Below are 102,398 nucleotides of genomic sequence, written 5' to 3'. Positions count from 1 at the left end.
CTACGCTGTGGCTCTCGGCCACCGCAAGGTTGAATGTTGTGTCCACAACGCACAGACGATCATGCGGTGGCCGTCCTCGTTCCCGCAGGATCCGAGGTCACCTCACGAACGGCGGCTGCCGTACTAGCGCTGGACCAGAGGGCCGACGACGGGCACATTCCGGCTGAGATGTCCTAATAATGTGTTAACGCGCCCGTGGCCTTTGCCGAGCGGGACTCACCCGATGTCACCATGTCGGGTGAGCCCGGCGATTCTTCGCGGTCAGCGCCCGGCCCATGCCGGGCGTGCGGCAAGGTCGGCCGCCGTGCCGCTTTGCGGCCGTCTGGGGCAGGCAGCCGGCGGGGGTTGGTGCCGCATCCTTTACAACCTGCAGGCGGGAAATCTACTCACACATCGGCACCACTCGCGAGGCTTTGTTTCTGAAAGATCAGGACGTCCTCGTGGGCGATGAGGTGCATCGGTGTGCCGGCGGTGCGGGCCTTACGGACGGCCTGGAGCTGGAAAAAGCTGGGCCGTGCGATCAGCGCGTCGTCGCGGACCGCTGCGAGCAGGGCCACGCATCGATCCACCGGTGTCAGACCCGCCCGCACCCCGGCGCCGATCACCGCGGAGGGCAGGTCGACGAGCTGGCCGTTCTTCCGCCACGGGCGGGCAGTGACGGCCACGACGCCGCCGGGGCGTAGCAGCGTCTGGCAGCCGGCGAGGATGCGGGCGAATCCGTCGACGAGGCCGGTGAGGTCACGGTAGGCGAGGTTGCCCTTGTCAGTACCGTCGTTGTAGGTGTTGTCGGACTTCTGTACGCCGTCGTCGCCGGGCTGGACGAGGCCGTGCACGGTCGGCCCGTACGGCGGTGAGGTGACCACGAGCGCTACCTGCCCGGTCAGGACGGCGGGAACGAGGGACAGGATGGTGGTGGCGTCGCCACGGATCACGGCGGCTCGGCCGGTCGCCCCACCGGTCTGCGCGTGTTTGATGTTGGCGTCGGCGACGTCCGACCACCGGGATTCGTACTCCACGCCGAACGCGTCGCGGCCGGCGTGGATGGCCTCGACCAGGGTGGTGCCGATCCCGCACATCGGGTCCAGGACGAGATCGCCGGGCTTGGTGTAGGCGTGGATGGCGTGCGCGGCGATCGCCGGCAGCATCCGAGCCGGGTGCTTGCCCGACTCGACCACGTACCGGCCTTTACGTTGAACCGGCCCGGTGGACTGGGCCGTCGCCCACACCGACAGACCGTCCGGTCTCGCGGCGCGGTGCCGCCCGTCGTAACCGTGTTGCCGGCCGCGAGTCTCGGAATCGGACGTGGTGGGCGGGTCCTGCGGGAAGCGGTGATCAGCCACGGCGGCCTCCGCCCCGGTGCCCGCCTGGGCGGGGTCGCGGCGAGGGCTGGTTGATCTGGCTGAACACCAGCAGGTCGGCATGCACGCGCAGGTGTTCCGCCTGCCACTGCCCGGAGTCGTCGGCCATCGCGAGCAGTTCCTCGTCGGTGACGTGGTAAATGAAGGCGTCGCCGTCGGTGTCGGCGGAGACCGCGACGATGTGCTGCAGATAGCCCAGCCGGACACCGGCTGCGGCCGTGACCATCTCGGAGAAATCTTCCGGGACCGGCCGGGTGCCGGGTGCGATGGTGACAACCAGGATGAGGCAGCCGCCGGGGCGCAGCAGCTGCGCGCAGGCGGTCAGCAGCCAGGCCAGGCGGACCCGGTTGGCGGCGTCGTTACTGTCCAGGGGCCAGCGAGCGACCAGCAGACTGGTCATACCCCGCAGGTCTCCATCGGCCGATGCCGGCGCCGCCGGGCCGGCTGAGAATGGCAGGTTCGCATCGGTGAGGTCATCACCGAACCAGGCGTGCAGCTCCGGCAGCTCATCGCCTTCATCAGGGCGATCGTGAACGCTGTCGGCGGAGAAGTCCGTTGCGGTGGCCGGGCCGATGATCAGGCTGGCCGGGCCGCTGAACCAGGCCGGGTGGTGCTGACGCCCTCCCGTAGTGCACACGTAGGTGAGGGCGTGACCGTCGGTGAGATCAACGACGGCTTCGCCGGGACGGCTGTACGCGGCGACCAGCCGCGCGGCAAGGCGAGCACCGATCTGACCGGCGGTGTCGGACTCGGTCCTGGCACTGCGCCACACCGTGATCGGAACCGGCGGGCTGCCCGGGACGAGGTCCTGCTGACCCGCATCGATCACGTTCGGCTTCGCAGGATGCGGCTTGTTCAAGGAGTGCTGCGGCATGTCGCTCATGTGGTGTCGGCTCCGCGCCGCGCCGTAATGCGCTGACACCCTCAAACCGGGTTCTGTCGGCTCCAGCGAACACCTGTCGTTCTGACACCCGTCTGACACGGTTCCAACAGCGCAGGCAGCACCCCGCCTACGGGCTGCGCAGTCAATGCCGCCAGCCGGTCGGCCGTCAGCGCCCGAACGGAAGGAAATCGGTAGGCCACCAAACCGGCCGCTGCTGCGGTGTCAGAAGGCTGCGAGACTTCCCAACTGCGTCTGCCGTGCCTTGCACCCTGCACTGCCGCCCTGCCAGAGCCGGTCGGGGCCAGCCCCCTCATAACCGCGATCATCCCCCCTCGGCCCGAGGGCCTTGTCCCCGGCAGTTCCGCCCTGTCCGGTCTCAGCCGCGAAGCGGGCACTGATCTGCGGTGTCGGAGCCGTGTCAGCCAGTCATGGCGCAATCACCGGACACGCATCCGAATGCCGCCGGCGACCGGATGCCGACCGTCGATCCCGGGGAGCCATGACATGACCGCCACCACCGCCGACTGGCCCAACTCGCCGCTGAACGCCGTGGACACCGCCTTCCGCGCGCTGACCACCGGACCGCAGCCGCTGTCGCTCGACCTGGATCCGCTCCGCGACGGCACCGACCTGCCCGCCGTGACACTCCCCTTGCCGCAGCTGCGGACCTGGCTGCTCAAGCACCCAACCTCCTACGCCGCCAGGGACGCGGTGTGGGCGGAGCTGATTCGCCGGGCCCGCCTTGACGGGCCGGCCTGGGTCATTGCCGCGACCGCGATGGCGCTACCCGCCCTGCGCCGCTACGCCGGCCACCTGCACACCGGCTGGGCCGGCGACGCCTACGACCTCGACGCGGAAATCCTCACCGGCTTCCTAGCGGCGCTGCGCGACCACGTCGACCTCAGCCGGCCCGCGCCGTACGCCTCGCTGTGCCGAGCCGCCTGGCGCGCCGGCCACGAACTACAGCAGCGCGACGGCGCCGAAGCCATCCCGGTCGACAACCTCGAGCATGTCATCGGACCCCGCACCCCACGACACCCCTGGGGCCACCCTGACCTGCTCATCCGCCGCGCCGTGGAACTCGGCATCATCGACCCGGACGACGAACAGCCTTACATCGAACTGAGGCTCGGGCGACGCGCCATCGAACCCCTCGCAGCCCGCCTCAGCCTCGAGGTAGACGCTCTGCGCCGGCGCATCGAACGCATCGACACCCGGATCGCCGAGGCGGTCAGCCAGGGCGCTCTCACCGAGTTCGCTTCACCTCAGATGCGTGAGCAATGGCGACGTCAAGCGCAGCAGCGCCAGCGCATCCGCACAGCCCGCCGTGATATCTCGGCCACGCCGCCTGCTAACGCTGCAGTCTGAGCTGGCTTCGTTCGCGAGTTCGGCGCCAGATGCTCGGACTTTCGACACCACGTTGCTGGCGCCGCGTGCCGAGATGCTCGCGAGAATCGGCACCACTAGTGGATCTCTATCGGCGGTGGTGCCAGCGATAGCTCCGGAGCCCGCTCACCCTCCGTGCAGACGCTCATGGTGCGACCTGACTGTGAGTGCGCGGATCTGCCGAAAGGAGTGCACTCGATCTCGTCGGCAAATTAACCCTTGCGGGCAGCTTCTGCGGCAAGAATCCTTCTTGACTCGAGCTTAGTTCGGCATGCGCGTTGCCTAAACGTTCCTCCAATGCTATAAATGCGAAATGTTGTCACGTAGTGCTGTATCCGCAGTAGCCCGGTCTGTCGCACGAGCCGAGCAAAGGCTTCTTCGGCGGATTACAGACGACCGTGACTCGGAAGAGCCGGCGATGTCTTCGACTCTCTCGAATCAGCTCGAGTCCCTCGTTGAGGAAGCCACGGATGAGAGGGTCGATCTTAAGATTCGCGTACTCGACTCGGCAGGCGCCAACTCTTCGGAGTCGCTGCTGGGTGCAGATTTGTGCGCTGTCTTAGACATCGAGGTGGCCCCTCAGGTTCGTGTTCGCAAAGGGTTTCTCGTTCAAGCGAAGAGATCGGGATACTCCGGGCTCACATACACGCCGCCGAACCAAGCATCAAAAGAATATAGCCACTGGCTGTGGCGTCCGGATGCGTTGATGGACGAGAGCGGCGTCGTAGCTCTCACCACTCCTCCTAAGCTACTGGCGACCCAGTGTAGGGACATGTTGAATGCGACGCCGACATCATTCGTCTGGATCTATGGAAGTCACCCAGTCGCGGTAGTAGGGGCCAAGCCTATACTCGAGCTATATGCTCGACCTAGGAGGTCCCCGCCGATTGAACTAGGAACGAAGCGCCTCGATGACTTCATGGTAAACGCTTTGGATTGCTTCATTGGAGATCCGGCGATCATAGCGTGGGATACTGAGTCGCTCCTGCAGCAATGTTTCTTAAGGCGGGCGCGTTTCGGCGCACTATTCACCGTAGATCTTCCACGCCGACTTGGTGAAGATTAACCTAACGGCACCTCGACAAATCGCGGCGGGTACTCGAACTGGTAGGTGTTAGTACACGGTTCCAAAAGACGCAATTCTTCGTGACATTCTAGACCCCGTTCTGTGTGTTTACTTAACGAGCGTGCTCTCATGCCGCGGATAACGCTCGGTGCCGGCTGACGGCCGCCCGGCCGCATCAGGGGCTTGGACCGATCTTGCGATCGCTGTATAGCTCGTCGCGTCGCATTCACCTGTGACGACGTTGCCTACCGGTCCGCCGTGCTGGCTCGGATCGCAGTGATCACGCGATTGCCTGCTTCCGGGTTGACGACGCAGTGCAACCCGAGTTCTGTTATGCGACCGTCGCGTACATTCCACGGCCCGGCTTCGGCGTCGCGGCCGAGCACGGAAGCGAGGGAGTCGATCGTGGCCTTCCACAGGTTCGGCCAGACGCGGCGGGGCCCGACGACGAACGCGAGGTGCAGGCTGACACCGCCATCAGGCAGGGGGCGGCCCGCGCTGGTCTGGTCTCGGATCTGTTCCTTGAAGGCGGTGCTGTCGGCGGCGGCCGTCGTGCTCACGTCGAACGAGTACGTCCCGCCAGGGTCGCTAATCGCCTGGGTTCGGCATACTGCGACGGCGGAACTCGGCGCATGCCGCTTGGTTGCCCACACCGAGACAAATTGGCGCCCGGTACCTGCCGTGAGCCTCGGGACCAAGGGAAAGAGGTAGTTGTCCAGGTCGTGGTATGCGAGCAGAGGCATATCGTCCGGGAGGCCGATGTCGAGCCGTAACGCGAGAGGATCAGGTGTCGCGACCAACTGCTTGGCGACAACGGTGTGTACCTCGGCGATGAAGGCGACGGAACGAACCTGGCCGGGTGAGCCGGCCTTGTCCCAGCTGGCAAGTGCTGGATCGACGTTAAGCGTGTCGCCCACCACTTCCGGCCGCGGGTAGAAAACGGGTCTAGTCACAAGTCGAACCTACGGTCCTGCTGCGCTCTATACATATACCGCTGCGGTGCTATGCCGATTTTATGCCTCCGTGCGACTCACTGATTTGCGCTGACAGTGCGGCCGCCAGCAGCGGACGGCCACGCTTTGTGATGGCCAGGGGTCCGGATCAGGTGGGCACACCTGGGCTGATCAGAGCTCGACGGTTCCTCGCCCCGGGCATGCCGTCGGGTTGTATTGCCGGTGTTCGGCCACGTGTCGTCGCCAGAGGATGACATCAAGGGCCCGCAGGACGCTAACTCTGTCGTCCACGCCGGCGGTCGTGCGGGCCGCAGCGAGCACGGTTCGAAGAGCGCCGTCGTTCTCGGCAAGCCTGCCGTGAAGCTTCACCCAGACCTGTTGCGGGGCTCCGAATTGGCACCTGATGACCGTGTCGTACACCGGGAGAAGCTTCGGCCGCTTGCGAGCGAGGATCTTTCCTGCGATAACCCACCCGATGCCGGTCTTTTCGTTCCGGTTATTCAACAGACGCCATGCTTGACTTGCATGCCCGTCGTCGGTGACCAACTCGGCACCACCATGTTCGCCCAGCTCGACGTGCGTGGGAATCTCGCGCAGATGTGCGCCGACGTCGCGGCCAAGTTGTCCCTCGATCAGCTCTCTGCCGACAGGAAAAGGAGCCTGCACGCTCAGTGCTTCCACCGCGTACAGATCCTCCGCAGTTATTCGGTCACGGGTCTCGGCGCGATCGCCGCCGCCGGTGAAGGTCTCGAACCATTGCCCGGTGGATGCCCCCGGGGTGAAATACGCAATCAGGTGGCCTACGCCTTCGCGGCCAACGATGTCGATCAGCTTGTCTACCATCGCCGCATGCTAACGGCCGCGGGCCGCGAGTATCCCATCGCGCCGACGTACGGATCTGCCGCGATGAAAGCTCGGCTGACTCTGAGCGCGAGTAGCGACCCGTTTGGGCGGGAGTTCGGGACTCGGTATCTGCACGCGGATTTCATCGGGCGTCAGTTTGGGACCCACTCTGATCCAGCGTCGAATTGATGGGTGAGCCGTACCCTCACCGAGAGATCACCAACTACACGGGTTGGTATTCGTAGGCAACGGCGACGTCCGGATCTGGCCGATGTGAGTGCGAGGCGACGTGGCGTCGGGCATGCTGCGTGCGTGAGCGACGAGTGCGACCACGAAACCATCTTTACTGCGTTCAAAAGTCGGCGGAGCGCACGCCGCGCGGAGGCGATCCGGGACGCCTACATCGATCCTCATGCAGATCAGCTGCTCGCGCAGATGCTCGATGAGTCGGCCGACCTCGACTTCGACAAGGTGGTCATAGCCGGTCACTTGGGCGACCTCACGGGAGCCGTCGGGGACGACGCCCTTCGGCGGGCGACCCGCGTGTCCGGCCGCGGTAGTAGGGACTTACGCTGCGCATCCCTCCTCGCTTTGACGATGAGGCTGGGCACCCAGGCCACGCCGGATCTGCTCGCCGGTCTGGCCGGGTCTGACGCTGCGGTGAAGGACTACGCGGTGATCGGCCTCGCCGGCGCCGGTGCCGGCAACAACGACGCTTGGAAGCAGGTCTTCGACTATCTACGGTCGGTGCTGCGACGAAAGCGTCGGGCACACGGACAGTCCGAGGTCGCCTTCGCCCTCGCGTACTTGGCCCAGCATCTCGCTGACCCGTCCCGCAGGTCCGAGCTTGTCGCGTTCATCCGGGGGCACTGGGATGCCCTCGACGAAGCTGGCTGGTTTGCCCAGTTGTGGCCGGATGCCAGCCCGGACGGGCCGCACCTTGATTCGGTCGCGGACCCGGACCGCGAATTGATTCAGGCGTGGGCCCGCGAGCCTCTCTTCCGTCCGCTCGGTGTACCTAAGGGGTGACCGCTCATGCCGCCGATCGTGCGCGCTGGCTAGTAGCGAAACGTCACGCTCTGCGGCTCGGCGACTCACAGCCTGGTCTTCCGTCATCCGCTGGTGCCCGGCGCTGATGTCGGGTGTTATTCGCTAGACGAGGACGTTCGAAGCACTCACGGCGGGCTGTGATCTGGGAAAACATCTTCGGCGGCCGACTTGATGTTCGCGAGGTGTCAGGAGATCGTTCGTGCACCGGTACCGCGGGGTGCGCTCCTGCGGCAGCGTCGCTGGGCACCTCGTGCACGAGGTGCCCAGCGCGTGGCTTCCGCCACCACGGCATGTTGACTTCAGCGAGACGGGGACGTCGGTCACGGGACCATTGGGAGCTTGGACATGGCACCTGCCTTCTCGTAGCCGCGCGGCCTCGCGGGCCAACAGGTGCCGAGGGCACCTGACGCGCGCTCCCGGATTTCCGGCGCGATCGCCTCTTCCTCGTGGGCCAACGTTCATGTCAGCTCGAGATGCACTTCGCGCAGCACTTGCGCACCGGCATCTTCGAGGTGCACGGGGGAAGCCTTCTCGGATCGGGCCCGACTACCCGCGCACTGTCAGGCCGCGGAGCGAGCATGCTGGCCCGCCACGGCTTCCGTCGCAGTGCGTACTCGCCATCCTTCGGCCGCATGCACGCTCGTGCCAGCCGAGACTTGCGGCAGTGGTCCGCGCTGGCGGTGGGAGAAAGCGCAGATGAGTTTCGACTTGCCGGTCTGGGAAGGCGAACGGCCGGAGGCGATGGGTGGACATGACCCACGACGAGGAAGGCATTAGCCCGTGGTCCGACGGGTTTCTGATCGGCAATGCCAGCGGACAGACAATTTGCTTCGCCGCGCGGTACAGCATGGCTGAGGGCGTCTCAGCGGCCGCCGCTCGCATGGCGGCAGACCGTGGCCTGATCCGCTTCGACCCTCAATGGAACTGTCTACGACTCGCAGCCGACGAGCTCTGAAGGTACGGATCTGCCGTCGAGGGAGCGGCGTCGTGAGTGGCGGCGTCGTGAGGCGCCTGCGGCCTCCGGTGGTGTGCCGAGAAGCAGTTGAAGTTTGTTTAGCCGATGATGGTCGCATGTCGTTGCCGGATCTGGACCCTGATGAGTATCCACCGATCGATCCTGGCGAGCCCGCGCCGGATGACGCAGGCGAGTTATTGCCGGATACGCGGGATGAGTTGCCGGATGCCCCAGTCGAGCCGCTGCCTGATGACGGCGAGGAGGGTGGCGTACGGGAACCGGCCTAACGTCGACGAAGCACCCGGACCTGCCGCGATCCGCGTGCTGGTCGCTGGTCGACCGCCCCTCGGGTTAGTGACTCGCGTCAAGTCCGAAAGTCTCCGAACGTGCTCGGCGGGAGACCTCGCCATCGAGCCACTCGACGGTGAGGAGCAGGCCGCGGTAGGGAAACACGCCGCGATCCCAGTCCCCCAGCTCGTCCACCACGATGTCCGCGTCGTCCACGAAGTCGTCGAATCCGCCGTGGTTGAGGGCGAGGTAGCCGGTCACCTGCTCGTGTGGCTCTGACCAGCGACGCCACCAGAGGTGACCACCGAGTTGCCACCGGCATGTGCCGAAGCGCAGGTAGACAACGCCGAACGGCTCGCCCTGATTCGTGAGCGCGCCGGCACGCTCACGATAAGGGTCGAATCGGGAATCAGGGTCAGCGTGGCCGGGCGGCGGACGGAACGGCATACGCCCATGATCCGTGCACTGACGCACCGCGATCTAGCTCGCCGTCCATGTCGGCAAGCCTGATAACGCCCGTGCTCTGGGTACCGTCGTGCGGCTGTGTCAGACGCGTGTCAGAGCGATAGGTGTTCACCCGGACTGACAAAGCCCGGTTTGAGGGTGCGAAACCGCTGCGACGCCATCCGATAGCGCCGAAGTCGCGGTTTCGTCCCGTTGCTGGGCCCGAGAGCAGGGCCGGCGCGAGCCGGGGCCTTGGGTGCCGCGTCATGATGCGCTGACACCTCATCTGGCAAACCCGAACAGGGAGGACGAGCTCCTCCCGAGGCCCTCGTTCGGCTCGTGTCGTAACGCCTTGCCCTCCCGTTCGGCGGCGGTTTCCCTAACCGCTGTATTGAGCATCGCCGCGCACCGCCTTTCGGGGCGGTGCGCGGCGGGAGGTGAACCCCCGCCATGTTCCGTTTCGAGTGGGCACGTATGCGTGCCCTGACCGTCCCGTTCTCCCCACCGCCTCGCATGGCAGCCCGCCGGCTCGGCCGCTGCAGCGTGCCCGTTACCGCGGCCGTGCTGATTTTGCTGTTCCCGGACGCCGCCTTTGCCGGCCCGGGCGGCGCCGTTGTCCTGGCGGCGAATTCGCTGCCGCAGGTGATCACGAACCTTCAGGTCTGGCTGATGGGGATTCTCTGGTCGCTGGCCGGGCTGTTCGCGCTGCTCGGTGCCATGTACCGGACGACCGCCGGTGGGGATCCCGGTCGGGTCGAGAAGAGCAATGAGGCGTTCCGCAACGCCGCGTACGGCGCTGCCCTCGGCGTCCTCGCCCCGGTGATCTTGCAGGTGGTCCGTCAGATCGTCGGGGGGTGAGCGGTCATGAACCCGTTTCCGTCGCTCTGGCTTGACGCGGTCCTGGACTGGTTCGCCGGGTTGCTGGTGGACACTCTGGGCGCGCTGATCGGGGTCATCACCGATGTGCTTTTGGTCAGCCCGGATGTCACCGCTTTGCCGCAGGTGCAGGCGCTGACCGGGCGGGCGGTGTGGGTCGTCGACACCGTCTTCGTGCTGGTCTTTATGGCCGCCGGTGTGCTCACCATGGTTGCCGGCAGCAACGAGAACATCCGCTACGAGATCAAGGACCTGCTGCCGCGTTGCGTGGTCGGGTTCGTCGCCGCACATTTTTCCCAGTTGATCGCCTCAAATTTGATCGGCTTCGCGAACGCGGTGACCGCGGCCTTGACCGATCAGGACCTTGACCGGGCCCGGTCGGTGGAGGCCATCAAGGCGCATCTGTCGGCCGGCCGGGAGGTCAGCGGGGGGCTGCTGTTCGTGGTCTGCCTGTCGATCATCCTGGTCTTGTTGGCCGCGACGGCGTGTTCGGTGATCGTCCGGTTCACGCTGCTGCTGGTGCTGACCGCGGGTGCACCGTTGGCGCTGATGTTGCATGCGCTGCCACAGACCGACCCGGTCGCCCGGCTGTGGTGGCGCACCTATCTGGGTGTGCTCGCGGTGCCGGTCTGCCAGGGTGCGGTGTTGTTCGCCGCTCAGTGGATACTGCTCGACCCGGCCGCGATGGTGCCGCAGCTCGGCTTGCCCACCGCGGAACCGGGTGGGGTGCTGAACCTGTTCGTCGTGATGGTGATGCTGTGGCTCACCGTCAAGGTGCCCACGGTGATCCACCGGTACACCAGCACGGCCGGCCGGGGCGGCAATGTGCTCGGCGCGGCGGTGCGGGTGGTCGTCGTGCAGCAGCTCACCCGGGGGCTGCGGGTGCCCGGCCTGCGGGCGGCGACCCGATGAGCTCGCCTGGCGGTGAGGGTGAGCTGGTGCGGGCGCGGATGCCGGCCGACGTCGACGCCCCCGACAAGGTGTTGTACGGGTTGACGTTCCGGCAGCTGGCCATCCTCGCCGTCGCCGCCCTGGCCGGCTATGCCGGTTGGAACGGATTGCACACGCGGGTGCCCGGGCCGGTGCTGCTCGGCGCGGCGGTCATCGCCGGCGGTCTGGTCTTCGGGCTCGTCGTCGGCCGCCGCGACGGCCTGGCCCTGGATGTGTGGCTGCTGTCCGCGGTGCGCCACGCCCGATCGCCGCGGGCGTTGTCGACCACCGACACCACCGCCGAGATCCCCGACTGGGTGCAGGCCCCGTCGTCGCGGGTTTCCCTGCCGGCCCCGTTGACGTTGCCGGCCGAGCGCATCAGCGACGCCGGGGAGATCACCCTGGCCGGGAGTACGGCGGCGATCGTCGCGGCGAGCAGTGTGAACCTGGCGTTGCGGACCGCCGATGAGCAGGCCGCTGCGATCGCCACGTTCGGCCGGTGGCTGAACTCGCTGTCCACGCCGACGCAGATCGTGGTGTCCGCGCAGCCGGTCGACCTGCGCTCACACGCGAGCACCCTGGCTGCAGCTGCCGCCGGAATGCCGCACCCCGCGCTGGCGGCCGCAGCCGGCGATCACGCCCGGTTCCTCGAAGAGCTGGCCGAGCGCCGCGATCCGCTGCGCCGGCAGGTCCTGATCGTCACCCGCACCAGCGGCGGCGAGCGCGGGGAGCACGCCGCCCGGCGCCGCGCGGACGGCACCGTCCGGGCGCTGTCCGGGCTGGGTGTCACCACCCGTGTTCTGGACGGGCACGCCGCCACCGCGGCCCTGGCGGCGGCAGCCGACCCCTACCGGGCGCCGCGGCGTGGCGGGCTGGCCGCCCCTGACACCGTCATCACCGGCCCCGCACCCATCACCTTCAGGAGCCCCACGTGAAAGCCCTCATCCGTAAGCGCCACCCGCCTACGACGTCACCGGGTCATTCGTTCACGGCGCTGGCCGCCACTACGGCGCCGGCGTCGGTGGAGGTCACCGCCCGCCATGTGCGGGTCGGGGACGGCTACGCCGCCACGCTGGTGGTCACCGGGTATCCGGCCGAGGTCGGCCCGGCCTGGCTCGAGCCGCTGCTGTCGTGGCCGGGCCGGCTGGATCTGGCCCTGCACATCGACCCGATCCCCGCCCCGGTCGCCGCTGACCGGCTGCGCAAGCAGCGGGCTCGGTTCGAGTCGTCGCGGCGCGCCGACGCGGGCCACGGCAAACTCGCCGACCCGTACGTGCAGGCCGCGGCCGAGGATGCCGCGGACCTGGCCGAACGGCTTGCCCGGGGTGCGGCGAAACTGTTCCGGGTCGGGTTGTATCTGACCGTGCACGCCCGCACCGAGGCCGAGCTGGCCGACGCCTGCCTGCAGGTGAGAACGGCTGCGGCGTCGACGCTGATCGAGGTGCAGCCGGCGACGTGGCGGCACCTGTCCGGGTGGACCACCACCTTGCCGTTGGCCACCGACGGTCTGCAGATGCGCCGGATCATGGACACCCAAGCGCTGGCGGCGAGTTTTCCGTTGGCCTCGGCGGATCTGCCGGCGCCGCTGCCCGGCGACCCGGCCCCGACCGGCGGCGTCCTTTATGGCATCAACCCGGACTCCCACGGGATCGTGTGGTGGGACCGGTGGGCTCAGGAGAACTACAACTCGATAGTCCTGGCCCGCTCGGGGGCGGGGAAAAGCTACTTCGTCAAACTCGACGTGCTCCGCAACCTGTACCAGGGGGTGCAGGTCGCCGTCGTCGACCCCGAAGACGAGTACCTGCGCCTGGCCGACGCCGTAGGTGGCACCGTCCTGCGGCTCGGCGCGGCCGGGGTGAAGATCAACCCGTTGGATCTGCCGGCCGGTGACACCCGGGCGGACGTGCTGACCCGGCGCGGGTTGTTCCTGCACACCTTGATCAGTGTGCTGCTGGCCGAGACGCCCCCGCCGGCGGAGCGGGCCGCCTTGGACCGGGCGATCCTGTTCGTCTACCGGCAGGCCGGGATCACCGCCGACCCGGGCACCCACCACCGTCCCGCCCCGCTACTCAAGGACCTGACCGCCGTCCTGAACGCCGATGAGGATGAGCATGGGGGTCGGCTTGCTGCCCGGCTGGCGCCGTGGGTGCACGGCTCGTTCTCCGGGCTGTTCGACGCGGCGACCACCACCCGCCCGGACGGGCACCTGGTGGTGTGGTCGCTGCGGCAGCTGCCTGAGGAGTTGCGCACCGTCGGGCAGCTGCTCGCCCTGGACGCGATCTGGCGCAGCGTCGACACCCCTGCCGCCGGGATGGGGGTGAAACGGCTGGTCGTAGTGGACGAGGCGTGGCTGCTGATGCGCGACGGCGAAGGCGCGAAGTTCCTGTTCAAGATGAGCAAGGCGGCCCGCAAACGCAACGCGGGCCTGTCGGTGATCACCCAGGACGTCACGGACGTGCTCGGCACCGACCTGGGGCGGGCTGTGGTCAGTAACGCCGCCACCCAGGTGCTGCTCAAGCAGGCCCCGCAGGCCATCGACCAGGTCGCGGACGCGTTCGGGCTCACCGGCGGGGAACGGCGGATGCTGCTCGGAGCCCGGGTCGGTCACGGGCTGCTGGTCTGCGGCAGCAACCGGACCGCGTTCGAAGCGATCGCCTCCCAGGCCGAGCACGCCCTGGCCACGACGACACCGGCCGAGTTGGCCGGCCTGGCCGAGGAGCCGGACCTGTGAGCCCGCCGCCGATTCTGTTCGGCCTGCCTGCCTCGGCGCCCGGTCCGCATGGACCGGGCGCCGATCTCGTTGCGGGTGTGCCGGGGCAGTGGGTGGTGACCGCCGCCGTGTGGGTGGGGCAGCGGCCGTGGCTGCTCGGCGTCGCCGCCGTCCTGGTGGTGGCCTACGTGGGCGGGCGCACTGTGCTGGCGGGGTGGCGGCATCGCCGGCACGCCGAGGGTGCCCGGCTGGTCACGGTCGCCCCGCCACCGGAGGTTGATGTGTCGTCGGCGGCCGCGTTGTGGGCGAACCTGCACGGCACGCTGACCCCGGCCCGGTGGCGGCGGCTGCTCTACGGCAGCCCGCACGTCGTCTGGCAGTACGCCTGGACCGGCCGGCAGCTGATCATCTCCGTGTGGGTGCCCGGCACCGTCCCGCACAATGCGGTTGAGGCCGCCGTCCGCGGTGCGTGGCCCGGCGCCGCCTGCACCACCGCGCCCGCGAAGCCTCCGATTCCTGTCGGGGTGCCGGCGGCGACCGGTGGGCAGCTGCTGCCGCAGGCCGCGGAATGGCTGCCGTGGCAGACCGAGCACGACAACGACCCGCTGCGGGCGCTGATGTCCGCCGGCGCGCAGCTGAAGAACGACGAGTACGCCTGCGTGCAGATCCTGGCCCGGCCCGCCCCACCACGGCGGGTAGCCCGGGCCCGGCGGGCCGCCACCCGGCTGCGCGACAACAAGACCGCCCTGCCGGCCATCAACCCGGTCGCGCCGCTGCTCGGGCTCCTGCAAATCTTCCTGCCCGGCGGTAGCACCGGGCGCACCACAACGCGCGGCCCGGCCGCCGGGCGGCGCGATCCCGGCGTCGAGCGGGACGTCCGGGCGATCCTCGACAAGACTGTCCACAGCCTGTGGACAATCGGGATCCGCTACGTCGTCGCCAAGGACAACCAGCGCGGCGGCCACCACACCACCGATCGGCTGCGCGGGGTGGCCGACACCATCGCCTCCTCCTACGCCGTCTACGCCGGCCGCAACCGGCTCGGGCACCGGGTGCGGATGCCGCACCCGGTGGCCGTGGCCGCGCACCGCCGGTTGGGGGCCGGGTTCCTGGCCGGCACCCCGGAACTCGCCGTCCTGGCCGCGCTCCCCCGCGACCTGGCCGTCGCCGGCCTGGACCGGGCGCGGGCCAAGTCGATGCCCGCACCGGTGGCCGTACCCACCGGTGGGCGCGGCACGAAAGTGCTCGGCGACGCCGAGGTCGGCGGGCACCCGGTCGCCCTCGCCGTGACCGACTCCCGCTATCAGCTGCACGTGGTCGGCTCCACCGGATCCGGCAAGACCACCCTGCTGGTCAACATGGCCGTCGACGACATCATCGCCGGGCGCGGCACCGTGGTGATCGACCCGCACGGCGACCTGGTCCTCGACGTCCTCGACCGGCTACCCGCCTCGGTCGCCGGGCGGGTGGTGCTGTTCGACCCCGACCAGGACAACCCGCCCACCATCAACCCGCTCGAGGGCCACGACCCGGACCTGGTCGTCGACAACATCGTGTCGATTTTCAGCAACATTTTCGCCAAGGCGTGGGGGCCGCGGATGGACGACGTCATGCGGGTTTCCTGCCTCACCCTGCTGCGGCACGGCAACGTCACCTTGCAGCACATCCCGCCGCTGCTCAACAGCGCCCAGTTCCGCTCGGCGATGACCGTCGGCCTGGACGACCCGGCCGGGCTGTCCGGGTTCTGGCAGTGGTACGACATGCAAACCCCGGCGCTGCGCTCGCAGGTCATCGGCCCCGTCCTGGCCCGGCTGCGGTCGTTCCTGCTGCGCGACTTCGTCAAACGCACCATGCGTTACCCGCGCTCCAGTTTCGACATGGGCCAGATCCTCGACGGAGGTGCCCTGCTGGTGCGCATCCCGAAAGGGCAACTGGGTGAGGACACCAGCAAACTGCTCGGCTCGCTGATCCTGGCCCAGGTGTGGCAGGCCGCCACCGCCCGGGCGACGGTGGCCCCGGACAAGCGCCGCGACGCCACGCTGATCATCGACGAGGCGCAGAACTTCCTGACCCTGGCCAGCAGCCTGGACAGCATGCTGGCCGAGGCCCGCAAATACCGGCTGTCCATGGTCCTGTCACACCAGGACCTCGCCCAGTTCCCGAAGGACCTGCTGGCCGCGGTGTCCGCGAACGCCCGCAACAAGATCTACTTCAGTTCAGCGCCGGAGGACGCCCGCGTCCTGGCCCGGCACACCCTGCCCGAACTCGACGAACACGACTTGACGCACCTGGACGCCTACACCGCGGTGGCCCGGCTGATCGTCGACGGCCGGCAGATACCGGCGTTCACCTTCAAGACCCGCCCGGCGAAACCCGTGGTCGGGCAGGCGGGCGTGATCCGGCACGCCGCCGCAGCCCGGGTACCGCGGCAGGAAACCAGCGCGATCGACGAACTCGTCGACCAGTTCTCCGGTCACCCGCGACGCGGCAAGACCGGCGGGACGGCGGGCACCTGAACTCCCTCGCCACCCACCGCGGCCGCGCAAGACCGCCGGAACTGTTGCTGACAGTTCGCCAGAAATCTGTCAGTGCTGGTCAGAGGCGGAGTGCTGTGCCTTCCGGGAGGGCTTCACCAGCCCTTCACCACCGAGCACTTGCGACCCGGTGACAGAACCGGCCGGGGTGCCGGTTTTCGCAGGACATCGCCGGTGCGGACCGCACCGGCGGTGCCGCGCGCACTGCGACACCCCTCCAACGGAGGGACGACCTCTTCCGCATCCGCCTGAAGGAGCCCACTCGTGCCCGCCGCCCGTCAACCCGATCGTGTCCCCGGCCCACCTACTTCCTCCCCCGCCCCGACTCGAGTCCGGTCGTCGGCTCGTTTGGACCGGTTGGACCGCCTGCGCCGGCTCACCGCCCGTGACCACGAGCTGCTGTCCTGGCTGGCCGAGCATTACGTGCTGGCCACCGCGCAGATCGCCGCCGCCCAGTTCCCGTCGCTACGCGCCGCCCGGCTCCGCCTTGCGGTCCTGTCCGCCCTGCAGGCGGTGACCCGCTTCGTCGACGTCACCTCCGGTGACCGCCAGTACCTGTACACCCTCGGCCCGCTCGGCGCCGTGCTCTACCCCACCCAGTACAACGACCCGCTCCGCGCCGACGGCCGCGAACCCCGCTCCAATGTCGAACGCACCGAACGCATCATCGGCAGCCGCAAACTCGGCCACCTGATCGGCACCAACCAGCTGTTCATCGACCTGCACGCCTACGCCCGGACCGACCCGAACGCCCGCGTGCACCGCTGGTGGTCCGAACAGCACGCCACCGCCGTCTACGCAGGCGTGCCCGCGGCCGCTGACGGGCCCAGCATCCGACCGGACGGGCACGGCATCTGGGAAGCCGGCGGCCGTCAGGTCGGGTTCTTCCTCGAGCACGACAACGGCACCGAAACCATCGGCACCGTCCTGCGCAAGCTGCAGGCCTACGACCGCCTGACAGCCCACGGCGGTCCCCACTACCCGGTGCTGCTGCGCGTACCCGGCCGCCGCCGCGAGCAACACCTGCTCGACGTCCTCGCCGGCACCCGCCTGGCGATACCAGTCGCCACCGGCATCCACCAGGAACACCCGGCCGGCCCGGCCTGGACGCTGACCCACGACCCCGGACTACGCCGATGGCTGCACGAACTGCCATCGGATCACGGCCCCGACCACCCGATCACCAACCCACACCGCTACTCCGATTCATCAGCCGGCACGCAATAGCCCACGGTTGGCCGCACGTATCGGGGCTGCCGCGCTCGTCGCTGGGCGGTGCCCCCGCGATCGAGGGCTTGTCAGACCCACAGACTGCTGACAGCGCTGCACTCCTGCCGACCGGCAGCACACCGGATGTCTGACAGTGCAGCTCAGAGCCGGTTTCCGGCAGACCTGACGGCGACGGGCCCTGACAGACCCGGCCGCTACCGTTTCCGGCAACACCTCACCTCATATATCGCTTCACCCGGTCCGGTCCCGCCTTCGGGAACCCTCCGCCGCACTACCCGGCAACCGCGTCCACCACCCTGCTCAAGGCTGGTCGACACCCGCGCCGCGCGGCGGCCCCACGGCCGCACCGAACCACCGCACCAGCACTCGCTGGGCTCCCGCACATCTCACGCCCTGACCCATGCACCCGGTGGGCCGGTCAGTCCTGCGTGCCCTCGCACGCCCGTATCGAAGGAGGACCCTTCTATGACCATCACCGCGTCCCGCAACGGACAGCGTGTCCCCACCCCGGCGCCCCAGCCGGCCGCACCGCCGAACAACAGCGGCCAGCCGGTCAGGCCGGCTGCGACCATCACCACGATGATCGTGTGCCTGCCCGACGGACTGTCGAGCGACGCACTCACCGCGCACCAGCTGCACCGGCACTTCAGTGTCGACGGCACACTGCAGGCCCGCTTGTGGACGATGCCGAAGCTGCGCCCGTGGCAACGCCGGCAGATGTTCGACCTGCGTAAGGGCACCCCCGCTTACTGCGCGGGCGGCCCCGCACGGCTGCTGAACCTCACCGGCCTGCGGTATGCCGCCGGCGTCGGCGCGGGCATCCGCCACCAGCAGTGGCGTCAGGCCGTGCAGGGCACCAAGCCGGCCCAGCCGTGGGTTCACTTCCACAGCCGGCACCTCAACGACCCGAGCAAATACAGCTGGGACACCGCCGCCGCTGACTTCTGGCGCCAGCCCCGCATCACCGCGATGCGCATGCACAACGCGGTCAACCCGCTCGTCCCGCTGCAGATCGGCGAGCTGGAGATGCTGCAGGCCGGAGCCTCGGCCTACCAGCACTACAGCGCCCTGACCGCGATCTGCGGCGACGCGCTGCTCACCGAGCAAGGCCACCACATCACGCCGGACACCGACGCCTTCAGTGACCGCGCGACCTACCTCGAGCACGCCAGCCACTACCTCGCCGGCCTCGCCGACGATCAGCGGCTACTCGCGGTCACCCTCTAGCCCCTCCCACTGGAACCGGTCCGGTCACTGTCGGCAACCCCTGAACCCAAGGGACCACGACAGCCCGGACCGGCTCCACCCCTCCCACCGCCCGCCTGCACAACCCAGGCGGCACCTGGGACATCACCGGTTCCGCAGATCGGCGCGACCGCATCACGGTCGACCTGACCGGAGCCCCTCCCTGCACCGCCGCAGTGGTGCGGCGTTCATCCACGCCCGCATCCACCACCTGCGGCTCATCCCCGCCCGCACACCGTTTGGAGACGCACATGCTCAATGGCAGTCAAGTTCAGGCCATCACCCGCTGCCTGACCGATCTCGACGACCTCGCCCCGCACCTGCAGAACGACCTCGGCCCGAACCTGCTCGCCGTCCTGCAGGAAACCGCCGTGCCTGGGCACCCCGACCCGACCGCCCGGCGCCTCGGCGTCAACCCACTGCCGGTCCCACCGCCGATCTGGCGGCATCCGGAGGGTCCCGTCGCCGCGCTACGCGCCGCCTACGACGACATCCGCGCCGCCGGCGTCCAGCACCAGCTGACCCGGGTCACCGACGTCCGGTTCCTGGCCTGGGTGTACCTGTACACCGAAACGATCGACGACGAGGACGGCCCCGTCACGGTCCGCCAGATCGACGCCGTCGACATCGACGGACGGGCCTACTCCCTCAGCCACGTAACAGGCGAACAGGGTCGCTGCGTGGCGGTGCTGCCCGAAACAGCCGCACCCGACTTCGACGGCACGCTCGCCCTGCTGAACACCCTCGCCAACACCATGCGCACCAGCGGCTGACACCAGACCGCCGCCACCGGGGTCACTCCCATTACGCGCCATCGACCTGGCCGGGCATCGCTTGACGATAGCCGTGCAATCAACGACGTCAACGGCCGCCAGCAGCATCGGACGCGCCCGACTCCCTCTGAGAAACGCCTGCCGCGGCCATTTCCAAGCTGCAGGTCAACACCGCGCTCTGCGGTGCTGTGGACGACAGCCCAGCAGCGTTTGGGAGCAGCCCAGGCCCCAAGGCCGGGGTCTCTGATCAAGCCGGGGCCGGCAAAACGGCCACCTTTCCCTCTTCACCGACCAGCAGAACTGCGGGAACAGACCCGCCCTGGTCGCCGGGCACCTGCCGGTGTCACACCGCCAGATCCGCCCTCGAGCACCGGCATTGCACCAACTACCCGTCACCACATCCCCTCCTGGGACCTTGCCTGGCCGTGTGCCTGCTCCCGGGTCTCCCGGGCAGACAGCGCGGCTCCGCCGGGCCACCCGAGAGGGCCTCGAGAAAGGACATGGGCCCATGTTCGAGCCCTCCACCCCGATCACGACCCTGCTGAGCACCCTCGCCGCAACCCCGGCAGCCTCCGAGGGCATGCGCGCGATGCTGCAACGCTCCAGCGAATTCGTGAACCCGCTGATCGCTCAACTGACCGGTATCGCCCTCGACCCGGCCGGGCGGGAGCTCGCCGACCACACCCTGGACCACTACTGGGCCGACGAGCAACGCCAGCAGGACACCCTTAATGCCAGCCTCTGCGACCGGGAAGTGATCATCGGCAGCGGCTACCACGCCGCCGTCTACGCGGCCACCCGCGTCCAGGCCGGCTACCCGAAACCTTTGGTCCTCGAACGCGGCCAGCGCGTCGGTGGCATCTTCGCGACGACCACCCGGCCGGTGTTCTACCTCAACTCCCCGAACCGGCCGGGCGGGCCGGGCCTGGCCGGTGATCTAGGGGCGAACCTGAACTACCTGCCCGGCGCCCCGATCCAAGCGGCGAACGTTTCCGCGCTGGAGTATCCGACGAACACGGACATGGCGTTCGTGATCCGGCTGGCCCTGGCCCAGTTCGCCGAAGTGGTACCGGACACCAATGTCATCGCCTACGACGACGGTGACGGCGGCGGTGCTGCCCTGGCTATCGACAGCCGCCCTACCCTGCCGGCCGGGCGGGTCATCGACGCCCGCGGCATGGGCGACCCTGACGGCGGGCACCTTGCCAACGGCACCACCATCCTCACCTTCACGCAGTTCATACAGCGCATGGCGGGTCTCTGGCCGCTGCGCGGCCTGCGCCGGGTCGCCGTCGTCGGCGGCGGTGACGCCGGCAAATGCGTCATCGAGTCGCTGCTGGGCATCGCACCGCAGCCGTTCATGGCCGCCGCCGCACTCGACCATGTCGACCGCATCGACTGGTACGACGACGCCCTGCCCACCACCTGCACCGTCTGGCAGGACGAGATCCGGGGCAGATACCAGGCGATCGGCCGGTACCTGCGCGACGACCGTTCCGGTGCCCGCCGGCTGACCGTCAAGCAACGCCGGGCCGGAGTCGTCGACGTGCCAGGTATGGCGCTGATCGAGGGACGCGGCTACGACCTGGTGGTCCTGTGCACCGGCAGCAAAGAACCATTCATCCAGGGACTGGGCGGGCTCGGCGAGTGTGACCTGTACTCGGTGTACGGGGCCGGACCGGTCGCGCAGCAGTACCAAGGCGAGCCCGTCTTCCGGGTCGGCCCGCACGCCCGGCTCCCGTTCAGCGCGCAGGAACGCAACGAAGGGGTCGCCGACGTGCCCGGCAACGCCGTCGCCATGTTCCGGCTCGGCAGCAAGACCGCCGCCCTCGCAGCGACCCTGCCGCCGGTCATCCGCGCCTGACCCCGGCAAGGCCGGGCTGCCAGGCCCCGGGAAGGACTGGGTCCCGTCGGTGCCGCCCCAGCCGCCCGGCTCGGGTGGCACCCCCGGACCGGCTCTGCGGCACCTCCGCACCGGATTCGCATTCCCTGGCTCCGGCAACCCCGCCCGGGCCATGGCACAGGTGCACAGCCGCGCCCTGGATCCCAGCGGCGCACAGCGCCTGCGCCCGGCCACCTTTCCAACGCCATCCATCACAAGGAGCAACTCGTGGCCATCCGTATCCAGCGCACCGTCATCGACGACATCGACCAGAGCACCGACAGCGTCGATACCTACCGCTTCGCACTCGAAGGCGTCGACTACGAGATCGACCTGGCCGACCACAACATCGATCGGCTTCGTGCAGCGCTGTACCCGTTCGTCGCCGCCGCCCGGCGCCTACCACGAAGGACCAGCGGTAAGCCGCCCGGCGGCGCGTCTCGGGCGAACAGCAACAGCATCAGGCAGTGGTGGCACGCCCATCAGAACGACCTGGATCTACCGGCTTACAACGCGCGCGGGCCCATCCCACACAAGGTAAGCACGGCGTTCCGCACCACCGCCGGCCAGCCCGAGCCACACGCCGGATGAGCCGCGTCGGAGCCCCGCCCCGCCTCCGGATACGCCGCCGGGCCGGGCGTCGTAGCGGTGAAGCCGGTGCCCCGCCGAGCTCGATTCACCGCGACGCCCAGACCGGGAGGTGATGGCCGATGACCAGGCGAGCTCTCACCGGCGTCGTGGTCGCGGTCGTCGTGATCTTGCTGGGCTGCTCCGGGCTGACCGGCATGGCTGGCGGCGGCCGCACGGTGACGGCGAACTGCCTGACCGTCCCCGGTTCCCGGCCGGACTCCGGACGGGTGCCTGCGGCGACCATGGCCGGCAGGCCACAGCAGGTCGAGGTATGGGGGGCCGAGCAGGTGGCCAACGCGGGTGTCATCGTCGCGGTCGGCCGGCTGATGCAGGTCCCGGCCCCGGCTGGGTGATCGCGGTGGCCACCGCGATGCAGGAGTCGTCGCTGGTCAACCAGCCCGGTGGGGACCACGACTCGGTCGGGTTGTTCGAACAACGCCCGTCGCAGGGCTGGGGCACACCGCAACAGCTGCAGGACCCGCAGTACGCCGCCCGCGAGTTCTACACCTGGCTACTGAAGATCACGGGCTGGCATAGCATGCCGTTGACCCGGGCCGCGCAGCAGGTACAGACCAGCGGATATCCGCAGGCCTACGCCCGGTGGGAGCCGGATGCCGTCCGCGTCGTCAACGCCTTCACCAGCGTGCCTTCTTCGTGCTCGCCGCTCGGCGTGGCCGAGCCTGCCCCGCGTCATCCGGACGGCTCGTGGCCGCAGGACGACTGCACCATCCGCCCGGATCCGACTACCGGGAACGGCTGCATCACCGGCCGACTGTTCCACCTCGTCCAGCAAGCCGGCACAGCCGGTTCCCCACAGCCAGGCTGCTACCGCGTCGATGATCACGGCGACCACCCGAAGGGCCGCGCCTGCGACTGGATGATGACCAGCGGCCGGGAAGCCACCGGCACCCGCAAGGAACACGGTGACGCCCTGGCCGCCTGGGCCGTCGCCAACGCCGATCGTCTCGGCATCCGATACGTCATCTGGTTCCGCATGATCTGGACCGACGAGGCCGGCTGGCATGCCTACACCAACCCCTTCGGTGGCGACGACCCGTCCGGCTGGCACACCAACCACGTCCACATCAGCGTCCACCAGCCGGGACCGCTCAAGCCCGCCGCAGCTCATCGCGTCGGCAAGTGACCCACCGGACGATGGCCGGCCAGCGGCGATGCCGTCCTGCCGGGCAACCCCCGCACGTCCCATCGAGAGCACTTGATCTCACGGCTGGATGAAGCGTGGATCAGTGCACTGCCCCCGTGCGCTTCACCTCTGGAAAGGACACCACAACCCATGACCAACCCTGCTGCTGAACCTGCACACAGCGCCTTCCGCGTCCTCGCCGCGCTCGCCGAGCTCGGCGAGGCCACCGCCGCCGGCATCGCCACCGCGAGCGGGCTCGGCTACTCCACCGTGACACCCAAGCTGCGTGCCTGGGAGGACACCGGGCAGGCCGAACGGTTCCGCAACGACGACAACCAGACCCTATGGCGGCTCACCGACACCGGCCGCGCCGCCACCACGAGCAACACCCGCACGGCCGCCGCCTCACCGCCGCCCGATGAAGGCCGCCCCGCCGACCCACCCGCCGGGCCCGGTACCGGCAGCGAACCCACCGACCCGAGTACGCACGCCCCACAGCGGGACCTCGACCCGGCGGCTGCACCGCCCGGCGACGACTCCGCCGGCGCGGTCCCGCCACCGGCCGCGGCCGAACCAACCGGGCAACCCTCCCCGGGCACAGGCCCGAAGGGCGCCGCCGCCAGCGCCGGTGACACGCCGCCGCACGCCGGTGCGGGTTCGCCGCGACGGGCATCCGGGCTGCTGCGCGACGCGATCCTCAATGTCCTCGACGCCCATCCCGGCCAGGGCCTCAAGGTGGCCGAGTTGTGCCGGCTGATCGACACGGCCAGCGAGGACACCAGCGCGAAAAAGGCCAGCGCCGGAGCGGTGTCCAACGCAGCGCACAAACTCGTCGCGACCGGCAGTGCCCTGCTGATCGCGGAGAAACCCGCCACCTTCAGCGCGATCCACGCCGACGCCACCTGAGCGGTCCTCACCCATTTCCGGTAGCCCGGAGGCAGGCGTCGAACGACCAAGCACCACGCCCGCCCCCGGTGCTCCTTACAACGGAAGGAGCTTTGTCAATGTCTCCCATCCTGGAAGCGATCGTCACCGCCTGCGGCGGGATCCTCGCCGGCCTGGCCGCCGCCGGCCCGCTGGTCTGGCACCAGCAGCGCATAGTGTCGCGCTGGCGCTATCTGGCCCATCACGACGACACCACCGGCCTGCCCAACCGGCGGGCCCTGCTGAACGCCCTGAGCCGCGCCTTGCGAGATCGCGACGGCGACAGGGTCGGCCTGATCGTGCTGGACCTCGACGGGTTCAAAGCCATCAACGACCAGTTCAGCCACCAGGGCGGCAACGACGTCCTGACCGTGGTCGGGCAACGCCTGGCCGCGCTCATCGAACCGGTCCACATGGCTGCCCGATTGTCCGGTGACGAGTTCGCGTTGCTCGTCGCCGGTGACAGCAACCACCTCGCCTGGGCGGCCAGCGCCGCGTGGCGGCAGATCAGCCGCGACCCGATCCCGGTCGCCGGCACCTTCCGGCGGATCAGCGCCAGCGTCGGCTACGCCAGCGCCGAACCCGGCACCACCGCAGCGCAGCTGCTGCATGCGGCCGACATCGCCATGTACGAGGCCAAGACCACCCGCAGCAGCATCCACGCCGCACCCGTCACCAAAACCTGCCCGTCCCGGCACGGCCGCCGCTACCGCGACCTGCCCCGTCCCTAGCTTTTCGCCAGGGGCCGTCGCAGAGCAGAGCAGGCTCGCCCACCATTCGGCGGCGCCCCCACCCTGCCCGGCGACCACCACCGTTGCGGTCTGAACCGAGCCGTCGGTGTGTGGCTGCGGGGTTGACCACGCCCACGCCAAGGGCCCACCAACCCGCAGCCGCCTCAGCCGGAAGAACACAGCCAACCTCGCGGCATCGTCGTCAACGATCGGAGAACCATGAGCGCCTATCAGCCGGGGCAACGCATCGCCCTGGTCCACACCAACGACCCCTACACCCGCCTGCAGCCCGGCGACACCGGCACCGTGCAACACCACGACCAACAGCAGCAGGACACCGTCTACGTGCGCTGGGACAACGGGTCCACCCTCGCGATGTGCTTGGACGCCGGCGATCGCATCCGGGCCCTTCCCGCTGCCCCCGCCGCCCCGGCGCGCGGCGACGCCCCGGCCTGGGACGCTCTGCTGGCCGAGGTGCGAAGCGCCGCAGCCGAAGCCGGTGGTAGCGCCGCCGAGTGGTGGGCGCAGGACACCATCGGCGGGCGAGCCCGCGGCGATACCCGCGCCGTGGCCCGCCGCGTCCTTGCCGGGATCCAGGACGGCGACCCGGCCGTGCTCGACACCTTGCCCCCGGCCGACCCGCCGCACCAGGCAGCCGACGTGCTGACCGGAGGCGGCTGGGACGGGCCGTCGCTCACCGATCAGCAGCGTGACACCGCGATCGACGCCTACCGCAGCGGTTTTGCCACCGTCGTCCTCGACCGGGTCACCGAGCTGTGCCAGCTGGCGGCCAGCCCTAACGGCCGCGACGTGTCTCAGCTGCACCCTGACCAGGTCCGCATCGGCAGCGCCGGGGTGTTCGCCGGCGACTGGTCCGTGACCGGCGGCCCCGATGGGGACCGTATTGCTGTGGGCTTCGCCGGCACGCTCATCGACCGGTGGAACGGCTGGGCCGTGTTCTCCTGCACCCGGCCGGTGGCCGAGGCGATCGTCACCGGCCACCAGGACCAGCGCGCCCTCGTTCGCGCCGGCTTGCAACAACAAGGGCTACCGGACGCGGAGCTGGACCATCGGGTGGACACCGAGCTGGCCGACCTGCGCTTCGACGGTGACGTCCTCATCGCCGACCAGCGGGTGATGGCCGATGACCCGCAAGCGATCCACCGATGCGGCCCGGACCTCGACGGCCACTACGTCGTGATGGGCTGGAACTGGTGCTGGCAGGCCGTCGACCCGTACCGGTGCGACCGCATCGTCGGGGACCTGCCCCTACCGGGCGACCAGCAGCAGTTCGAGATGCTGCGCCACACGCCCGGCCTGCGGGTACCGCACACCCGGCTCCAGCTGACCGGCGTCCATCCCCACCGCACGGGCGGGGACAGCCTTGGCGCGGCGTTCACCGCGACGCTGACGCTCGACGGCGACCCGGTCGCCGTGGTCACCGCCGACGGCACCGGCCCGATCACCGTCAACCCGCCGGACGCGGACACCACCCAGCCCGCTTTCGGATGCTACGTGGCGGCCTGCCGCCACCACGGCCAGCAGGTCACCACCGGCCGGCTGCTGCAGGCACTGGCTGACGAGGACCTGATCGACCACGCCATCACGCTCGCCGACACCCGCGGCGCCACCCTGCTGCGGTTGATCGACGAGGCCGGTCGTACCGACACGATGCAGCAGCTCACCCCCATCCCCCGCGACCTGCGCGAACTGCTCGCCCTGGGCGGCACCCTCACCAGGCAACCCGGGCGGCGATGGCAGACATGGACCGGGCGGGGCTGGTTCACCGTGCCCGTCACCGGCCCGGCAGGCCAGCAGGAGCGCCAGCCATGACCGACCACGGCACCACCAACGACCCCCGGCCCCAGGGCTTGACGACCGAACCGGCTGACACCGGACCGGCTGACATCAGCCCGGCCGAGCGGTTCCGCAGCGCTGATCAGCGCTACACCGTGCTGGTCGCCCGGTGGAACGGCCTGCCCACCGCCGAAGCGCGGGCCGCAGCGAACCTGGCTGACACCATGGACGCTGCCGACCTCGAGCGGCAGACCGCCGCAGCTGCCCTGCTGCACGAGGCCGCCGGGCGGCACCGGATCGAGCAGCAGCCCGGCGTGCCCCTCACCCTTGGCTCCGACGGTCGGTGGGAGATCGACCGTGCCTACGTCGACGACGTGCCGCTCTACGGCGACGACAACGGGCCCTTCAACGGTGCCTGCGAGCACGACACCCCCCGGCTGGACGCCGAGTGTCAGCTGGTCACGTCCGCCGCCGGCGGCGTGGAGCTACCGACCTTCAGCGAGCTGACCGCTCTCATGCTGGAGTACCTGTGCGAGGGTGACGAGCCCACGCCCATGCGGCTGCCCCTTACCGGGCTGTCCGACCAGGCAGTGGACACCCTCAGCGCCACCATGGACGCCGAGCGGCAACGGCGGACCGGCCCGCCAGCCGACCCCCCGAAGCCGACGCCCGCACAGACAGCCCCGTCGCACGATGTGCCACCGGACCTGCCGGGCGGCAGCCGATGACATCAACGCCTGACGACCGGCACGACGAACATCGCGCTGACCGGCCACGCAGCCGCGGCACGGCACCTGACCGCCCGCAGCAGGCCAGCTCGATCCCACCCCGCGGGGCACCTGTACCCCGCGCCGGCGATGACGCTGACGGCACCGAGCACTGCCCCGACATGTCTGAGCTGTCGGACGACGCCGACGGCAACCGGCTGTCGGTCGGTGATCCGCTTACCAGGCGGACCCGCCTGCTGGCCCGGATGTGTGACACCTGCATCTTCCGGCCCGGAAACCTAATGCAGCTCAGCGCCGGTCGCCTGGCCGAGTTGGTCCGCGAAACGCGGGCCGCTGAGAGCTACATCGTCTGTCACAGCACTCTGCCCGACACCGCCGCGCCCGGGGTGCGACCAGCGATCTGCCGAGGATTCGCCGACCGCTACGACACGCAGACCTTGCAGATCATCGGCCTGCTGTTCGGGTTCGACGAGATCGAGCCGCCGGCTGCCCCCCACGACTGACCCGCAAAGGCGAATACCCCATCGGTTCCTCACCTCGGCACCGAGGTGATCAATCGGTGCACCAGCGGCGTTCATCGTCGCAATCAGCAGAGCACCGCGGGCGGGCTCCACCCGATCCACGGCGCGCCGGATGCGTCACGACCCATTACTTGCGGGTGTGCAACCTCCGCTGCACCGGACCTCCTACGACCAGGCTCCGGCGCGATCGCGGGGTGAGCGGCAGCCCGTCTCCGCTATGCGCGGCTTCTCATCACCGCCCGCGCATCCGGAGACGGATGCGCGGGCCTGACCCTTGCGAAAGGACCAGTCCCATGACCACACCCACCACACCGCCGGCCACCAGCGGCCCGGACCACACCGCGGTTGCGGGCCGTCGCGGCTCCCTCTACCCCCGCGTCGCGCTGTATCTGGCCGGCCAGCCAAGCGCACTATTGAAGGTCGGCGAGATCACCCGGGCCCTGGGCGCCGCCTCCTCCGGGGCGGTGTTCGAAGTGCTCAAGAAGATGGCGGCGGCCGGGCACGCCACCCACCAGAGCAACCCGCACCGGTTCCAGATCACCCAGGCCGGCATCGACGCCGCCGGCACCCCGCCCACCAGCACCCGCAGCGCAGCCCGCAGCAGCGGACGGCAACCGCGGCCCGACCCGGTCACCCGACCCAACGGCACCCTGTACTACCCACGCCGGCTCGGTAAAGGCTGGGACGTAGACGTCCTGCACGGCCTGCGGGCACAGAACATCCCCGTCCTGCTGTACGGGCCGCCCGGCACCGGCAAAACCGCCATGCTCGAGGCCGCCTTCCCCGACCTGCTCACCGTCGCCGGCACCGGCGACACCGTCGTCGATGACTTCCTCGGCTCCTACAACCCGATCCCCGGCGGCGGCTACCAGTTCGTGCCCGGCCCGCTGGTCACTGCGATGCGGCAGGGCCGGCCGCTGCTGGTCGACGACGCCACCCTCATCCCACCCCGCGTGCTGGCCGTGCTGTACCCGGCCATGGACGGCCGCGGCGTCATCACCATCCCCGCCCACGGCAACGAGCACGTCCAAGCCGTCGACGGGTTCTACCTGTGCGCCGGGCACAACCCCGGCGTGCACGGCGCCGTGCTGACCGAAGCCCTCGCCTCCCGGTTCACCGTCCACCTGGCCGTCAGCACCGACTGGGACCTCGCCCGCCAGCTCGGCGTCCCGAAAGCCGTGGTCGCGGCCGCGCAGGACCTCAACAACGACCTCAGTGCCGGACGCGTCGCCTGGGCGCCGCAACTACGCGAACTGCTCGGCTTCGTCAAGGTCCGCCAGCAGCTCGGCCAGGCCACCGCCCTGGCCAACCTCGCCGGTATCGCCCCCGAAGACGCCCGTACCGACGTGGCCGCCGCCCTGGCCCGGCACACCGGCACCACGATCCCCGCCCTGGCCGTCGGCACCCGCTGACCCCCGACGAAAGGCGACACCCTGATGCCCGACCCCAGCACGCACCGCTCAACCGGGCAGCCGGCCCACACCGCCGACGACGCCTGGAAACGCTGGTCACAAGCCTGGACCAAACACATCCCCACCTTGACCGGCCGCGACGACCTGCACGTGCTGGTCGCACCCGGCGCCGGCGGCGGCGCCCCGGAATGCTTCTACCCCCACCTGCGCCGCATCGAGGTCGACGCCCACTACATCGCCGACAACCCTCAGGTCGCCGACCCCCGACGGGCCACGCACCGCACAATCGTGCCCACCGGCTACGGGCTGCTCGTGCACGGCGCCGCCCACGCCGCCCACAGCCACTGGACCGCACCGCCGGGCACACCACCGATCCTCGCGCATGTGGCCGACCTGCTCGAGGAATCCCGCGCCGAAGGCCGCCAACGGCAACGCCGCCGCGCCGACCGCCGATGGCTACGGCACACCGTCACCACCCTGCTCGACCCCAGCAACGCCGCGATCGACGACGCCTGGCACGCCGGCACCCTCGCTGCGCTGCTCCTCGCCCGGGTCGACGCCCGCATCATCACCAGCAAAGACACCCGCGCCGTCCGCGCCGCCGTCACCAGCGTCCTCGGCCGGCAACGGCTCACGGCATTGCGCGACATCTGGCAGCACGCCCACACCGTCGACGACACCGACGCCACCACCATGATCGAACTCGCCCACCGGTGGTGTCAGGTCCTGGGCATCGACCCCGACCAGCAAACCACCGTCCCCACCCTGGAACCAGGCGCGTTCCCCGGCCGGCTGGCCAAGGCGATCGAGGACTACCTGGCCACCGCACACGGGCTCACCCCCAGCCAGTACACCGCCCGGGTGCTGCAGCATCGGCACAGCCCACCGGCAGAATGGCCGGCCAGCGACCCCACCGACCAGCAGCACCGCGCCGCCCGCGAGCTGGCCGCCCGCATCACCCGAGCCCGGACCCGCAATCCGGAACCCGGAACCAAACCGGCGCTGATCCCGCCGGGACGGCTACGCACCCGACACGCGATCACCGCCGACGCGCAGATAGCCACCGGGCAGCTACCCACCGCGGCGCCATGGCAGCACCGCACCCCGCTACCCCCACCGAAACCCACCCTGCACCTGGCAATCCTGGTGGACCTGTCCGGCTCCATGGCGTCCTACGCCGACGAATTGTCCTCCGCGGCCTGGATCTTCGCTCACGCCGCCCGCCGTGCCGAAGCTGTCACCACGACGATCAGCTTCGGCAGCCACACCAGCGTGCTCACGGCACCCGGCACCCGCCCGCGGCAGGTGCTGCACATGACCGCCGATCAGAACACCGCCACCTTCCCCGAGGCAGTCAAGGTCGCCGACCGGCTCCTCAACCTGCGCCACGGACGCACGCTGCGCATGCTCGTCGTGGTCTCCGATGGCTGGCTCGACGACATCGCCGCCGGCCAAAAACTGATCACCACCTTGCACCGCAACGGCTGCGCCGTGCTGTGGCTGCAGCCCGCCGACCTACCCAGTTACACCTTCACCAACACGACGACCCTGACCGTCGCCGACCCTGCCGACGCCGTCGCCCACATCGCCGACGCGGCGATCACCGCGCTCGAACACTGCTGACCGATCTCCCCTCCGCACCTCAAGGGCAGCATCTGCGAAGTTCGCAGCTCGCCCGCGTTCCTCGGCCGCTGCAAGGCGTCGGTGTCCCACACCCACGCCAACCACGGCCCCGCTTCCGAGACCTCAAGAAGGCGGGGTCATGGCGTGCCCCCCGGCGCACGACATCGGTACGACATGGTCCGCACCAATCTCAGGTACCGGCCCCGGCCCAAACCACATGCAGGACACGAGGAGGAACCACCGATGACCATGATCGCTTCTCTGCTGGCGGTGCTCGTCCCGGCGAGCGCCACCCTCGACACGATCGACGCGCATCTAGCCGCGCCCCTGCACTTCCTACCCGTTGACCGCTACCGGCTCGGCGGCGAATTCACCGGCCTTTGGGACCCCGACTACGACCCGCGCCGCGACCCGGCCAACTGGCGCCGGTGCCCGCACTGCGCAGGCACCGGCCAGGCCTGTCCGGGGTGCGCCGACGCCGAACCCGCTGGTCGCGACCCCGGCACCGTCCTGGCCGCCAGCAGCCAGTGGGTCCCGCATTCTGGCGACCTGATCCCGCTGCCCCGGCTGCTCAACCCTCAGTTCCGGTTTCCGGCAGGCGACCAGCTCGCTACCGAGCGGGAGACAACCGCACCGGACCTGTACGCCGACCGTTTCTTCGGGTTTCGAGCACTGGACAAGGCAGCATCCGGTGCCGTCTCCACCGGACTGCGAACCGTTCTGCAGGCGATACTCTCCGGCCACATGGACAACGCCCTGGTCGCTGCCGCCGACTGGCAGATCGCGGTCGTCGCCGCCCACATCACCGACCGTCAAAAACGGGCGGCACTGCCCGGCCTGGGATCGCTGGTGCAGATCATCGACCCGCAACACCGGCACGGCGAAGCCCCCGACCAGCTCTACGTCGTCCGCGACGACTTCAACGCCCCCGACCACTACGACCTGGTGAGCCTCGGCGATCTCGGACCGAATGTCCCCGGCTACGCACTCACCGAAATCGATCCAGCTCGCGTCCGCTTACTCCCGGCACCGGACGGCGCGCTGCCGTACCCGCCGGGCATCACCGACGCTGACAGCTGATCCGACGACCGACCACCATCGCCAGACCCAAGTGCCTTTACGGCTTGGACCGACCGTCTGGGCGCTGCCCTTGGCCAGCTGCGCCCAACGCGGAGCCGGCCCGACCGCTATCACCGTGAACCTTCACGCCTGGACTCGAAACCGTCCACCCGGTGCCGGCGCCGCTGCGGCCCAAACTGGCATTAACACGCGACGCGAATACGGCTGTGCCTGCGGGATCGCCGTCTCCGGTCGCCACGCTAAAGCGTCAATTCAATTATCGAAGGAGAATCCCGTCATGCCGAGCATGGAGGAACTACTGCAACAACAGGTCGAAATCATCGACCGCGTGGGCTGGTCCGTCGTGCACGTCTTTCCCGCCCCCGACGACCCGCCCACCGATGTCGCGTTCACCTACACCGTCGGCCTCACCGCCCACGATCACCCGGAACTCATCCTCGCCGGCTTTCCACCGCAGATCGCGCAGAGCCTGCTGAACGACCTCGGCCGCCGAGTCTTCGACCAGACAGCCCGGTTTTCCCACGGCGAGCGACTCAGCGATGTCCTGGTCGGCTACGACACAATCATCATCGACGGCTCTTCGAACGACGCCCTGCATCCCGGCATCGCGTTCGCCCTCTACGGCCGCGACAAGGTACGCCTGCAGCAACTGGTCTGGCCCGACCAGCACGGCCAGTTCCCATGGGAGAACGGCTACGGGTATCCGCCGCACACCCAGCCCTTGATCGCGAGCCCAGAAACTCTGCTGCCCGCAGAGGAAAGCAGACAGTGAAGCCCCGGGCGTGCGCGATGCCAGGAGGTCCTCCAGCGCCAGTCTCATCCGGGCATCGTTCCCGCGAACGAAGCCAGATGAGAAGGGCGACCTGAGCGGCCTGAACTGCACTGCGCAGTTCAGGCCCGTCAACGTCGCACGACCCCCTAGATCCCGCATGGCGGCACACTTCTTCACTGCCCGCCGACCGCGCGCGGTCGGCGGCAGATGAGTAAATCACCTGCGAGAAAGGGAATTTCGGTGTCGACAGGGGCCGGAGTTCAGCTGTCGCGTCATCCGCCGAACACGCGCCAGCCGTGGCGGTACATGCGCCACGTCCAGATCGCGCCGACGGCGAAGCCGACGAAAAGGGCGAGCGGCACCGTTGAGATGGTGTCGGTGCGCGGGCCTATCAGGTAGGCGAGTCCGAAACCAGCGAGACCAACCAGGAGGCCGACGCCTGCAGCCAGCAGCAGATTGCCCGATCCAGCGGCGCGAACCCGAGACTCCGTCATGACGAGTACCGATACCCCGCGCACGGAGGGCGCAACCACACGCAGCAGCGATAACCACGGCCGCTGTTACGACAAGGTCCCCGGCTGGGGTATCACGGCGATCGGGCGGGTCAGTTGCTGACGCATTCTCATCGGCAGGGAACTGGCAAATCGTCTATCAACACGGAGGATAAGCACATTATCGATCATGGGGGGCCATTCGCGGTTGGCCGTCACGGTTCGGTCGGGGGTTGGGCCGCATTGCGCCGTGGTTTCTGGTGCAGGTCGGCGATGAGTTGGTCGGCGAGGCCGATGGTTTGGTCGTCGGGTTCGGCGTCGATCTCGGCGAGTGCTCGGGTCAGGTCTCGGCGTAGGGCTCGGATGGCGTCGAGGTGGCCGAGTTCGGCGTAGGCGTGCATGGCGTCCTGGTACAGCTGTTCGCTGTAGGGGCTGTGCGCGATGGCGGCTGCGAGCACTTGGGCCCGGGCGTTGGGGTTGCCGGTGAGGGCGTCGGCTAGGGCGAGGTGGGCGTCGAGGGCTTGCTGGCGGATGGCTTCGCGGTAGGGCTCAGCCCATTCGTAGTCGGTGTCTTCGGCCAGTGGGCCTCGGTAAAGCTTGACGACTCGGTGCAGCGCGTTGATGCGTTGCGGTGTGTCGGTGGCCTGCTGGGCTTCGCGGATCGCGGCGCGCATTTGCCACAGGTCGATGGTGATGGTGTCGGGGTTGAGGGTGTAGCGGCGCTGCGGGTGGGTGAGGTAGGTGCCGGGTCCACCGATGCGGCGCATGACGGCGCGTAGGTCGGAGACGTAGGTGTAGAGGCGTTCGGGGGCTTTGCTGGTCGGGGCGTCAGGCAGCAGATCTTCGAGGATGGCGTCGACGGTGGCGCTGCCGTCGTTCACGGCGAGGTAGACGAGCAGCTCGAGGGCTTTCTTGCGGGGTGTCCGGTCGGGGTTGACGGCCACGATGCCGGCCGTTCCGAGCACGGTGACCTCGACGTGTCCCGGTGGTGAGTCATCGGTGCCGGGCGGAGCAGGCGGATGGTCGCTGGTGAAGCTGGTGTCGGGGTCGGGCCACCGCAAGGCCGCGTCGACGTCGGCGTACCGGCCGGCCGCAGCGGCGTTATGGACGGCCGTGGGTGCGGTATCGGGCTCGGTGGTAGCGGGCTCGCTGGTGGCCGGTGGTGCCGCGGGTGTGGTGTCGGTGGGGGTGAGGGTTGCTCGGCCGGTGTCGGTGAGCCGCCACAGGGTGCGTCCGGTGTCGGTGCGCACGGTTTCGGTGTGGCCGTCGTGTTCGTGCTGGATCAGTTCGGCGGTGGCCGTCGGGTAGGACACGGTGAGGTGGGCCGCGACGGCTGCGGCAGTCGTTTCGCCGAGGTTGGCCAGGGCGTGCAGCACGCGGTCCGGCCGAACGTGAGTCTGGCCGTCGTCGCTGGTGGCCGCCGCCGGCACGACTGCGGTGGACGGTCGCTGCTGCTTCCCGGCCGGCGCCAGCGGCAGGCCGGTGTGCGACTCGATCACCGTGGTGATCACCGCGAGGGCGTCGGCCTGCGTGAGGACGGCGATGCGGCCGAGGTCGGCCAATGGACCGCTGTGGTGGCTGGCGGCTACTGGTGTGGTGGATCCGTCGGTGTTCACGACGAGGGTGTCGCCGGTGGTCCAGGCACCGAGCAGAATGCCGTGGATATCGAGGCGGTGGCCTTGGGCGAGCAGGGCGGTCATGCGCATGTGGTCCCGGCTGTCGGTCGCGTCGGCCAGCAGCAAAATCGGCGGGGCCGGTTCTTCATGTGGGTCGGTGATGCGCAGGTCGGCGATGCTGTCCACCTGGTGGTCGTCGATCAGCCGGGTGCGCTGCAGGACGTGATGTTCCAGCAGGTTGAGGGCGTCGGCGAGATCAGCGGTGATGGTCATGCGAGGTGTGGCGGGCAGGGTATCGGCAGCGGAGCCGAACAGGGTGGCCGCGGTGGTGGCGGGTAGTACGACCTGTGCCGGTGGTGCTTGGGGGTCGCGGTCGGCCAGAGCGGCGGCCAGGAAACCGCGGGCGGCGGGTTCGGCGCCAGGCCCTGTCAGGCCGAGCCCGGATGCCGGCCAGGCGACAGCCGCGGGATTGGTCAGCGTCGGTGTGACCGGCCGGGCCGGTGCGATGCCGGATTGCGGCCGAGGTGACCCGGTACCGCCGGCGGCCGCGTGCCCGGTGCCGGGATCACCGCCGTCAGGCTCGTCGGTTTCAGTGGTGTGGGCAGGGACCAGGTCGGTCGCGGTGGGTGTGGATGCGGTGGCGGGTTCGACCGTGATGCGTAGCCGGCGCCGGATGTCGGTGACTGCGCGCGGCAGCGCGGTCAGGTCGGGGTCGTCGAGTCGCAGTTCAGGAGTGAGCGGGTGGCGGCGGTAGCGGCGGCGACGGTGCGCCCAGACCAAGGCGGCAGCGGCCGCAACTGCGGTTGCCAGGCCCAGATCCAGCCAACTGCCGGTAGCCAGCTGCACGCCCGGCGGCGCAGCGCGGCGCGCCGCGTCCCCGGCCGGCGGCTCGGCACCCGACGACTGGGGACCCGAGGCGTTGCCTTCGGCGGGCGCGGCGGTCGGCTCCGGAAGGGTGTTGCCGTCGCTGGATGCGCCAGGGTGCGCAGGGGTTGCAGCTGCAGAAGGGCCGGCCGGGACCGCGGTCGGTGCCGGCTGCGCTGGCTGCGGATCGTTGGCGGACGGCCCGGGTGACGGTGTGTTGTTGCCGTCTCGGGTTGGCGGCCGGTGGCGTGGCGAGTCCGGGGCGGCTGCCTCGGTCGGCAACTGCAACGTCCAGCCGGGGTAGATGAGGTCCGGGTCGGTGAAGGTCCCGCCGATGTCGTCGAAGTACCGGCCTTCGTTGAGCGCGAAGATCGCCGGCCATTGGTTTTCGTCGCCGAGGCACCGCTCGGCGATGCTCGACAGGGTGTCGCCGTCCCGGACGACGACCTGGACCAGGCTAGAGCCCGCCGCCTGGGCTGCCGAGGTGGCGGATGGTGGCGGCTGGTGACCAGTGCGCGTGCCGGCGGAGAGGTCGTGGGTATCGCCCACGGTCGCCGGCACCGGTGCGGCGTGAGCGGCGGTCGCCGCCAGCGGCGCGGTCAGGGCGGTGGCGCCGACGATGGTCGCGGCCAGGCCCTGCATCGGCGCGGGAAGCCGCCCGACGAGCCGGTGCCAGCGAACCCGCGCGGCCCGGCGCCCGATCGCGGCCACGACCAGGCCGGCGACCGCGCCCCAGATGAGCCAGACCGCGATCCAGGCGGTGATGGCCGCGTTACCCGGCTCCAGCGGACCCTGCAGCCAGGCTTGGACCTTCGGCGCCGAGGGAGTCTGGTGCGGGACTCCGCCGGCGGCGGCGAACGCTGAAGGAACGCCCAGGAGCAGAAGCGCCGCTGCCATTGCCCACCGTAGGGCAGCTATCAACCGGAACATTTCCGATGTTCCTCCTGTCCTCGGGAAAGGCGCGGGTATGCGGACGTGCTCGGCCGTACGTCGTCGTTCGACAGCTGCCGGCCAGGCGTTGGCGGGCGAGTTGATCCCGGTGGGCTTGCGGCCGTGGCCTGGGCAGATTCGCGTTGGGCCACCGCACGGGCCTCGAGCGGTTACCTCATCGAACGGGGCGGATCACCGCGTGGTTCAACGTGAACTACCACGCAATTGCGTCGGGTTTTTATCGGCGATCTTCTGTTTCACTGTCGTCCGTGTATCCACAGTTGACGATCGACTATGGGGCTGTCGCCACCCGGGCGGTACTCATCTGGCCGGGCGGCTGGGCACCGCTGACCTTCGCCGGGCAGGTGGAACTGTCCAGCGCCGTTCATCTGGGCGACGGGCCCATCGTTGTCGGCGCCCCAGCGTGGCAGCACGCCGAACGCGATCCCGACGGGTTCGTGGTGTCGCCGCTGCACGCGGACCTCGGTGAAGTCGAGGTGCGCGGTGCGCCGGTCGACATCGCTGACCTGGTCGTGGCGACCCTGCGCCAGGTGCGGGCCGAGGCCGCCCAGGCCGCCGGCCGGCCGGTTGCTGACGTGCGGCTGGTCGTCCCGGCCGGATGGGGGCCACGCCGGCGTACCTGGCTACGGCACACCTGCTCCACCGCCGGGCTCCCGGTGACCCGGATGATCGACATTCCCGTCGCCGTCGCGGAAGCGGCCACGCCGGTGGGGTCACCACCGCCGATGGGAACCACCGCGTTGGTCGTCGACGTGGGATCAGGCTGCGAGGCCACCGTGGTGTCCTACGGGCCAGCCGGGTGGGAGGTCCTGTCCACTCTGGTCGACCCGGACGCCGGCGGAGACGCGATCGATGCCGCCCTTACCGCCGCACTGCTCGCCGATCAGCTCGAGCCGCTTACCACGGGACAACGGTGGAGTCTGCTGGCGGCCATCCGCGCGGCGAAGCAATCTCTGAGCGGGCAACCCGCCGTCACCGTTACGCTGCCGGGCCGGGCGGCGGCCGTGGTGACCACCGCCCTGCTCCGGCAGGCGTCTGAGCCGGCCTTCGAGCAAGCCGCGGCGCTGGCAGCAACCGCGGTCAGCAACGCTGATCTGAGCTTGGTGCAGGTCAGCGCGGTGCACGTCATCGGGGCGACCGCGGCGACGCCCGGCGCGGGAGACATGATCGCCGTGAAACTCGGCCGGCCGGTGCAGGTCGCCCAGTATCCCGGTATCGCCGCGGCAGTCGGCGCCGGTGAACCGTCAATGCCCGCCGGACTCGGTCCTGAGCCGGTCACGCTGCCGCCGCTACGCCGGCTACTCGGCCTAACCTTGCCCGGGGTGGCGGCGCTGCTGCTGTACGCGCATTTCCTGCTGTCCGCCGATGCCAACAACGGCACCCCGCAACGGCCACGCCCGGGCTACTACGTGCTCGCCGCCTGGGGTGAACTCACCACCACCTGCGTACTGATCTGCGTAACAGCGCTGCAAGCTGCTGGCCTGCTGGCCGCGCTGCTCGCCCACCGGGCTCCGGTTCTGGGCCGACCCGGCGTGCCACCATCGCAGATCGCCGGCGGGCTGCTCGCTGCGGCCGCGATCAGCACCGCAGCAGCAGGGCTGCTCGCTGTCACAGCGGCTGAACTCTTCGCTCAGCCGATGTCCACACTCATGCGATGGGCCCTGCTGCCGATACTGCCCCTCCTTGCCACCGCCATCACACTGGCGGCGCTCAGCCGGCGGCTGCCCCAACCACCAGCGGGAGGATGGGACCGGGTCCTCACCTTCCCCGCCAGCTCGGTGATCACCTCAGCAGTCGGCATCGCCGCCGTCGCCCTATGGTGGCAAGGCCCACTACCCGCCACCCTCAACGGATGGGGCGCCGCCCTCGGCACGGCCGGCGGACTGCTCACCGGTATCGCCATCGCCTGCGCCTTGCTACGACATCCGGCTGGACGCATCATGCTGGCCGTACCGGCCGGGTTCTTCACCCTGATCTTGTCGCGCTCCGGCCCGGACACTATCGCCGTCTTGTACGCGCTCGCCGTGGCGGCTTGCTACGGCATGCGCAGCTGGACGCTCTACCACCGTCCCGAGCCCCCAGGCGCCTACGCCGTCCAGACCTAAACCCACTATCAGCAACAGCACTAATGACCCGGTGAACGCGACACGGAAACGCCGCCCGCGTAGAGGTCGACATGAGTCGTGAAATAGCCATGGGCATGCAAGAACATTCATCTTGCCTTGACTACGGTATGACGGCGGCTGCCCACCGTATACACGCGACTAACCGCGGTATTAGGCGCGCCAGAGCTCTGGGAAATCGCAGCATAGCCTGCATCACTCTGCATAGGGCCTGTGTTGATTAGCAGACGCGTCACGCCTTATTTAGCTTGATGTTCACTTCCGATGACGGCTGAGACAACCCCCGATGGGAGCACCGCCGCTCATGTTGCCGTTCGACACGGTTCACGCGATCACCGAGCGGCTAATGGCGTGCGCCACGTCGGAGCTTACGAGAACCCTCGGCCAAGGATTCTCCTACTGATCACGCACGATGTGGTCGGGTACGGGGGTGGCGCACCCCGAATGCATGTCCGTCGGCTCACAGTCACCACGTCCCTGCCCGCACGGAGCCCACTCAAATATTCTGGCGCCGCGGCTCACTGGTTGTCAGCGGCAGCGCGATCCGACGTCTGGGATCGCCGGGTAGTGGCGGCGGCGGCGGGCTACGACGAACCTAGCGACGACGACAGTGTGGGCGGCTTGGTCCAATTGGCTTGACGCCCTGGATGTCGACGGCCGGGCCTACCGGTTGAGCTGGCTGACGCGACGTCAGACCCCGATGTGATCATCAAGGACCACCCAGGGCATCGACCCGACGGTGCCTGACCCATGCTGTCCCAGCTCATCACGCCTGCACGCCCGCCTGAGCACTTCGGCAATGGCTCGGCACGTCGCGGGATACCGGCGGCGGTGGCAGTACTGACCGCCGGATATTCGTGGCTGGCATTGTCACGGTGAAAGCCGTCGACGCGGAAGATGCGCCGGCTGACGTCCGACCTCGTGGACACGATGACGCCCACCGGCACAAACGTCGCCTGGTGAGCAGTGAAACCGGGGCACCCCGGGAAACGAGATGAGCCTTTACAGTGAGGCCATGCCGAGGGGTTGGCGCCGTTGGCGTAGCGGTTCCCGCGGGCGGGGCTGTTGAGGAACGTCAAGAGATCTTGTTGTGCGAAGCGGCCGTGTTCGGCGTGGTACCAGCGGCGGCCGAGTTTGGTGAAGTTGGTGCCGAGGTCATAGAAAGCGTCCTGATACGCGCCGGTGAAGCGGAACGGGTTGTGTTCGTCACGGACACCGGTGGAGGACAACACCGCACCGTAGGGGTCGTAACCTGCACCGTCCGCGCCACGGTCGCGCTGACCCGCCGATCCCAACCTTGTTGAGGCCGTGACCAACGGTAGCGCCAAGACGCGATGACCCTGCTAAATCAGCAGAACGTTTCCGAACCCGAATGGCGCTGCCCGAGCCAACAGCATCAGTTGAGAACTATAGAAGCATTTCACTTCAGAATTAACTCGATCGCAGCATGCGGCTTAAGAAAGCTGCCAGTAAACGTCCATGAATGTTCGGTCAAAGATCCAACAATGGAAGAATCTTCGTTTTCCCAAATTTCCACCTCCAGAGGGGCGCTGCGCAACCAATCCATTCGCGCCTCAACTGTGTGAACGCCCGAAGTCACCTCAATTTTGTCAGAATCGCCTCGCTTCAAGCGAGCTACAATTTCTCCGTCAAGGAGAAACTTCATTCGGCGAGCAGTGCCGCCGACATCAAACCCCCGAGCTAGCCTAATAATGGGCATTTTCCACGTCCCTTCATGATGAACTTCTGAGGCGACACACCACGTTTTACGTGATGCTCGGTCAGGGAGGCAGTCGCGGACACCGTGACTCCTTCCTCTACGTTCACTTCCAGTGGCGCGCTGCGCAGCCAGTCCATCCGAGTCTGAATGATATGGGAGCCGGCCGGCACCTCGATACTTTCAGACTTGCCCTCTTAAGTCGGGTAATCAACTTTCCATCGATAAGGAATCCCATTCGCGCAAACAGGCCGCCAGCATCTAATGCTCGGGCTATCCTGATCACGGGCATCTACTACGTCCTTCATGGTCGACTTACGAGGCAATCTACAACGCATTACGTGATGGGCATCGCACGTTCGCGATGCCCATCACGCCCTACTGATATTAGCTTCGTCGCGGCGTCGGCTCTCAGCTAATAAGGCTCACCACCATATCCGTCGTTCCGGCGCTCACTGCGTCGCCATAGTTAATCGGCTTGCCCTCGGCGCGGTCTTCGCACGGCTCTGATCGAGCGCAACATGAACACGCTGTTCGGGGTTCGCTTCTTGGCCTCCGAGTACTCCACCGGGGCCCGGCACGGTGGCCGCATGGACTCTCTCGGACTCGACAAGAACGGCTCGCCGGTCATATTTGAGTACAAGCGATCTCGTGACGAGAACGTCATCAGCCAGGGTCTTTTTTATTTCGATTGGCTGATGGACTACCACGGTGAGTTCACCTTGCTTGTCATGAAAAACTTGGCGCTGCGGGCCGCCGAGGAGATTGACTGGAGCGCTCCGCGGCTCGTCTGCGTCGCCAGTGACTTCACCCGCTACGACGAGTACGCCGTGCAACAGATCAACCGGAGCATCGAGCTGGTCCGGTACCGCAACTACGGCGACGACTTCCTTGCCCTGGAACTGCTGACCGCCATCACCGGCAACGCCGCCACCACGGACTCGGGCGCGAGCCCGGCAGACAAGAAGTACTCGGGCCAGCCTCCGAGCTTGAGCGCGCCGATGACGGTGACCGAGCACCTGCAGCAAGCGCCAGAATCACTCAGACCTATACGCCGACCTGAACGTCATGCTGGAAGCGTTCGGCGACGACGTGCAGAAGACGGCGCGCAAGTTCTACGTCGCCTACCGGCGCATGAAGAACTTCGCTTGCGTCGAGGTGCACCCCCACGATCACAGCCTGCGGGTGTTCGCCAAGGTAGATCCTGCGTCGGTGGAACTTGAGGCCGGCTTTACCCGCGACGTCCGGTCCATCGGCCATTACGGGACCGGGGACCTGGAAATCCGGATCCGGGACCGGGCGAGTCTCGACCGCGCGAGTGAGCTGCTTCTGCGCAGTCGGCGGGAGGCGACTCGCGCCGCCTCCCGCCCACGATCCCTTCGGTGCCGAGGGATTCGCTGAAGCTAGGTGCCCGCGGTGGGACCCTTCCTTCGCTTAATCGTAAGCATCAGCGCCGCCCAGATCACCAGACCGGCCATTAGCAGTCCGACGACAACGTCCACGGGATTATCAAATCCGTCCAGGAACATTGAGAGGAATGTCAATGACCCTGAAATAACTATGACCCAAAGTAACTTCTGCGGAAAGCGCTTCACGCTAATTAATCCTCTCGTTAACCGCCATCTTGTCGGATCTAGTCATCAAGCAAACCTCCTGTAGGCGAACGTCAGGAGGTTCCCCCAATAGGCTCCCTGTTATCGTCATAGCAGCCGTCCAGCATACCGTATATCGAGCCGGCAAGTAGACCCACGGCCAGTACAAGGCCTATGCCCGTAGAGGAAAGTGCAGCAATTCCCCCGAAGTACCCAGCAACGGCGAGACCGCAAGTCAACCAGTCGGGGCCAAAGGGACCGAAGCCCGTCGGGTCGGTGTAGTTCACCGGGTTGCCGCCGACGTAGGCATAACGGTTCCCTAGGGCAGGGTTCGCAAGGAAGGTGAGGCTGTCTTGTTGGGTGAAGCGGCCGTGTTCGGCGTGGTACCAGCGGCGGCCGAGTTTGGTGAAGTTGGTGCCGAGGTCGTAGAAGGTGTCCTGGTAGGCGCCGGTGTAGCGGAACGGGTTGTGTTCGGCGCGGACACCGGTGGAGGACAGGACAGCGCCGTAGGGGTCGTAGGTGTAGTTCGCGACGACGGTAGCAGTGGTGTCGATGATGGCCCGGACGGTGCCGAGGCGGTCGCGGACGTAGAACATGTCTTTGGCGTCGATGGTGGCGCCGAGCAGGGTGCCCGTGCCGTCGCGGTCGACGTAGCCCTTGGTGGTGGCGCCGTCGGCGTAGTGGTAGGTGTAGGACTGGATTGTCGGTAGGCCGTTGGTGTCGGGGCGGCCGTAGACGAGGTCGGCGGTGCCGGTGGTGATGAACTCGTTCTGGTCGGGCCCGGAGTAGTAGTACCGGGTGCCGCCGTTTTCGATCATCTGGCCGGCGGCGTTGTACTTCAGCGCCGGGCTGTTCAGCCCAGCTCCGGCGAGCTGGTTACCGGTGCCGTCGTAGGAGTTGCCGGTCGTGGTGACCTGGTTGGCCGGGTTGAAGGCCAAGGTTTGGGTGGCGGTGCCGCCGCGGGTCACGGTCTTGCGGTTGCCGTTGGCGTCGTAGGTGTAGACCCACGTCGAGCCGGCGACGTTGGTGGCTTTGGTGAGCCGGTTGCCCTTGTCGTAGGTGTACTCCGAGCGCACGTCGGTGGCGTGGTTGAGTTCCCAGTTGACCAGGCCCTTGTCGGCGGTGGTGTCGCTGCAGGTGGCGTGCCCGATCGGGGTGTAGCAGCTCGACACGTCCGACACGGTGACCGGCGCGGCGGAGTTACGCACGGTGGTGATGCGTGAGAGCCGGCCGGTGGTGGCGTACGCGACGGTGGTGCGCGCCGACCAGACGGTGTTGCCCGCGTTGGTGTTGAACCAGGTGTTCTTGCGCAGGCCGTCCTTGGTGTAGTCGAAGCCGTAGCGGGTGCCGTTGACCGTCGTCATGCTCGTCAGCAGGTTCCGCGCGTCATAGACGTACCCGGTGGTGCCACGCAGGTCGGTGCTGCTGGTGACGTTACCGACCGGGTCGTGGCCGTAGAACAGGTCGCCGCCGCCGGTGGTCGCGGAGCGCTTGGTCATCTGGTTGAGCAGGTTGTACTCGAAGTACACCGTGCCGTTGCCGTCGTCACGCTGCTGCAGATACCCGCCACCGTCGTAGTTGTACCGCACCGTGGGCGTGCCGTCGGAGAACGCGATGGTGGCCGGCCGGTCGTCGTTGTCGTATGTGTACGTGACCGTGCGGCCGGCGCCGTCGGTGGCGGTCTTGAGCCGGCTGTAGCCGTCGTAGGTGTACGCGCGGCCGCCCAGCGACGACCCAGTCACCGGCGTCACGCCGGTAGCGTGCTTGGTGGTGGCCTCGTAGCCGTACTTGGTGGCGTTGGTGCCATTCGCCGGGTCGGTCGACGTGGCGACGGTGCCGTCGCTGTTGTGGCTGACCTTCGCCTCGGCCGCCAGCGCGTCCTTGGTGCTGGTGTGGTTGCCCTTGGCGTCGTAGCCGCTCGTGCTGACGTTGCCCTGACGGTCGGTCGACGACGACGACTGGAAGTTCGCCGTCGGGTTGGCTGCGGTCGCCGGGTTCGCGTAAGCCGTCGACGTTGCCGCGCCGGTCGAGGCCTTCGACGCGGTCTTCGACTGCCCGGCGTTGCTGCCGTAAGTGTTGGTCACCGAGCCGCCCTCGGCGGCGGTAGCCGACGCTACGTCGTTGAACGGCGTGTAGGTCGCCGTACGGGTGAACCCGGCCGGGTCGACGGACTGGGTGACCCGCTTGGCGGTATTCACCGTGTAGACGGTGCGCGGCACACTGGTGATCGCCTTGGACAGGTCGGTGTTCGCGTCCGCCATCAGCGTCTGCGTCGCGCTCGGGTACGCGAACCGGGTCGTGGCGCCGGTGCCGGCGGGACCGTCGATGATCTTGGTGACCGAGGTGACCCGCCGCGACGAGTCGTACGTGATCGCGGTCTTGCGCCAGTAACCGGTCGCGTTGGTCACGGTGATCCCGGCGAGGTTGCCCGCGGTGTCGTAGTCGAACGTCGTGGTCCGGTCGGTGTCCGAGCGGATCGAGGTCAGCTGCAGGTTGGCGTAGGTGTAGGTCACCTTGCGCTGCCCGGGAACGCCGTCGGCGTGCTGGGTGTAGGAGGTGATCCGGTCGTTCGCGTCGCGAGCAACGACCGCCGTGCGCGCGCTGGTCCCGCCGCGGTTCGACGTGATCGCGGTTTCCCGGTCAGTGTCATCGAGCACGATGTCGGTGACGTTGCCGTTGCGGTCGGTCCAGTTGGTCAGCACACCGGCGGCGTTGAAGGTCAGCTTGCGACCACCGTTCTCCTGCAGCGTCCACCCGCTGACCGCGCCCTTGGCAAGCTTGCCCTTGAACTCGCCGGGCGTGGTGTACGTGGACGCTCCGGCGGCGGTGGGCTTGAACACCCCGGTCACGCCGTCGGCGGCCACATAGGTCACCGACCCGTCGCCGGCCGCAACGAGTTTGACGTCGGTGCCCACCCGGGCCTTCCAGCCCTTGCTGAACGACCCGGCGTCGATGTCGGAGCCGACGAACAGGCTGTTGTACGCCATACCCAGCTGCACATCATCTTTGATGCCGGGCAGCTTCAGGTCGGAGCTCTGCACCAGCAAGTTGCCCGAACCGACATTGACCCGCGCCTGAATGCGGTCGGAGATCTCGAACGGCACAAGCGTGGCCTGCTTAGCCGGCCCCGTGCCCACCGGCGCGGCGGCCAGGGCGGCGGCCCTTGCCGCCGTCGACTCGGCCAGCAGCAGCTTGCCGGTCGATCGCGTTGACGGCTTCGCCTGACCGATCCCCGGCTGGGTGATCGGATCGACGGTGGCGCGAGGCCGCGCCGGCGGCGCGACCGGCACCTTCCCCGACGGCGCCGAGGCGGCCGGTGCCGAAGGATCAGCCGATGGTTCGGCCGATGCGGGCACCGAGATGGTGACGGTCGCGGCGGTGACCGCAACCGTCAGAGGAATAGACCAGCGTCGTACAGCGCGCGGGATGCGCAGCATGTGCTCTCCAGAGCATTTGGAGCACCGCGACATCGACGATCATCACGGTTGTCGACACGCAAAGTAGTGAAACCGTCGCCCACCGCGCTACACCGCGAATCATCCTTTTCGGATGTTTGCACTATAACGTCGGCTCTAAATTCATGACTTATATCATGGCCTTTAAAGGTTTAGGCTTCCCCCAACCTATTCACCTGCGTGTTTACGCCTGCAACTCCACAACTGACCGCAAGAACCAGACAGCATCGCCCACAACGGCCCGCATCCTCGGACGCGATGACGCGTCAGCCGGCGACCTGCTCGGCGAACATCCAAATTCCGCGAAGCTATTGACAAGAAAGGATCAGCGCACTATCTGCACTCTTAACGTGGTCTGTTGAATCGACGCGATCAGCGGGTGCGGCGGAGCTCCCTCGCAGACGGCCGCCGCCCCGTGTGTGCCCCACGGTGACGGGTGGTCCATCACGGAAACAGGTGACGGCTGACCGCTGCATGACCAGCCGTCCATCCGTTCGCAACTGCTAAGCAGCGCCGATCCACCTCGCTCAGGTTGAATGCCCGGGTTGATCGCGCAGTCAGTAGCGACAGGGGCAGAGTGTTGACCGACGACGACCGGTACTGGATGGGGCCTGACGAGGGTCGTTCCCCATCTCCAGCCCAACCGCCGCCAGTTGCCGCCGAGGCTCAGACCGCACCGGGCGTACCGTCGGTGACGCACGCGAAAGGCGACGCTGCCCCAGCCCTGCGTGCATCCGCGTTCGGACGGGTGCCGGAGCAAACCCGCCCGTCGACTGCAGCCGAGCAGCGGCCGCCCACAGTTTTGTGGCGGCGGCGGTGGGCGCTGCCGACCGCGATCGCTATCGTCGCCACGCTCGTCGGCGGCGGTGCGCTGGTAGCGTCCCGTGCCGGTGACGACCGACCCGGGACCCCGGTCCGGGCCGTCACCACTAGGGTGAAGACCATAGGCGAATTGAATTACGGCGTGCGCGATCGGGTGGTCAACGCCATCGCACAGCGACGCTCGGCGGCGCTGCGCGACGGTGACCTGGCCGCGTGGCTAGCTGATATCGCACCGACCGCCACGAAGATCATCGCGCAGGAACGGATGCGGTTCGCCAACCTACGGCAACTCGACCTGAACTCGTTCGATCTGCTCCCCCATGACTACTCGATCGGCCTGTTCGACGACGCTGACCCCAACACCATCAAGGTGGCGGTCTTCGAGATCATGCGACTGTCGGCCGACGTCCAGCGGTCGGCCTCGCATGCTCACTGGTCGCTGACGTTCGACGGCGAGCGCGCGCAGATCACCGGCATCACCGTGCAGATTGATGAGAAGTTCGTCAGCAACGCCCCGTGGGACTTCCTGCCGCTGCGCTCAGCCCGCGGCGCCGGAGTCACCGTGTACGCGGCCGCGGACGGCCGCTGGGATCCACGGGCGTACCTACCCGCCGCGCAACGCGCTGCCCGGCAGACCCGCGCCCTGTGGGGTAAGCGGCTCGCCGTGCCCGGATTCGTGGTCTTCCTTGCCGACCGGACGCAGTACACCACGTGGTACAGCACCGGCGTGTCCCCCGGCGAATCGGTAGGGTTCACCAGTTTCGCTCCGGTCATCACCGCCGACGGCCTGTCACCGTTCGCCAAGCCGAACCCCACCGTTCTGCACGCACCGAACGAGCCGTCGTGGATCGAACGCTCCGCCGGCTCCCGGATCGTGCTGGACATGAGCCGGCTCGCCGGCACCCGAGATCTGCAGTCAGTGCTCCTGCACGAGTTCGCCCACGGCATCGCACCGCACCTGGTCGAGTTCAAACGATTCGACTTCGGACCGGCAGGGACCACCAACCAAGCGATCTGGCCCGTCGAAGGCTTCGCGCGCTGGGTCGAATTCCTCGACCAGCCCCACTACGGCACATCAGCGATGCGCAGCGTGCGGACCGGCCGAGCGAAGTACAAACCGGCTGGACCGCTGCCAGCCAGCGAAGGCTTCTACTCCGGCGACGCCAAGCAGCGCAGCTACAACTACAACCTCAGCGCGTCGCCGTTCCTCGCAGCCGAGCAGACCGGCGGCCGGCAGAAGGCCGTCGACCTCTACATATGCTTGACCAACAGCCGCGAGTTCCTGGCCGACAGCGAACTGTTCATCAACGTCTGCGTCACCGGGGTCGGCTTAGGTCCCGTCCGGTTCTGGTCACGCCAGCACGAGCTGACCCGATGAAACGACCTACTGGAGCCAGGCTGCTCCACCTTCCTCACCACAGCTGCTCCTCGAGCGTGGCAAGACGACCTCTCGACGCACCGCGACCGCCCAGCACCGCCCGCCTCGACGTCCGCTGCCCCGCCAAGAATTACGGTCGAAACCTCGTCTGCTGACAGAATCGCTGTTATCGACCCACCCAGCGGGCGGCACGTCGTCGAGTCACGCCGACGACAAGCCATGGACGAGGCGCGATCGAGATCAGATTCCCGGCTAGCCGTTCGCCCCCTTCATCCTGACCGCTCCAGCAGCGGATCCGGCCGACAAAAGCACAATGTCTTCCCCCCGACTGTCGGACCGTGGCGAAGCTGGGTTGTCCCGCCAGACCCTGTCGCTGCAGACGACGTCCACATCGCCGGCGAGACTCGCATCATCCTTCGCTTCGGTCGCGGTGGTCATCCAGCACATGCAAGGCGGCGTCTCGCAATGTGCGTGGGGCAGCCGCCGCCCTTGCACCGCCTGACCGAGGCCGAGCGGCTCTCTGCCGGCGAGCCGGCAAACGGCGCAGACACGGCTCTGGATCTTCATAGGTTCATCATCCGGACACCAGCGGGAGTGCCACCGGGTCTCAGACTGGTGGGCCAGTGCGGACAGTTGCCGCCACGGTGGCCCGTCAACCCCGGGCTTCCGGGCCATCTCGTGGAACGTGCGGGCGGCAAGCTCTTAGTCGCTGCCGGCTGACGGCCGAAGCCGCAGCTCAACCCGCGAGTTTCCATAACACTGCCGCCGGTGCTGGCTCGCATCGATGCGGTTGATGAGCCGCCGTTCAGCCGACAGATAGGCATCCCGGTCGGTGGACATGTTCGTCAGACGCGCGAGAATTTGCTTGCACTACTGCCTCAGTAGCTTCGCTTCCGTGCGGGCGCGGTCCGCCTCGACGGTGAGCGCGAACAGGCGGCCACCGCTCTGACGGTTGCGCCACCGTGCATGCCAGTCGACTCGGCACCTACGCGTTGCTGACCCTGCAGTATTGCTTATCGGGTGTTGGTAGTCGCAGCTGATCTTTCAGACGCTTCAGATTGAGATCATCACTGATGATCGCGAGTATCTGGGTGAGGATCCCAAGCCCGACCGCAGTCATAGCGGAGCGCGCTGGTCCTCGCCCTTTGGGTAGGAGCGGCAATGGCTAGCGCCGTAGCCTCAGCCATTGCTTCTGCTGCTGCGCTCCGATGAAGCGCGCGTGGGCTAGAAGGCAGGCTCGCCGTCACGAGGAGTCGCTGCCACCAGCGGAGCGGCAGCGCCACCGCGGGGCTGGCGTCACCGTCAGGCCGTCGAACTTGCCGCTTCCTGCCCCGCTACCGCTGCAACCCGTTGCTACCGCCCACTCACGGGAGGCGCCAAATCTGCTGCCGGAGCGGGTCATGTACTGGACGTTCACCGTGACATCGCGCAGCGAAGGGCCGATCTGGTTGACCTCGAACGCGAGGGTTATCGAGCCAAATTTTCTTCGTTTTGCCACTTCCGGGCCACTTGCAAGGTAACTTGTTGACGCAGGTACGACAAGGTAACTTGGTATGCGTGGAGCCTGTCATCGCCGAGAGCGCTCGTAAGCACGATGTCTCTGACGAAGACATGCTGCATGCGTTCCGCAACTCGATCAGATGGTTCGACGTTGGGGAGGGCATGGAGATGCTTGTCGGCGCCGACCGTGCGACGCGGCTCCTTGAGGTCGGAGTGGTCCGCGCGGACGGCGGAATCACCGTCATCGTTCACGCGATGCCCGCTCGGCCCAAGTTTCTGAGGGGGATGTAACCATGCCGCGCAGTGTCGAGGAAATTCTGCAGCATGCGGACGAGTTGGCCCGCAAGTTCGAGGAAGCGGAGCCGGTCGATAGCGACGAGCCCAGGGCAGAAGCCCTGGCGGCGATTCACCGCGCATACCTTTCCTATACACAGGCGCTCGCTGGCCTGGCCGAAGCTATTCGAGCGGCACGGGTCATCGGAGTTCCCTGGAAGGCGATCGGGACGCTCGTAGGAACGAGCGGCGAGGCGGCTCGGCAGCGCTACGGCGGTGGTGGGCAGCCCTTTCCGGCAGTTCCCCGACAGCGACGACGAGCCGACGTAGCTGACCCCTCGAACAGCGGGACTAGAGCCAGACAGCCATCTGAGAAGTAGCTTGGACGAGCAGTCCAGCGGACCTCGCTTCGCCGTGACGGCAGCATGTCGACCTTGGCCGTGAGCCGCTCAGGCGCCCTTGCCGCGCCGATCATTTCAGCTATCCGTCTTTGTGATCGCCGCGCCGGCCTCGATCCGGCGGGTCTGAATTTCGTATGCGGCCAGGTAGATGGAGGCGAGCAGGGGTACCAAATTAAGAGCAAGCGCAGCAACGCTGGCGCCTGGCTGGCGGGTGACGGCGAGGATGGCGGCCACCAAGGTGAAGGTGGCGGTGGTCCCAATGCATACGGCGGCGATCTTCATGGGGTTAAAGTCACCACCCATTGCGAGGCTGTGCACAAATCGCGTCTTGCCGAGGTCGTCGTAGCCCACGCGCGTTTCAGTATTAAGAAAGCTCTGGCGCCTGTCGGTTTCGACGTTGACGGACTGGTGCGTCTCGTGCCTGGTGGCTGGCAAGCGGTCCGAGGACCGGTCGCCGAGCTGAGGAGCGCGGTTCGTCATCAATACCCCTAGCGTGTCGCTGATGAAGGCTCCGTTGTGTCAGGTAGCAGGCTGCCCTGTCGAACATGGTCGGCTACCGTCCAGGTCATGAGCAGGCAAGACCGGAGATCCGGTCCGGATCCGGATCGGGTGCCCCCTAGCTTCAGCGTCGCCGGCTCGCCGTCGGCCGAATCTCCTGTCGTGCAGTTCGCAGCACAGTTGCGTCTGCTACATGGCGCGGCCGGCGCCCCGACGTACGACTACCTCCAAGCTGTGATTCGCAGAAAAAATTCGGCGTTAGCCTTCAGCGCTCAGGCCTGGTCGGACTGGCTGAGGGGTAAAACGCTGCCGTCGGACTTGCGCCTCATCACGCTGATTGTCGACCATCTGCACGACCGCGCCACCCGCCGCGGTCACCAGGTGCTGAGTGCGCGCGAATTAGTTACGCTGCTTGCCGAGGCGAAAAACATCAAGCGCGTCGATCGAGGAACTACTAAGACGGCCAAGCCGGCGCCACTCCGAGTCGGCACGATGCCGCGACTGGCAGAACACTTCCAGAACCGGATGATGACCAGTGACTTTCCTGATGCGCTGATCGAAGCAGGCACCGGCTTTCTGTCGGGTATGGGTGGCGTCGGCAAGACTCAACTTGCGGCCTATCTCGCCGACCGGCTCTGGCTGAACGGCCAGTTAGACCTACTCGTATGGGTACCGGCCGCGTCTCGACAATCCATCGTGGGCATGTACGCGCAGGCGGCCGTCGATCTGGCAATTACCGGTGCAACCGGCGCTGACACGGAACGCGACGCTGCTCGCTTCCACGCTTGGCTTGCTCGGACAGACCACCGGTGGCTCGTAGTACTCGACGATCTCACCGTCGTGTCTGACCTCCGAAGCCTGTGGCCGCCGTCCTCGCCGTACGGGCGGACCCTGGTCACTACTCGCCTGCGAGCACCCGCCATGAGTGGACCAGCCCGGCACATCATCCAGATCGACCCGTTCACCGCAGACGAGTCCAACGCTTACTTGCATAACCACCTCGCCGGCGCGGAATCCCGCGACGGCTCGCCCGTTGACGACTCCAACCTGCCGCACCTGGCCGCAGACCTTAATAACCTGCCCCTCGCACTCGCTCAAGCTGCGGCTTTCATACTCAACGAACGTGTGACGTGTGCGGAGTACCGAGAGCGTTTCGCCGACCGACGCAACCGCCTCGACGACCTAGTTCCCGACCCGAACGACCCAGGTGGAATGCCCGACGATTACCACCTCACCGTAGCTACCACCCTGTCGCTGTCGATCGAGGCGGCGGACGCTGTACGCCCGATTGGTCTGGCCCGTCCACTGGCGCAGTTGGCGAGCGTACTGGACCCTGCGGGCATTCCCGAGCTGACCTTTACTACGACAGCGGCCCGCAACTGGCTCTCGGCGCAGCAACAACAAGACACAAGCGTCGAGACGGTGCGCTCGGGTTTGCAGGTGCTGCACCGTCTCAACGTCGCTACTGTCGTCTCCGACTCGGTCACTATGCACGGGCTGGTGCAGCGAGCCACCCGCGAAGCTCTCGCCGATGACGACTTCGCCGACGTGGCCTGGGCTGCCGCCGATGCCCTCCTCGAGTCGTGGCCGGCTGTTGAGCGCGATACCAGCCACGGGCGTCGGTTGCGCGCGAACGCCGATGTCTTGCGCCAGCTCGCCGGTGAGGGCCTGCTGGCTCCAGATCCTCATCAGCTTCTTCACCGGCTCCCACGCAGCCTCGCCGAGTCGGGGAACCCTGCAGGCGCTGCTGCGCTCCTAGACAGCCTGCACGCCGATGCCCGGAGCATACTTGGCCCTGACCATCCCGTTACCTTGCTCTTCGCACACGATTCCGCGGGATGGCGCGGAATCAGTGGACGCCCAGCTGAAGCCGTTGAGGCCTTCGAGCGCCATCTCGCCCAGACGGTCCGGCTTCACGGCCCTGAGTACATAGGAACCTTCATCACGCGCGGCAACCTCGCCCGATCGCAGGGCGAGGCCGGAAACCCGGCCGCTGCCGTGTACGCACTCAAGAAACTACTAGCCGACGTCGAGCGCGCGCTGGGATCTGACCACCGATACACGCTTGTCACCCGTGGCAATCTTGCCAAGTGGCAGGGGCACGCGGGCGACCCGACTGCCGCCGCGAACGCCTACGCGGGACTAGTCGAAGACTTCGTGCGGCTACTCGGGCCCGACCATCAGGACACGTTAACCACACGCCTCGACTTCGCCACATGGCTCGGGGAGGCAGGCGAGCACGAAAGTTCCATAACAGCCTTCAAACGGCTGCATGCCGAGGCCGTACGAATTCTGGGGCCTGATCACCCATACAGCCTGACGGCTCGCCATGGGCTCGGTACGCAACTGGATAGCTCCGGTAAGCACGGTCAAGCCGTCAGCGTCTATGAACAGCTACTTGTTGATCGGCTGCGAGTGCTGGGTGTGGATCACCCCGAGACTCTTGCCACCCGGAACAACTTGGCCCATGCGCTAGGTCGTACCGGCCGACCGGTGGAGGCAGCGGCAGCCCTAGAACGCCTGCTAGCCGACGTCCTGCGCGTATCGGGGCCCCGGCACCCGCATACGGCGCTCGTCGAGCAGTCCGTTGCCTATTGGCGAAGTCGGGCTGGTTAGTCATCCGAGGCAAACTGCTAAACAGGGACTGCGAGCAGCTCCCGCTCCAGGTCGGGTGACTCCCACCGAAGCCTCTCCGCGGTTGGGTTGTCGGGGCGTCCGACATCCGTTGCTGTGCCTCGCTCGCCCTTTACGCCGGCCAGCGAAGGGCCCATCGCAAGACCGTACGGCATGCTGGTCCGGTGACCGAAGATGATGCAGTCGCCTCTCTTGCCGTCTAGTCAGCGTGGGTTCCTTCGATCACGCGGCGTTGTCGGCGCCACGCCTGCCCGGTGTGTAGTTGGCTCGGCAGGGAGAGAGCGGCACGATAGCGTACGTCGGAATGACCGGCGAACGTCGCGGCCAAGGTCTCCCGGGACGCCTAACGGTCTATCGCCGAGGTAAGGCCGCTGTCAGCGGACTAGGTGAAGCCGCACTGGATCGAGCGCTTGCCGACCCCGCATTCGTGCAAGAGGGCTTCGACGAGCTCCCGGCTGGTGAACCGAAGCGCGCTGCCACCTGGGCGCAGGACGCACTGCGGTGGGCCGACCTACATATACGGTGGGCCATCACGGTGGACCGGCCCGCCGCCATGGCGCTCGAGCGAGCCGTTCTTGATGCGTCCGCCGCTTCGCCGCTGTGGAATCGATTGCGTTAGTCGCCTGTGCTGCCGCGGCAACAGTAAGCGCCGTAGTGACCCTTATGTTGCAGCGTCGGCCAGGGCCTGGTAGCGAACATCAGGCGCAAATCGGGCCAGTATCCGGTGTTCACCAGATCCTAAAGCGTTCATCCGTGCTGAGCATGAAGGCGAACCGCTTAGCGCCGGCCCGGTCGAGTGCTTCGTTGCTGGAGTCCGCCGCCGCCTCTTCCGTCAACTTGGAGCGGTGCTGCCAGTACATGACCTGAGAGAGGTAACGACGTCGAACCAAGGCGGGATGGCGTTCGGCGATCATGCAAAGAAAGTCGTCGACGTGTTGCACTTCGATGTTGGCGTTGACTTGGTCGAGGCACTGTTGGAAGTCGCTGATGTCGCCATCACTGGTGACAAGGATGTTGACTTCGCCGGCATAGGCCGCAGCCAAAACATGGTGATCGTTCGGGTCCTTCGGCTGCGGCACATCCCTTGGGTCCCAGTCGGTGACCTTGGCTTCGGGGAAGTCGTGATCCAGTTGACTACGCCAGCGCTCAACCTGCTGCTCCGGCGCATTGGGATACTTGCGGCGCAGGTGATAGAAGGCCTCCGCTAGGACGGCTTCGCTCCAATATGGCCTGAAGGCGGTGTACTGGCTATCAAGAGCAAGCAACACCAGCCAGTCACGCAGGCACCGCGAGAAGAGAATATTGGCATCCACGAACACAGTGAGCGGCACCGGTAGCACTCATCCAGGTTACCGGCGCCGCCCGGTTAAAGCGACACTGGGGAATTTACTCGTATATGCCGAGTTCGTCCTGCTCAGCCATCAACGCTTCGTACGATGCGCGCTGCTGATCAACACGACGACGCCGGTAAGCCAGCACGTCCTGCAAGGCAACTCGCCGGTGAGTCCCGACCCGGTGGGACTTGATTTCACCTCTATCAAGCAAACCCGTCAGCGTTGGCCGGGAAACGCCGAGGATCCGTGCAGCTTCGCTGGTGGTGAGTTCTCGAGCGACCTCGCTGACCACCACACCGTCTCCACGGTCCAAAACGTTGCTGATCTGCATCAACAGGTCAACCAGAAGGTCGGGGACTACAACCTCCCCTGCGCTTCCAGCCGTCAGGCGCACTTGCTGATCTTCAACTCCAGCAAGTAGTGCGACTAGGGCCTTCAAGGAAGCACGCTCAGGGCTTCCCTTACGATTAGCGGCCTCGGTGAGCTGAACTGCCGTTGCTGCGAGTGTCGTTGCTGTGCCCATGGTCTACCCCTCGCTGCGGAGCCATGCGTCTGCCAAGCTCGTATGCCCAGCCTGGGCTACATCCGCAGTATGTGCAACCCTCTTTGAATTATTTCACTTAGCTACAGCTTAGCCGAGACCCGACGACGCGTCCCGTAGGCGCTCGAGGATGTCGGAGGCTCAGTGCAATCAAGGCGCCTACCAGCGAGAACGCTGCCATCCCGCCATTCTCGCTGACACGAACCAGGAAGTCGACCATCGCCAACCCGTAGCTGCCCACCCGGCCCGACCGAGTCGCAGCTAGCACCACACACTCAATACTCAGGGATGGTGCGCAAACATCGCACCCTGCATGCCAGCCTGGCGCGCCGCGCGGTGTGCCAGCACGCGACCGCGCTCGCCCCGTAAGTTGATTTGCGTTGCCCAAGCTTCTATGAGCCCCGGTAGGCTCGGGCTGCCCTTTGGGTCCAGTGGATCGCGGAGCGACAGCCCGAGCCTACCGGGGCTGTCAAGCTTTGCATTAGGCCTAACGCCGCGTATAATCACGCGCGCGTACGGCGTTATGCTTGGCAACGCCCTTTGGGTGCTTCGCATCGCGTAGCGACGTTGCCAAGCATAACGCCGTAGTCAAGGCCCACTTATCAGAAATATCCGTTATCGATATGAATGGCGTAGGATTGCCTAAATTTGATCAAGTCGAACTCCAGCGCCGAGCAGGCCGCCCACTTCGCCCCCTAGCGTGGCCTCCGGTAGGCCATGAAGTGCAGTAACGGGTGTAGCTCGGGACTTTCAGCAGCTGCGATGTCAAGGAATGTGTCAGTTGTCTACGACAGGCGCAGGGTCGCCGTCGGCACTGCTCCCAACTGATCTGGAGGTGCGCCTCGTCAGGCACCTTCCCGGGCCGGCATACCGTCGTCGACTCAGTTACTGACCACCACGTGGGCTCATTAGGCCTGGCTGGTCTCGGCGTTGTTTGAGGCGAAGAGCACCCGCCGGGGTAAGTCCCCCGATGGCACGCCGGATACCCCGGGACTAAGGAACTGATCCGTGTCGTTCATTCTCGGAGTACCGAGCAACATGCGCGTTGGGGTGAGGACGTCCGCGCCAACACGGGACCGGTCTCGGCCTGCACCGCCGACAACAAGCCCGAAGCGGATCACTGCTGGGTGCGGCTGACGGCGATGAACCGGAAGATAACCACATAGCCAACTGACAGAATTGAACGTTATCGACCTGCCCCTGGCCGCCGGGCGCTGCTGAGCCAGGGCGACGGACGGACCGTAGCACCGGGGGCGTGCCCGTAATCAGTGCTCCGGCCAGCCGTCCGCCCACTCCACCCTGATCGCTTCCGCGGGGGACACGGCCACCGAAAACAAGATGGTCCCCTCCCGCTGGTCGGACCGGGGCGAGGCTAGGTTGTCTCGCCAGACTGCGTCGCTGCAGACGACGTCCACGTCGCCGGCGAGACTCGCATCATCTCTCGCTTCGGTCGCGGTGGTCATCCAGCACCCGCAGGGCGGTGTCTGGCAGTCTGCGTGAGGCAGCCGCTGTTCGTGCGTCGCCTGACCAAAGGTGAACGGCTTTGTGCCGGCGGGCCGGCAACCGGCGCAGGTACAGCCCTGGATTTTCATGGCTTCGTCGTCCGGGCACCAGCGCGAGTACCACCGGATCTCGGCCTGATGGGCCAGGGCAGACAGGTGCCGCCACGGGGACCCGTCGACCCCGGCTTGCCGGGCCATCTGGTGGAACGCGCGGGTGGCCAGGTCCCAGTCGCTACGGCTGACGGCCGCCGCCGCCGTCCAGCTCGCGAGCTCCCAGAACACCGCCGACGGTGCCGGCTCGCATCCAATTCGGCTGATCAGCCGCCGCTCGGCCGCCAGGTACGCCTCCCGGCCGACGGACATCTCCTTCAGACGCGCGAGGATGTGCTTGCTCTGCCGCTTGCGTAGCTTCGCGTCCGTGCGGGCACGGTCCGCCTCGACGGTGAGCGCGAATCGGCGGCCCCCGCTCTGCCGGATCACGACGCGTTCGCCGCAGGACGGGCACTGGCCGGAGCTGCGTCGCGGCGACGGAAACGCCTGCCGGCACGCAGGGCAACTCCGTACGCCCGATGCGGGATCGCGAACATCAACCTCGTGCAGGTTGGCGATGTCGGTCACCGCCGTGGCAGCGGCTTGCGGCGCTTCAGCATCCGCTGACTGCTTGTCCTTTCGTGTATAGCTGCGGATCCAGGCGAGGCTGAGCTGGTCCAGGACGTGCTGGGCGCGAGTCACGGCGACATAGGCCAGCATCGCGTCCTCCCGCGGGAGGTCATGCAGGGCGCCGCTGTTGTCGTGGGCCTGGCGGTGGAAGTCGCGGGCGATCCGCACGCTCGGCCATTGCAGGCCCTTGGCTTTGTGGCAGGTCGAGATGGTGACCTCGGCGGTGCTCTCGTTGCTGAGCTGATCGCCGATCTCCATGATGCGCTGGGTGCCGATGTCATCGACCAGGCGGACGAACGTCCGCAGATCGCCGCCGTCCTCCTGTTGCGCGTAGTCTTGCACTTCGCTCCACGACCGGAACGCGAACAGCTCGGGGTGGCCGGTCGATCCGGTGGTTCGCAGGTCGTCGGCGGCCCGGGCAAGGTTGACAATGGGCCTGGTGCCCCCGACCAGCGCTGTCCGGCGTCCGTCCTGCAGGGCCAGCATGACTTCGCTGATCGCTTCGGCGTTGGTGCGGCAGAGTACCGCGCTGGCGTCCGGGGTGGCGTGGACCCGGCTGTCCAGCGCCGGGTTGCCGGACAGCCGCAGGTTTGAGCCGAGGACGGCCAGCCAGGTGTTGGCTTCCTCGGCGATCGCGGGCCCGAACCGCCAGGACTGGGTCAGCTGCAGCCGCTGGGCGGCCGGCCAGTTCTCGAGGGCGTCGACGGCACCGCGCCACCCATAGATCGCTTGATGGCGGTCACCGACCGCGACCTGCTGGCAGGACTGTGACTGGATGATCTGCGCAATGACCGGATCGGCGTCCTGGGCCTCGTCGAACAGGACGTAGTCGGCGTCAATCGTAGGACTCAGCAGAGACCACATCTTCAGGTAGTGATCGTGCTGGAACGGGAACTGCCCGGCCGGGTTGCCGAGGTCCTCCCACAGGTCGATGGCCGTGCCGAGCACGAGCGCCGCAAACTCGGCATGGGCGGCACCGTCTATGCCTCGCGCCCGCGGCACGTGCTTGAGCAGCAGAGTGTCCTCCGATGATTGGCAGTACCGGCGGACCGTTGCGAAGGCTTGCAGGACCAGGTCGTAGCGGCTCACGACCCGCCGACTGGTCAGTTTGGTCCGGTGCGGCAGGCGGAGCCGGGCGGCGACGTCGTCGTAGCGCATCCGCGGCCCGTCGAGGCGGTGGCCGTAGCGGTGGCCCACCGCTTTGTAGGCGAGGTGATGAGCCGTGGCGCAGGTGACCCGGGATGCGAACATTTGCTGAGCCTCGATGACGATCTGCTTGTTGAAGGCCACGTACACGCCAGTACCGGGCAGCTCGTCGGCCAGCATCCGCAGTGTTCTGGTCTTTCCGGTTCCGGCGCCTGCCTCAATGATCAGGTGAGCCCCAGACCGGCCGGCATCGATGATGGCACCCTGTTCCGCTGTCGGAACCTCAGTCGTTCGTTGCACCGAAACCTCCATCGCCTAGCAGCGCTACCATGTCGGCCTGTCGACTCAGCACGGGCGCGTTGCTTGGACGCGCATTGACCCCTTATCGGGCGCTGGTGGTGACATCTGATCCTTCACGCCCCTGGGGTTCAGCTCGTCACTGGGATCGCAGCCATCTGGTGAAGGTCTTCCGGCCTAGCCACAGTCGTAGCGGAGCGCCGGCCCGCACCTCCCGGGAACTCCGCCGGCCTGTCGATCACGACGCTGAAGCTGCCGGGGCGACACGACGAAAGCCATCGCCGGCTCAAAGCCCACGATAAACGGCGGCCGTTTGACGCTGCAGAATGCTGGCCGCCTACGCCGGCTTTGGCACTTGTCCCGTCTTCGAGGCCGATCCGCCGGTTGCCGGGCTGCGCACTACGATCGCCACAGTCTCTTTGCCCCTCGTGACCACCCTGAGCATAAAAGTTGTAGGCGGTCACGTGAATGTTCAGCTGGGCTGGCAGCCTTGCAAGGCGGTGACAAGCGCCGCGAGAGCGCTAAGCACTCCTGCGAAGGCTGCCTACCGGGCATTGCTGGGCCATCGCTGCTTACCGCGAGCGCTGTCGTTGCTGGCAGCCTGGGGACTCTTGGTCAATGGTCGCTTCCTTGAGGTCCGTTGGTGGCCCACGATCTGGCGTCCAGACGTGCGCTAGATCGGTGGGCTGAGTCACTGCGGTGTTGTGCCGAAATGCCGTCCCGTGGGCCCGAAGTGCGCTGACGATCACCGGCCGGGCTCAAAAGACTGAAAGTCGGAGCTTGGCCTTCTGGAGCTCGGAGATAGTGCTGGCCGGATGCAAAGCCGTCGTGCCCAGTCGTTCCACGGCGATGCGGTACGGCTCGATGTCACGAGGATCGTCGTGGAAGTGAGCTCCGCCGAGATGTTCGAGATAACCTCACTCCTGCCCCGACCGGAAGCAGGTAACCACCGCTCCAACAAAGCGGGGGAAGCTCAGCCCGAGGCAAGGCCTCGCGCAACGCCCGGAGCACCCGATTCCATTCAGCCGGGCCGAGCTCATCCGGGGACAGGGCTCGAGTTCCTTCGCTACTGCCGCGGCGTTCGTCGAGGAATGGGAACAGCGAGGTAGATGGCGCTGCCCCACCACGCATACTCGCCGTTGACCATCAGGCAGGGTGTTCGCACGCTGTAGCCACGCAGGATTTCCAGGTCGACTCCGGGCATCCGAACCTGTACCTGCTGACCGTTTACCACGATCATCCAGGCGAATCGGCCGTCTCGGTCGCCGGTGAGGTCCCGAACGGCCTCACCCACCTGGCCACCGGTTCCGCGGACCTGGCGCTCAACGGCCGCTTGGCGGCGGACCTCGTCCAGGAAGATCACCAGGTTGGCTGATGCGGTCTCTTCATCGCCGGCCACTGGCAGGGTCCCTGGGACGATGACCGGTCGACGCGTGCTGGACGGGAACGGTTCAGACGGGCGGGGCATGGTGGCTTCCGGCTGCCTTGCCGGTGGCGGCGCAGCGGCGACGGGTTGTGCAGCCGAGACGACGATCGGCTCGAGGGGGCCGGCTGCAAGTGGCTCTGGCACAGTGGTGTCTTCGCCGTAAGTGCAGGTGCGGTCGAGCGGACGAACGTCCTGATCATCGGAGCCGGGTCGGCGACGCTTCGACGGTCGGGCCTCGGTTTCCTGTTCCACTTGATTCGCTTCGGCGGCCCGCACCCAGAACCAGCGGATGCTGCCTTTGCTGGTGCGGTGCTCATAGGGGATCCATTCGCCGTAGGCGGCCCGGACGACCAGGTCGTCGAGGTTGCGCATTTGCTTGGGTTCCCACTCGAAGTGCCAACCGGGGCACGTCCGGCCCTTCTTGCGGTCCGGGCACAACGCACCAGTGCGCCCACATTCCCGTCTTGTTAGCGTGCGGACCCCACCGATCACCGGCAGCTCAGCGACACTGAGGTACTCCTGCCAGGGCATCCGCCTGATGCCGGCCCACGGTGCGACATCGACCAGCGGGGCCTTGAGGCTGGGTGTGGTCCAGAGCGGGGTGAGCCCGTCGCGCCGGGCCCGCTTGGAGCGACGTTGCACGTTCTCCCGACTGGCGTACGAGATTTGAGCTTCGAAGGCGAGGTCCTGATTGCCGCCGTGGATGAGCACATCGGTGCGGCGTTTGCGGTCGGGCGAGGCGCTTTCGGTGTCCGCCTCGAGACCGTTCCTCTGCGCGGCGGTGGCGATGCGCTCCTTGAGTGCCTTATGGGCGTCACTTTCGCCCTCGTCGTGGTCACGGATGCCGGGGTTGTGATGGACGGCGTGCAGTAGGCCGTTGCGGCGCCGTAGGAACATCCACTCTGGGCAGTCTGGGTTCATGTCCCTGCACTGCGGGCACTGCAGAACACCCTCACGGAAGGGCCGGGAAGCACCGGGAGAGTACAACCGCCCGAGCAGGCCAGGATGCTCAGGATGCCCGAGGGACGGCTCGTCACGGAGATCAAGTTCGATCTGGGCGGGGACGTACCACACCGCAGTGTTCGGAGACATCCAATCACGTTAAGCAATCAATCCGTTACACAGGGGCTCGTATGCGATGCCCGATTTGGCGCACGGTGAATCAGTCAAGCCCTGCTGGCAGCAGGTACATCGGACCACGCCGACACGGATGCAGCCCTCTCCTGCTAGAGGGTCCGCTCTCGGGTGCGGCTGACGATAGCCAGATATTGGTCACGTACGCCGTAGGAAAAAAATAAGTGGTCGGTCGCCGGGCAAGCCGTCTCGCGGCACCCCCGAACCGCACTTGGATCTCGGCGACTAGCTCTACTTTTGAGCAGTGGCCCGCGGCATGCTGGTCCGGTGCTCGCAGATGATGCAGTAGCCCCTCTTGCCCAGTGGTCATCGTGGCTAACTTTCGACCAAGCGGTGAGCGTGGCACCGCGCCTGCCGGGCGTCTATCTGGCGCGACAAGGCGAAGACGGTGGTCTCGTCTACGTGGGGATGGCGGGCGAACGCCGCGGTCGCCCAGGTGCTCGACTTCTCCCGCCAGCGGGTGGAAACGGCCCTTCCCAGCATCGCCGCAGGCACGGTCATCGCGCCTCCATCAAGCCAGAAACCTGAGCTCGAACCTCTACATCACAATCCACATGGGCTTGAGACTGCTTCACTGTTGCGATGAGTGCTCAGCTAATCACGGCAACTGCGGCGGTCGTCGGAGCTGCCATCGGACTCGGCGGTGCCATCCTCGCCGCCCACGTGAACGGTCGAAATCAACGCCAACTCACCCGCGCGCAGCTAGTGCTCTGACCACAAACCTTGGCCGGGTTGGGTGACACACCGGGCCGGGTCCGCGCAGCGGACCCGGTATCGGTCAAGGCTGTGCGGGTGGCAGAACCCGTTCGAGTACGCCGATTAAGTGATCCAGAGGGCCAGAAGCTGCAACGCCTGGTCCGCCGCGGGACCGGCTCGACGGTCCGGCTGCGCCGGGCGATGGTCGTGCTCGCCTCCGCCGGAGGCAACAGCGTGCCGGTTATCGCCCGTCTGGTCCAAGCCGACGAAGACTCCGTCCGCGGTGTCATCCACCGGTTCAACGAGATGGGAATGCCCAGCCTGGACCCTCAGTGGGCGGGTGGCCGTCCCCGCCAGATCAGTCCTGACGACGAGCAGTTCATCGTCTCGACGGCCAACACCCGCCCGACAAAGCTCGGGCGGCCGTTCACCAGGTGGAGCATCCGCAAACTCGCCGAGTACCTGGCCGGCAACCCCGACCGGACCGTCCTGGTGGGCCGCGAAAGGCTGCGGCAGTTCCTTCGCAAACATGAGATCACCTTCCAGCGGACCAAGACGTGGAAGGAGTCGAACGACCCGCAGCGCGAGGAGAAACTCGCCCGGATCGAGCACGTCATGCACCACTTCCCGCACCGGGTGTTCGCATTCGACGAGTTCGGGCCGCTGACGATCCGCCCGCAGGCCGGCTCCGGATGGCAGCCGAAAAACCATCCGGACCGGCTGCCGGCGAACTACCACGAGCTGCACGGCGTCCGGCAGTTCCACGGCTGCTACTCAATCGGTGACGACACCATGTTCGGAGTCATCCACCGGCAGAAATCCGCCGCCAACACCCTCGCCGCGTTGAAGTCGATCCGCTCGAAACGCCCGGACGGTGCACCGATCTACGTCATCCTCGACAACTTGTCCGCGCACAAAGGCATCGCCATCCGGCAGTGGGCGGCCCGCAACAAGGTCGAACTGTGCTTCACCCCGACCTACGCGTCTTGGGCGAACCCCATCGAGGCTCATTTCGGGCCGCTACGCACCTTCGTGATCGCCGGATCCGACCACCCCAACCACGTCGCGCTGGGCCGCCACCTGCACCGATACCTACGCTGGCGCAACGCCAACGCCCGCCACCCCGACGTCCTCGCCGCCCAACGCCGCGAACGCGCACGCGTCCGCAGCGAACGCCAACACCGCTGGGGTCGCCCGACCACGAAAGCCGCCTAACCAGCCCCGGCGAACGTTTGTGGTCAAGGCACTAGTCGAAGCTCGACTCGAAGCCGAGCGGGTTGCATGCCAATCGTTTCTCGCTCATTTGGACATTTTTCTCATGGTCGCCGAGGAGATCGCTTGGGCCAAGCCCGGCGCAAAGAGGTCGGGCGGCGACGCCGACCAAGCGACAGCCGAGCTAAAGACTCATTACTGGGACGGTTGGACAGCATTCCTGTCGGCCAACGCGACACTCCAACTTGCTGCGCGCGAGGATTTGAGACAGCAAGCCGCCCAGATCACAAGTCACGCATACGACATTGACGGCCGCATCTGGAACCTGACCCACGGCGGCCAGCGAATCGCGAACGACTACGAGGACACCAAAACCAAGCTGAAGACCGCCCGAGGCGAGTTCATTACAGCCGTGCGAAAGCTCACGGGCAGCGACACCATGGCAAAGTAGTTATTTCAGAGAAGGTTCCGCAAGTGGACTCGTTCGAGCAGCTCAACGCCATGGTCGACGAGTGGGATGCCGCTGACGACGCTCGCCGCATCGGCACCCGGCCGCACACCGTCGGCGAGCACTTCGCCGTCGAGCAGCCGCAGCTGGCATCGCTGCCGGATGAGTCGTTCGAGACCGGCACCTAGCTGACCCCTCGGGTCGACCGGTTCAGCCAGGTCACCGTCCGCACGAACCGCTACGCCGTGCCGGTTCGCCTGGTCGGCCGGCAGGTCCGGGTGCAGCTGCACGCCTCCGACCTCGTGATCGATGACGGCCGCAACCCAGTGGCCCGGCACGAACGGCTGATGGCCAAGTCCCGATCCCGGCTCGATCTCGACCACTACCTGGAGACGGGCCGCTGCTACGCATCGTCCGGACATCAATTTCATTGCGGACGGCTAGTAGCACGTCCGCTTCTGAAGGCCTCGGCTACAGCGTTGGCTGCGTCATGGTGCAGGCTCTTGGTCACGCTTTGATACGTGTCGCGGGTGAGGGTGGTCGTCGAGTGACCGAGCTGCTCGGAGACGACTTTGATGTCCACGCCGGCGGCGAGGGCGACGGTTGCGGAGACGTGTCGCAGATCGTGCAGCCGGATCGGCGGTAGTCCCGCTCGAGCAACGAGACGCCGGAACGCCTGTGAGACGGCTGGTGGTTGCCACGCCCGTCCGTCTTGGTGGACGAAGAAGAGCCCGGTGTCGGGCCAGGAAGAGCCCGTTTTGAGCCGCCACGCGGCCCGACGCGCTCGGTAGCTCCTGAAGACGGCGACCGTATCGGGGTCGAGGATGACATCGCGGTTACCGGCATGACTCTTCGGTGCCTTCTGCGTCTGTTTACCGCCGTAGACGGCGAGCTGGTTGACGATGGACACCTCCATACGATCGAGTCGGACTTCTGCGTCGAGCAGACCGCATACCTCGCCGCGGCGCGGCCCCCGGTAGGCCATGAAGTGCAGCAGCGGGTGCAGATCGGGAGCGTGCGCCGCGGCGAAGTCGAGGAACTCGCCAGTTGTCTCTAGTGTCCAGACCATCACGGAGCTGGGGATGTGCCCGGTGGCCCGCCACCGGGCAACCCGCTCGGGCTCCCACACCACTGGCCGGGGTCGGGGGTTTGGCGTCTTGATCAAGCTGGCTGGGTTCGCTACACCGACGACGATTTCCCTGGCGAGCGCGTCGTTGAACGCTTTACGCAGAGTGGCGCGAATCCGCGCAATGGTGGCCTGTCCGGTAGGACGCACTCCTCGGACGCCGGCTCGTGCGGCCGGGTCGGTGCTGTTCCGCGCATTGCGGATCGCCGTGTTCTGGGCCTCGATCCGGTCGACGAGCTCATCGATGTGGTGTGGCCGCAACCGGTCCAGGACGATCTCGCCGAGACAGGGAATTAGATGCAGCCGGACATGGGATTCATAGGTGCGTGCGGTGCTGGGATCGACCTTGAGTCGCGAGGCCCAGACGGCGAGCCACTCAGCGACGGTCGGGACATCGGTGAGAGGACTGCCGCGGTGCAACCGGCGGCCGAGGTCGGCCAGCTCAGGAAGCGGCGAAGCGCTGCGGATGGTCCGTTGCAACAGATCGGCGACCTGGCTGCGCGCGGTGCGGTCGCGGCCGGCGAGGGCGAGGGCTGCCCGGGCGTGCTCGAGCTCCCGGAAGGCTTCGGCCCGGCTGGTGAGGCCGCCGCGGCGAAGTTGTCGGCGGCGCCCTTCCGGCGTGACCGGCAGTTCCAGCTGATACGCCCAGGTTCCATGCCCGGCGTTCCACGATCGGTTGGGGCGACGCAGCATCGGGCACTGCGCCCCGAGGCTCTCCCGCGTTCGCGGGTCCCGGCAGCTACACCGCTTGTAGACGGTCCCGTCAGCCATCGGTCCAGACACCTTCTCGCCAGACGGACCCGCGCGGTAGGGCGGGCAGCGACGTACCATACCGCTCCGCAAGTACGGTACGACACGAGCATCAGCCGCGATGAGATCTTCTGACGTTTGCTCCAACGCCGACCGACAGAGCGCGTCGATCACGCCCGGCGCAGCGGGCGAGCTGGGAGCACGTGACGAGCCAGGCCGGCGAAGGCGTCAGCGGCATGGCGGTACGCAGAGGACCGCGGCCGGGTGACCCCGCCGCTGAACGCACGATAGGTTGTCCTGCTCACCCGGCACGAGGCCGTCTGTGGCCCAGGCGCGAATCGAACGCGCGACACCCGCTTTAGGAGAGCGGTGCTCTATCCCCTGAGCTACTGGGCCTTGCGGACAGATTAGCAGTGCTGCCCCGCACGGACGCGGAGCAGGCGTCGGAGCCGGCCCGTCCGGTCAAGGTGCTGCCGCCGGTGAGACGCGGCCCAAGCTGACATATGAGCCGTTATCGACTCGAGAGGAGCGAATCAGCCCCAGAGGGTCCCAGATGTCTAACTTTCCGCGTATCCCCACCGGACTGCCAGCTAGTGCCGTGACCACAAACGTTGACGGTTGCTGGCGGGCAACCTTCGCGGTTCGACCGGCTTCGGTCGTGCGACGCTGTCGTTCATGACAGGCGAGGGACGGGTCGTGATGCAGGTTTACTGCCGGATCGAGGTCGTTGTTGATGATCCGGTAGCTGTCGCGGAGCAGGCGGTTCAGACGCTGCGAGAGGCGGGCATCGACTGGTCCGCGGAGCGGGACACCCTTGAGGAAGCGGTTGCCGAGATCCGAGAGGACCTTTCGCAGGCTCTGGCGAGCCTGGTCGAGCCGGACCGGATGCTGCAGGGCGTTCTGAAAACGCAGGTGCGGGGTGGGCGTTGGTGGGCCGAACCGGGCGCTCCCGCCGAACGATTCACCCCGGGCTTCGGAGAGCCCGACTCGCCGCCGTCACGACCGGTGCCCTGAGCGCGTGTTCACGATGGTGGGTCAGGCTGCTCGTTTGGCTGGCTGGCCCCAGCGTCGTTGGCGTTCGCTGCGGATGCGGGCGCGTTCGCGGCGTTGCGCGGCCAGGACGTCGAGGTGGCGGGCGTTGGCGTTGCGCCAGCGTAGATATCGGTGCAGGTGGCGGATCAGCGCTGGGTGGTTGGAGTGGTTAGATCCGGCGATCACGAAGGTGCGGAGCGGCCCGAATTGGGCCTCGATCGGGTTGGCCCAGGAAGCGTAGGTCGGGGTGAAACACAGCTCGACCTTGTTGCGGGCCGCCCAGGCGCGGATCTGCTTGCCTTTGTGCGCGGACAGGTTATCCAGGATGACGTAGATCGGTGCGCCGTCCGGATGGGCTCGGCGGATCGACTGGAGCGCGGCCAGGGTGTTCGCAGCGCCTTTGCGGCGGTGGACGACGCCCCAGAGCTGGTCGTCGCCGACGGAGTAGCAGCCGTGGAACTGCCGGACGCCGTGCAACTTGTGGTAGTTCGCCGGCAGCCGGTGCGGATGGCCTTTGGGTGCCCAGCCGGCGCCGGCCTGCGGGCGGATAACGAGGGGTCCGAACTCGTCGAACGCGAACACTCGTTGCGGGAAGTTGCTGGTCACGTGGTCGATGCGGGCGAGTTTCGCGTCGCGCTGCGGGTCGGTGGACTCCTTCCACGTCTTGGTCCGTTGGAAGGTGATGCCGTGTTTGAGCAGCAGTTGGCGTAGCCGTTCCCGCCCGATCGTGATCGGGCGGGCGGCGTGCGTGGTGAGGTAATCGGCGAGCTTACGGACGCTCCACCGGGTGAACGGGCGCCCCACGGCTTCGGGGCGGGTGTTGGCCGTCGTGACGATGACCTGCTCGTCATCGGGACTGATCTGGCGGGGACGGCCACCCGCCCACCGAGGGTCCAGGCTGGCCATGCCCATCTCGTTGAAACGGTGGATGACCTGCCGGATCGTGTCCTCGTCGGCCTGCACGAGGCGGGCGATCGCTGGGACGGTGTTGCCGCCTGCCGAGGCGAGCACCACCATCGCTCGCCGTAATCGGATCGGTGAACCGGTGCCTCTACGGGTGATGCGCAGCAGCTGCTGACCTTCCTGGTCATTGAGCCGCCGCACGCGTACGGGATCTGCCACCGTCACAGCCTGAACGGCATCACGCTGCCGGACCGTCAGGCCGGGCGGCGTGTCATCCAACCCCGTGAACGTTTGTGGTCACGGCACTAGACAGTACCAACTACCCGCCAATCCCGCCCTTGTGGCGATTGCCGGTGCGGGGGTGGGGTCCTGCTGAGTCGTGCGATCGGGCCGTCCGATGGATAGATGCCTAGTCTTCCAGCCGAAGGAGTCGAGGATCTTGTCCATAGGGGGCCGTCAGGGCGCTTCGTCGACCTTCGCGGTGAACGGGCGCAATCGTAAGTGACCGCATACTGCCGCCTATGATGCACCGCTGGCCGAGCCATCCGGGGTCCAGGTATGGGCGGACGATCGCCTGGGACAATTGACACTCACCCAATGAGTGAACTGTGCCCAGTCCTCAACTTGAACGCTCAGATCGGCTCGCCCTTTCGCAGCGCGATTGTGCCCAGCACAGCGCTGACTCTCCAGCAAGAAATGCCTACTCCACCGCTGGTCGGCCAGCTCCGAGGTGCTGGGTGAACTCCTACCTTGGCTAACAAATAAGGGAAACATCACGATCATTTGTTGACAAACCCGGTGAGGAAGCGGCTGGGCTGGCCAGACCAGGTGATGGAGAGCGCCTCACGGGCCCGAGTTGCCGAGACGAAGAGCAGCGAGCGTTCACGCTGAATGTCCCGCTGGTGATCGAGATGGTCTGCTTCTTCCGGAGTGACTGCAGCGGGCAGAGGAAGGTAGCGGGCGCCGGCGCCGATGATCGCGACCGCCCGGAACTCCAGCCCCTTCGCGCGGTGCATCGTCATCGCTTGGACACCCGCCTCCGGCTTAGAAACCTGCCCGGATTTGACCATATCTGAGGGTAGGCCCGCCGCTTGTAGAGCGTTCACTGCGGCAGTTGCAGCGGTGTTGGTACGGCCGATGACGGCGATTTCGTCGAGCGGGATACCGCCTTCGTGCCAGCCACGGATACGGCGAACCAGGGCATTCATTTCCGCCGTCGGTGAGGAATATCCGATGACATCGGGTTTGCCCCCACGCAGGATGGAGCGGTAGCCGCGCAGGCTATCGGAACCACCGTCGAGGTCGTCGTAGCCGTCAGGGTCCTTCGGGTCGATAACGCTGACGGCGGCTTCGAGAATCTGCCTGGTGGTGCGGTAGTTCAAGGTCAGTCGGTGGGACCGGCCGCGGATGTCGATTCCAAGCTTGCCGAGGGTCACGCGGCTGTCGTAGATGCGCTGGAACGTGTCGCCGACGATGAACATGTCATCCTTGGCGGCCGGGGCCAGGGCGCGAAGCAGAATCCAGTGGGCGGCGTGCAGGTCTTGGGCCTCGTCAACGACGACATGCCGGTATGGGCGGTCGGCGTCTGTCCATGTCGCGGTGATGTCGCCGGCTCGGACGGCGGCCTGTTTGAAGCCGAGGGCCTTGTCGCGGTCAAGGCGACGCTCGAATTCCTGGATGAATTCCCAGATAGTGGCCCGTTCGGAGCGGGTGATGCGGCGTCCTCGTCCGGCACGGCGGGCGGCGAAGTACTCATCGCGGGTCCGAATGTTCTGGGCGAGGACGACCTGTTCCCATTCGCTGACCATGAAAGATCGGTCGAGGGAGTCATCGGTGGACAGCTCCGTGATGACGTCGTCCCATCGGGTGGCGATGGCGGCGTCACCAAGCACCTCCACGTTCGCCCATTGGGCTTCGGCGTCCTTGCGAAGGATCTCGCGGACAACCTTGTCGATGTTGAGGACGTCGACCTTGGCCGTCAGATCCGGACCGCCAAGGTCATCGAGGAGCCGATGTAGCAGGTCGGACAGGGCGTTGGTGTAGGTCGTCAACAGGATCTTCTGGCCGGAACCGGCGGGAAGGCCGGCGGCGAGGGCCTTGACACGGTGTAGAGCGACGACAGTTTTCCCGGTACCGGGGCCCCCGGAGACCCGGGCCGGCCCGTTGTAGGGCTTGGCGCGGTAGGCCAATCGGCGCTGTTGGGGGTGCAGGAAGATCCGCCACTCCGACATGGGCTTGAGGAGCATCCGCTCGAGCTCCTGTGAGTCGTCCGTGACGACAGCGAAGGATTCTCTGGTGGCCGGCCGGTCGACGGCGGCGGACACGTCGTCGGGGTCGACGTCGCCCTCGGCCTCGGATTGGGTAACGATCTCCTCCCATACCTGGTCCGTGGTCTTGCCGTCGGCAAGCGCAAGGAGGACCTGGCTGGCGAGTTTGGGGATCTGTTCGGCGATACCGAGCAGCGCGTCTTCGCTGCGGATCTCGCGAAGCGTTGGGACGAGCGCCGCCGTGATGCCAAGCCGAACGAAGTCGGCGTCCGAGACGCCATCGAAGAAGCCAGCCTTGCTGTGCGCGGCGGGGAGGCTGTCACCGGTCCGCAACAGGATCTCTTGGATCGCTCCGTGGTGGTAGAACTCGACTCCGCCGGTGACTTTGTTGACGCTCCAGACGGTCTGCGCGGCGTATGTGTACGCATCGTCATGAGGTTTGATGCTGGCCAGGTAGAAGGTGGTGTGGTCGGGGCGCCAGAGCACGGCCCGGAAGTTGTCGTTGACCCGCGCGGTCCAGACGCGCTTGTCCTGGGCGCCGTGCGGCTGTTTGAGGTTAAGCCCAGAGGCGTCGGGGTCCTTGCGGAGTTTGAGCATGAAATCGACAACCCGGCGCTGGATGGTCGCGTCGAGGCTCTGGTACGCCTTATCGAAGGTGTCCGCGAACAGGACGTTGACCTTAGCCACGCGCTTCCTCCAACTTTGTGATCAGTTCAGTGAACTCAGGCTGTGCCTGGCCTTGGCCGGCGCGGTGCAGGTGCCAGCCGGCTCGGAGATAGGCGTCATCACGATCCGTGCCGTCGTCGATGACCACTGCAATCCGGGCACTTGGCCAAGCAATCTCTACAGGCCAGGCCTCATCGCCGAGTTCGTAACCGATTTGCGGGAGCGGTGCGTGGGCTTGGGCGAGCGCCCTCAGCAGCCGCTCCACCCGCGACGAGGACAGGCCGATCGCGTCCGCCCACCCTGCCGGTAGCGTTTGCGCGACCACAGCGGATTGCGCGGAGGCCAGCACTGGCACCCGGTGCGGGTCGAGCTGCGCGGCCTGCGACCAGGCGGTCTGTTCGAAGAAGCGGCCAGGACCGGCGAGGAATTGCAGGAGGTTCGACCAGGCCAACCACTGCGCCCAGCGGGCCCGGTGTTCCTGGTCGGTCAGCGCATCCGGCCGGTCGTCAAGGCAGGTGAAGACCGACCAGGCCATCGGGTCCGGTTTCCCTACCCGGGAAGACCGGTTGTCGCGGAGGCCGACGATGCGGCAGCCGGCCGGGCTGGTCGCCACGAGCGCCGCCGCTTCGGCCGGTTTCCCCTTTGGCACTGCGGGCATTCGCGACGTCCCGGTGACGATAGCGGGGAGGTGGTCGGCTACGGCCATGCGGTCTACCGGACCAGCCTTGCCTGTAGTGGCCAGCCCGGTCAGCAGTGACACCGCGCGCCGCGCCCAAATCTCCGGGTCGGGGCGTTCCAGGAACGCCAGCAGGGCCTCAACCGGGTTGGCCAGGGCACCGTCCAGCGGCCCGGCGGCGTGGTCGTCCTTCAGCGTGGTGGTGAAGTAATGGTCGCGGGCCTTGGCCAGCGCTTGGTCGGTCAGCAAGGTCGGCCGCGGAGCACTAGTTTCGAGGTTCTGCTCGACACACACAGCCCAGGAGCGCACGTCGTCCCAGGTGAGCTGCCACACCCAGGTGCCGTCGTCGCGCAGGGACGAGCGTTTAGCCGCGTCGGCGACGATCTCGTTGTTCTCTGCACTGGCGTGGAAGGCGTAACCGTCGAGGAAGATAGCGACCTTCGCGCCGCTGTCGGCGCTGAGCAGATAATCAGGCTCGCTGCGGACCGCCCCGGCCTGTACAACGTGGTCGCGCATCCGCCAGCGCACGGCGGGACCGTCGGCGGGCTTGAGCTTCAGCTCGAACTCCACGCCCCGGGAGCCGGCGCGAGGCACGAGGGAGAACCTATCCCGGGCCGCCTCGTCATCCTGGGCCTTGTCGGCCTTGGCCCGCAGCGTCTCGACGAACAACCGCTCCAACTCGCTGTCAGCCAGGGCATGGATCTGGATGTCGGCGAGCGTGTTGATCTTCTGTGGGTGCCAGCCCTCCAGGATGTCGCAGAGCAACTCGATCGCGGTCTCCTTAGACACCAGCTCGTGCTGGCTAGAGGAGACGAACGGCAGCATGCAGCGGTGGCAGGGCTGCCGATCCTCCTTTCCGCATGGGCAGGCCTGGACGTGGGCCAGTGCCAGGCGCAGCACCCGCTCCATTGCCTTCGGGTCGGCAAGATTTTCCAAGTAGCCGGTGCCGCCGGGCATGGTGTCGTGCAGCACGAGAAACCGTCGAGGGGTGTCCCGATCGTCGCCGGGCATGGTGGCCGTGACCGCCCGGATGTGGTCCGGTTCGCCGCCGAAGTACTTGGTGATACCCAGCATTAGCGCGGCCTGGAACGAAACCACCCGCTTGGGCACCAGCGTCGTGGAGAACGGCAGCAGCAACCGCAACGCGTGGGTGCGCAGCTCGTGACCGGTGATCAGGGTGGTGGTCTCCTCCTTGTGCACACCGAGCGGACGCTGAGTGCACCACAGCGCATGCCGGGTGCCGATCCGGCGAGCCTGCCGGTCGTACGCCTGGGGGTGCACACCCTGCACCGCACCGCAAAGCCGGCACACCTGGAACCCGGGCGTCTTCACCGTTTCTCCGGCAACGTCGAAGTCCGGGCCGGGCACACCGTCGGGACCAAAGTTGACCCTTCGGATCACGGCCTCCCGGGCGAACTCCACCCCGAAGAACCGGTCAGCGTTGCGCCACGCCCGCAGCCCGTGCGGCTGCTGCGGGTCGATATCCACCAGCGTCTCGGTCACATACCGCCGCTGTTCACGCTCGTCACGGTCATCGGTGATGCGCGCGTCCTCGCGCCGTTCTCGGGCCCGAGTACGTTCGGGCACCAGCACCTGCCGGGACGAAGCGGCCGGATCCGCGATCCCGCCGTCTTTGCACCGGGGGCAGCGCTGCAGCACCACTTCGGCGCCCTCGGTCAGCACATACCCGCAGGCCCGACAGAACCGCCAGGTCGTGTACGCGGCACGAGCCGGGGTACCGACATCGAGGCCGTCGACGACGTACTTCGAGCCGTCGGCGTGGAATGTGTTGCCCGGCGCCAGTTCCGTCAATGCCAGGCCGGCGCCACGCCCGTACTCGAACGCGGTTTCCTGGAATTCCCCGTCGGGGTCCTTCCACCACAGCGAGGCGTCCAGCCATGTCGGATCGTCGTGCAGCGTGTAGTTGGGTAGCAACCCCAACCGCACCAGGGCATTGACCGAGTTCTCCTTGACCAGCCCATCCAGCCGGCGCCGGACCGCCTTCAACTCGGCGAACAGTTGCCGCCGATTGTCCCGGCGCTCGGTGTCCGTAGTGTCGATCGGGATCGCGTCGAACGCGGTGTTGATGCCGGTGAGCCGTTCTTGCAGCTCCGCTCGCCGGCGTCGCCATGCGCTGACCGCCTTACCCACCTCGGTCTCGATGTCCTGCCGCGCGAAGTCCTCGACGGAGCGCCGAGCCTCGTCGCCGATCTCAGGGAATAGGGCGAGGAATCTGGCCGACAGCACATCGTGCCGGTTGCGGGACACCTCTAGCAGTCGCCGGAGCCAACCACCGGCGTCGTCCAGGCCGGACTGGAACAACTCGCCGATCCACCGCGGCAGCGGCGTGCTCGGCCCAGCGGTCCCCTCCCACAGTGAGCGGTCGGCCGCTCGGTCGAACAGGTACGCCAAGTAATGCCGACGCAGGATTTCCACCGCGTCCAAGTAGCAGGCCGGCGGCACGATCCGACCGGCAAGCATCGCCGTTGGCCGGTGCAGGTAGTACTGATTTCGGGCCCGCCGCGGCACGAACGCCATCACCAAGGCGTTGCCGGTCGTTCGTCCGGCCCGACCGATCCGCTGGGCGTAGTTCGCCGGACCTGGCGGCATTGAGGTCAGCAGGACCGCTGATAGGTCACCGATGTCGATGCCCAACTCCAGGGTGGGCGTGCAGGTGAGAACGTTCGGGTCGAACGGGTGGGTGCGGTGTTTGAAGGCCCGCTCGACCCGTTGCCGCTTCGGCTTGCTCAAGGCGCCGGTGTGCTCGGCGGTGAGCACATCCCCGGGCCGGTCCCGGTAGTAGAGCCGCCGATAGAAGTCGTCGCCCGCTCTGGTCCGCACGTCCTGAACGAACACGCCCGTGCAGCGGAACCGCAGACACCGCACCCCCACCCAAGCATTCAGCAGCCCGGGGGCGACGGTCTGCCGCCACGTGCACTCCGAGCAGCGCACTCCATGCTCGGCCACCTCGTCGGCGGCCTTGCCGTGCACCAGCGAATGCACCTGGATCCGGCTCGGCGCCAGCGCGTACACGATGGCGCCGTTACCTGCCTGATGCGTGGCGACCAGCCCTTCCTGCGTGAAGATCCGGAACGCCGCCGTGTTCAGCGCTGCGGCCTCCTCCGCACTACCGGCGACGCCGCTACGCTGTGCCCAGTCGGTCAACCAGGTTGCCGTGCGGCCACGGGCCAGCGCATCAAATTCGGTATCGCCGTGCCCACCATTGATCACGAAGCGCGGGGCGGCAAGCCCTCGGGGGAAGGCCGGCATCCCGGTCGGGCGCCCACCCCAGACCGGCCACCGGCGGGCACCGGCCTGCTCCACGTACGTCTTCAGCCACGGGTGGTAGATCGCACCCATCAGCCGCATCCGCTCCAGCAGCCCGCGGGCGTACCCGAGATGTGCCCGCTCGTCGGCCGGCAGCGTCACAGTGCCGGGGATGCGTTGGTGCGCGTCCCGCAACTGGCTCACCAGCAGTTCGGCATCGGGAATATGAATGTCGACAGCGACGGTGCGGGTCAACTCCAGGGTCCGTCCCATCCGGGAACGCAGCCCGAACTCCAACTGCGTCTGGAACACCAGCCGGTCCTGCAACATGTCCATCGCGCTGGTCACCGGCTCACCGTTGAGCAGCCGTAAAACCTCTGGGTCCTCCCGCAAGTCCGGCGGGACCAGCGACGCCAACCGGTCCCGGTCGGAGGTTCTCGCATGCTCGCCCACCGCCGACTCGGCGGCGTCCAACGCCAGATCGTGCACGGCCACCGCCGCGTCGGCACGCACACTGGCCGTCAACAGCCCACGGAAGATGAACCCGAACGAGCGATGCGCGATGAACCCCGCACGGTGCGTGGCGTCCTGCACAGCGTCGGTGAAGGCCAGCAGCTTGCGCTCCCCGGACGCCAAATGCCGCTCGGAGAACAGCTGAGTCGTGGTCACCGATGCCAGCGTCGCCGTTCCCGCGCCGAGGAACCGCATTCCGTCGTCCAGCCCGCAGGCCGGGCAGGTGTCACCGGTGCCGGCCTCGATCGGTCCGACCACCGTGGTAACCGGCACGGTCCGGTCGGTCGGGTTCGCCAGCAGCTGCCGCCCCTCGGCGTCGAGATGCTGGACGTAGGGGTCGTGCTCGCTGGCGCGCAGCATCCAACGGACTCGGCTCTCTCGCCGCCCCGCCGCACGGTAGATCTCCAGCGGGCGGGTTTTCAGGTCCCGCCAATCCAGCGCGGCCTCCTTGGACAGCGCAGCCCACCCCGACTGCCCGCAATGGCGGCAGTACACCGCGGGCAGGTGACAGCGCAGCGCCGCCAACGGCGGCGCCGACGTGTCGGCGTCGGTGTCCTCGGCCGCCGCGTCGTGGTCCTTCGACCGGTAGACGGCCAGGTTCAACCAGTTGGGCTGGCTGTCCCCGGTCGGCCCATCGTCGTCGAACCAGCGGAAGTGTGGCTCGTGGGTCGCCGCGCGGATCACCCGGCGGATCTCCCGCACCCACAACTGGGCCTCCACCCGCAACAGCGGGCGCAGCCGACCCTCCCGATCCTCGACCCGCGCTTTCGAGATGAGCGCCAGCAGCCGCAGCAACGCCGGGGCGAACGCCGGCTTCGGCGCATCAGTGCGCGACGGTGCCCACGCGGGCCCACCACCGTGCACCGCGAACGGCTTCGCGATCTGCCCGATCGTCAACGGCCCCTCGGCTGCCGAATCCAGCAATGCCTTCACCAGGATGTGATGGCGCAGCAACGCACCCAGAGCCACCGGGTCCCGTGCGTCGACCCCGACCGTCGCCCGCGCCACCTCGTCAAGGTCCGCCGGGTTACCCAACGGATCCGGGATCACCGCCAACTGCTCCGGCGTCGGGAATGGCAGCTCGAAATCGATCTCCCCGCAGAACTCCGTCGACGTCAGCCGGTCCTCACCGACCAGCGCGTCCGGACCGAACTTGACGCCGAACACCTGCGTGGCGAAGTCCAGCAACCTCTTCTGGTCCGCCTCGGCCGATTGCTCACCCAACCCGGCGTCGGCCGCCCCGTCGCTGGCTAGAGTCGCCGACGTCCCCACCGGCGTGATCTGCCCGAGGGGCTTGCCCGGCTCGTCCAGACCGGTTGCCGCACCCAGCCGGCGCAGCAACATCGCCACGTCCGTGCCCTGCGCGCCGTCGTAAGTGTGGAATTCGTCTAGCACTACATACCGTAGGGAACGGTCCTGCCACAGCGGCAGGTCTGGCACGCGCTGTAGCAGCAGGTCCAGCATCTTGTAGTTGGTGAGCAGAATGTCGGGCGGATTTTCGCGGATCTGCTCGCGATCCCGCAGCACCCGCGTGATCAGCAGGTCATCGTCTAGCGCGGACGACCCAAACTCACGGCCATACGAGCCTGGGCTCTCTTCGTCGTCATCGCCCTGGCGGCCACCACCGATGTAAATACCCGCGGTCACCTCGCGCAGCGCCGGCTCGTCGCGCAGCAGGTCGTCGATGCGCCGAGCCTGGTCGTCGGCGAGGGCATTCATCGGGTACAGCAGCAGCGCCTTCACGCCCTTCTGCCCCTGCGCACGAGCACGGCGGCAGTGATCGAGCACCGGCACCAGGAAGGACTCCGTCTTGCCCGAGCCCGTGCCGGTCGTGACGATCGTCGGTTTGGGCTGCTGCCCCTTCGACGACAGCCGCAGCCACGCCCGCTCCTGATGCAGGAACGGCTCGAACCCCTCCGGGAACCAATCCAGGACCCGGCGGAAAGTGCCGGCCGCGGGCTTGAAACCCGGCCGCACCCGCAAATACGGCCCCCGGAACACTCCCGTGCGCTCGTCGTTGAGGAACGACTCCAGCACGTCATGCACGTCGTCGTCAGCCAGCGCAAACGCGGTGGTCAAATATTGAACCAGACTGCCCTTGAGGTCCTCGACCGCCAGTGAGGGGATCACGGTTCCACCGCATCCGGATACTCGCCAGCATCCAGCCGGCGCTGGAATTCGTGGTGGGCGTGAGTCATTTCAGACTCACGGTCGGGTTTTATCCAATCGGCCGGGATTTTCGGCCTCGGAGCATCCGTCAATTCTGACTTCTTCCACGCCCTCACAATCTCCGCTTCTGCTTCGGTCTGGCGAATACCCATATTCGCCCTTTCTGCACCAATCCTATGACCGTCGGCGGAGTAGAAGGCTTCCCACTCATACTGCCGAAGTACGCCAAACTGCGATCGATATATAGAGCACAGCTGCCTCGAGGAGATTCCCAGCATGATCGCCACAATTACGTCGATCTCAATCAGCGCATAGCGGCGTTCATAGTCGGATCGCAGTGGGGTTGTTGGTTCCCATTCGGGCCCAACATGGTCAAGCCGACTGTCAGCAATCTTACAAGTCCATCGATCACGGGTCCAGCTAGGATCAAATAGCTGTTCCCACAACGGAGAATAGTCGACCGTCAGGCAGTTCAGGCGAAGCGTGCGAAGAATTAACGCAGACGCTAGAGGATGATTAGGATCTGGCATCGGAAGTCGCCTTATCTCAGACTCGGTCAGATCTTCACCGCCCGTTACCTTAATAACATAGTCCAACGGTATCGAGGACATTGCACCCGCGAGTAATGCGGTCAGGGAATCTGTCGCCAAGGCAGCGGACAAGCAAGTATGAACGTGTTTCACACCAGGGCAGATGAGCGCCGCTTGAAGAGATCGCTCCGTGTTCTCATCAATCCTGCGGCGAATTGCCACCCGCCAACGTGCCGCTAGATCCGCATTTTTCTTACTGCCTTGCCGCACGTAAGCCCTGGCCGGATCGAGTAGTCGATAGTTGGTACGCGGAATGAACGATTGAGAAATTGCAGTTAAGTCTATTTTTTCGTAGTCACGATGGTTGCGCCCGAACGGCCCAGGTTGCTGAAAGAGTGGATTTCCGGGAGCAATCTGTGGACTCTGGAGGATGACGCCATCTATTGATTCGGGGACAGCTGTCTCTCGGCGCGTAATGTGAGCCTTTTGTGCACCAGTCTCCTGAAGGCCGCTAGAAAGAGCAAGATCCTCGGCAGACACTCTTCGCGCACCGATCATCTCACTCATCGCGGCAAATTCTGAACCAGTTGTAAGCCGAATTATTGGCGCGTCTAAAGGCCCACCGTCAGCACCAATTACCTCGGACCAAGTAGCGAGCAGGTCCTCAGTGACTTCGAGAACTCTGTCGAGGTGGGGTCTCCTATCCCATCCTCCGTGCCCATCCTTAACGCCGGGTGGAAGTGTGTCACCAGGATCCTCGAATGAACGCTCTAGCGTATCAACAACCTGCAGCCCGGAAACGTTCATAAAAGACACGTCGGAATCCGACGAATAGATGTTTATAGAATATTCTTCCGTGTTGCCAAGATCCCTGAATAGGCGAGCCTGATTATTGAATGCAAAGTGTCGTTTTAGGCGACGATAACAGGTTTGCCGAATCTTCGACTTCCCAATCCCGGTTAAGTGGGTATCCTGGTGAACCAACCCGACTATTCCGCGCCGACTTGCATGGTTTCGGGTCAACTCAACGAATGATAGATAGAGGTTCGTCTGCTTGTCATCCAAATTGGGCCAGAGACTTCCATCGTTCAAAAATTCCTGAGTTGACTTGTTTGCTCCGGCGTCGTCCACCGCTTGCGTCCGAACATGGTCCGCCGCTAGCAGCCGCGATTTGACTTTCTCATACTGCGGCGATGTTCTTGCAATGCCAAACGCCATCAATGGTTCGTACTCCGCCAGGAAGAGCGGCTCGCTCCATTCTGGCCTTCGCCATGGCGGGTTTCCAACCTGTAGGTCGAAGCCACCTCTTGTAGATATCTGAGCGAATTCAAGTTCCCAATGAAAGAACCCTTCGCGGTCGGCAATGTCGGTAAGAACAGACCACCAAGCGAAGCGGTCATCGATGGCTATCCGATCAGTCGAATAGCACCGGGCTATGAAGCGGTCGGATTCGTCTTCCGTGGCCAATTGCGCGAAGTCGTTTTCCCCGCCAAATATGCCGAACACGTCTTCGTGACCGGCTGCGCCGCCTTTCTTGCCAGACGCCCTTGCCTTCACAGGCTGGATTCCGATGACGGCCTCACAGAAGGACAGCCATTCTTCGATCGTCGGCGGAGCGATCTCCGACTCTGAGGCCACCGGCCAGAACCATAGTGCGCACCAGGCATCCATTACGGTCTTGAGCCGATTGTAAGGTGACTCGCGGTCCTCGTACAATGCCTCGGTTATCTCGTCGCGGCTAACTGCGCCGGACGCCGGCTCCGGCAACGGCCGGGCAGGAGGTACGCCCCAGACGTCGATAGACCGGCGGATTTCCTTTTCAGAGACCGCGATGCGTTTGCGCGTGAGTTCCCAAAGGCGTTCGACGCGTTGGGCCAAGGCGAGTAGCCGATCCCTGGTCTTCTTGTCGCTTGGCAGGGTGCGGATCGTCTGGCGCCACTTCCGCAACGCCTCCCGCTCCTCGGGCACGAGGTCCTTGACTTGCTGCGCATCAGAGACGGCGCCCCAGCCTTGCGCTGGGAGCAGGAAGTGGTGGATTTCGTCATCGGTGAGGCGGTCGATCACCTGGCCGTCGTCGGCGCACGTCATCGGGCGGTCGGTGGGCGCAGTGGTTCGCCAGGCGCCGCGACTCAGTAACGAAACGGAGTAGACGGCTCTGCGGGCGCCGATCAGGGAATTGCCGCGGCGCAGGTGCAGGCCGAACCAGGGAGCCTCGAGCTTAGCGTGCATAACGTTGAGCCAGATCGAGACCTCGGCCAGTTCGACGGCGGTGGCGTTGAGGTCTACGCCGTAGCAATTGTGCAGGGCCAGGTATGCCTTGACCTTCTGCCGTTCGATGTCCAGTTGGTCCGGTAGGAGCCTTTCGTTACGTTCGCCTTGGGCACGATCGAGGTAGGCATCGGCCAGCTGGTTGATGGCCTCGTTGATGAATGCGCCGGAGCCCAGCGCCGGTTCGCAGATGGTCAGGTCGAGGATGTCCCGGGCGGTGGTCTCCTCGGTCAACAGCTCGGCGAGGGCGTGTTTGACGGTGCATTGGGTGAGGACTTCGGGAGTGTAGTAGGAGGCGGATCGCTGCCGCTCCCGGCCAGACAGCCGGTATACGAAGGAACCCTTGCTATGGACGATCCGTTCCGATTCGCCGGTGATCGGATTGGTGCGCATCACGAAGTACTTCGGGTCGTAGTCACCGGAGCGGGCGACCGGGACGGTCCAGGTGCCCTTGGACGGGTCGGCCTTCTCCTTCTCTCCGCCGTCGGCAGTCCTCCCAGCGGCCTTAACAGTCTTCGCGACCTCGTAGACGTCCTCGGCGGCGAAGAAGCCGCTGTAGGACATCAGCCCCTCGTATACGGCACCGAGCTGGTTGATGCCGAGTTGTGCATACGAGATGAAACCCCTCTGCCCGGAAGCGCGTCCGCGTCCCCGCCGACCGGTCGGCTCCGGGGTGAGCACGAGCAGGTTGAGCACCTGCCAGAGGCACTTGTTCCGCAGCCGGGTGTCAACGGTGCACTGGCCGACCCGCACCCGCTCGCCGATTAGCGCGGTGCGGTCGGGGTGGAACAGCTCGGACTTCAGCGCTTCGAATCGGATGCCGTCGGTGTCGAGGGCGATCTCGTTGCCTTCGTCGTCGAGGACGACCTCCGCTGGCCGGTGCGGGTGCTGGTGGCCCTCGTCGACGAGGGTGAAGAGCAGGCTGAGTGAGTGGTGGAAGTAGAGGCCTTCCTCAGCTTCCTCGGGCAGGTCGACGCTGACGGTGTCGGCGAGTCGGGCGAGGCCGTACCCCTGCTGGTATGCCTCGTTCTTGCTGGGCAAGATGCCCAGCTCCGGGCGGGCCTCGGCGTAGAGCAGGAACAGGATGCGGTAGAGGTAGCGCAGCGACTGCTCGGTCAGCCGGCGAGCGAGCTTGTCGCCCAGGTCGTCAGGATCGGCGCCCTGTTCGCGGATGCGGTTGAGGATCTCCTGGGCGATCAGTTCGACGGACTGGCGTAGCGCCTCGCGTAGCTCTTTAGAGACCTTGACCGCGTGCTTGTATCCCTGATCGACCAGCGTGGCGAGGGCGTTCTGGCCCTCGAAGGTGACGAGCGACTCGGCGCCGAAGAGGGCTGCGATGGTCTCCAGTTCCCCGCCGGGGGTGTCGTCCTTGGTATGCAGCGCCTGGGTCAAGTTGACCGCGAGGTAGCTGCGGGGCCAGGCGCCGCGGTCGGCGAGCAGCACGACGTTGCCGGTCAGCAGCAGCACATAGCGAGGCGGATCCTCGCAGGCGAAGAGGAACTCGATTGCCTTGCCCGCGTGGTAGATCTCCGCACTGCCGTCGAGCTTGATCGGGGACAACAACCGGCAGCCGCCCGCTGTGTCGACGATGCCCTCCGCGCCCTCGGTCCAGGTGGCGTCCAGCACGACAAGCTCCAGGCCGCCGGGTCCGGCGGCGGCGAGCGCGACCTCAACCTGCCGCTGTTGGTCGAGCTGAACCACATCCAGGGTGGTCCGCCGCAGGAACTCCGGGGTGGTGTCGCTGGTGGGCGCGCCGAACGCGAGCGCACGCAGAATCAGGTCGTTGAGGTCGCGGGTCTGCTCGACGATCCGCACATCGGTGAGTGCGCCGACCGTCGGCGCTTCGCCAAGTTGCTCGGTGATCTGGTTACGGCGGGTGTAGAAGTGCTGCCCCAAGGCCTTGACGCCCTGGGCAGAGCTGGCCGGCACGTCGGCGGATAGCCCGTTGAGCGCGGCGGCCTTCTGCGAGGCACTCCAGCGCTTCCGCAAACCTTCAAGGTCGTTCTTGAGCAGTGAGGCCAGGTAGTGGTCGGAGATGTATTCGCCATAGTTGGTAATCGAGTTGAATGCCATGGCTTGCCTCACACGCTCCGCTCGGGGACGAGCAGGCCAACGACGCGGATCATTGGTTCGCCGGCGGTGGACAACTCGTCGAGCAATTCTTTGACCTTCGTGACCGTGTGCCGCACGCGCTGCTCCGCCCGGCTTCGGACGGCGGTGAGGGTGAGCTGTTCGTAGCGGGCACCGGTCTTCTGCTCCCACTCGTAGAGTTGCCGCTCGTACGCGATCAGGGGCGCCATCAGTTTGTCTTCTTCATCGTCCAGGCGCCTGCGCATTTCGGTGCGGGCAGTCTCCACGGCCTGGGGGACCAATGCCTGGAGTTCGGTCAGGTCGCCCACGTCACGCATCCGCATCTCCCGGTTGACCTTCGCGTCGTGCAGCACTTGGACGAATTCCCGCTCGTCAACGCGCATCCCGTGCGGCTCGCGGTGCAGCGCCAGCCAGGCTAGGACGGTGGGCTTGCCCTGTTTGTTGGAGTACCGGCCGTTGACCAGGAAGACCGGCGTGGTGACGTCGGCGGCGATAACGGGCGCGGTGAGGCGCCGAGCTTGGGTGGTGTCGGCCGAGCGGCGGGCGAGAACCTTGTCGACCAGCCATTCGGTGACCGGGTGCTGGTCGGTGAGGTAGGACATGTCCGGCCAGCCGGACTCGGCGAACTTCTGGTCCTTGGTCGCCGCGCCCCGACGTTTCGGCCGCTCGCCGCTGTGCTTGCGGGCAAGCTCCAGGCGGGTGTTGGCGACGTCCGGCGAGAAAGTGAGCGTCATCCGCTCCAGGATTCGCCGCTCGTCCAGGTATGACTGCGGCAAGACATTGAGTCGGCGTTGCAGGTCAGCCAGGCGCTGCCCGTCGCGGTTGAGCTCGAACTCGAAGGTGTCCGGATAGTCGGCGGGGTCCAGCCAGGTCAGGCCGATCGCCTCCGCCGGGTTCTGGTACGCCTCGGCGAAGGCGTCCTCGACGAATTCGCGGGTGGACCCGAACAGCCTCGGTGGCCGAACCGTGTCGTCGGGTTGAACGTTGGCGTGGCTGGCCTCGTCATCGTCATCGAACCCGCCACCGGCCATGAAGATGTCATCGTCGCCGGTCGGCTGATCGGGCACGACGTCGTCGATGTCGCGGCCGGCGAGGAATGCCTCCTCGACACTCGTCGACTCGGCCTCCTCGTCGCGCAATCCCATCAGCGCGGCGGCCTCCCCGAGGGTGCGGTGCGCATTGTCCTCTTTCTCGGTGAGCTTCTTCGATACCGACTGGTCGGCCGCGTGTGCGGGGTTGGCCGACTGGTGAAGTAGCACCCGGATCTGAGGCGGGATCCGCTGGCCGTAGCGGTCGATACGGCCGTTTCGCTGCTCGATGGTGATTAACGACCAAGGGATGTCGTAGTGGATCAGCTCATGGCATTGGCGGTGCAGGTTGACGCCCTCGGCAGCGATATCGCTGGTCAGTAGGATCCGTACGTCGCTGCCCTCCAGCGCGAAATCCTTGACGATGCGTTGCTGGGCCTCGTCGGACTGACTGCCGTGCAGGATCCGCACCGGGCCGGTGACGCCCTTCTCGGCCTGCCCTGCTGGGTCTTTCTGGATGAACCCCAACCGTGCCGGGAGCTGCCGGTAGAGCCAGTCGATCGTGGCGCGGCGCTCGGAGAAGACCACGACCCGGGTTGCTGACTTCGGGCCGATCCCGACCTGTCGAAGTACCCGGACCAACGCGGTGAGCTTGGCGGAATCATCGTCGTTCATCCGGCCGACGAGCTCAGCGAGGCGCTGGAGGGCAGCGACCTCGTTGGCATGCTTCGGCTCACTCTCATGACGTTTAAGGCGATTAGAGACGGTCTCTATCAAGGCTTCATGGGAGGAGAGGAACGCCTTGAGCAGCGTCACCGGAAACAAGCGGCTGCCCTTGCCGGTAAGCGGAGGGTTCTCGGCACGACCTTGCGGTGGGGCGATCCAGGTGGAGTAGAGCTCGTCGAGGACCGCTTCCTCCGGTGGGGTCGCCAGGCAGTCCACGAACTGCGGCTTGGCGCGCTCGGCCCACTCCGTGCCAAGTTGGGCCGCGACGTCCGGGCTCATCTTGTGCCGGCGCACATAAAGGTCTTTGAGTTCCTCGCGGGTGGAACGTTTCTTGGGGTCCACGATGGCGGTCGGTTCGATCAGGCTGATCAGCTCGTTGAACGACTCGTCATCGCCGTTATGCGGGGTGGCCGAGGCCAGGATGAACGCGTGGGTGGTCGGCGCGAGTACCCGGGCGAGCTGGTTGTTCAGCGCCGTCTTGCTGATCAGCTTGTGTGACTCGTCCATGACTACCGCGTCCCACTGCACCCGGCGCAGCTGCTCCCGGTAACGGGCACTTTTCAAGGTGTCGATCGAGGCGATCACCCGCTGGTAGTAGTCGAACGGGTTCCGCCCAGCGGGCAGCTTGCGCTGCATCCTGGCTACTCCGGCCGAGTCCAGCCGGACCAGGCCGATCGCGAAGCGAGTCCACAACTCGTGCTGGAACTGCTCCAAGATGTGCCGGGGGGTCACTACCAGAATTCGGTCACCGCGACCCCGTCGGATCAACTCCGACAGCAGCAGCCCGATCTCCAAGGTCTTGCCCAGCCCGACCGCGTCGGCGATCAGCAGTCGGGGCCGCAAGTTCATGAACGCTCGCTTCGCCGGCTCCCGCTGGTACAGCAGGTCGTGGGCCAGGTGCGTGCCAGCGGTAGCCAACCGTTGCTCGCCCTGCGGCAGCGGGGTCTTGCGTAGCAACGCCTCGATGAACAGCCGCGATTGTCGGAAGCCGGGCGAGGTGTCGCGGATGAGGCGAGTGTTCTCGGCGAGCAGCGGCTCGACCCGGTCCAGCCGACCGGGCCCGTCGGGGTGGTGGAAGAAGATTGCCGTCTGATCCCGTACGAGCGGGGACGTCCCGATTACCACCAGCCGCGTCCCGTCGTCGCGGGTCTGGCTGACCTCGGTGACCAGCCACTCTTCGTCTCTGGCAAGCACCGTCATCCCGGAGGCGAACTGGGGCAGGTTGTTCGGTGCCACGTTGACGATCGACTCGTTCATTTCCTTTTCCCGTCCATGAACACCCGTATACGCTACCTTCCGTAACTGTCCCGTCGCCGACGTGCTGCGTCGTGCCAGCGCGTGACCCAGTCAGTGCTGAAGTCCGCCCCTTTCGGCAGCGAATCGCCCCTGGTGGACCTCGGCATGCCGGTACCGACCTCGGATCCTGTGCTACTGCCACCGCCGGTCGTGACGAGCGCCAGCGCGGGGATCGGCTCGGCAGCCCAGTCCTCAACGTAGTCGCGGATCTCCGCTGGCAACGGCAGCCCAGCCGAACTCGCCAGGGGAACCGCGAAGTCGGTCAAATGATCGAGCGCTGTCCGGAACACCGTCAGCGCCGTCGGACGGTACTTCGGGTCGTTGGCCAGGCAGGACTCGACCAACTCGTACAGCGGCTCCGGCACCCCATCCAGATCTGGCGGCATGCCCTTCAGCCGTTCCATGACAGTGCAGTCCTGGAATGGCGTCCGCCCTGTCGTCACCCACACCAAAACCGCGCCCAAAGCGAAGACGTCAGATTTCTCCGTTGCGGCTCGCGGGTCGAGCAGGTGCTCGTTCGCGCAATACTGGTCGCTGCCGAAGAACTTCGGTTCGGCGGTGATTCCGTCCCCGGTCACTGACCGAGAGATCCCGAAGTCGATGATCTTCAGCCCGGTTTGCTCAACGAGGATGTTCTGCGGCTTCAGGTCGCGGTGCAGAATTCCCTTGGCGTGGATCTCGGCGAGCGCCTCAGCCAGCCCTGTCGCCAACCACCAGGCAGGCAGCACATCGAACGCCCCGTACTGGTGCACCAGCCGGTGCAGGGGCGGTGCATGCACGTACCGCATGGCCAGCCAAGGTGGGCTGTCATGCCCACCAGAGTCGAACAAATCCGCGGTGTGAACACCCGCCATCTTCTCGATCAGCTTGATCTCGCGGCGAAAGCGCTGCCGCCAGATGTCAGAGTTTCCGTACTCTGACATGAAGATCTTGACGGCAGCCGCGCCGGCGATGTCGGGGCGGAAGCCGAGAAAGACGGTGCCGAATCCACCTTCGCCTAGAAAATGGGTGAGCCGAAAGCCGCCGCACTCCGTCGGGTCGCTCCCCCGCAGAGGCTGCCACGGCGCCATCCACTACCTCCGTCTGCGGATACGGTCCATTTCTGCCTCGGACCGCGTTGGTGTCCGCTATCGTACGGCGAGCCTCCGGATAGGGTCCAAGTCGTAGGCGACGCTCGCAACTTGGTCAGCCATGTCGGTTTAGCCGCAATAGTGGTATTTGCAAGTAAATCAGGCGCTCTCGGCCCTGGTTAAGCTGGAGTTGGCAACTGCAGGCATGGTGATCCGTCGTGGTCCTGGATTGCATCAGCGTCCGCCAGCTGGCGCAACCGCTGGTCTGTCCGCGGTTCCCCCTTCGCCCTAACCAGCACTACAGGCGGCGACTTCACGCGGAGCGATGGTGGGTGGGAGCGTTTGTGGGTGTCGGATGTTAACGACCCGCCCGCACTACCGTGACTAAATCAGCACGGCCAAGTCGGATCATTGGCTCCGGCAGCGAGAAATCCCGCATTGATATTGATAGGCATACGACTAGGGATCGGAAGATCGGAACGACTCCACGCTGGCCGTTCAAACGCTCGACCCTCGGAGCAACCTTCGAGCGAAGACCCTGCGACAGTTGCGCTCTTAATAAGCGTTTCTGCAGGTAGTCTGTGCTGCGCTCTGACAACTGTCCGCATTAGGAACCCGATGCTTTGGGACGACGTCCGCGGTTCCTCGGTTGCGTCATGCCGCACACTACCTCCGGTCTGAGCCGCCATGCCCTTCGCCTCCGCGCCGCGGATGGCTCTCGCGCCTCGATTCAGGCCTCGATCGCGCGAGCAGCGATGGAGCAGAATCGGTCCACGGCCGGCGGGTTGGCGACGCGTGAAAGCTGAGTTTGTCCAGCTAGAGGCAGTCCCAGATGTTCTGCGCTGGAAGCTGTACCGGCCGCGCTGGTGGCTTTTAATCCATAGGTTCGGGGTTCGAGTCCCCGGCGGCCCACTCTGTTGAACTGCGGAAACGGCGCCTGAAGCGCCGGAGCCCATCCCTGCGGATGCTCCGTTTCGACGCCAGACGGAGCACCCAGCCACCGTGGCTCGACATCAAGGGAACGCCAAGCTTCAGCTCTCCGAGACTTGCCGGCGGTTATCGCGCGATACGAGCAGTTGCGGGCTGACTCACATGGCTTCCCATCCACCGATTGCCGCAACGACATGACCGTGTCCGCCGGTGCACCACCAGACGCCTGCCTCGTTGTCAATTCGAGCATGGGCGCCGAGCCGGTGTGAGGGACACACCGGCCAAGTCGGCCAGAGCGTATGCATCACTGCGTCTTGCGTGTCCGCGGCTACGGCCACCAGCGCGGACACCGGATCAGCACCGGAGCAGGGGAAGACGCCCTGCGCTGTGCCCGTGTGGCCGTCCCAGCTCTCGACGTAGGCGTTGCCTCTACGGCCGGACTCGTCGGCGTGCACGCGAAGCCGGCAGGCCTAGGCCAATCCGGTCGCACTCACCTCTCGGTTCACCAGGCGCATCGCGGACGGCGCGCCTCCAGGCAATCGACGCTGATCAAAGGTAGCGGCATCGTGCAGGCGACGCGTGCCCGGCCCGAGCAGCGCCTGCCTGTCCAGGAAGATCAGAACGGCGCCGGGCTCGCGGTGAGCCGGCGCCGTTCGCGATACGCCTGTCAGCGGTGCCAGGTGCGCGCCGCCGTTGTTGTCACGTTGCCCACCTTGTCGTACGCGCGAAGGTGGATTTTGAAGCCCTTCTTCCCGTATTTCTTGGTGCTGAGCGTGAAGCTGTACGCCGCTTTGCCGCTCGGAACGCTATCTTCCGGCGTTGGTGACATACGGGTCGTCGGACAGCCAGCCGGTCACGACGCGCGTGCGTGTCTCGTAGTGGGCCTTGACCAAGACCTTGATGACCCTGGTGACCGTCCGGGTCTCGTAGTGGGCCTTCACCCGTACCCGGCCCTTGACGATCTTGTCCTTCACCCATACCTTGGCGACGCCGGTGACCTTCCTGGTGGTGTAGTACGCCTTGACGTGGACCGCGTACGTCTCAGTGGCGGTGCCGAGCCGCTGCCACGTGGCGGTGGAGACGGTCCGGCCGGCGACAGTGGTGGTGACCGTACGGCGGGTCCAGGGGCTGCACTCGGCGCGCCAGGTCTTCTGGCCGGCCACGGTCCGGTTGATCCGGAAGCACAGGGTCGCGGCGGTGGCCGTGTACGGGTTGTCGCCGGTGGGCCAAACGTTGCCGCCCTGGTAGACCTCGGCCATGGCCCGGTAGAGGTTGTAGGCCATCTTGGCGTAGCCGTCGTCGTTGGGGTGCAGGTTGTCGAACTCCGACAGCCCGCCGATCGACGACTGGTCGACCAGCCGGACCCGGGGGTCCTTGCCGGCCACGACGCCGGGGATCCTCTTGTTGTAGGCCGCGATCCGGCTCTTGTACGGCTCGACGTGGCCTTGGACGAGTTGCTGCACGAAGACGTCGGCGTAGGGGCGGGCGGCGCGGATCTGGTCGATCAGCGCGGACAGCCGGGCGGCCGAGGCGTCGACGCTCCTGTTCTGGGCCAGGTCGTTGGTGCCGATGTGCAGCAGGATCACATCGGGCTGGTAGGTGGCCAGCCAGCCGTCGACGTTCGCGGCGATCTGGTCGATGCGCCAGCCGGGGTGGCCTTCGTTGTCGCGGTCCGCGCCTGCCGGGCCCGCCTGCTGTGAGCCGACGAAGTCCACGTTCAGACCGGCCGCCTCCAGCCGGTTCCGCAGGTCGATGCGGTAGCCGCTGGCCGTGGGCGCGCCGGTCCGGTTGCCCACCCGCGAGTCAGCCGACCCGCTGCCCCAGGTGATCGAGTCGCCGAGCGGCATCACCTTGAGCGCGCCGGACGACGGGTCGGCCGCCGAGACAGCGGCGGTGTCCGGGCCGGCGATCGCCGCAGCCGGTCCGGGCAGCGTGGCGCCCAGAAGCGTGACAGCAGTGAGGGTCCCGATGAGCCGGGCAGCAGTACGGATCTTCACGCCGAACGGTTCGGCCGGCGTGGGTGCGCACCTGGTGATTCAGCGGGTGCAGCACAGGTGCTAGATCAGCGGAGTGCCGAAGGCCTCACTGCTCAACGCATACCGCCATTGGCAGGCCGAGTTGATCCTGCTCGCACGACCATCGAGGTGACGAAGTCAGGCGACTGTCTCCTGCCATGGGTCGACGAGCGCGATTCCGGTGTCGATGAAGTCCTTGGTGTTGCGCGTGGCGAGGGTCGCGGCGCGAGATCGGCAGATAGCGGCGACCTGGCCGTCGAATCCGCTGATCGGGTTGCCGTCTTGCTCCCTGCCGGCCACCACATCCGCGTAGGCAGTGGCCGCGGCAAGGTCGAAAGACAGGACTTGGCGAGGGAACGCGGCGAAGATTTCGTTGGCCGCCTGATGAAGATCGTGCTTACGGCGACCGTCCGTCAGACGCGCGATGCCGTAGCGGATCTCGGCAACAGTGACCGATGTCGTGTAGAGGCCGCCTCATCTCCTCGCCACTTATGGCCTGATAGCAATGCTAGATCGCGACTCAGACCTGACCGATCCGCTCTCAGATGAGGACGGCGGCGAGGGCGCGGAACGCCCCGGCGGGGAAGACGACCTCGTCGCCGCTGGTGAGGACCTGGATGGCTACCTCGTCGGCGCCGGCCTGGTAGTGCTTCTCGAGGCCGGCGGCCACCTGGTCGGCCGTGCCCCACGGGATGAGGGCGTCGACGAGGCGGTCGCTGCCGCTGCCGGCGAGGTCTTCGTCGGTCCAGCCGAATCGCCGCAGGTTGTTCGTGTAGTTGGGCAGGCCGAGATAACCGGCGGTGTACCGCCGGGCGATGGCGCGCGCGGCCGCCGGGTCGGGCTCGAGGACGACGGCCACCTCGGGGGCGAGCAGCCGGTCGGGGCCGATCGTCGTGCGGGCCTCGGCGGTGTGCTCGGCGGTGGTGAAGTACGGGTGGGCGCCGGCCGCACGGTCGCGGGAGAGTTCCAGCATGCGCGGGCCGAGAGCGGCGAGGACGCGGTGCTGGGGTGCCAGTCCGGCGGCGTCGGCCGCGTCGAGATACTCGACCATTTTCGAGTAGGGCTTGCGGTAGTCGGTGCCGTCGCCGTCGACCAGGACGGCGTGGCTGGCGCCGAGACCGAGCAGGAACCGGCCCGGGTGATCGTTTTCCATCTGGTTGGCGAACGCCGCGGTCTCGGCCGGCGAGGTGTGCCAGATGGTGGCGATGCCCGAGGCGACGCCGATGCGCTCGGTCCCCTCCACGAGCTCACGGAAGCGCGACGGCAGCGTCCTCTCGAAGCCGGCCGAGAACCAGATCCGGGAGTACCCCAGCTCCTCCAGCTCGAGGGCGGCGGCAAGGGCCGCCTGCGAGCTCTCGCTGCTGAGGAAGAACGGTTGCCACACGCTTACGAGTCGTCGGGCCACCTCCGAGACGATAACGCACACCCACCGCCCGGCGGGAAGTCCGAGAGCCTCTTACCCTGGTGCGGTGACTGATCTTTTCGAGACCGCCGAGCAGCCCGATCTCCTCGCCACGCACTACCTGACCAGCATCGAAGACGTCACCGAGCATCTGCGGGCGGCCAGCCGGCTCGGGCTCGGTGTCCGCGTGCGCAGCTACCTCGAGGCCGAGGACGAGGACGAGGGGCTGGCCGAGCATTGGGAGGTCGAGCTGCTCACGTCTTCCCCGGTGCATGTGGAAGAGGCAGCCGAGCCGGAGCCGGCTGCCCCCGCCGAATAACGTCCCGCGGCGCCTACCACGTCCATTTCTGGAGCGCGGCGCCGTTGCAGGTTGCGAGCTGGACCGCGGCCCTCTCGGCGTTGGAGGCCGCGGCCAGGCACATCGTGGTCTTGGTGGCCGGCCGGATGGTGCCGTCGGTGCCGAACTGCCAGGTCTGCGCGCCGGAGGCGTTGCAGGTGAAGGCCCAGATCTTCTGGGCCGCGTTGAATCGGCTGTACGGCACGTCGACGCAGTTGCCAAGCACGCGCAGCGTCCTGTCGTCGGGCAACCGGGACAGCGACTGCGCCTTGGAGGAGTTGCACGTGAAGGTCTGCAGGTAGGTCTGCGGGGCCAGCGAGGACGTCGGCACGTCGATGCACCGGCCGGTGCTGTTCTTGACTCCGCTCATCACCGGGTTGGGGCCCTTGGCGATCTGGATCATCTTGGCGACGGAGGGAACACCGGCCGCGTCGATGACGAACAGCATGTAGTAGCCGGGTGGCGCCACGCCGCCGTTCGGAGGGCCGGTCACCGTCAGGTTCGTGCCCGCGGTCGTGTACTTCAGTGGCACGTAGCGCTGCCCCTGGTCCACCCCGTGGGTCACGTCACCCAACCCGACCAGCGCCACCTTCCGGATGCCGGCGGCCTGTGGTGACGAGATCGTGAAGGTCGCGCCGATCCCGGCGGTGGTCGGCGCGGTGGAGATGACCGGTCGCGTCGCGAGCTCGCCGCTGCCGTCCTTCTTGTACAGGTAGGGCGGGGTGAAGTATTCGACGTTCTTCTCGAGGTAGCCGGCGTCGACGCAGGCCGCGCAAACCCCGCCGCCACCGGTCATGACCCGGCCGTCCGGCAGCAGCGCCGCCGTCGAGTGGTATTGCCGGACCCGGCTGGCGCTCCCGAGCACGGTCCACTGACCGGTCGCCGGATCCCACCGCTCGGCCGACGTGGCCGCGTTGGCCAGGTCGACCACGGGCGAGTTGACCGCGCTGGTCAGGCCGCCGGTGGCCAGCACCGAACCGTCGGCGAGCAGGGTCGCGTTGGCCTGGCGGCGCCCGGTCGACATGGACCCGGTCGGCGCGATGGACGGGAACAGCCCGGTGTTGCTGTTCAGGACCACAGCCGTCCGGGTTGGCACCTTCTGCGCGCCGTTCTCGGTGATGATGCCACCACCGACGACGAGCGATTTGCCGATGTCGTACGGGGCGAAGCTGCCGTAGTCGCGGACAATGGCATCACGAGTGCCGGTCGCTGTGATGACACCCGTGCCGGTGGTGTTGATGGTGTAGGCAGTTTGGTACGGACCGAACAGGCCGAGCTGAGTGTCCGGACGCGACACCATGTAGGGATAGAGTCGCGCGCTGTATTTGGTGAATCCGGTCAGCGCACGAATAGCGCCGTTCGCCTGGTAGACCTCGGCGGTCGCCGGGCCGCCACCGATGATGACGGCTTCGCCGTTCGCCATCTCGGCCACCGACGGATACCAGCGCGCGCCGGCCATGTCCTTGCCGCGGGTCCACGTTTCGTTCTTCCAGTCGAAGACGTACGTGTGGACCGTGCCGTCGAGTTTCGCGTTGGCATTTCCGCCGGCGACCAGAATGTTGCCGTTGCTCAGATGGGCGAATCCCGCGCAGAAAATGTTGGAGCCCTGCAGATCGACCCGCTTGTAGGTGTCGTCGGCCGGATTCCAGACCATCGCCCGGGTGAAGCTGTGATCGGGGTACGACTCGCTCGGACCGTCGCCGACCGAGTCCCAGATCAGCGCCTTGCCATTGGGCAGCACCGCCGTGAAGACCGGGATGACCGGCGTGTCGACGACCGAGCTCCACGATCCGGCGATGCCCGGGTCGACCGCGGCGGCCGCCTTCTTGCGTGACGTTCCGGGGCGTACGCCGGTGGCCCGCTGAATGCGGGAGGCGTTCTCGGCGGTCCGTGACTCGATGACGCTCATCGGCGTGCCGGCCAGGTCCTCGGCCATGTGCTCGCGCTCGTCGTCCGGGCCGAGGGAATGCGCGTCGGCATGCTGATGGGCGTGCCCGTCGCCCTGAACCTGAGCGGAAGAAGACGCGGAGGCGGACGCGGAGGCGTGAACGGTGGAGTCGACGATGAACGTGCTCAGAAGCAACAACGCGGAGAAAACTCCGGGAACGACAAGACGATCACGCCTAAGCATGTGGGAGCCCTTTCGCCGACGTCAGGAAGACCCTGGGCCGGGGGGAATCGGTGTGCACCCCCGGAAAAGGCGATCGCGGACGAAAGCCGGATGTCTCCTGCGGACGTTGACCACCCTAACTCTTCGTTAAGACGATCCTCAATGTCTTGAGCGGCCGATACTCATTGACCGAACGGCCAGTCGTCACGACCGGGCCGGACAAACGACGATGCCCTTCGGGGCGGGGACACGCGCTTCCAGTGAGCAGTCGAAGCGGTTGTGGAGGGTCGTGCGCACCTCGGCGCTCGACTTGGTCTGGGAGAACCAGCTCGGCTGCCACACGAGATAGCGCGCCCGGTCGTCGGTCAGGCAGCGGACGTTGTCGGCGTAGCTGCGGGTCGACCGCACCGGGCGGACGTAGGTGCCGCGCTGCAACCACTGCGGTGACGGGTAACGGCAGCTGGTCGGGTTGCCCAGCAGGTAATTGACCGATCCGAACGTCAGATACAGCACCGGGGTGTCGGGGCCGATCCGCTCCCGCAGCGCGGGATAGCCGGCACCGGCCGGGCGCTCGTTGCCCAGAGCGTAGTTGTAGCCGCTGAAGGCCAGCGGCGCGTTCGGCAGCGTGGCCAGCACCATGGCGAGCGCCCCGGCCGTCGTCGGCGCCGGGCGCGCCGCCCGGCCATGGTTGGCCCAGGTGAGGACGGCGGCGATCACGGCGACCACCGCGAAGGCGAGCGCCACCACCGTGACGTGGTCGTGCCGCCACTCGGGTGGCCGCCGCAGCAGCACGAAACTGGCCGCCGCGACGATCACCGTGCTGACCAGCAGCGGCATGCGGGCCGCGGGGCAGAGCGCGAACGCCGTCGCCCACACCCCCACGGCGAGCACCGGCACCGCCGCGAAGTGGTACATGAAGAACTCGCCCTGGCCGTACGCGGACGCGAGCGGCAGACCGGCGGCGATCACCGCCATCGCGGCGGCGATCCACCGTGGACGCCCCGCCTCGACCCGCCGGACGAGCGCCACGGCAGCGGCCGGCGCCACCGCCACGACCGGGCTCAGCACGGTGACATCGCCGAGGCCGATCAGCAGACGGTGGATGTCGTGCCACCGGATGCCGTGGTGGATGGGTGAGTTGGCCACCAGGTTGGCCTGGTCGTTGAGCCAGAGCGTCTCCCAGGGCAGGAAGTGCTTCGTCGCGACGTACCAGACCACGGTGAAACCGGCGGTCGCCGCCGCGGCCCAGCCCGCCCGGCGCCGGTCCAGCGTGGCCACCAGCAGCAGCGCCAGCAGGGCGAGCGGGAAGGTCGCGAGCTTCACGGCGACGGCCAGGAACGCGCCGAAACCGCCCAGCACGGCGCCGAGCCAGAGCCGGCGGGGCGCGAAGGCCGCACCGACCGCGAGCACCGCGACCAGGGCGGCCACCCAGTCGGGCTCGAGGAAGTGCCACGGCGGCGCGATGATCAGGGAGAGCCCGGTGGCCGCCGCCACGAGAACGGCCGCACGGGCGTTCAGGACGCGCCGCAGACCGAGGAACAGCACGACGGCGACGGCGACGACGAGCAGGTCGGCGCCGAGCCGGGTGACGATGTGCGCGGTAAACAGCGAGACACCGTCGACGACCGGGAGGTCGAGCAGCCCCATCAGCAGGCGGTAGGCGAGCGGCCGGGCGATGAAGACGTCCCAGATGCTCACCCCGCCTTTGCCGGCGGTCTCGATGCCTCCCAACGCGTACGTCACGTCGTTGTTCATCGCGGACCAGAGGCTCATCGCGACGGCCGCGACCGCGGCCAGCCCGGCGAGCACGATCCCGGCCAGGCCGGCGAACCGCGCCCGGGGACCCGGTCGTGAGCCGGTATCGGAGGGGGCGAGATCGAGAACGTGAATCTGCGTCGTCATCGAGCGCGGATTATGCCACCCACATCAATGCGATTCGTACCGATGCCTCTCGACGGTGACGTGCGCCGACGCCCCGGCCGGCTGGAGCTGCTGCCTCAGTCCTCGTCGCGATGCCATTCGCTCGAGCCGGACTCGTCCGGGTCCGGTTCGAGCGAGGCGTCCGGCACGATCCGGTCGCCGTCGACCTCGTACGTCACGTCGTCGGCCGGCTCTTCGTCACGGGCGTCCATCGTCGTCACCTCTCGTCGCGGTGAGGCCGTGCCTGACCGCATAGTTCGCCGCCTCGGTGCGATTGCGCGCCCCGATCTTGGCGAATGCGTTGTTGATATGGGTCTTCACCGTCGTCTCGGCCACGAAGAGCGCCGCGGCGATCTCGGCATTCGTGCGACCCCGCGCGATCTGCTCCAGCACCTCGGCCTCACGCTGCGTCAGGCCGTCGGGCAGGGCCCGCCGCGGCGGCGCGGCCGGGCGGCTCATCGCCTCGGCCAGTCGCGCGGCCACCGCCGGGTCGAACAGCGAGTGCCCGCCCGCCGCCGCGCGCAGGGCCAGCCCTATCTCGGCGCGACCGGCGTCCTTGGTGAGGTAGCCGCGGGCGCCGGCGGCCAGCGCGCCGGCGATCGAGTCGTCGTCGGCGTACGTGGTCAGCACGACAACGGCCACGCCGGGGAAGCGGTCGCGGATCTGCGCGGTCGCGGCCACACCGTCGAGCACAGGCATCCGCAGGTCCATCAGCACGACGTCCGGGCGGTGATCGGCGACCAGTTCGAGCGCCCGCACGCCGTCCCCGGCCGAGCCGACGACCTCGACGCCGTCGGTCAGCTCGAGCAGCGCGGTCAGGCCTTCCCGGACGAGTTGCTGATCGTCGACGACGAGCACGCGCAACGGATCGCCGGTCATCCGGGCACCTCCGCCGTGACCCGCCACGCGCCGTCCACGACGCCCGCCTTCAGCGCGCCACCGACCAGCGCGAGCCGCTCCCGGGCGCCGATCAGCCCGTAGCCGTCGCCCGCCGGTCCGTCGCCCGCGGTGTTCACCACGGTCAGCCGTACCGCGGTCGGCGCGAAGTCGAGCGAGATCGCCACCGCCGCGCCCGGAGCGTGCCGGGCCGCGTTGGTCAGGGCTTCCCGAGCCGTACGCAGCAACGACACCTCAGCCCCGGGCGGCAGCACCCGAGGGTCGCCCCCGATGTGCAGCGTCACGGTGGCGCCGTAGTTCTCCCGGTGCACCACGATCAGGTCGCCGAGCGCCCGCGACAGCGGCGGCACGTCGTCCCGCAGCGCCGCCACCGCCGACCGCGCCTCGGTCATCCCGTCCGCGGCCAGCCGACGAGCTCGCCGGACACGCTCCGCGGCCGCCCCGACGTCACCCCGCTCGGTCAACTGAGCCTCCGCCACCTCGAGCTGCACGCCGAGCGCCCCCAGCGAGTGGGCCAGCACGTCGTGCAGCTCCCGGGCGATCCGCGCCCGCTCGTCCAGCGCCGCAGCCCGAGCCTGCGCCACCCGGGCCCGCGACGTCTGCTCGAGCAGCATCTCGGTCTGCTCGGCGCGCAGCCGGTGCTCCCGGCGATGCAGGCAGAGAAGGACCACGAGGATGATCAGCGCGGGCTGGGTCAGCATCGCGGTCGGCCCGTGATCCGCCAGCCGCAACCCGACCAGCAACACGGCGATCAGCCCACCGGTCAGCGCCAGGATGGCCCCCAGCGGCATGCGCGGCAGCAGCACAAAGGTGAACAGCGCCCCGTACAGGAAAAGGTGGGCCGCCCCGTTGTTCGGCATCGCCGTCACCGCGGCCGGCACCAGCGCGGCCACCGCCAGCGCGGCCCGGGCCGGCACCGGGAAACGGTGGTCGGCCACCATCCAGACGACCCAGCAGACGAAACTGACCAGGAGCGCCGGCTTGACGAGGCCGCTCGCCACCCCCGGATAGAAGAGCAACGACCACACCTGCAGCGCGCTGAGCGCAACCCGCACCAGCCAGCCCGTCTCCGGGTCGTCGGCCCGCAGGAGCCGGCCGAGGCGACGCAGCCGGCGCAGCATTCAGTCTCGTTCCCGCAACACAGTGAGAATCAGATCCAGCACCAACAGACGGTAGGCGACAAACGCCAGCCCCACCACGGCCAGCACCACAAGGATCGCCACGACCACGCGCCCGGTCACTTTCCCACCCTCCTGTTCGAGCACCTTGCCGAGCACGGCCCCCGCAACCCGGGACGCCCGGCTGCGCCGGCTCCCGCTCAGCAGATGGCTCGCGACCTCGACGACGTCCCGGCTCCGGGAGTTCCGCTCGTTCATGACCCGAACGGTACGAACAGACCCGGGTGGACCGGCACCATCAGAGGGTGGAGACCGAGGTGGAGATCGCGCTGAGGTCAGTCTCGTAACGCTGCGAGAGCCGCTCCCAGTCGCTGCCGCAGACCTTCCGGCTTGCTCGGAACGGCCGGCTGGAGAGACACGCCCTCCAGCGCCGACTCGGAGCTCAGCAGGCGACGACGGCCACGAGCGTCGACGAAGGAGATCTTCGCGACGAAGAAGTCGGTTTGCGGGGGAACCGCCATGCCGACAAGCTCCTTGGCGACGGATTCAGGCAGCTGCCAGGTCAATGTCCGCGACTCACCCGGCGGAACGACCGTAGACAGGTGCCGCGAGTCCCAGTCCTCGGTGATGAGAATCGGCTCGCCGTCGCCGATCTGAAATTCGAGCTGACCGACGATGTCCACGACCGGGAACATCCCGAAGTTGCCGACCTCTATCGCGAACTCGTGCTCATCGATGTATTGGTCGTCTTCGTGGTATCGCGGCTCATACAGAACCACGGCCCGGGCCTGCGCCTCTTCTGCGTCGGCCCGCTCGCGGTCAAGACGAGCGACTTCCTCCTGCCGGGTACGGCGTTCCTCGTTGAGACCTTTGGCCTGCCAGGCGAAGGCGCCGATGGTGCCAATGGCGGCGACGCAGGTGCCCACCGCTTCGAGCCAGTCCGGTTTCACATTCACGCAGACCGACAATAAGACAAACGTCACCATTCAACGGCGCAAGGCCGCCATATTCATACGCGCGCGGCTTTCATCGAAATGAGAAACGGAGCCCTCATCAGCCTCAACGGGTGGCGTCGGTCGTCGCGGCGGCCGGAACGCCGTGGGCCTCGAGGAAGCCGGCCACCGATCGCTCCCAGGGGAAACGCTCGGCCTGTGCCCGGGCCGCCGCACGTCGGACGCCCTCGGGGCGGGACAGCAGCATCCGCACGGCCTCGGCGTAGGCGGGCCCCTCGCCGGGGACGGCCACCCCCGCGTCACCGATCACTTCGGGTAGTGCGCTTTCCGCGCTGACCACCACGGGCGTCCCGCTGGCCAGCGTCTCGAGGGCGGCCAGGCCGAACGTCTCGATCGGGCCGGGAGCGACGGCCACGTCCACACTGGCCAGCAACGACGCCAGCTTCGCGCGGTCGGCCACGTGGCCCAGGAAGCGGACCGGCAGGCCACGATCGGCCGCCTCCGACTGCAGGGCGATCCGTAACGGGCCGTCACCGGCCACGACCAGGACTGCGGGGACTCCCGATCGGCGCAGCGCGGCCACGGCCTCGAGCGAGCGGCGGGGCTTCTTCTCCGGGGCCAGGCGACCGCAGTGCAGCAGCAGGACGTCGTCGGGGGCCGACCACATCGTGCGCATCCGGGGGTCGTGGTTGGCCGGCGTGAAACTGTCCAGGTCGACGCCCAGCGGCACCCGGGTCAGATTCTGTACGCCGAGACGGGTGAACTCCGCGGCGGCCCACCCGGTCGTGCAGACGACCTGGTCGTGGTCGGCGGCTGTCCGCGCGTTGAGCAGGTCACCGAGCCGGCGGCTGGGACCGGGGCCGAACAGGCGCAGCAGGCCGTCGAGGCTCTCGTGGGAGACCATCATGGACGGGATGCCGCGACGGCGGGCCCAGCGTCCCAGCCAGCGCAGCGTGGCCCGGTCGGAGATCTCGAGACAGTCGGGGCGCAGCGACTCGAGGGTGGCGCTGAGCCGGGCGCGGTCGAGCAGCACCCGGTAGCCACCCATCCGGGGGACCAGCGGGCCGGGCAGGGTGATGACCCGGCCCTGGTCGGTCTGCTCGTCGGACTCGCCGGCGCCGGGAACGACCAGCACTGCTTCGTGGCCCGCGGCCTGGTAGCCCGCTCCCAGGTGGCGCAGCGCGGTGCGCAGGCCGCCGGACCGTGCGGTCACGAAGTTCGCCACCCGGACGATTCTCACGCGGCGACCGCCCTTCGTTCGAGGTAACCGACGCTACACGCCGCACCGTAGTGGCCCAGCAGTTCTTCACCCACCGCGTACCAGCTGCGGCCCTCGATCGCCTGCCGTCCGGCGGCGCCGTAGGCCGCGCGCCGGGCCGGGTCGGCCACCAGATCGCGTACGGCGGACGTGAAGCCCTCGGCGACGAAGGGCGGGACCAGATAGCCGGTCCTCTCGTGATCGACCAGGTCGACCGGGCCGCCCGCGCGCGGCGCGACGACGGGCAGGCCGCTGGCCATGGCTTCCTGCACGGCCTGGCCGAAGGTCTCGTAGGGACCGGTGTGGGCGAAGATGTCGAAGCTCGCGTACAGCTCGGCCAGTTCCTCGCCTCGGCGCACACCGAGGAACGTCGCGGCCGGCAGGGCCTTGCGCAGCTGCGGCGCCGCCGGTCCGTCCCCGACGATCACCAGGCGTACGCCGGGCAGGCGGCTCACGTCGGCCAGCAGATCCACCTGCTTCTCGACGGCCAGCCGGCCCACGAACCCGACCACCACCTCGCCGTCGGGGGCGAGCGAGCGACGGACGTCAGCGCTGCGCCGGCCCGGGTGGAAGAGCTCGTCGTCGACACCGCGCCGCCACAGGTGAACCCGTTCGACACCGTGCGTGTTCAGCGCGAGCGCCGACTCGGAGGACGGCACCAGGGTGCGGGAGGCGAGGTTGTGCACGGTTTTGATCCACTTCCACGCCGCACCCTCGGTCATACCCACCTTGTACGCCCGGGCGTACGCGGCGACGTCGGTCTGATAGACGGCGACGGTGGGCAGGCGCAGGGTGCGAGCGGCCAGCATGCCCCACGCGCCCAGCACGAACGGGCTGGCCAGGTGCACCACTTCGGCGCCGAACGTACGCAGGGTGCCGGTCAGCGTGGGCGTGGGCAGCCCGAGCCGGATCTGGGGGTAACCGGGCATCGGCAGCGATGCGATGCGGACCACCGGGTACGGCACGTCGACCGGGGTGCCGCGGAGCGCGGGCGGAGGTTGCGGTGCGATGACCATCGGCTCGTGCCCTCGGCGCAGCAGATGGTCGGCGGTGCGCACCACCGAGTTGGCGACGCCGTTCACATCGGGCAGGAACGACTCCGTGACCAGAGCGACTCGCATGCAGTCACGATGGGCCTGGTCGATGTCCAGAACACCGCACGGGTCGTGACCGGGTTCCTAACGCTGATCGAACGAACGACTAGCGATCGGGCCGGCTGGGTATCGTGCCGACGTGAGATATCGGTCGATGGCTGCTCTGCTGAGTGTGCTGCTCGTCGGCGCGTGCGACTGGTCCGGAGGCGACGGCCGCGACCGCAACCCCGAGAACCGTCCCGGCTATCACCTGGGCCAGAGCCACTCCGACAACCCGCACCGGGTCCGCGGCGACGGCGAGGTTTCATCGTTCCTGCTGGTCAGCGGGGCCGACGTGGTCCGGGTGCGGCTCGGCGACCTCGGCGGGGACCTGTACGAGTTCTCCACGCCGGACGACTCGAAGGTCGCGCCGACCGCGGCGATCGAGGGGATCGACCTGGTCGCGGGGCTGCGGGACACCGGGCTGGGCGGTCCGGCGGTGCTGACCGTCGTGCTCAGCGACGACGTGCGGTGGCAGATCCGGCTGGCCGGCGGGGCCAAGGACGAGGCGGTCGACCTCACCGGCGGTCCCGGTGGCGACGTCGACTTCAGTTCGGGCACCGAACGCGCCTCGGTGGTGCTGCCGGCCGGTCAGGGCACCCAGCGGGTGCTGCTGGGCGGTGGCGCGAGCCTGCTTTCCGTACGGGTGAGCGGCCAGGCCCCGCTGCGGGTCGCAGCCCTCGGCGGCGCCGGCACCGTGACCATCGACGGGCAGGCGCTCACCGGGGTCGCCGGTGGATCCGTCTGGGTGCAGGACGGCTGGGAGGGCGCAGCCGCCCGCTACGACGTGGACGCATCCTCCGGCGTCGCGAGCCTCACCGTCGAGCGCTCCTGAGCCGCCGGCGTCTCGCGTCGGAGCTCAGCGACGGGCGCGCAGGCCGAGGGAGCGCCAGTCGACGTACTTGAAGTTGGTGCTCACGCGGCCGTCGTCAGGCTTGTTCTCGCCGTCGTGGAGCACGACCAGGCCCCGGGGATAGCCGGGCAGAGGCACGCTCGTAGCAGCCGCACCGTCTGAATGCTGCACGCCATCCGTGCGGATGCTGTCGAGCACCTGGAAGCTCGACAGCGGGCGGTTCGTGCGCCGGTCGTACACATAGAACTTGCTGTCACCCTGACTCGACACGATCAGGTAGCCGTCGCGCTTGCCGGTCGGGTAGATGGTCGCGCCTTCGACATCGGCCCGGATGCGCCCGGCCTCGGGGGCCGGCTCGCCGAGCGTGCACTCCTCGGTCTCCGGGTCGAAGGTGCCGGGTGCGCCGTACTCGGCCACCCGCTCGACGATCCGGGGGACGCCCACGAAGCGGTCGCGGTCGAGGTGGATCTTCCAGAGGGCGACGTCCTCCTGGGCGGCGTAGAGCACACCGGCCGCACCGTCGACGACCATGCCCTCGATCTGCGGCTCCTCGCCCGGCTCGAGGCACGGCGTCCAGGTGGCGCCGGTGGAGAGACGGAAGTGCTGCGGCAGGTCCAGCTTGTCGGTGACCCGGTAGCTGATCGCGTTCTTCTTCTCCTCCAGCCGGAAGATGCCCAGCGTCGTGCTGTGCCGCCGGCTGACCACGGCATAACGGCCGTAGGTGGCCAGCCCGTAGCCGGTGGCCTGCTCCTCGACCTCGGCCGCGTCCCGCGAGAACAGCAACGGCGCGTCCACGGCGGTCACATCCGTGAGCCGGCCGGACGCCTCGATGTGGAAGATGCGGAGCTTGTCGAGCCCGCGATCGGTGACGACGGCGTAGTCCTGGCGCTCGGCCCCGAACCCGGTCACCAGGTCGACGTTGTTGAACCGCCCACCGTCGGGCGGCAGGATCGACTGGACCTCACGACCGGCCAGGTCGTAGACCCGCAGACCGCCGTTCTTGGCCGTGCCGATGACCCGGCTGCGCGACTTGTCGGTCCGGTTGACCCAGATCGCGGGGTCGTCGGCGTCCGCATCTCCGCCGGCTTCGTCGTCGAACAGCGCCGGGGTCTCGACCGCTGCCGTGATCTCGAGTAGCGGCCCGTCGCCCGCGGGGCCACCAGCTCGGGCCGGCCCGGCGACAGCCGTGCTCAGGACAACCAGTGCCACAACCCCAGCAGTACGACGCATACCCGCACACGTTGCCGGACGAATGCGGCTCTCAGGTTGCCCTCACCTGAATCTTCGCTGTGCGGTCGCTCTGAGAAAAGGTCCGTAAACAGCAGTAGGCCCACCCCGTGTGGGGTGGGCCTACTGTCACGTTGAGTCCGGCGGCGTCCTACTCTCCCACACCCTCCCGAGTGCAGTACCATCGGCGCTGGAGGGCTTAGCTTCCGGGTTCGGAATGAGACCGGGCGTTTCCCCTCCGCTATGACCACCGAAACAACCATCAGCGGAACAAACCAGCATCAGCAGCCAACCCCCCACATTCGGGGGTGGCGCTTCTGGTTGTTCGTTTGCTGTGAATCACACAGTGGACGCAAACATAAAGTTTAGGGTGGTTAAGCCCTCGGCC

At 67.2% G+C, this 102,398-nt stretch carries 71 protein-coding genes, 1 tRNA gene, 1 rRNA gene and 1 pseudogene; 36 read left to right on the top strand and 38 right to left on the bottom strand.

From position 1 onward, the window contains the following. Window positions 1-386: 386 nt before the first annotated feature. Both HJC40_RS39830 and HJC40_RS39825 read right to left on the bottom strand, forming a co-directional pair. Window positions 387-1,340, bottom strand: coding sequence for a DNA methyltransferase (locus tag HJC40_RS39830; RefSeq protein ID WP_250008802.1), 954 nt, complete (start codon window positions 1,338-1,340; stop codon window positions 387-389). After that, window positions 1,333-2,232, bottom strand: coding sequence for a hypothetical protein (locus HJC40_RS39825; RefSeq protein WP_374273657.1), 900 nt, complete (start codon window positions 2,230-2,232; stop codon window positions 1,333-1,335). The genes HJC40_RS39830 and HJC40_RS39825 overlap by 8 nt, the downstream gene beginning before the upstream one ends. A gap of 513 nt (window positions 2,233-2,745) precedes the next feature. Here HJC40_RS39825 and HJC40_RS39820 point away from each other — a divergent pair. Then, window positions 2,746-3,609, top strand: coding sequence for a hypothetical protein (locus HJC40_RS39820; RefSeq protein WP_250008799.1), 864 nt, complete (start codon window positions 2,746-2,748; stop codon window positions 3,607-3,609). 1,329 nt (window positions 3,610-4,938) lie between these two features. Here the strand turns inward: HJC40_RS39820 and HJC40_RS39815 are convergent. Continuing rightward, window positions 4,939-5,646: a hypothetical protein gene (locus HJC40_RS39815; protein WP_250008798.1), complete on the bottom strand. Its 708-nt coding sequence runs from the start codon at window positions 5,644-5,646 to the stop codon at window positions 4,939-4,941. A 171-nt stretch (window positions 5,647-5,817) separates the two neighbouring features. Beyond that, a complete protein-coding gene (locus tag HJC40_RS39810; protein WP_250008797.1) occupies window positions 5,818-6,489 on the bottom strand; it encodes a DUF6308 family protein in 672 nt (223 codons plus the stop codon). A 312-nt stretch (window positions 6,490-6,801) separates the two neighbouring features. Between HJC40_RS39810 and HJC40_RS39805 the strand changes: the two genes are divergently transcribed. Together HJC40_RS39805 and HJC40_RS39800 are read left to right on the top strand one after the other, a co-directional pair. Beyond that, window positions 6,802-7,518 (top strand): hypothetical protein, encoded by a 717-nt coding sequence (locus tag HJC40_RS39805; RefSeq protein WP_250008796.1) that lies wholly within the window; start codon window positions 6,802-6,804, stop codon window positions 7,516-7,518. Between the two features lie 772 nt (window positions 7,519-8,290). Then, complete coding sequence (locus HJC40_RS39800; RefSeq protein WP_250008795.1) at window positions 8,291-8,494, top strand: hypothetical protein; 204 nt, start codon at window positions 8,291-8,293, stop codon at window positions 8,492-8,494. 351 nt (window positions 8,495-8,845) lie between these two features. Here the strand turns inward: HJC40_RS39800 and HJC40_RS39795 are convergent, their stop codons facing one another. Beyond that, a complete protein-coding gene (locus tag HJC40_RS39795) occupies window positions 8,846-9,229 on the bottom strand; it encodes a hypothetical protein (RefSeq protein ID WP_250008793.1) in 384 nt (127 codons plus the stop codon). Window positions 9,230-9,676: 447 nt separating this feature from the next. Between HJC40_RS39795 and HJC40_RS39790 the strand changes: the two genes are divergently transcribed. The 21 genes from HJC40_RS39790 to HJC40_RS39690 all read left to right on the top strand — a co-directional run bounded on the left by HJC40_RS39790 (window position 9,677) and on the right by HJC40_RS39690 (window position 32,768). Then, entirely contained in the window at window positions 9,677-10,084 is a 408-nt protein-coding gene (locus tag HJC40_RS39790) for a pilin (RefSeq protein ID WP_250008792.1), read from the top strand. Between the two features lie 6 nt (window positions 10,085-10,090). Further along, window positions 10,091-11,014 (top strand): hypothetical protein, encoded by a 924-nt coding sequence (locus tag HJC40_RS39785; protein ID WP_250008791.1) that lies wholly within the window; start codon window positions 10,091-10,093, stop codon window positions 11,012-11,014. After that, window positions 11,011-11,967, top strand: a complete 957-nt coding sequence (locus HJC40_RS39780) for a PrgI family protein (protein WP_250008790.1) — start codon at window positions 11,011-11,013, stop codon at window positions 11,965-11,967. Before HJC40_RS39785 ends, HJC40_RS39780 begins: the two co-directional genes overlap by 4 nt. Before the next feature lie 8 nt (window positions 11,968-11,975). Continuing rightward, window positions 11,976-13,763, top strand: coding sequence for a VirB4 family type IV secretion system protein (locus HJC40_RS39775; protein WP_374273656.1), 1,788 nt, complete (start codon window positions 11,976-11,978; stop codon window positions 13,761-13,763). Window positions 13,764-13,840: 77 nt separating this feature from the next. Continuing rightward, window positions 13,841-16,258 (top strand): type VI secretion protein, encoded by a 2,418-nt coding sequence (locus HJC40_RS39770; protein WP_250008789.1) that lies wholly within the window; start codon window positions 13,841-13,843, stop codon window positions 16,256-16,258. A gap of 375 nt (window positions 16,259-16,633) precedes the next feature. Continuing rightward, window positions 16,634-17,503 carry a replication-relaxation family protein gene (locus tag HJC40_RS39765; RefSeq protein ID WP_250008788.1) on the top strand — a complete coding sequence of 290 codons (870 nt, stop codon included), beginning with the start codon at window positions 16,634-16,636 and terminating at the stop codon, window positions 17,501-17,503. A gap of 468 nt (window positions 17,504-17,971) precedes the next feature. Further along, a complete protein-coding gene (locus tag HJC40_RS39760; protein ID WP_308200994.1) occupies window positions 17,972-18,733 on the top strand; it encodes a hypothetical protein in 762 nt (253 codons plus the stop codon). 269 nt (window positions 18,734-19,002) lie between these two features. Continuing rightward, a complete protein-coding gene (locus tag HJC40_RS39755; RefSeq protein ID WP_250008787.1) occupies window positions 19,003-19,524 on the top strand; it encodes a hypothetical protein in 522 nt (173 codons plus the stop codon). 508 nt (window positions 19,525-20,032) lie between these two features. Continuing rightward, window positions 20,033-21,388, top strand: coding sequence for a hypothetical protein (locus HJC40_RS39750; protein WP_250008786.1), 1,356 nt, complete (start codon window positions 20,033-20,035; stop codon window positions 21,386-21,388). A gap of 246 nt (window positions 21,389-21,634) precedes the next feature. Then, window positions 21,635-21,997 carry an Lsr2 family protein gene (locus HJC40_RS46450; RefSeq protein ID WP_250008785.1) on the top strand — a complete coding sequence of 121 codons (363 nt, stop codon included), beginning with the start codon at window positions 21,635-21,637 and terminating at the stop codon, window positions 21,995-21,997. 119 nt (window positions 21,998-22,116) lie between these two features. Continuing rightward, a complete protein-coding gene (locus HJC40_RS39740; RefSeq protein WP_250008784.1) occupies window positions 22,117-22,389 on the top strand; it encodes a hypothetical protein in 273 nt (90 codons plus the stop codon). A 5-nt stretch (window positions 22,390-22,394) separates the two neighbouring features. After that, window positions 22,395-23,180 (top strand): hypothetical protein, encoded by a 786-nt coding sequence (locus HJC40_RS39735; protein ID WP_250008783.1) that lies wholly within the window; start codon window positions 22,395-22,397, stop codon window positions 23,178-23,180. 150 nt (window positions 23,181-23,330) lie between these two features. Further along, the gene (locus HJC40_RS39730) at window positions 23,331-24,086 is read left to right on the top strand and encodes a MarR family transcriptional regulator (protein WP_250008782.1); all 756 of its coding nucleotides are present in this window, start codon (window positions 23,331-23,333) and stop codon (window positions 24,084-24,086) included. Between the two features lie 98 nt (window positions 24,087-24,184). After that, window positions 24,185-24,835, top strand: coding sequence for a GGDEF domain-containing protein (locus HJC40_RS39725; protein ID WP_250008781.1), 651 nt, complete (start codon window positions 24,185-24,187; stop codon window positions 24,833-24,835). 219 nt (window positions 24,836-25,054) lie between these two features. After that, window positions 25,055-26,668: a DUF4314 domain-containing protein gene (locus HJC40_RS39720; protein WP_250008780.1), complete on the top strand. Its 1,614-nt coding sequence runs from the start codon at window positions 25,055-25,057 to the stop codon at window positions 26,666-26,668. After that, window positions 26,665-27,360: a hypothetical protein gene (locus HJC40_RS39715; RefSeq protein WP_250008779.1), complete on the top strand. Its 696-nt coding sequence runs from the start codon at window positions 26,665-26,667 to the stop codon at window positions 27,358-27,360. Before HJC40_RS39720 ends, HJC40_RS39715 begins: the two co-directional genes overlap by 4 nt. 161 nt (window positions 27,361-27,521) lie before the next feature. After that, window positions 27,522-27,863, top strand: a complete 342-nt coding sequence (locus HJC40_RS39710) for a hypothetical protein (protein WP_250008778.1) — start codon at window positions 27,522-27,524, stop codon at window positions 27,861-27,863. 311 nt (window positions 27,864-28,174) lie between these two features. Then, window positions 28,175-29,293, top strand: a complete 1,119-nt coding sequence (locus HJC40_RS39705; RefSeq protein WP_250008777.1) for an AAA family ATPase — start codon at window positions 28,175-28,177, stop codon at window positions 29,291-29,293. Between the two features lie 24 nt (window positions 29,294-29,317). Beyond that, window positions 29,318-30,916: a VWA domain-containing protein gene (locus HJC40_RS39700; protein ID WP_250008775.1), complete on the top strand. Its 1,599-nt coding sequence runs from the start codon at window positions 29,318-29,320 to the stop codon at window positions 30,914-30,916. A 243-nt stretch (window positions 30,917-31,159) separates the two neighbouring features. After that, window positions 31,160-31,996, top strand: coding sequence for a hypothetical protein (locus tag HJC40_RS39695; protein ID WP_250008774.1), 837 nt, complete (start codon window positions 31,160-31,162; stop codon window positions 31,994-31,996). Window positions 31,997-32,273: 277 nt separating this feature from the next. Next, the gene (locus HJC40_RS39690) at window positions 32,274-32,768 is read left to right on the top strand and encodes a DUF4262 domain-containing protein (protein WP_250008773.1); all 495 of its coding nucleotides are present in this window, start codon (window positions 32,274-32,276) and stop codon (window positions 32,766-32,768) included. A gap of 272 nt (window positions 32,769-33,040) precedes the next feature. On the opposite strand, the gene HJC40_RS39685 is transcribed toward HJC40_RS39690, so the two are convergent. Both HJC40_RS39685 and HJC40_RS39680 read right to left on the bottom strand, forming a co-directional pair. Then, complete coding sequence (locus tag HJC40_RS39685) at window positions 33,041-33,262, bottom strand: hypothetical protein (RefSeq protein ID WP_250008772.1); 222 nt, start codon at window positions 33,260-33,262, stop codon at window positions 33,041-33,043. Between the two features lie 212 nt (window positions 33,263-33,474). Next, window positions 33,475-36,636 carry a BTAD domain-containing putative transcriptional regulator gene (locus HJC40_RS39680; protein ID WP_250008771.1) on the bottom strand — a complete coding sequence of 1,054 codons (3,162 nt, stop codon included), beginning with the start codon at window positions 36,634-36,636 and terminating at the stop codon, window positions 33,475-33,477. 302 nt (window positions 36,637-36,938) lie between these two features. Here HJC40_RS39680 and HJC40_RS39675 point away from each other — a divergent pair, with 302 nt between their 5' ends. After that, window positions 36,939-38,795: an Hsp70 family protein gene (locus HJC40_RS39675; RefSeq protein ID WP_250008770.1), complete on the top strand. Its 1,857-nt coding sequence runs from the start codon at window positions 36,939-36,941 to the stop codon at window positions 38,793-38,795. 602 nt (window positions 38,796-39,397) lie between these two features. On the opposite strand, the gene HJC40_RS46790 is transcribed toward HJC40_RS39675, so the two are convergent. The 3 genes from HJC40_RS46790 to HJC40_RS46785 form a co-directional block, all read right to left on the bottom strand. Continuing rightward, entirely contained in the window at window positions 39,398-40,108 is a 711-nt protein-coding gene (locus HJC40_RS46790; protein ID WP_374273655.1) for an RHS repeat-associated core domain-containing protein, read from the bottom strand. A 125-nt stretch (window positions 40,109-40,233) separates the two neighbouring features. Further along, on the bottom strand, window positions 40,234-40,479 hold the full coding sequence (locus HJC40_RS39670; protein WP_250008769.1) for a hypothetical protein: 246 nt from the start codon (window positions 40,477-40,479) through the stop codon (window positions 40,234-40,236). A 503-nt stretch (window positions 40,480-40,982) separates the two neighbouring features. Further along, window positions 40,983-41,558: a hypothetical protein gene (locus HJC40_RS46785; RefSeq protein WP_374273653.1), complete on the bottom strand. Its 576-nt coding sequence runs from the start codon at window positions 41,556-41,558 to the stop codon at window positions 40,983-40,985. Window positions 41,559-41,598: 40 nt separating this feature from the next. On the opposite strand from HJC40_RS46785, the gene HJC40_RS46780 reads away from it, so the two are divergent. Then, window positions 41,599-41,931, top strand: a complete 333-nt coding sequence (locus HJC40_RS46780; RefSeq protein ID WP_374273652.1) for a DUF5655 domain-containing protein — start codon at window positions 41,599-41,601, stop codon at window positions 41,929-41,931. 265 nt (window positions 41,932-42,196) lie between these two features. Here the strand turns inward: HJC40_RS46780 and HJC40_RS39660 are convergent, their stop codons facing one another. Then, window positions 42,197-45,559: an RHS repeat domain-containing protein gene (locus HJC40_RS39660; RefSeq protein ID WP_250008766.1), complete on the bottom strand. Its 3,363-nt coding sequence runs from the start codon at window positions 45,557-45,559 to the stop codon at window positions 42,197-42,199. Between the two features lie 598 nt (window positions 45,560-46,157). On the opposite strand from HJC40_RS39660, the gene HJC40_RS39655 reads away from it, so the two are divergent. Further along, the gene (locus HJC40_RS39655; RefSeq protein WP_250008765.1) at window positions 46,158-47,777 is read left to right on the top strand and encodes a hypothetical protein; all 1,620 of its coding nucleotides are present in this window, start codon (window positions 46,158-46,160) and stop codon (window positions 47,775-47,777) included. Between the two features lie 1,557 nt (window positions 47,778-49,334). Continuing rightward, the gene (locus HJC40_RS39650) at window positions 49,335-49,568 is read left to right on the top strand and encodes a hypothetical protein (protein WP_250008764.1); all 234 of its coding nucleotides are present in this window, start codon (window positions 49,335-49,337) and stop codon (window positions 49,566-49,568) included. 458 nt (window positions 49,569-50,026) lie between these two features. Here the strand turns inward: HJC40_RS39650 and HJC40_RS39645 are convergent, their stop codons facing one another. After that, window positions 50,027-50,431, bottom strand: a complete 405-nt coding sequence (locus HJC40_RS39645; protein WP_250008763.1) for a hypothetical protein — start codon at window positions 50,429-50,431, stop codon at window positions 50,027-50,029. Between the two features lie 87 nt (window positions 50,432-50,518). Between HJC40_RS39645 and HJC40_RS39640 the strand changes: the two genes are divergently transcribed. After that, on the top strand, window positions 50,519-53,065 hold the full coding sequence (locus HJC40_RS39640; RefSeq protein WP_250008762.1) for a tetratricopeptide repeat protein: 2,547 nt from the start codon (window positions 50,519-50,521) through the stop codon (window positions 53,063-53,065). Between the two features lie 746 nt (window positions 53,066-53,811). On the opposite strand, the gene HJC40_RS39635 is transcribed toward HJC40_RS39640, so the two are convergent. From HJC40_RS39635 to HJC40_RS39620, 4 genes are all read right to left on the bottom strand, one after another. Next, a complete protein-coding gene (locus HJC40_RS39635) occupies window positions 53,812-54,423 on the bottom strand; it encodes a PIN domain-containing protein (protein WP_250008760.1) in 612 nt (203 codons plus the stop codon). A gap of 46 nt (window positions 54,424-54,469) precedes the next feature. Further along, the gene (locus HJC40_RS39630; protein WP_250008759.1) at window positions 54,470-54,940 is read right to left on the bottom strand and encodes a helix-turn-helix domain-containing protein; all 471 of its coding nucleotides are present in this window, start codon (window positions 54,938-54,940) and stop codon (window positions 54,470-54,472) included. Window positions 54,941-56,223: 1,283 nt separating this feature from the next. Further along, on the bottom strand, window positions 56,224-58,566 hold the full coding sequence (locus HJC40_RS39625) for a UvrD-helicase domain-containing protein (protein WP_250008758.1): 2,343 nt from the start codon (window positions 58,564-58,566) through the stop codon (window positions 56,224-56,226). Between the two features lie 1,063 nt (window positions 58,567-59,629). Continuing rightward, window positions 59,630-61,081 carry a competence protein CoiA family protein gene (locus HJC40_RS39620; RefSeq protein ID WP_250008757.1) on the bottom strand — a complete coding sequence of 484 codons (1,452 nt, stop codon included), beginning with the start codon at window positions 61,079-61,081 and terminating at the stop codon, window positions 59,630-59,632. A gap of 834 nt (window positions 61,082-61,915) precedes the next feature. Between HJC40_RS39620 and HJC40_RS39615 the strand changes: the two genes are divergently transcribed. The 4 genes from HJC40_RS39615 to HJC40_RS46775 all read left to right on the top strand — a co-directional run bounded on the left by HJC40_RS39615 (window position 61,916) and on the right by HJC40_RS46775 (window position 63,997). After that, window positions 61,916-63,034 (top strand): IS630 family transposase, encoded by a 1,119-nt coding sequence (locus HJC40_RS39615; RefSeq protein ID WP_250008756.1) that lies wholly within the window; start codon window positions 61,916-61,918, stop codon window positions 63,032-63,034. A 103-nt stretch (window positions 63,035-63,137) separates the two neighbouring features. Beyond that, on the top strand, window positions 63,138-63,482 hold the full coding sequence (locus HJC40_RS39610) for a hypothetical protein (RefSeq protein WP_250008755.1): 345 nt from the start codon (window positions 63,138-63,140) through the stop codon (window positions 63,480-63,482). A 23-nt stretch (window positions 63,483-63,505) separates the two neighbouring features. Continuing rightward, on the top strand, window positions 63,506-63,667 hold the full coding sequence (locus HJC40_RS39605) for a hypothetical protein (RefSeq protein ID WP_250008753.1): 162 nt from the start codon (window positions 63,506-63,508) through the stop codon (window positions 63,665-63,667). Next, window positions 63,668-63,997: a hypothetical protein gene (locus HJC40_RS46775; protein WP_374273654.1), complete on the top strand. Its 330-nt coding sequence runs from the start codon at window positions 63,668-63,670 to the stop codon at window positions 63,995-63,997. It abuts the gene before it with no gap. Here the strand turns inward: HJC40_RS46775 and HJC40_RS39600 are convergent. Both HJC40_RS39600 and HJC40_RS39595 read right to left on the bottom strand, forming a co-directional pair. Next, window positions 63,907-65,298: a site-specific integrase gene (locus tag HJC40_RS39600; RefSeq protein ID WP_250008752.1), complete on the bottom strand. Its 1,392-nt coding sequence runs from the start codon at window positions 65,296-65,298 to the stop codon at window positions 63,907-63,909. The genes HJC40_RS46775 and HJC40_RS39600 overlap by 91 nt on opposite strands. A gap of 380 nt (window positions 65,299-65,678) precedes the next feature. Further along, window positions 65,679-65,751, bottom strand: a tRNA-Arg gene (locus HJC40_RS39595). 222 nt (window positions 65,752-65,973) lie between these two features. On the opposite strand from HJC40_RS39595, the gene HJC40_RS39590 reads away from it, so the two are divergent. Further along, window positions 65,974-66,369 carry a hypothetical protein gene (locus HJC40_RS39590; RefSeq protein WP_250008751.1) on the top strand — a complete coding sequence of 132 codons (396 nt, stop codon included), beginning with the start codon at window positions 65,974-65,976 and terminating at the stop codon, window positions 66,367-66,369. Window positions 66,370-66,390: 21 nt separating this feature from the next. Here the strand turns inward: HJC40_RS39590 and HJC40_RS39585 are convergent, their stop codons facing one another. The 9 genes and pseudogenes from HJC40_RS39585 to HJC40_RS39545 form a co-directional block, all read right to left on the bottom strand. Beyond that, window positions 66,391-67,509, bottom strand: coding sequence for an IS630 family transposase (locus HJC40_RS39585; RefSeq protein ID WP_250008803.1), 1,119 nt, complete (start codon window positions 67,507-67,509; stop codon window positions 66,391-66,393). A 560-nt stretch (window positions 67,510-68,069) separates the two neighbouring features. Then, entirely contained in the window at window positions 68,070-70,244 is a 2,175-nt protein-coding gene (locus HJC40_RS39580; RefSeq protein ID WP_250008750.1) for a UvrD-helicase domain-containing protein, read from the bottom strand. After that, window positions 70,237-76,809 carry a DEAD/DEAH box helicase gene (locus HJC40_RS39575; protein ID WP_250008749.1) on the bottom strand — a complete coding sequence of 2,191 codons (6,573 nt, stop codon included), beginning with the start codon at window positions 76,807-76,809 and terminating at the stop codon, window positions 70,237-70,239. The genes HJC40_RS39580 and HJC40_RS39575 overlap by 8 nt, the downstream gene beginning before the upstream one ends. Further along, window positions 76,806-81,719 carry a type II restriction endonuclease subunit M gene (locus HJC40_RS39570; protein ID WP_250008748.1) on the bottom strand — a complete coding sequence of 1,638 codons (4,914 nt, stop codon included), beginning with the start codon at window positions 81,717-81,719 and terminating at the stop codon, window positions 76,806-76,808. Before HJC40_RS39570 ends, HJC40_RS39575 begins: the two co-directional genes overlap by 4 nt. An 8-nt stretch (window positions 81,720-81,727) precedes the next feature. Beyond that, entirely contained in the window at window positions 81,728-84,748 is a 3,021-nt protein-coding gene (locus tag HJC40_RS39565; RefSeq protein WP_250008745.1) for a helicase-related protein, read from the bottom strand. 32 nt (window positions 84,749-84,780) lie between these two features. Continuing rightward, the gene (locus HJC40_RS39560) at window positions 84,781-85,857 is read right to left on the bottom strand and encodes a serine/threonine-protein kinase (protein ID WP_250008744.1); all 1,077 of its coding nucleotides are present in this window, start codon (window positions 85,855-85,857) and stop codon (window positions 84,781-84,783) included. Between the two features lie 1,736 nt (window positions 85,858-87,593). Beyond that, window positions 87,594-88,784, bottom strand: coding sequence for an SGNH/GDSL hydrolase family protein (locus HJC40_RS39555; RefSeq protein ID WP_250008743.1), 1,191 nt, complete (start codon window positions 88,782-88,784; stop codon window positions 87,594-87,596). A gap of 156 nt (window positions 88,785-88,940) precedes the next feature. Further along, window positions 88,941-89,261: pseudogene (locus tag HJC40_RS46445) on the bottom strand (VapC toxin family PIN domain ribonuclease); the annotation flags it as partial. An 82-nt stretch (window positions 89,262-89,343) separates the two neighbouring features. Next, window positions 89,344-90,207, bottom strand: a complete 864-nt coding sequence (locus HJC40_RS39545; RefSeq protein ID WP_250008741.1) for a TIGR03620 family F420-dependent LLM class oxidoreductase — start codon at window positions 90,205-90,207, stop codon at window positions 89,344-89,346. Window positions 90,208-90,271: 64 nt separating this feature from the next. Here HJC40_RS39545 and HJC40_RS39540 point away from each other — a divergent pair, with 64 nt between their 5' ends. After that, window positions 90,272-90,523 carry a hypothetical protein gene (locus HJC40_RS39540; RefSeq protein ID WP_250008740.1) on the top strand — a complete coding sequence of 84 codons (252 nt, stop codon included), beginning with the start codon at window positions 90,272-90,274 and terminating at the stop codon, window positions 90,521-90,523. Window positions 90,524-90,536: 13 nt separating this feature from the next. Here HJC40_RS39540 and HJC40_RS39535 read toward each other — a convergent pair whose 3' ends face one another. The 9 genes from HJC40_RS39535 to HJC40_RS39500 all read right to left on the bottom strand — a co-directional run bounded on the left by HJC40_RS39535 (window position 90,537) and on the right by HJC40_RS39500 (window position 99,918). Continuing rightward, complete coding sequence (locus tag HJC40_RS39535; RefSeq protein WP_250008739.1) at window positions 90,537-92,624, bottom strand: galactose oxidase-like domain-containing protein; 2,088 nt, start codon at window positions 92,622-92,624, stop codon at window positions 90,537-90,539. Between the two features lie 231 nt (window positions 92,625-92,855). Then, window positions 92,856-94,553 carry a hypothetical protein gene (locus HJC40_RS39530; RefSeq protein ID WP_250008737.1) on the bottom strand — a complete coding sequence of 566 codons (1,698 nt, stop codon included), beginning with the start codon at window positions 94,551-94,553 and terminating at the stop codon, window positions 92,856-92,858. A gap of 95 nt (window positions 94,554-94,648) precedes the next feature. Continuing rightward, the gene (locus HJC40_RS45855; RefSeq protein ID WP_284044403.1) at window positions 94,649-94,783 is read right to left on the bottom strand and encodes a hypothetical protein; all 135 of its coding nucleotides are present in this window, start codon (window positions 94,781-94,783) and stop codon (window positions 94,649-94,651) included. After that, window positions 94,770-95,450, bottom strand: a complete 681-nt coding sequence (locus tag HJC40_RS39525) for a response regulator transcription factor (RefSeq protein ID WP_250008736.1) — start codon at window positions 95,448-95,450, stop codon at window positions 94,770-94,772. Before HJC40_RS39525 ends, HJC40_RS45855 begins: the two co-directional genes overlap by 14 nt. Further along, complete coding sequence (locus tag HJC40_RS39520; RefSeq protein ID WP_250008735.1) at window positions 95,447-96,589, bottom strand: sensor histidine kinase; 1,143 nt, start codon at window positions 96,587-96,589, stop codon at window positions 95,447-95,449. The genes HJC40_RS39525 and HJC40_RS39520 overlap by 4 nt, the downstream gene beginning before the upstream one ends. Next, window positions 96,590-96,844: a hypothetical protein gene (locus HJC40_RS39515; protein ID WP_250008734.1), complete on the bottom strand. Its 255-nt coding sequence runs from the start codon at window positions 96,842-96,844 to the stop codon at window positions 96,590-96,592. It abuts the gene before it with no gap. Between the two features lie 77 nt (window positions 96,845-96,921). Beyond that, window positions 96,922-97,542, bottom strand: a complete 621-nt coding sequence (locus HJC40_RS39510; RefSeq protein WP_250008733.1) for a hypothetical protein — start codon at window positions 97,540-97,542, stop codon at window positions 96,922-96,924. A gap of 103 nt (window positions 97,543-97,645) precedes the next feature. Beyond that, window positions 97,646-98,764: a glycosyltransferase gene (locus HJC40_RS39505; RefSeq protein ID WP_250008731.1), complete on the bottom strand. Its 1,119-nt coding sequence runs from the start codon at window positions 98,762-98,764 to the stop codon at window positions 97,646-97,648. Between the two features lie 11 nt (window positions 98,765-98,775). Further along, window positions 98,776-99,918 (bottom strand): glycosyltransferase family 1 protein, encoded by a 1,143-nt coding sequence (locus tag HJC40_RS39500; protein WP_250008730.1) that lies wholly within the window; start codon window positions 99,916-99,918, stop codon window positions 98,776-98,778. Between the two features lie 112 nt (window positions 99,919-100,030). Here HJC40_RS39500 and HJC40_RS39495 point away from each other — a divergent pair, with 112 nt between their 5' ends. Further along, a complete protein-coding gene (locus tag HJC40_RS39495) occupies window positions 100,031-100,765 on the top strand; it encodes a hypothetical protein (RefSeq protein ID WP_250008729.1) in 735 nt (244 codons plus the stop codon). 24 nt (window positions 100,766-100,789) lie between these two features. Here HJC40_RS39495 and HJC40_RS39490 read toward each other — a convergent pair whose 3' ends face one another. Both HJC40_RS39490 and rrf read right to left on the bottom strand, forming a co-directional pair. Continuing rightward, window positions 100,790-101,992, bottom strand: coding sequence for a phytase (locus HJC40_RS39490; RefSeq protein ID WP_250008728.1), 1,203 nt, complete (start codon window positions 101,990-101,992; stop codon window positions 100,790-100,792). A 156-nt stretch (window positions 101,993-102,148) separates the two neighbouring features. Beyond that, window positions 102,149-102,265 (bottom strand): 5S ribosomal RNA (gene rrf / locus HJC40_RS39485). Between the last annotated feature and the right edge of the window lie 133 nt (window positions 102,266-102,398).

The sequence above is a fragment of the Actinoplanes sp. M2I2 genome (assembly GCF_023544445.1).
Taxonomy (GTDB): Bacteria; Actinomycetota; Actinomycetes; order Mycobacteriales; family Micromonosporaceae; genus Actinoplanes.
Note: the sequence above shows the minus strand (reverse complement) of the source record. Positions and strands in the feature narration are given on the sequence as shown.

Coding starts and splice junctions, on each gene's coding strand:
- HJC40_RS39825 (WP_374273657.1), bottom strand. CDS start 2,232: ATGCCGCAGCACTCCTTGAACAAGCCGCATCCTGCGAAGCCGAACGTG.
- HJC40_RS39820 (WP_250008799.1), top strand. CDS start 2,746: ATGACCGCCACCACCGCCGACTGGCCCAACTCGCCGCTGAACGCCGTG.
- HJC40_RS39810 (WP_250008797.1), bottom strand. CDS start 6,489: ATGGTAGACAAGCTGATCGACATCGTTGGCCGCGAAGGCGTAGGCCAC.
- HJC40_RS39800 (WP_250008795.1), top strand. CDS start 8,291: ATGACCCACGACGAGGAAGGCATTAGCCCGTGGTCCGACGGGTTTCTG.
- HJC40_RS39795 (WP_250008793.1), bottom strand. CDS start 9,229: ATGCCGTTCCGTCCGCCGCCCGGCCACGCTGACCCTGATTCCCGATTC.
- HJC40_RS39790 (WP_250008792.1), top strand. CDS start 9,677: ATGTTCCGTTTCGAGTGGGCACGTATGCGTGCCCTGACCGTCCCGTTC.
- HJC40_RS39785 (WP_250008791.1), top strand. CDS start 10,091: ATGAACCCGTTTCCGTCGCTCTGGCTTGACGCGGTCCTGGACTGGTTC.
- HJC40_RS39780 (WP_250008790.1), top strand. CDS start 11,011: ATGAGCTCGCCTGGCGGTGAGGGTGAGCTGGTGCGGGCGCGGATGCCG.
- HJC40_RS39760 (WP_308200994.1), top strand. CDS start 17,972: ATGACCATCACCGCGTCCCGCAACGGACAGCGTGTCCCCACCCCGGCG.
- HJC40_RS39755 (WP_250008787.1), top strand. CDS start 19,003: ATGCTCAATGGCAGTCAAGTTCAGGCCATCACCCGCTGCCTGACCGAT.
- HJC40_RS39750 (WP_250008786.1), top strand. CDS start 20,033: ATGTTCGAGCCCTCCACCCCGATCACGACCCTGCTGAGCACCCTCGCC.
- HJC40_RS39740 (WP_250008784.1), top strand. CDS start 22,117: ATGACCAGGCGAGCTCTCACCGGCGTCGTGGTCGCGGTCGTCGTGATC.
- HJC40_RS39730 (WP_250008782.1), top strand. CDS start 23,331: ATGACCAACCCTGCTGCTGAACCTGCACACAGCGCCTTCCGCGTCCTC.
- HJC40_RS39725 (WP_250008781.1), top strand. CDS start 24,185: ATGTCTCCCATCCTGGAAGCGATCGTCACCGCCTGCGGCGGGATCCTC.
- HJC40_RS39720 (WP_250008780.1), top strand. CDS start 25,055: ATGAGCGCCTATCAGCCGGGGCAACGCATCGCCCTGGTCCACACCAAC.
- HJC40_RS39715 (WP_250008779.1), top strand. CDS start 26,665: ATGACCGACCACGGCACCACCAACGACCCCCGGCCCCAGGGCTTGACG.
- HJC40_RS39710 (WP_250008778.1), top strand. CDS start 27,522: ATGTCTGAGCTGTCGGACGACGCCGACGGCAACCGGCTGTCGGTCGGT.
- HJC40_RS39705 (WP_250008777.1), top strand. CDS start 28,175: ATGACCACACCCACCACACCGCCGGCCACCAGCGGCCCGGACCACACC.
- HJC40_RS39700 (WP_250008775.1), top strand. CDS start 29,318: ATGCCCGACCCCAGCACGCACCGCTCAACCGGGCAGCCGGCCCACACC.
- HJC40_RS39695 (WP_250008774.1), top strand. CDS start 31,160: ATGACCATGATCGCTTCTCTGCTGGCGGTGCTCGTCCCGGCGAGCGCC.
- HJC40_RS39690 (WP_250008773.1), top strand. CDS start 32,274: ATGCCGAGCATGGAGGAACTACTGCAACAACAGGTCGAAATCATCGAC.
- HJC40_RS39685 (WP_250008772.1), bottom strand. CDS start 33,262: ATGACGGAGTCTCGGGTTCGCGCCGCTGGATCGGGCAATCTGCTGCTG.
- HJC40_RS39680 (WP_250008771.1), bottom strand. CDS start 36,636: ATGGCAGCGGCGCTTCTGCTCCTGGGCGTTCCTTCAGCGTTCGCCGCC.
- HJC40_RS39670 (WP_250008769.1), bottom strand. CDS start 40,479: ATGAAGTTTCTCCTTGACGGAGAAATTGTAGCTCGCTTGAAGCGAGGC.
- HJC40_RS46780 (WP_374273652.1), top strand. CDS start 41,599: ATGCTGGAAGCGTTCGGCGACGACGTGCAGAAGACGGCGCGCAAGTTC.
- HJC40_RS39660 (WP_250008766.1), bottom strand. CDS start 45,559: ATGCTGCGCATCCCGCGCGCTGTACGACGCTGGTCTATTCCTCTGACG.
- HJC40_RS39645 (WP_250008763.1), bottom strand. CDS start 50,431: ATGACGAACCGCGCTCCTCAGCTCGGCGACCGGTCCTCGGACCGCTTG.
- HJC40_RS39640 (WP_250008762.1), top strand. CDS start 50,519: ATGAGCAGGCAAGACCGGAGATCCGGTCCGGATCCGGATCGGGTGCCC.
- HJC40_RS39630 (WP_250008759.1), bottom strand. CDS start 54,940: ATGGGCACAGCAACGACACTCGCAGCAACGGCAGTTCAGCTCACCGAG.
- HJC40_RS39620 (WP_250008757.1), bottom strand. CDS start 61,081: ATGTCTCCGAACACTGCGGTGTGGTACGTCCCCGCCCAGATCGAACTT.
- HJC40_RS39610 (WP_250008755.1), top strand. CDS start 63,138: ATGGTCGCCGAGGAGATCGCTTGGGCCAAGCCCGGCGCAAAGAGGTCG.
- HJC40_RS39600 (WP_250008752.1), bottom strand. CDS start 65,298: ATGCTGCGTCGCCCCAACCGATCGTGGAACGCCGGGCATGGAACCTGG.
- HJC40_RS39570 (WP_250008748.1), bottom strand. CDS start 81,719: ATGGCATTCAACTCGATTACCAACTATGGCGAATACATCTCCGACCAC.
- HJC40_RS39565 (WP_250008745.1), bottom strand. CDS start 84,748: ATGAACGAGTCGATCGTCAACGTGGCACCGAACAACCTGCCCCAGTTC.
- HJC40_RS39560 (WP_250008744.1), bottom strand. CDS start 85,857: ATGGCGCCGTGGCAGCCTCTGCGGGGGAGCGACCCGACGGAGTGCGGC.
- HJC40_RS39530 (WP_250008737.1), bottom strand. CDS start 94,553: ATGACGACGCAGATTCACGTTCTCGATCTCGCCCCCTCCGATACCGGC.
- HJC40_RS45855 (WP_284044403.1), bottom strand. CDS start 94,783: ATGGACGCCCGTGACGAAGAGCCGGCCGACGACGTGACGTACGAGGTC.
- HJC40_RS39525 (WP_250008736.1), bottom strand. CDS start 95,450: ATGACCGGCGATCCGTTGCGCGTGCTCGTCGTCGACGATCAGCAACTC.
- HJC40_RS39520 (WP_250008735.1), bottom strand. CDS start 96,589: ATGCTGCGCCGGCTGCGTCGCCTCGGCCGGCTCCTGCGGGCCGACGAC.
- HJC40_RS39515 (WP_250008734.1), bottom strand. CDS start 96,844: ATGAACGAGCGGAACTCCCGGAGCCGGGACGTCGTCGAGGTCGCGAGC.
- HJC40_RS39500 (WP_250008730.1), bottom strand. CDS start 99,918: ATGCGAGTCGCTCTGGTCACGGAGTCGTTCCTGCCCGATGTGAACGGC.